At 71.2% G+C, this 112598-nt stretch carries 100 protein-coding genes and 11 pseudogenes (1 of these 111 running past the window's edge); 49 read left to right on the top strand and 62 right to left on the bottom strand.

Going from position 1 to position 112598, the window contains the following annotated elements; genetic code table 11:
- Positions 1-392: the 5' end (the start) of a hydrolase gene (locus ACZ3TS_RS19365; RefSeq protein ID WP_467619326.1), read on the bottom strand. 1063 nt of this gene lie to the left of the window's left edge; 392 of the gene's 1455 nt are visible here — the first part of the coding sequence; its start codon is at positions 390-392; its stop codon lies off the left edge, out of view.
- 285 nt (positions 393-677) lie between these two features.
- Between ACZ3TS_RS19365 and ACZ3TS_RS19360 the strand changes: the two genes are divergently transcribed.
- Both ACZ3TS_RS19360 and ACZ3TS_RS19355 read left to right on the top strand, forming a co-directional pair.
- Entirely contained in the window at positions 678-941 is a 264-nt protein-coding gene (locus ACZ3TS_RS19360; protein WP_467619325.1) for a GlsB/YeaQ/YmgE family stress response membrane protein, read from the top strand.
- Between the two features lie 102 nt (positions 942-1043).
- Positions 1044-1925, top strand: a complete 882-nt coding sequence (locus tag ACZ3TS_RS19355; protein ID WP_467619322.1) for a GNAT family N-acetyltransferase — start codon at positions 1044-1046, stop codon at positions 1923-1925.
- A gap of 9 nt (positions 1926-1934) precedes the next feature.
- Here the strand turns inward: ACZ3TS_RS19355 and ACZ3TS_RS19350 are convergent, their stop codons facing one another.
- Positions 1935-2708 carry a GNAT family N-acetyltransferase gene (locus tag ACZ3TS_RS19350; RefSeq protein ID WP_467619321.1) on the bottom strand — a complete coding sequence of 258 codons (774 nt, stop codon included), beginning with the start codon at positions 2706-2708 and terminating at the stop codon, positions 1935-1937.
- Between the two features lie 570 nt (positions 2709-3278).
- On the opposite strand from ACZ3TS_RS19350, the gene ACZ3TS_RS19345 reads away from it, so the two are divergent.
- Positions 3279-3413: a hypothetical protein gene (locus tag ACZ3TS_RS19345; RefSeq protein ID WP_467619319.1), complete on the top strand. Its 135-nt coding sequence runs from the start codon at positions 3279-3281 to the stop codon at positions 3411-3413.
- A gap of 20 nt (positions 3414-3433) precedes the next feature.
- Here ACZ3TS_RS19345 and ACZ3TS_RS19340 read toward each other — a convergent pair whose 3' ends face one another.
- Positions 3434-4288, bottom strand: a complete 855-nt coding sequence (locus ACZ3TS_RS19340) for a GNAT family N-acetyltransferase (RefSeq protein WP_467619317.1) — start codon at positions 4286-4288, stop codon at positions 3434-3436.
- Positions 4289-4462: 174 nt separating this feature from the next.
- On the opposite strand from ACZ3TS_RS19340, the gene ACZ3TS_RS19335 reads away from it, so the two are divergent.
- Entirely contained in the window at positions 4463-4996 is a 534-nt protein-coding gene (locus tag ACZ3TS_RS19335) for a GNAT family N-acetyltransferase (protein ID WP_467619316.1), read from the top strand.
- Between the two features lie 71 nt (positions 4997-5067).
- On the opposite strand, the gene ACZ3TS_RS19330 is transcribed toward ACZ3TS_RS19335, so the two are convergent.
- Positions 5068-5706 carry a chaplin gene (locus ACZ3TS_RS19330; RefSeq protein WP_467619313.1) on the bottom strand — a complete coding sequence of 213 codons (639 nt, stop codon included), beginning with the start codon at positions 5704-5706 and terminating at the stop codon, positions 5068-5070.
- Between the two features lie 262 nt (positions 5707-5968).
- Between ACZ3TS_RS19330 and ACZ3TS_RS19325 the strand changes: the two genes are divergently transcribed.
- Complete coding sequence (locus ACZ3TS_RS19325) at positions 5969-7534, top strand: alpha/beta hydrolase (protein WP_467619311.1); 1566 nt, start codon at positions 5969-5971, stop codon at positions 7532-7534.
- Between the two features lie 33 nt (positions 7535-7567).
- Here the strand turns inward: ACZ3TS_RS19325 and asnB are convergent, their stop codons facing one another.
- On the bottom strand, positions 7568-9409 hold the full coding sequence (gene asnB, locus ACZ3TS_RS19320; RefSeq protein ID WP_467619308.1) for an asparagine synthase (glutamine-hydrolyzing): 1842 nt from the start codon (positions 9407-9409) through the stop codon (positions 7568-7570).
- A 223-nt stretch (positions 9410-9632) separates the two neighbouring features.
- Here asnB and ACZ3TS_RS19315 point away from each other — a divergent pair, with 223 nt between their 5' ends.
- From ACZ3TS_RS19315 to ACZ3TS_RS19305, 3 genes are all read left to right on the top strand, one after another.
- Positions 9633-10730 carry a baeRF3 domain-containing protein gene (locus ACZ3TS_RS19315; protein WP_467619307.1) on the top strand — a complete coding sequence of 366 codons (1098 nt, stop codon included), beginning with the start codon at positions 9633-9635 and terminating at the stop codon, positions 10728-10730.
- Positions 10731-10790: 60 nt separating this feature from the next.
- The gene (locus ACZ3TS_RS19310; RefSeq protein WP_467619305.1) at positions 10791-11843 is read left to right on the top strand and encodes a Gfo/Idh/MocA family protein; all 1053 of its coding nucleotides are present in this window, start codon (positions 10791-10793) and stop codon (positions 11841-11843) included.
- Between the two features lie 235 nt (positions 11844-12078).
- On the top strand, positions 12079-13506 hold the full coding sequence (locus tag ACZ3TS_RS19305; RefSeq protein WP_467619303.1) for a PP2C family protein-serine/threonine phosphatase: 1428 nt from the start codon (positions 12079-12081) through the stop codon (positions 13504-13506).
- A 129-nt stretch (positions 13507-13635) separates the two neighbouring features.
- On the opposite strand, the gene ACZ3TS_RS19300 is transcribed toward ACZ3TS_RS19305, so the two are convergent.
- Positions 13636-15135 (bottom strand): DNA-binding protein NsdB, encoded by a 1500-nt coding sequence (locus ACZ3TS_RS19300; RefSeq protein ID WP_467619301.1) that lies wholly within the window; start codon positions 15133-15135, stop codon positions 13636-13638.
- A gap of 233 nt (positions 15136-15368) precedes the next feature.
- On the opposite strand from ACZ3TS_RS19300, the gene ACZ3TS_RS19295 reads away from it, so the two are divergent.
- Complete coding sequence (locus ACZ3TS_RS19295; RefSeq protein WP_467619298.1) at positions 15369-16508, top strand: aminoglycoside phosphotransferase family protein; 1140 nt, start codon at positions 15369-15371, stop codon at positions 16506-16508.
- Positions 16509-16799: 291 nt separating this feature from the next.
- The gene (locus ACZ3TS_RS19290) at positions 16800-18767 is read left to right on the top strand and encodes an N-acetylmuramoyl-L-alanine amidase (protein ID WP_467619296.1); all 1968 of its coding nucleotides are present in this window, start codon (positions 16800-16802) and stop codon (positions 18765-18767) included.
- Positions 18768-18823: 56 nt separating this feature from the next.
- Here ACZ3TS_RS19290 and ACZ3TS_RS19285 read toward each other — a convergent pair whose 3' ends face one another.
- From ACZ3TS_RS19285 to ACZ3TS_RS19255, 7 genes are all read right to left on the bottom strand, one after another.
- Complete coding sequence (locus ACZ3TS_RS19285) at positions 18824-19321, bottom strand: hypothetical protein (RefSeq protein WP_467619293.1); 498 nt, start codon at positions 19319-19321, stop codon at positions 18824-18826.
- 430 nt (positions 19322-19751) lie between these two features.
- Positions 19752-20669 carry a universal stress protein gene (locus ACZ3TS_RS19280; protein WP_467619291.1) on the bottom strand — a complete coding sequence of 306 codons (918 nt, stop codon included), beginning with the start codon at positions 20667-20669 and terminating at the stop codon, positions 19752-19754.
- A 136-nt stretch (positions 20670-20805) separates the two neighbouring features.
- A complete protein-coding gene (locus tag ACZ3TS_RS19275; RefSeq protein WP_467619288.1) occupies positions 20806-21048 on the bottom strand; it encodes a DUF397 domain-containing protein in 243 nt (80 codons plus the stop codon).
- Between the two features lie 83 nt (positions 21049-21131).
- Positions 21132-22298 carry a thiolase domain-containing protein gene (locus ACZ3TS_RS19270; RefSeq protein ID WP_467619285.1) on the bottom strand — a complete coding sequence of 389 codons (1167 nt, stop codon included), beginning with the start codon at positions 22296-22298 and terminating at the stop codon, positions 21132-21134.
- Positions 22295-23344, bottom strand: a complete 1050-nt coding sequence (locus tag ACZ3TS_RS19265; protein WP_467619283.1) for a thiolase domain-containing protein — start codon at positions 23342-23344, stop codon at positions 22295-22297. Before ACZ3TS_RS19265 ends, ACZ3TS_RS19270 begins: the two co-directional genes overlap by 4 nt.
- Complete coding sequence (locus tag ACZ3TS_RS19260; RefSeq protein WP_467619281.1) at positions 23341-24291, bottom strand: Zn-ribbon domain-containing OB-fold protein; 951 nt, start codon at positions 24289-24291, stop codon at positions 23341-23343. The genes ACZ3TS_RS19265 and ACZ3TS_RS19260 overlap by 4 nt, the downstream gene beginning before the upstream one ends.
- A 30-nt stretch (positions 24292-24321) precedes the next feature.
- Positions 24322-25122 carry a crotonase/enoyl-CoA hydratase family protein gene (locus ACZ3TS_RS19255; RefSeq protein WP_467619279.1) on the bottom strand — a complete coding sequence of 267 codons (801 nt, stop codon included), beginning with the start codon at positions 25120-25122 and terminating at the stop codon, positions 24322-24324.
- On the opposite strand from ACZ3TS_RS19255, the pseudogene ACZ3TS_RS19250 reads away from it, so the two are divergent.
- A pseudogene (locus ACZ3TS_RS19250) lies at positions 25117-25622 on the top strand (AMP-binding enzyme); the annotation flags it as partial. The gene ACZ3TS_RS19255 and the pseudogene ACZ3TS_RS19250 sit on opposite strands and share 6 nt — an antisense overlap.
- Positions 25623-25715: 93 nt before the next feature.
- Here ACZ3TS_RS19250 and ACZ3TS_RS19245 read toward each other — a convergent pair.
- A pseudogene (locus ACZ3TS_RS19245) lies at positions 25716-26026 on the bottom strand (alpha/beta fold hydrolase); the annotation flags it as partial.
- A 194-nt stretch (positions 26027-26220) separates the two neighbouring features.
- On the opposite strand from ACZ3TS_RS19245, the gene paaK reads away from it, so the two are divergent.
- Entirely contained in the window at positions 26221-27519 is a 1299-nt protein-coding gene (gene paaK, locus ACZ3TS_RS19240) for a phenylacetate--CoA ligase PaaK (protein WP_467619277.1), read from the top strand.
- 100 nt (positions 27520-27619) lie between these two features.
- Here the strand turns inward: paaK and ACZ3TS_RS19235 are convergent, their stop codons facing one another.
- The 8 genes and pseudogenes from ACZ3TS_RS19235 to ACZ3TS_RS19200 all read right to left on the bottom strand — a co-directional run bounded on the left by ACZ3TS_RS19235 (position 27620) and on the right by ACZ3TS_RS19200 (position 37711).
- Entirely contained in the window at positions 27620-29140 is a 1521-nt protein-coding gene (locus ACZ3TS_RS19235; protein ID WP_467619276.1) for a purple acid phosphatase family protein, read from the bottom strand.
- 153 nt (positions 29141-29293) lie between these two features.
- Complete coding sequence (locus tag ACZ3TS_RS19230; RefSeq protein ID WP_467619273.1) at positions 29294-30796, bottom strand: acyl-CoA synthetase; 1503 nt, start codon at positions 30794-30796, stop codon at positions 29294-29296.
- A 98-nt stretch (positions 30797-30894) separates the two neighbouring features.
- On the bottom strand, positions 30895-32445 hold the full coding sequence (locus ACZ3TS_RS19225) for an acyl-CoA synthetase (RefSeq protein ID WP_467619272.1): 1551 nt from the start codon (positions 32443-32445) through the stop codon (positions 30895-30897).
- The gene (locus ACZ3TS_RS19220; protein ID WP_467619270.1) at positions 32442-33551 is read right to left on the bottom strand and encodes an NAD(P)H-dependent flavin oxidoreductase; all 1110 of its coding nucleotides are present in this window, start codon (positions 33549-33551) and stop codon (positions 32442-32444) included. Before ACZ3TS_RS19220 ends, ACZ3TS_RS19225 begins: the two co-directional genes overlap by 4 nt.
- A 59-nt stretch (positions 33552-33610) precedes the next feature.
- Complete coding sequence (locus ACZ3TS_RS19215; RefSeq protein WP_467619268.1) at positions 33611-35161, bottom strand: phytoene desaturase family protein; 1551 nt, start codon at positions 35159-35161, stop codon at positions 33611-33613.
- Positions 35162-35219: 58 nt separating this feature from the next.
- Positions 35220-35715 (bottom strand): annotated as a pseudogene (locus tag ACZ3TS_RS19210) (tetratricopeptide repeat protein); the annotation flags it as partial.
- 81 nt (positions 35716-35796) lie between these two features.
- A complete protein-coding gene (locus tag ACZ3TS_RS19205) occupies positions 35797-36594 on the bottom strand; it encodes an oxygenase MpaB family protein (protein ID WP_467619395.1) in 798 nt (265 codons plus the stop codon).
- A gap of 52 nt (positions 36595-36646) precedes the next feature.
- Positions 36647-37711 (bottom strand): LacI family DNA-binding transcriptional regulator, encoded by a 1065-nt coding sequence (locus tag ACZ3TS_RS19200; RefSeq protein ID WP_467619267.1) that lies wholly within the window; start codon positions 37709-37711, stop codon positions 36647-36649.
- A 139-nt stretch (positions 37712-37850) separates the two neighbouring features.
- Between ACZ3TS_RS19200 and ACZ3TS_RS19195 the strand changes: the two genes are divergently transcribed.
- Genes ACZ3TS_RS19195 through ACZ3TS_RS19180 form a run of 4 tightly spaced genes read left to right on the top strand, consistent with a single transcriptional unit; the run spans position 37851 to position 41905 of the window.
- Positions 37851-39014 carry a phytanoyl-CoA dioxygenase family protein gene (locus tag ACZ3TS_RS19195; RefSeq protein ID WP_467619264.1) on the top strand — a complete coding sequence of 388 codons (1164 nt, stop codon included), beginning with the start codon at positions 37851-37853 and terminating at the stop codon, positions 39012-39014.
- Positions 39015-39029: 15 nt separating this feature from the next.
- Complete coding sequence (locus ACZ3TS_RS19190; protein WP_467619262.1) at positions 39030-39791, top strand: SDR family oxidoreductase; 762 nt, start codon at positions 39030-39032, stop codon at positions 39789-39791.
- A gap of 54 nt (positions 39792-39845) precedes the next feature.
- On the top strand, positions 39846-40871 hold the full coding sequence (locus ACZ3TS_RS19185) for a Gfo/Idh/MocA family protein (protein ID WP_467619261.1): 1026 nt from the start codon (positions 39846-39848) through the stop codon (positions 40869-40871).
- Complete coding sequence (locus ACZ3TS_RS19180) at positions 40868-41905, top strand: Gfo/Idh/MocA family protein (protein WP_467619260.1); 1038 nt, start codon at positions 40868-40870, stop codon at positions 41903-41905. Before ACZ3TS_RS19185 ends, ACZ3TS_RS19180 begins: the two co-directional genes overlap by 4 nt.
- A gap of 12 nt (positions 41906-41917) precedes the next feature.
- On the opposite strand, the gene ACZ3TS_RS19175 is transcribed toward ACZ3TS_RS19180, so the two are convergent.
- On the bottom strand, positions 41918-43096 hold the full coding sequence (locus tag ACZ3TS_RS19175; protein WP_467619257.1) for an acyl-CoA dehydrogenase family protein: 1179 nt from the start codon (positions 43094-43096) through the stop codon (positions 41918-41920).
- A 135-nt stretch (positions 43097-43231) separates the two neighbouring features.
- A complete protein-coding gene (locus ACZ3TS_RS19170; RefSeq protein WP_467619256.1) occupies positions 43232-43603 on the bottom strand; it encodes a four-helix bundle copper-binding protein in 372 nt (123 codons plus the stop codon).
- 152 nt (positions 43604-43755) lie between these two features.
- Here ACZ3TS_RS19170 and ACZ3TS_RS19165 point away from each other — a divergent pair, with 152 nt between their 5' ends.
- Positions 43756-43884 (top strand): ChaB family protein, encoded by a 129-nt coding sequence (locus tag ACZ3TS_RS19165; RefSeq protein WP_467619254.1) that lies wholly within the window; start codon positions 43756-43758, stop codon positions 43882-43884.
- Positions 43885-44003: 119 nt separating this feature from the next.
- Here ACZ3TS_RS19165 and ACZ3TS_RS19160 read toward each other — a convergent pair whose 3' ends face one another.
- Both ACZ3TS_RS19160 and ACZ3TS_RS19155 read right to left on the bottom strand, forming a co-directional pair.
- The gene (locus ACZ3TS_RS19160) at positions 44004-44372 is read right to left on the bottom strand and encodes a DUF6479 family protein (RefSeq protein WP_467619252.1); all 369 of its coding nucleotides are present in this window, start codon (positions 44370-44372) and stop codon (positions 44004-44006) included.
- A gap of 91 nt (positions 44373-44463) precedes the next feature.
- The gene (locus tag ACZ3TS_RS19155; RefSeq protein ID WP_467619251.1) at positions 44464-45819 is read right to left on the bottom strand and encodes an NAD(P)/FAD-dependent oxidoreductase; all 1356 of its coding nucleotides are present in this window, start codon (positions 45817-45819) and stop codon (positions 44464-44466) included.
- Between the two features lie 251 nt (positions 45820-46070).
- Here ACZ3TS_RS19155 and ACZ3TS_RS19150 point away from each other — a divergent pair.
- Both ACZ3TS_RS19150 and ACZ3TS_RS19145 read left to right on the top strand, forming a co-directional pair.
- Positions 46071-46898: pseudogene (locus ACZ3TS_RS19150) on the top strand (hydroxyacid dehydrogenase); the annotation flags it as partial.
- Positions 46899-47018: 120 nt separating this feature from the next.
- Positions 47019-47378: pseudogene (locus tag ACZ3TS_RS19145) on the top strand (LacI family DNA-binding transcriptional regulator); the annotation flags it as partial.
- Between the two features lie 310 nt (positions 47379-47688).
- Here ACZ3TS_RS19145 and ACZ3TS_RS19140 read toward each other — a convergent pair.
- A complete protein-coding gene (locus ACZ3TS_RS19140) occupies positions 47689-48291 on the bottom strand; it encodes a nitroreductase family protein (RefSeq protein ID WP_467619248.1) in 603 nt (200 codons plus the stop codon).
- A 244-nt stretch (positions 48292-48535) separates the two neighbouring features.
- Here ACZ3TS_RS19140 and dhaK point away from each other — a divergent pair, with 244 nt between their 5' ends.
- The 3 genes from dhaK to ACZ3TS_RS19125 are packed head-to-tail and all read left to right on the top strand — an operon-like array spanning position 48536 to position 50572.
- On the top strand, positions 48536-49528 hold the full coding sequence (gene dhaK / locus ACZ3TS_RS19135; protein ID WP_467619246.1) for a dihydroxyacetone kinase subunit DhaK: 993 nt from the start codon (positions 48536-48538) through the stop codon (positions 49526-49528).
- Positions 49529-49563: 35 nt separating this feature from the next.
- Entirely contained in the window at positions 49564-50163 is a 600-nt protein-coding gene (dhaL, locus tag ACZ3TS_RS19130; protein ID WP_467619244.1) for a dihydroxyacetone kinase subunit DhaL, read from the top strand.
- Positions 50156-50572, top strand: a complete 417-nt coding sequence (locus ACZ3TS_RS19125) for a PTS-dependent dihydroxyacetone kinase phosphotransferase subunit DhaM (protein ID WP_467619243.1) — start codon at positions 50156-50158, stop codon at positions 50570-50572. Before dhaL ends, ACZ3TS_RS19125 begins: the two co-directional genes overlap by 8 nt.
- 80 nt (positions 50573-50652) lie before the next feature.
- Here ACZ3TS_RS19125 and ACZ3TS_RS19120 read toward each other — a convergent pair.
- A pseudogene (locus ACZ3TS_RS19120) lies at positions 50653-50856 on the bottom strand (glycoside hydrolase family 75 protein); the annotation flags it as partial.
- A 283-nt stretch (positions 50857-51139) separates the two neighbouring features.
- Between ACZ3TS_RS19120 and ACZ3TS_RS19115 the strand changes: the two are divergent.
- Positions 51140-52129 carry a fibronectin type III domain-containing protein gene (locus ACZ3TS_RS19115; RefSeq protein ID WP_467619241.1) on the top strand — a complete coding sequence of 330 codons (990 nt, stop codon included), beginning with the start codon at positions 51140-51142 and terminating at the stop codon, positions 52127-52129.
- Between the two features lie 35 nt (positions 52130-52164).
- On the opposite strand, the gene ACZ3TS_RS19110 is transcribed toward ACZ3TS_RS19115, so the two are convergent.
- The 3 genes from ACZ3TS_RS19110 to ACZ3TS_RS19100 form a co-directional block, all read right to left on the bottom strand.
- Positions 52165-52710: a PadR family transcriptional regulator gene (locus ACZ3TS_RS19110; protein ID WP_467619240.1), complete on the bottom strand. Its 546-nt coding sequence runs from the start codon at positions 52708-52710 to the stop codon at positions 52165-52167.
- A gap of 31 nt (positions 52711-52741) precedes the next feature.
- The gene (locus ACZ3TS_RS19105) at positions 52742-54757 is read right to left on the bottom strand and encodes an FAD-dependent oxidoreductase (protein ID WP_467619237.1); all 2016 of its coding nucleotides are present in this window, start codon (positions 54755-54757) and stop codon (positions 52742-52744) included.
- 144 nt (positions 54758-54901) lie between these two features.
- Positions 54902-55678, bottom strand: a complete 777-nt coding sequence (locus ACZ3TS_RS19100) for a putative protein N(5)-glutamine methyltransferase (RefSeq protein WP_467619235.1) — start codon at positions 55676-55678, stop codon at positions 54902-54904.
- A gap of 357 nt (positions 55679-56035) precedes the next feature.
- Here ACZ3TS_RS19100 and ACZ3TS_RS19095 point away from each other — a divergent pair, with 357 nt between their 5' ends.
- Positions 56036-56455, top strand: coding sequence for a MarR family winged helix-turn-helix transcriptional regulator (locus ACZ3TS_RS19095; protein ID WP_467619392.1), 420 nt, complete (start codon positions 56036-56038; stop codon positions 56453-56455).
- On the opposite strand, the gene ACZ3TS_RS19090 is transcribed toward ACZ3TS_RS19095, so the two are convergent.
- Together ACZ3TS_RS19090 and ACZ3TS_RS19085 are read right to left on the bottom strand one after the other, a co-directional pair.
- Positions 56456-57172, bottom strand: a complete 717-nt coding sequence (locus ACZ3TS_RS19090) for a GNAT family N-acetyltransferase (protein ID WP_467619233.1) — start codon at positions 57170-57172, stop codon at positions 56456-56458.
- Entirely contained in the window at positions 57169-58095 is a 927-nt protein-coding gene (locus ACZ3TS_RS19085) for an NADP-dependent oxidoreductase (protein ID WP_467619230.1), read from the bottom strand. The genes ACZ3TS_RS19090 and ACZ3TS_RS19085 overlap by 4 nt, the downstream gene beginning before the upstream one ends.
- Before the next feature lie 244 nt (positions 58096-58339).
- On the opposite strand from ACZ3TS_RS19085, the gene ACZ3TS_RS19080 reads away from it, so the two are divergent.
- The 5 genes from ACZ3TS_RS19080 (at position 58340) to ACZ3TS_RS19060 (ending at position 62068) form a co-directional block, all read left to right on the top strand.
- Positions 58340-58945 (top strand): sulfite oxidase-like oxidoreductase, encoded by a 606-nt coding sequence (locus tag ACZ3TS_RS19080; protein ID WP_467619229.1) that lies wholly within the window; start codon positions 58340-58342, stop codon positions 58943-58945.
- Positions 58938-59711, top strand: coding sequence for a ferredoxin reductase (locus tag ACZ3TS_RS19075; protein WP_467619228.1), 774 nt, complete (start codon positions 58938-58940; stop codon positions 59709-59711). Before ACZ3TS_RS19080 ends, ACZ3TS_RS19075 begins: the two co-directional genes overlap by 8 nt.
- A gap of 287 nt (positions 59712-59998) precedes the next feature.
- Positions 59999-60583 (top strand): Rv1733c family protein, encoded by a 585-nt coding sequence (locus ACZ3TS_RS19070; protein ID WP_467619225.1) that lies wholly within the window; start codon positions 59999-60001, stop codon positions 60581-60583.
- A 106-nt stretch (positions 60584-60689) separates the two neighbouring features.
- The gene (locus tag ACZ3TS_RS19065; protein WP_467619223.1) at positions 60690-61655 is read left to right on the top strand and encodes an acetylxylan esterase; all 966 of its coding nucleotides are present in this window, start codon (positions 60690-60692) and stop codon (positions 61653-61655) included.
- Between the two features lie 8 nt (positions 61656-61663).
- Complete coding sequence (locus ACZ3TS_RS19060; protein ID WP_467619222.1) at positions 61664-62068, top strand: nuclear transport factor 2 family protein; 405 nt, start codon at positions 61664-61666, stop codon at positions 62066-62068.
- Positions 62069-62347: 279 nt separating this feature from the next.
- On the opposite strand, the gene ACZ3TS_RS19055 is transcribed toward ACZ3TS_RS19060, so the two are convergent.
- The 3 genes and pseudogenes from ACZ3TS_RS19055 to ACZ3TS_RS19045 all read right to left on the bottom strand — a co-directional run.
- Positions 62348-63091 (bottom strand): class I SAM-dependent methyltransferase, encoded by a 744-nt coding sequence (locus ACZ3TS_RS19055; protein WP_467619219.1) that lies wholly within the window; start codon positions 63089-63091, stop codon positions 62348-62350.
- A 164-nt stretch (positions 63092-63255) separates the two neighbouring features.
- Positions 63256-64101: pseudogene (locus ACZ3TS_RS19050) on the bottom strand (RNA polymerase sigma factor); the annotation flags it as partial.
- 271 nt (positions 64102-64372) lie between these two features.
- Positions 64373-64688 (bottom strand): annotated as a pseudogene (locus ACZ3TS_RS19045) (cytochrome P450); the annotation flags it as partial.
- Between the two features lie 332 nt (positions 64689-65020).
- Here ACZ3TS_RS19045 and rho point away from each other — a divergent pair.
- Both rho and ACZ3TS_RS19035 read left to right on the top strand, forming a co-directional pair.
- Positions 65021-66256 carry a transcription termination factor Rho gene (rho, locus tag ACZ3TS_RS19040; RefSeq protein ID WP_467619218.1) on the top strand — a complete coding sequence of 412 codons (1236 nt, stop codon included), beginning with the start codon at positions 65021-65023 and terminating at the stop codon, positions 66254-66256.
- 106 nt (positions 66257-66362) lie between these two features.
- A pseudogene (locus ACZ3TS_RS19035) lies at positions 66363-67199 on the top strand (D-alanyl-D-alanine carboxypeptidase family protein); the annotation flags it as partial.
- Between the two features lie 83 nt (positions 67200-67282).
- On the opposite strand, the gene ACZ3TS_RS19030 reads toward ACZ3TS_RS19035, so the two are convergent.
- The 10 genes and pseudogenes from ACZ3TS_RS19030 to ACZ3TS_RS18985 form a co-directional block, all read right to left on the bottom strand.
- Complete coding sequence (locus ACZ3TS_RS19030; RefSeq protein WP_467619216.1) at positions 67283-68638, bottom strand: glycosyltransferase family 87 protein; 1356 nt, start codon at positions 68636-68638, stop codon at positions 67283-67285.
- Positions 68635-70020 carry a polyprenol phosphomannose-dependent alpha 1,6 mannosyltransferase MptB gene (mptB, locus tag ACZ3TS_RS19025; protein WP_467619214.1) on the bottom strand — a complete coding sequence of 462 codons (1386 nt, stop codon included), beginning with the start codon at positions 70018-70020 and terminating at the stop codon, positions 68635-68637. Before mptB ends, ACZ3TS_RS19030 begins: the two co-directional genes overlap by 4 nt.
- A 149-nt stretch (positions 70021-70169) precedes the next feature.
- The gene (locus ACZ3TS_RS19020) at positions 70170-71102 is read right to left on the bottom strand and encodes a glutaminase (protein ID WP_467619212.1); all 933 of its coding nucleotides are present in this window, start codon (positions 71100-71102) and stop codon (positions 70170-70172) included.
- Positions 71103-71231: 129 nt separating this feature from the next.
- Positions 71232-71729 (bottom strand): annotated as a pseudogene (locus tag ACZ3TS_RS19015) (asparaginase); the annotation flags it as partial.
- Between the two features lie 65 nt (positions 71730-71794).
- Positions 71795-72631, bottom strand: a complete 837-nt coding sequence (locus ACZ3TS_RS19010) for an undecaprenyl-diphosphate phosphatase (RefSeq protein WP_467619210.1) — start codon at positions 72629-72631, stop codon at positions 71795-71797.
- A 93-nt stretch (positions 72632-72724) separates the two neighbouring features.
- On the bottom strand, positions 72725-73093 hold the full coding sequence (crcB, locus tag ACZ3TS_RS19005; protein WP_467619209.1) for a fluoride efflux transporter CrcB: 369 nt from the start codon (positions 73091-73093) through the stop codon (positions 72725-72727).
- Positions 73090-73470: a DUF190 domain-containing protein gene (locus ACZ3TS_RS19000; protein WP_467619207.1), complete on the bottom strand. Its 381-nt coding sequence runs from the start codon at positions 73468-73470 to the stop codon at positions 73090-73092. The genes crcB (ACZ3TS_RS19005) and ACZ3TS_RS19000 overlap by 4 nt, the downstream gene beginning before the upstream one ends.
- Complete coding sequence (gene crcB / locus ACZ3TS_RS18995; RefSeq protein WP_467619204.1) at positions 73467-73982, bottom strand: fluoride efflux transporter CrcB; 516 nt, start codon at positions 73980-73982, stop codon at positions 73467-73469. Before crcB (ACZ3TS_RS18995) ends, ACZ3TS_RS19000 begins: the two co-directional genes overlap by 4 nt.
- 177 nt (positions 73983-74159) lie before the next feature.
- Positions 74160-75125, bottom strand: coding sequence for an SMP-30/gluconolactonase/LRE family protein (locus tag ACZ3TS_RS18990; RefSeq protein ID WP_467619202.1), 966 nt, complete (start codon positions 75123-75125; stop codon positions 74160-74162).
- 69 nt (positions 75126-75194) lie between these two features.
- Positions 75195-75374, bottom strand: a pseudogene (locus ACZ3TS_RS18985) (ArsR family transcriptional regulator); the annotation flags it as partial.
- Between the two features lie 269 nt (positions 75375-75643).
- On the opposite strand from ACZ3TS_RS18985, the gene ACZ3TS_RS18980 reads away from it, so the two are divergent.
- Entirely contained in the window at positions 75644-75994 is a 351-nt protein-coding gene (locus ACZ3TS_RS18980; protein WP_467619200.1) for a VOC family protein, read from the top strand.
- 106 nt (positions 75995-76100) lie between these two features.
- Positions 76101-76505: a MarR family transcriptional regulator gene (locus ACZ3TS_RS18975; RefSeq protein WP_467619199.1), complete on the top strand. Its 405-nt coding sequence runs from the start codon at positions 76101-76103 to the stop codon at positions 76503-76505.
- A 3-nt stretch (positions 76506-76508) separates the two neighbouring features.
- On the opposite strand, the gene pqqB is transcribed toward ACZ3TS_RS18975, so the two are convergent.
- The 8 genes from pqqB to ACZ3TS_RS18935 all read right to left on the bottom strand — a co-directional run bounded on the left by pqqB (position 76509) and on the right by ACZ3TS_RS18935 (position 86132).
- A complete protein-coding gene (gene pqqB, locus ACZ3TS_RS18970; RefSeq protein WP_467619196.1) occupies positions 76509-77399 on the bottom strand; it encodes a pyrroloquinoline quinone biosynthesis protein PqqB in 891 nt (296 codons plus the stop codon).
- A gap of 53 nt (positions 77400-77452) precedes the next feature.
- Positions 77453-78565, bottom strand: coding sequence for a hypothetical protein (locus ACZ3TS_RS18965; RefSeq protein WP_467619194.1), 1113 nt, complete (start codon positions 78563-78565; stop codon positions 77453-77455).
- 357 nt (positions 78566-78922) lie between these two features.
- Positions 78923-79324: an SseB family protein gene (locus ACZ3TS_RS18960; protein WP_467619193.1), complete on the bottom strand. Its 402-nt coding sequence runs from the start codon at positions 79322-79324 to the stop codon at positions 78923-78925.
- A gap of 158 nt (positions 79325-79482) precedes the next feature.
- Complete coding sequence (locus tag ACZ3TS_RS18955) at positions 79483-80037, bottom strand: cysteine hydrolase family protein (protein ID WP_467619192.1); 555 nt, start codon at positions 80035-80037, stop codon at positions 79483-79485.
- Positions 80034-81530, bottom strand: a complete 1497-nt coding sequence (locus ACZ3TS_RS18950; protein WP_467619191.1) for a purine-cytosine permease family protein — start codon at positions 81528-81530, stop codon at positions 80034-80036. Before ACZ3TS_RS18950 ends, ACZ3TS_RS18955 begins: the two co-directional genes overlap by 4 nt.
- A 155-nt stretch (positions 81531-81685) precedes the next feature.
- Positions 81686-83500 carry a phospholipase C gene (locus ACZ3TS_RS18945; protein WP_467619189.1) on the bottom strand — a complete coding sequence of 605 codons (1815 nt, stop codon included), beginning with the start codon at positions 83498-83500 and terminating at the stop codon, positions 81686-81688.
- A 203-nt stretch (positions 83501-83703) separates the two neighbouring features.
- Positions 83704-84915, bottom strand: a complete 1212-nt coding sequence (efeB, locus tag ACZ3TS_RS18940; protein WP_467619391.1) for an iron uptake transporter deferrochelatase/peroxidase subunit — start codon at positions 84913-84915, stop codon at positions 83704-83706.
- Positions 84916-84929: 14 nt separating this feature from the next.
- Positions 84930-86132, bottom strand: a complete 1203-nt coding sequence (locus tag ACZ3TS_RS18935) for an EfeM/EfeO family lipoprotein (protein ID WP_467619187.1) — start codon at positions 86130-86132, stop codon at positions 84930-84932.
- A 292-nt stretch (positions 86133-86424) separates the two neighbouring features.
- On the opposite strand from ACZ3TS_RS18935, the gene ku reads away from it, so the two are divergent.
- Both ku and ACZ3TS_RS18925 read left to right on the top strand, forming a co-directional pair.
- Positions 86425-87375: a non-homologous end joining protein Ku gene (gene ku, locus ACZ3TS_RS18930; protein WP_467619186.1), complete on the top strand. Its 951-nt coding sequence runs from the start codon at positions 86425-86427 to the stop codon at positions 87373-87375.
- An 80-nt stretch (positions 87376-87455) separates the two neighbouring features.
- Positions 87456-87821: an ANTAR domain-containing protein gene (locus ACZ3TS_RS18925; protein ID WP_467619183.1), complete on the top strand. Its 366-nt coding sequence runs from the start codon at positions 87456-87458 to the stop codon at positions 87819-87821.
- Here ACZ3TS_RS18925 and ACZ3TS_RS18920 read toward each other — a convergent pair.
- Positions 87796-88359, bottom strand: a complete 564-nt coding sequence (locus tag ACZ3TS_RS18920) for a hemerythrin domain-containing protein (protein WP_467619181.1) — start codon at positions 88357-88359, stop codon at positions 87796-87798. The genes ACZ3TS_RS18925 and ACZ3TS_RS18920 overlap by 26 nt on opposite strands.
- Before the next feature lie 146 nt (positions 88360-88505).
- On the bottom strand, positions 88506-89006 hold the full coding sequence (locus ACZ3TS_RS18915) for an SHOCT domain-containing protein (RefSeq protein ID WP_467619179.1): 501 nt from the start codon (positions 89004-89006) through the stop codon (positions 88506-88508).
- Between the two features lie 607 nt (positions 89007-89613).
- Between ACZ3TS_RS18915 and ACZ3TS_RS18910 the strand changes: the two genes are divergently transcribed.
- Complete coding sequence (locus ACZ3TS_RS18910; RefSeq protein ID WP_467619177.1) at positions 89614-90630, top strand: NAD-dependent epimerase/dehydratase family protein; 1017 nt, start codon at positions 89614-89616, stop codon at positions 90628-90630.
- A gap of 13 nt (positions 90631-90643) precedes the next feature.
- Here ACZ3TS_RS18910 and ACZ3TS_RS18905 read toward each other — a convergent pair whose 3' ends face one another.
- Positions 90644-91756 carry a sensor histidine kinase gene (locus ACZ3TS_RS18905; protein WP_467619175.1) on the bottom strand — a complete coding sequence of 371 codons (1113 nt, stop codon included), beginning with the start codon at positions 91754-91756 and terminating at the stop codon, positions 90644-90646.
- A 2-nt stretch (positions 91757-91758) separates the two neighbouring features.
- Positions 91759-92505, bottom strand: coding sequence for a response regulator transcription factor (locus ACZ3TS_RS18900; RefSeq protein WP_467619172.1), 747 nt, complete (start codon positions 92503-92505; stop codon positions 91759-91761).
- A 114-nt stretch (positions 92506-92619) separates the two neighbouring features.
- Between ACZ3TS_RS18900 and ACZ3TS_RS18895 the strand changes: the two genes are divergently transcribed.
- Genes ACZ3TS_RS18895 through ACZ3TS_RS18885 form a run of 3 tightly spaced genes read left to right on the top strand, consistent with a single transcriptional unit; the run spans position 92620 to position 94789 of the window.
- Positions 92620-93336: a glycosyltransferase family 2 protein gene (locus tag ACZ3TS_RS18895; RefSeq protein WP_467619170.1), complete on the top strand. Its 717-nt coding sequence runs from the start codon at positions 92620-92622 to the stop codon at positions 93334-93336.
- Entirely contained in the window at positions 93333-93950 is a 618-nt protein-coding gene (locus tag ACZ3TS_RS18890) for a TIGR04282 family arsenosugar biosynthesis glycosyltransferase (RefSeq protein WP_467619168.1), read from the top strand. Before ACZ3TS_RS18895 ends, ACZ3TS_RS18890 begins: the two co-directional genes overlap by 4 nt.
- A complete protein-coding gene (locus ACZ3TS_RS18885) occupies positions 93947-94789 on the top strand; it encodes a class I SAM-dependent methyltransferase (RefSeq protein ID WP_467619165.1) in 843 nt (280 codons plus the stop codon). The genes ACZ3TS_RS18890 and ACZ3TS_RS18885 overlap by 4 nt, the downstream gene beginning before the upstream one ends.
- A 310-nt stretch (positions 94790-95099) precedes the next feature.
- On the opposite strand, the gene ACZ3TS_RS18880 is transcribed toward ACZ3TS_RS18885, so the two are convergent.
- Complete coding sequence (locus ACZ3TS_RS18880) at positions 95100-96389, bottom strand: molybdopterin-dependent oxidoreductase (protein ID WP_467619164.1); 1290 nt, start codon at positions 96387-96389, stop codon at positions 95100-95102.
- A gap of 65 nt (positions 96390-96454) precedes the next feature.
- Here ACZ3TS_RS18880 and ACZ3TS_RS18875 point away from each other — a divergent pair, with 65 nt between their 5' ends.
- The 5 genes from ACZ3TS_RS18875 (at position 96455) to ACZ3TS_RS18855 (ending at position 103149) form a co-directional block, all read left to right on the top strand.
- Positions 96455-97837 carry a hypothetical protein gene (locus tag ACZ3TS_RS18875; protein ID WP_467619163.1) on the top strand — a complete coding sequence of 461 codons (1383 nt, stop codon included), beginning with the start codon at positions 96455-96457 and terminating at the stop codon, positions 97835-97837.
- A 119-nt stretch (positions 97838-97956) separates the two neighbouring features.
- Positions 97957-99408 carry a purine-cytosine permease family protein gene (locus ACZ3TS_RS18870; RefSeq protein ID WP_467619161.1) on the top strand — a complete coding sequence of 484 codons (1452 nt, stop codon included), beginning with the start codon at positions 97957-97959 and terminating at the stop codon, positions 99406-99408.
- A gap of 101 nt (positions 99409-99509) precedes the next feature.
- The gene (locus ACZ3TS_RS18865; protein ID WP_467619159.1) at positions 99510-100955 is read left to right on the top strand and encodes a glyceraldehyde-3-phosphate dehydrogenase; all 1446 of its coding nucleotides are present in this window, start codon (positions 99510-99512) and stop codon (positions 100953-100955) included.
- A 466-nt stretch (positions 100956-101421) separates the two neighbouring features.
- Positions 101422-102126, top strand: coding sequence for an NPP1 family protein (locus ACZ3TS_RS18860; RefSeq protein WP_467619388.1), 705 nt, complete (start codon positions 101422-101424; stop codon positions 102124-102126).
- Positions 102127-102474: 348 nt separating this feature from the next.
- Positions 102475-103149, top strand: coding sequence for a GntR family transcriptional regulator (locus ACZ3TS_RS18855; RefSeq protein ID WP_467619158.1), 675 nt, complete (start codon positions 102475-102477; stop codon positions 103147-103149).
- A 111-nt stretch (positions 103150-103260) separates the two neighbouring features.
- On the opposite strand, the gene ACZ3TS_RS18850 is transcribed toward ACZ3TS_RS18855, so the two are convergent.
- Entirely contained in the window at positions 103261-104646 is a 1386-nt protein-coding gene (locus tag ACZ3TS_RS18850; RefSeq protein ID WP_467619156.1) for an OFA family MFS transporter, read from the bottom strand.
- Positions 104647-104954: 308 nt separating this feature from the next.
- Here ACZ3TS_RS18850 and ACZ3TS_RS18845 point away from each other — a divergent pair, with 308 nt between their 5' ends.
- The 5 genes from ACZ3TS_RS18845 to ACZ3TS_RS18825 all read left to right on the top strand — a co-directional run bounded on the left by ACZ3TS_RS18845 (position 104955) and on the right by ACZ3TS_RS18825 (position 110998).
- Positions 104955-105710 (top strand): acyl-CoA dehydrogenase family protein, encoded by a 756-nt coding sequence (locus ACZ3TS_RS18845; RefSeq protein ID WP_467619155.1) that lies wholly within the window; start codon positions 104955-104957, stop codon positions 105708-105710.
- Between the two features lie 189 nt (positions 105711-105899).
- Complete coding sequence (locus ACZ3TS_RS18840; RefSeq protein ID WP_467619152.1) at positions 105900-106382, top strand: formate dehydrogenase subunit gamma; 483 nt, start codon at positions 105900-105902, stop codon at positions 106380-106382.
- Entirely contained in the window at positions 106379-107947 is a 1569-nt protein-coding gene (locus ACZ3TS_RS18835; RefSeq protein ID WP_467619150.1) for a formate dehydrogenase beta subunit, read from the top strand. The genes ACZ3TS_RS18840 and ACZ3TS_RS18835 overlap by 4 nt, the downstream gene beginning before the upstream one ends.
- Complete coding sequence (gene fdhF, locus ACZ3TS_RS18830; protein ID WP_467619148.1) at positions 107944-110760, top strand: formate dehydrogenase subunit alpha; 2817 nt, start codon at positions 107944-107946, stop codon at positions 110758-110760. The genes ACZ3TS_RS18835 and fdhF overlap by 4 nt, the downstream gene beginning before the upstream one ends.
- Before the next feature lies 1 nt (position 110761).
- Positions 110762-110998, top strand: coding sequence for a formate dehydrogenase subunit delta (locus ACZ3TS_RS18825; RefSeq protein WP_467619146.1), 237 nt, complete (start codon positions 110762-110764; stop codon positions 110996-110998).
- Positions 110999-111082: 84 nt separating this feature from the next.
- On the opposite strand, the gene ACZ3TS_RS18820 is transcribed toward ACZ3TS_RS18825, so the two are convergent.
- The gene (locus tag ACZ3TS_RS18820; protein ID WP_467619145.1) at positions 111083-111706 is read right to left on the bottom strand and encodes a carbonic anhydrase; all 624 of its coding nucleotides are present in this window, start codon (positions 111704-111706) and stop codon (positions 111083-111085) included.
- A 179-nt stretch (positions 111707-111885) separates the two neighbouring features.
- Complete coding sequence (locus ACZ3TS_RS18815; RefSeq protein ID WP_467619143.1) at positions 111886-112398, bottom strand: ATP-binding protein; 513 nt, start codon at positions 112396-112398, stop codon at positions 111886-111888.
- Positions 112399-112598: the final 200 nt, after the last annotated feature.

The raw sequence follows: 112598 nt of genomic DNA, 5'->3' as shown, positions 1-112598 counted from the left end.
TTCGGCTCCGGCAGCACGAGCGTGTCGAAGTTCGACAGGTCGGTCGAGGACGAGCCGCCGTATCCGAGGCTGGAGCCCGAAGGCAGCGTCTTGAGGCTGTAGTTGCCCGTCTTCTGCAGCGCGACGCCCCAGGAGGAGAGAGCTCCCGTCCAGTCCGTCTCGGCGGACGGGGAGGAGTCCTGACCGAGGGGGTCCGGCTGGCTGGTGGAGATGATCCAGTCCGCGTTGCCGGCCGTCTCCGCGTGCGCGTTGTCGAACAGGATGCGGTGTGGGGTGACCGCGTGGGCCGGCGTGGCGGCCGTGGTCGCCTGGACGGCGGCGCCCGTGGCGAGCAGGCCGAACGCGGCGAGGGCCGTGGTGAGTCTGTGGCGGGACCTGGTGAGTCCGAGCATCCGGCGGACCTCCGTGAGGGGAGTTGGGGAAGGAGCGTGCGGGTGCCGTTCGTCTTCGCGCGTAGAACCACCGTCGCAGTCTGCGCGCGTAGAATTCCTTTCCTACGCCGCTCGCACGACGGGCTGTTGAACGGTACATGGCAGGAGGGGTACTGAACAGCGGAACGCCCCTCCGATAGGCCGCGGTTGACCCGGCATTGACCCGAAGTTGAAGCGGAATGGACTGCTGCCGTTGCACAGCGGGCACATGAAGGAGTGCAGAGGCCTTCACATTAAGGGGCGGAGATGGAGATCTCGAGCATCATCGGCGCCATCGTCATCGGGCTCATCATCGGTGTCCTCGGGCGGCTCGTCGTCCCGGGGCGCCAGCGCATCGGCGTCCTGTGGACCATTCTCGTCGGCATCGTGGCCGCCCTCGTCGGGTCCGGGATCGCCGCCGCGTTCGGGGTGGCCGACACCAAGGGCGTCGACTGGATCGAATGGCTCATCCAGATCGGCCTCGCGGCGCTGGGAGTCGCGGCTCTCGACCGGGCACGGGCGCATCGCTGACGGCGTCTTGCCCTCGCGCCGAATTCCGTTGCGAGGTACGAACCGTGGCGGCTAGGTTCTGCGGGCTTCACCATCCGCACGCCCCGCCGCCACGGAGTCTTCGTGTCCCTGCGCATCACCCCGCTGACCGATCCCGGGACCACCCCGTCGAGCCGGCGGCTGGCCTGGCTGGCCTCCGACAAAGAGGGCGTGCCCGTCGGTTCGGCCTTCCTGCGCCTGTTCACCGAGGAAGGTCAGGAGCACCTCGCCGAGCTGGAAGGCGCCGTACACCCCACCGAGCGTCGCAGAGGAACGGGCAGCCGACTGCTTGCGGCGGCCGTCGCCGCGGCGTGTGCCGACGGGCGGCGCTCCCTCCTCTCCCAGGCCGAGTCGGACTCCCCCGGCGACCGCTTTCTGGCGGCACGGGGCTTCCGACAGGTGCTGGCGCTGACGTACGCACGACTGCCCCTCGCCGAAGCAGACCTCGACCGCCTCACGCTCATCGCCGAACGGCCGCACCCCGGATACGCGTTGACGTCATGGGACGGCACGGTCCCCGCAGAGCTTGCCCACACCTTCGCGGCTTCCCGGCGGGCCATGGACGACATGCCGATGGGCGACACGGACTACGGAACGGTGGTGTGGGACGTGGACCGTGTCGTGGCGGCCGCCGAGGCGGTCGCACGCCGCGGCGATCTGCTGCACACGGTCTGCGCTCTCGACACGGCTGACGGCTCCGTCGTCGGGTTCTGTGAACTCGGCGTGCCCGGTGACGGCCGGGGGGACGCCCAGCACTACGGCACCGGCGTCCTGCCCGAGCACCGCGGTCACGGGCTCGGCCTGTGGATGAAGGCGGAGCTGATCCGCCGCGCCCGCGCGCGGTACCCCGAACTACGCGGACTGCGCACCGACACGGCGGACGACAACGCACCCATGAACGCCATCAACGGCACGCTCGGCTACCGGTCCACCCACCGCGCGGTGGAGTACCAGCTCGACGTGTGAACCCGCAGTTTACGGCGAGATGTACGGCGTCGTCGTGGTCAGGGGCTCGAATCCGAGGCGCGCCAGGATCGGGCGGCTCTGCCCGGTCGCGTCGACCTGGACGTAGCGGTAGCCCCGGGAGGCGGCCACCTTGGCGCGATGGGCGACCAGCGCCCGGTAGATGCCGCGGCCCCGCCAGTGCGGGACGGTGCCACCGCCCCACAGCCCCGCGAAACGGGTCCCGGGAACGAGTTCCATACGGGCCGCGCTCACCGGTTCGTCGCCCGCGAGGGCCACCACGGCGACGACACCGTCCGGGTCGTCGGTCAGCCGGCCCAGCAACTGGCGGCGCAGCCGGGTGCCGTCCGTGCCGAACGCCTTCGCGTGGACGTCCGCCACGAGGTCGACGCCCGCCGGGTCGGTGACCGGCAGGAAGCCGATGCCTTCGGGCGGTGCGACGTCGAGGGTCAGATCGGCGACCTCGGCGACCATCAGCGTCTCTTCGGGCTCGGGCGTGAATCCGGCCGCCCGCAGCCGCTTCCCGAGGTCGACCGGCAGGTCGTGTCCGTAGAGTTTCCACTCGAACTCGCGACCGAGTCCGGAGAAGTGGCGGACCTGCTCGGCGATGGCCGCGTCCGCGGTGGTCTCATCCAGGTCCGACCAGACGATCCCGTTCCAGCCGTGCGCGGCGGCGACCTGGCGCACCACCCACGCATCGCGCTCGATGCGGGCGTCGGGCCCGTCCGGCCGGGCGCCCTCGCGCATGTCCCGGTCGTAGAGGGCGAGTACGGCAGCGTGGTCCATGGGCTCACTCCAGCGTCCGGGGCGTGTGTAGGCACCGTAATACGCCTGTCCCGCAGGCCTTTCACCCGGGTCCCGCGCGGTCGCGGGGCCGTCCCGGCCGCGGCTCACGCCCCGGCGTCCGGCTGCAGCGCGGCGAGGTACGCGCACAACCTGTCGCGGTTGCGTGCCGGCCGCGCGTGCCCCGCCCCGTGCGGTCGCGGTGCGGCCCGGGGTCGCCGCAAGTCCTCTCGGTGACGCTCCTTCTGCTACTGGGCACCAGGTGATGTACACATACATCGCGCCGTTCGCCCGGCACCCGGGCTTCGTCCGCGCGGGACCGGTGCTGGACGGGAGGTCGAGGATGACGACCGTGGCCGGGATCTGGGCGGTGGGCGTGCTCGTCGACGCCCACCTGCGGCGCACCCTGCTCGGCGCGCTCGCGCTGACGGCGACCGCCCGGCTCGTGCTGGGCCTGTACGCGCACGGCGCCCCCTACTGCTGGTGTCGTCGCCGTGCGGGAGTGGCCTTCGGCGGCGCGCCCACACGGATCCAGACCGCACTGGTCGATGTGTCCGGCCCACCGACGCGGATGTGGCCACCTCGTTGCAGACCACCGTGTACAACGCGGGCATCACCCCGGGTTCGCTCACCGGCGGTCTCGTCCTCGCAAAGGTGGGGTCCGCGGCCCTGCCCGCGGCGGACCGCGACCGTCCACACCTCCCGTGAGCACCGCCCGATGTGTACGGCTAACCGAGTTCCAGGGTGGTCACCCCGTGCACGCGGTCCGCGGCGAAGGGCCTGACCGGGCCTGTGTACATGCGTGCCGTCTCGAAGGACGGGGTGAGCCCCGCGCCTTCGGCCAGGGCGACGGCCGCCGTGTTCGGCTCGGGGACGTCGATGGAGATCTGCCGGCCACCGGCTTCGGCGGTCAGCGCGGCGAACAGGGCGTCGGCGTCCTCGGCGGTGTCGGCGAACAAAGGGCCGACGCGCAGACCGTCACGGGCGGGACGGATCACCGCGTAACCGGTGAGGCGGCCGTCCTCGACACGGACGAAGACCCGGTGGCCGGGAGCGGTGAGCCAGTGCTCCAGGAAACCCGGACGGTCCGCCGGGTAGCAGGCGCTGTCGTACTCCGCGATGGCGTCGAGGTCGGCCTTCTCGGCCGGGCGCACTCCGGGCGCAACCTGGGTGAAGGGGGCGACTCCGGTGAACCGTACGGTGCGGTGGGCGAGTTCGAAGCCGGACCGGCGGTAGTTGTCCTGCTGGGCGACGACCCCGTCGAGGCCGACCGTGCGACCGCCGGCGTGGGCGAGGGCCGTCTTCCACGTGGTCAGTCCCAGACCGCGGCCGCGCAGGTCCGGGCGTACCAGGTAGAAGCCCAGGAAGGCGTAGGCGGCACCGTAGTTGACGACAGAGATCGCCGAGACGGGCTCTCCGGCGATCCGGCCGATGAAGAAACCCCCGGGGTCCTGCGCGAAGAAGGCCGGGCCGTCGGACAGCCCCGGATTCCAGCCCTCTTCCGCCGCCCAGCCGATGACCACCGGCCAGTCGTCGAGCGTGGCCCGGGTGACGACGAGGTCTTCGCGACCCGCAGAGGTCATCGTTGTGCTCCATTCCATCGGGGTGGCGGGCGGTTGCGTGATCCATCGCGCCGACAGCATCCTTGCCGATCTCCGGGCCGTACACCACGCGCTGTCCGGCCGTCCGGACCTGCCCGAACGCGCTGTGCACGAGCCGGTGTCGCACCACTCGAAGACGTCCTAGGGTGATCGGCCATGACCACCGATCGTGTGAGCCTGCGCCCCGTGGCCGAGGACGACCTGCCCGTCATGGAGCGGTTCCTTTCGGACCGTGAGACGGCCTCGCCCTTCCAGTGGTTCGGCTGGTGGGACCTCGGGCGCTGGCGACGCGCATGGGCGGAGAACGGCCTGCTCGCGGACGACCAAGGCAGCCTCATGGTGGTGCGGGACGAGCAGCGGCTGGGCTTCGTCGGTTTCCGGAAGGTGTGGCCGACCCGCACGGCCTTCTACTGGAACATGGGCATCGGTCTGGTACCGGAGGCACGCGGCAAAGGGGTCGGAACCGAGGCCCAGCGGCAGCTGGTCCGCTACCTCTTCGCGCACACCGTCGCCGAGCGCATCGAGGCGGACACGGAGGCCGAGAACATCGCGGAGCAACGGGCCCTGGAGAAGGCCGGGTTCACCAAGGAGGGCATTCTGCGCAGCGTCGCCTTCCGTGACGGACGGTGGCGCGACGGGGTTCGGTACAGCATCCTCCGGGGCGAGGCGGCCGACGCCGACGGACGCTGACTTCGGTCATGGCGAGGGCCCCGCCGGCCCTTCGGCCGACGGGGCCTGTCCGCTGCGTGGGCGGGGTCGGCTCAGCGGGCCGGTCCTGCCCGGAAGCGGCGGTACAGCAGGGTCCCGCCGAGCACCAGAGCCGCGCCCCCCGCAAGCGCGGGCATGGTGGCGTCCGCGCCGGTGTGGGCGAGGCTGACCACCGGCGGCGCCACCGCCTGAGGGCGCGGCGGCTGCGTGGGCGTGGACGCCCTCGGCGGTACGGCGGGGCGGTGGGTGCTCGACGCGTTCGTGGAGGTGTTGCCGGTGGCCGCGTTGCCGACGCCGACCACACCCACCGTGTTGCCGGTGACGTTCACCGGGAGGTGAACCGGCAACTGCACGTCGTTGCCGGCGAGCACACCCGAGGAATGCTTTCCGCCGCCGGATGCGGAGGCACCACCCCGGGAAACCGCCCCCTGCCGTGGACCGGCCCCCCGCGTGTCCTGGTTCACGCAGGTGTTGCCCGCGGCCGCATTGAGGAGTCCCACCACCGTCACGGTGTTGCCGCACACGTTGACCGGAACGTGCATCGGGAGCTGCACGGTGCTGCCGGAGATCAGTCCGGGCGAACCCGCCGCGGTGCCGTCCGCCGCGGAGTCCGCGTGCGCCGGCAGCGTCACGGCCAGCGCCCCTGAGGCGGCGGCCGCGGCGATCAAACCATTTCGGGTAACCCGTTTCATAGGTTCCCTGCCTTCCAGACATGTCACGAGCACTCGCCCGCACCCCGTAAAACGCAGACGAACCATCCGAGTTATGGCTTATCTGCCTTTCACTCCAACGAGTGGCGGGATGGTCGAACCAACGAGCACGCCGTCATGCGGTGGAGGACGATACAGCCGATCCGCCCGTTCCGCCTGCCGGGAGGCGTGCCCCGAAGGCCCCGCCTATCGTGATCGGAAGGGCCGTCCCCGGATCCGCAGCCGGGGCGTCCCCGGAGGCGCCATGCTGTCCACGCACACACGCCCCGCAGTCACCGCGGCGGCCACGACCGCGGTGCTGGCCCTGCTGGGGGCCGCGCTGCCGTCGGTGGCCGCGGCAGACGGCGACCCGGACCTGTCCCGTTTCTACCGCCAGAGGATCACGTGGTCCGCCTGCAAGGGCGAGGAGATGCCCGAGGACCTCGAGTGCGGAAAGGTGACGGTCCCCCTCGACTATGCGAGGCCCGAGGCCGGAACACTCGATCTGGCGATGGCCCGCTACCGGGCCACGGCCAGGTCCCGGGGTTCCGTGCTGCTGAACTTCGGCGGCCCGGGCGGCGCCGGCATCCCGGTACTGGCGGCCGGCGGCAAGGAGTTCATGCACCTGACGAACAGCTACGACGTGGTGACGTTCGATCCGCGCGGGGTCGGCCAGTCCTCACCGGTCAGCTGTGGAGAGGGCACTGACTCGGACTCGGAGACGATGGACGACCCCACCGGCGGGACCGATCCACAAGCCGCGCTCGAGCAGGTGCGGAAGACGGCGGAGCGGTGCGCCAGGCACTCCGGGCCGGTGCTGCCGTACATAGGAACCATCAACACCTCCCGCGACCTCGACGTGATGCGCCAGGCCCTCGGCGACAAGAAGCTGAACTATCTCGGCTTCTCCTACGGCACCCGCCTCGGCGCGGTGTACGCGGCGCAGTTCCCCGCGCAGGTGGGCCGGATGGCCCTCGACGGTGTGGACACACTCACCGAGCCCCTGGCGGAGCAGGCGCTGGCGGGCGCGCAGGGACAGCAGAGGGCACTGGAGGACTTCCTCGGCTGGTGCGTGAAGGACCTGGCGTGCCCGTTCGGCCAGGACGCGCGCTCGGCCCGGGAGCAGGTCGTCCAGCTCGTCGACTCGCTGGATCGGGAACCGGTGCCGACCGCGCTCGGCCCGCCCTTCTCGGGGCAGGACCTGGTCGCCGCGATCGGCCAGGCCCTCTTCAGCAAGCAGCTGTGGCCGCTGCTGGAGCAGGGCCTGTACCAGCTGGTGGAACAGGGGGATCCCACCGGGATCATGCACTTCTTCGGCGGCGGTATGGCCGTTCCCCCCGGCCCGCGCTCCGGTGGCGGGCTCGTCGACCCCGAGGACGTACCCACCGACAACCTGCCGGCCGCGCTGATGGCGATCAACTGCGCCGACGACCCGGACCGGCCGGGTGCCGACCGGATCACCCAGGACTTGGCCCGGTTGCGCGCCGAGTACGAGGAGACGTCGCCCGTCTTCGGGCGGTACCGGCTCACCCAGGTGCTGATGTGCTACGGGCGTCCCAAGGGCACCGACTTCGTCCGCGAGAAAGTGAAGAACGTGCACTCCGCGAAGATGCTGCTCGTCGGCACGCGCGGGGATCCGGCGACCCCTTACCGCTGGACCGTGGAGACCGCCAGGCGCCTCGGTTCCTCGGCGGTAGTCCTCGACAACAGGGGTGAGGGTCACACCGGGTACACGACCTCCCGGTGCGTCCACGAGAAGGTCGACTCCTTCCTCCTGGACGGCTCCCTGCCGGCCAACGGCAGCTCATGTGGACAGGACCTGCGGGACTGAGCCGGGATGCCCGGGCCCGCGCGGTGCCCGGCGTCAGGTGAGGGAGATCTCCGGCGTGTAGAGGTCCAGCCACAGCGCAAGATCCAGGGTGCGTTCGAGGCCGCGGCGGGAGGCCTGGGTGATCTGCGGGGTGTCGTGGTGGGCGGCCCGGCGCACCCGTTCCCAGTCGACCAGGTCGAAGACCGGATGGGAGGGGCTGGCCAGGAGATCCCGGGCGTATTCCTGGAGGGCGACCGCGTACCGGGGGTCCTGGGTGGACGGGTAGGGGCTCTTGACCCTGTCGTACACGGACTTCGGGAGCAGATCGGCGGTCGCCTCCCTCAGAAGGCTCTTCTCCCTGCCGTCGAACGACTTCAGCGACCAGGGGGTGTTGTACACGTACTCGACGAGCCGGTGGTCGCAGTACGGCACTCGAACCTCCAGGCCGACCGCCATGCTGGTGCGGTCCTTGCGGTCGAGCAGGATACGCACGAAGCGACTCAGATGTAGGTGGCAGATCCGCCGCATCCGGTACTCGAAGTCGCTCTCGCCGTCGAGGCGCCCGATGCCCGAGACGGCCTTGCGGTAGCTGTCGGCCACGTACGCCTCCAGGTTCAGGGCCTCGGTCAGGCCAGGGCGGAGGACGTCGGTGTCGTCGCCGAAGTGCCGGCCGAAGCTGACCAGCCAGGGGAAGGTGTCGGCGCGCCGGGCCTCCTCGTCGAAGAACTGGAGGTAGCCGCCGAAGACCTCGTCGGCGGACTCTCCGGACAGCGCGACCGTGGAGTGCTCGCGAATCGCCCGGAACAGCAGGAACAGCGAGGCGTCCATGTCGCCGAAGCCCATGGGTAGGTCGCGCGCCCGGATCACCCTCGCCCGTACGTCGAGATCGGCGAGGGCCTGCACGTCCAGGACGATGTCCTGGTGCTCGGTGCCACACGCGCGGGCCACGTCGTGCACGAACGGCGTGTCGGGGGTGGCCCGCAGCTCGTCGGCGACGAAGTGGTCGGTCTGCCCCACGAAGTCCACCGCGAAGCTGCGCACCTTCTCGCCGTGCTCGGCCAGCTGGCTGGCGGCCAGGGCGGTCATGGCGGAGGAGTCGAGACCGCCCGACAGCAGCGTGCAGCGGGGCACGTCGGCGACCAGCTGGCGGCGCACGATGTCCTCGAGCAGCGAGCGGACGGTGGCGATGGTGGTGTCGCGGTCGTCGGTGTGGGGCCGGGTCTCCAGCTCCCAGTACACGCGCCGGCGCAGGCCCTGCCGGTCGACCGTGACAACGGTGCCGGGCTCCACCTCGTACATGCCGTCCCATACGGCGTGGCCGGGCGTCTTGACCATCGCGAACAGTTCCCGCAGCCCGTCGAGGTCGACCCGGGCGGGGGCCAGTGGGTTGGCCAGGATCGCCTTGGGCTCGGAGCCGAAGAGGACACCGTCGGGGGTCGGATAGTAGTAGAGGGGCTTGATGCCCATACGGTCGCGGACCATCACCAGCGTGTCGTGGCGGCCGTCCCAGACGGCGAAGGCGTACATGCCGTTGAGCCGCTCGGCGAGCGCCTCGCCCCATTCGAGGTAGGCGTGCAGGACCACCTCGGTGTCGGACTCGGTCGTGAAGCGGTGCCCCCGGTCGGCCAGCTCGCCGCGCAGCTCGGTGAAGTTGTAGGCCTCCCCCGAGTAGACGAGGGCGACGTCGCCCTCCGGGGTCGTCACGGTCATCGGCTGGCGTCCGCCGGGCAGGTCGATGATCGCGAGCCGGCGGTGGCCGAGGGCGGCGGGGCCCTCGGTCCAGGTGCCACGGGCGTCGGGGCCCCGGCAGGACATGGTCTCCGTCATCGCGTCCAACGTCGCCGTCTCGGTCCGCAGATCACGGTCGTACGAGATCCATCCGGTGATGCCGCACATGCGTTACCTCCCGCGCATGGTCGCCGGGTACGGTCCGGTCACCTGGGGCTTCCGGAAGCCTCGACCGCTCCTGCCAAACCAGGTGTATCGAGCAGCCATACGTCGAGCGTGTGTCACGTGCGAGAAGCGGTCAACGCGTACTTAGCCCGACCGGCCCTGTCAGAACTCCAAGCAACCAACCGTCCCGAATGCCCGATAAGCGAATCGGTCCTAAGGTGCTGGTATGGAGCACGCTCTCAGTCCCTCGACTCTCGCGGAACTGCGCCGGCCACGGCCCTACCCCGCGGTGTCGGTGCTGACGCCGACGCACCGCCGCGAGCCCGACAACATGCAGGACCGGGTCCGGCTGCGCAATATGCTGGCCGACGCCAAGAAGCAGCTGGAGGCGGATCCGGCGGTCAGCCGTGAGCGCCGGATCGACGTCGCGGCCCAGCTCGACCAGGCGCTCGCCGAGGTCGACCTGACGTACGCCGAAGACGGTCTGGTCATCTTCGCGGCGCCCGGCGAGCACCAGGTGTGGTCGCTGGCCCGCGCGGTGCCCGAGCGAGTGGTGCTCTCGGACACCTTCCTGACCCGCAACCTGGTGGCGGCACAGGCCGCCGAGCGGCCGTTCTGGGTACTGACCCTCTCCGCCGACCGGGTGACCCTGTGGAACGGTGGCGCCGGACACGTCACCGAGGAGCGCAGCGGCGCCTTCCCGCTGACCCGCAGCCGCGAGAATTTCGACGCCGAGCGCCAGGAACGGATCGGCGACATGCCCAGCGCGTTCCGCGACGAGGGGACCCGCCAGTTCCTGCGCGAGGTCGACACCGCGATGAGCAGGGTCCTGCGCCGCTACCCACGCCCGCTCTACGTCACCGGCGAGCAGGCGGCCCTGTCCCTGCTCGACGAGGCCGGCAGCGTCACCAGGGAGGCCATACAGATCCCGCACGGCGGGCTCGCCCATGCCACTCCCGAGGCGGTGTGGCAGGCGGTCGAGCCGGTCATCGCCGCCCAGGGCCGGAAGAACGTCGACACGGTCAGCCGCGAGCTGGAGTCTGCGCGTGGGCACAAGGCGTTCGCCGCCGGCGTCGACGAGGTCTGGCAGAACGCCTCCGACGGCCGCATCCGCCTCCTCGCGGTCGAGGAGAACTACCGCGTGACGGTCCGCGACGACGCGGGCGACCACCTCGTGCCCGCCGAGAGCGGCGACCTCGACGCGCGCGAGGACATCGTGGACGAGATCGTCGAGCGCTGCCTGGACACCGGCGCCGACGTCCGCTTCGTTCCGGACGGCGTCCTCGGCGACGCTCCGGGCATCGCCGGAGTACTCCGCTACTGAAGGCACCCACTCGGCGGTCTACCCTGCGCAGAGACGATCGGCGCAGAGGGAGGACGGCCTGTGGGTGACCTGCTGGGCGTGGCGGTACTCGGTGCGGGGCACATGGGTGCGGACCACATACGCCGACTGGACCGGGTGGTGAGCGGGGCAAGAGTGGTGTCCGTGGCGGACCCCGAGACGGACCGCGCCAAGGAAGCCGCGGCCGGTATCGACGGCGTCTTCGTGCACGGCGAGCCCGCGGCCGCGCTCGATGCCCCCGGCGTCCAGGCCGTGCTCGCCGCCTCGCCCGGGCCGGCGCACGAGGAGGCGCTGCTCGCGGCCTTCGCCCGCGGGTTGCCGGTGCTGTGCGAGAAGCCGATGGTGCCGGACTCGGCCGGCGCGCTGCGGGTGGTGGAAGCGGAGGCCCGGCTCGGGCGGCGTCTCGCGCAGGTGGGGTTCATGCGCCGCTACGACGCCGAGTATGTGCGCTTGAAGTCCCTGCTGGACAGCGGCCGGCTGGGACGGGCTCTGATGCTGCACTGTACGCACCGCAATGTGTCGTCACCGTCGCACTTCACCACGGCCATGCTGATCAACAGCTCCGTCTCGCACGAGATCGACGCGGCCCGATGGCTGCTGGACCAGGAGCTCACCGCGGTGTCCGTGCTGCGTCCGCAAGCGTCGTCGAACGCGCCGGAGGGGCTGCTCGACCCCCAGTTCGTCCTCTTCGAGACCTCCGGTGGGGCCCTCGTCGACGTGGAGATCTTCGTCAACTCGGGCTTCGGCTACCAGGTGCGCTGCGAGGCGGTCTGCGAGGAAGGCAGCGCCCGCATCGGAGACGGGCACACGATGGTCGTCACGACCGGGGGCGGTGCGTGCGAGGAGGTCGCGCAGGACTATCTCGTACGGTTCGCGGACGCCTACGACCGCGAGGTGCAGGCGTGGGTCGACACCACCCGGCAGGGGCGGGTCACCGGGCCCTCGGTGTGGGACGGGTACGCTGCCGCAGCGGTCGCCGAGGCCGGGGTCCGGGCGCAGGAGAGCGGCGCCCGGGAGACCGTCGGCCTCGCCCAGCGCCCGGAACTGTACGGTGGCGGCAGCCTTCGTACACATGCTCGTCGAACACACGCTTGAACGACCGGCCGTCCGCCCCTACAGTCCCTCACGTCGCGTACATCGCCTACGACTTGACCCATCGGGCGGGTACGCCGTTCGCCTCCTAGGATTCGCTCCACCGAGCCTGTGGCATATGTCAGAAGCACCACCGTATCGTGTGTTGCCAAATCCCTTACAGGGCGTCGCAGGCTGTGCAACAGTCGTAACGGTCCTTCCGTCAGCCTTGGTCGAACCGTCCCCATCGGAGCGCGTGATGCCACCCCATCTCTCCGCGGACCGCCCCGCCGCCCAGCCACCCCGGCCGGGCACCGTCGATGCGCTCATTTCTCAGACACGGCGGCTGCGCGGCGAGGTGGACGCCGTACGGCGGGAGGCGCCCGAGGACGGTTCGGACCCGGAGGGCCGGTGGCAGCGCGCGCTGTGCGATCTGGCGCTGCACCAACTCAGCGACATCGACGAGCACTTGGCACAGCTGCGGGACGGTCCGCCACCCGTGCCCGCCGAACCCGGCACCGGCGAAGGCCCAGCCGTGCCGCCCGCGTCCCTCGGCGGCTCACTGCTCAGCCGGGTGGGCAGCGCGGAGTGGAACCTGCTGACCGACGAGGCGAGTTGGTCCGGTGAGCTGTACCAGATCCTCGGCCGGGACCCCTCCGCCCCCGCGCTCACCCTCGACGAGTTGCCTTCACTGGTGCACGACGAGGACCGGCCGCTGCTGACGGCGATGGTGACGGACTGTCTGATCGACGGCAGGCCGATCGACGGGGAGTTCCGGATCCTGCGCCCCGACGGCGAGGTGCGCACCGTGCACATGATGGGCGAGCCGGTGCTCGACGCCGATGGCAGCACCGCCCAGATGTGGGCCGTACTGCGGGACGTCAGCGCATTGCGCCGCTGCCGGCGGAGCGTGCGTGAGAGCCGTGACTCGCTGCGGCGCCACCGGGACCGAGCACAGACCGAGCACCGGTTCGCGGTCGAGCTGCAGGAGGCCGTGCTGCCGCCGTGGCGTGGCTCCCTGCGGCTCCCGCGACAGGGCCCCGGGACCCTGGACCTGGCCGCCCGCTATCTGCCGTCGTCCACGAGCGCCCTGATCGGCGGCGACTGGTACGACGCACTGGAACTGCCCGGCGGCGACACACTGCTGAGCGTCGGCGATCTCACCGGACACGGGGTGACCGTGGCCACCGGCATGGCCACACTGATCGGTGCCCTGCGCGGTATGACCGTGGCGGGCACCGAGCCCGGTCGACTGCTGGGCTGGCTGAACCAGTTGCTCGACGCCTCGGTCCAGCCGGCCCTGGGCAGCGCCGTGTGCTGCCGCTACCGGCCCGAGACGCGCACCCTGAGCTGGGCGCAGGCAGGACACCCCGCCCCGCTGCTGTTCCGCGACGGGGCAGGGCGCATGCTGGCGGCACCGAACGGCGTGCTGCTCGGGGCGACCTCGGGAGCCGCCTACGGACAGGCCGAACAGACCCTCATGGAAGGCGACCTGCTGCTCCTGCACACCGACGGGCTGGTCCCGCGGCACAGTGGCACGGCTGCCGTCCGGAGGCTGCTCGACCTGGCTCCGCGTTTCGACGGAGCCCGCACGGCTCAGGACTGTGTACGGACTGTTGTGGAAGAGTTCGGCCAGAGCGAGCGCGAGGACGACGCCTGCGTGCTCGTCGCCAGGGTCATGTCCTGACGAACCGGGTTCACAACCCCTCACGCACGGGTTTCAAAACCCCTCACGCACGGGTTCAAAACATCTCACGCACGGGTTCAAAACATCTCACGCACGGGTTGAAACCCTGACGGATGCGTTCCGAACCCCTTACGCCTGCGCGGCGCCACCGCCTTTGGGCTTCGACAGGCCCTTGGGAAGCGCCAGTTTGATCTCCTCACGCAGATCCTGGATCTTCGGATAGCTGGAGTACTGCCCGGTGAGCCGGTACATCTCGCGCAGCCGGTCCCAGGTGCGCTGGGAGGAATTCGCCCCCATCGACGTCAGGGCCAGGCGTGCGTACCGGTCTGCCTGTTCGGGGTCGTCGGCGATGAAGCACGCGGACGCCAGGGAGATGTGGTCGAAGATCTTCGACCGGTCCCGGCCTGCCCCGCGCAGTTCCAGCGCCTCCTTGGCGTGGCGCTGCGCGATGAGGGCAGCGCCCGGCTCGTGTTCGGCGAGGGTGCGGTAGGCCAGGGCCTGCATCCCGTGCAGGTCCGCCTCGTCGAACATCTGCATCCAGCTCGGCGGGGGCACATCCCCCTTGTCGGAGACGAACAGGTCCTCCGCCTCACCGAGGGTGCGCCGCATGGCCTGTCCCTTGCCCATCGAGGCCTGCGCCCAGGCCTCGATGGTGCAGAGCATGGCCTGGGTGCGCGGCAACACCTCGTCGCCCGAACCGGACTTGGCGAGCTGCATCAGGTCGAGTGCGTCGTCGGGCCGGCCGAGGTGCACCATCTGGCGGGCCGCGCGGGAGAGCGCCTCCCCGGCACGCGGCCGGTCGCCGCCCTCACGGGCCGCGTGGGCGGCGATGACGAAGTACTTCTGGGCCGTGGGCTCCAGACCGATGTCGTGCGACATCCACCCGGCCAGGACGGAGAGGTTGGCGGCGACGCCCCACAGGCGCCGCTGCAGATGGTCGGGGTGACGGTAGGAGAGCATGCCTCCCACTTCGTTGAGCTGTCCCACGACAGCCTTGCGTTGCAGCCCGCCGCCGCGGGCCGCGTCCCAGGCCCGGAACACCTCGACCGAGCGCTCCAGCTCCTCGATCTCCTGCGACCCGATGGGGGCGGCCTCATAGCGGTCGAACCCAGCGGGGTCGGCGTGCAGGGGATCGTCGAAGCGGGGAGCGTCGGCCGCGAGGGCCGGATCGGTGTGCAGCCAGTCGTGCATGGCGCTGCTGAGTGCGGATCCTGCGGCGAGCGCGGCACCCGCGCCCACCAAGCCGCGTCGGTTGAGCATGAGGTCCATTCCCGTGAATTCGGTGAGGACCGCAGCCGTCCGCTCGGGCGCCCACGGCACTCCGTCGGGGTGCTTGGCATCCCCGTCGTCACGCCGTCTCCCCGCGCGCCCGTGTCGGTCCAGACCGAGATCCTCGATGGTCACGACACGGCCGAGTCGTTCGGTGAACAGCGCCGCCAGCACCCGCGGCACCGGATCGCGCGGGATCTCTCCCATGTCGATCCAACGCCGCACCCGTGAGGTGTCGGTCGCCAGCTGGGGGTGACCCATGGCCGCCGCCTGCCGGTTGACCATCCTCGCGAGTTCGCCCTTGGACCAGCCGGCCAGGCCGAACAGGTCCGCGAGGCGGGTGTTGGGTTGTCCGCTCACGTCAAGCCCCCAGGTTCTCGGCTGAGTTGACAGTAACCCCCTGTCAGTTGCTTCGGGACTATTCGCCAGGGTTCGCCAGGGTGCGCCAGATGGTGTGCCACGGGCCATCGGGTGTCAGGTAGGAACGCGCCACCCCGACCCGGCCGCCGCAGGGACATTCCCCAGGGTGTACCAACGGCGGCCGGGGCGGGCGGCGCGGAACTCGAAGGCACACGAAGGGATCTGTATCAACCATGTACACAGCATCGTCCTCCGTGTCCGCCCCGCCCCGGTCGCTGCGCTCCCGCCCGGGCGCCGGCGGCCCCTACCTCGACCCCGCGCGACCCGCGGCCCCCGTGCTCGCCGCTGGCAGGGCGCGGTCCGTTCCGGGCGTCGGCACCCAACCGCTCAGCGGGAGAATCGACTTGTCCGGCCCCCAGGGCACGCAGCTGCGCACGGCGATCGCTTCGGTGCATCGCATCTGCCCGGAGTTCACTCCGGTGCAGGTGCTGCGCCGAAGCGGGCGCTCCGTGCTCCTTGTCGGCACGACGGGGCGCAGTACGGCCGTCGCCAAGTGCTTACTGGACCACTCCACCATCTGGTCGGAGCGCATCCGGCACGAAATAGCGGCATACCGGTCGTTCGTCCGGCACCGGCCGCCGGTACGGGTGCCCCGGCTCATCGCGGCGGATCCGGACAACTGCACTCTGGTGATCGAGCGGATGCCGGGCCGGGTGGCCGCATTGCAGCGGCATCCGGTGGAGGCGCCACCACGGGCGGACATCCGGACGGCGCTCGGAGCGGTCTGCCGGCTCAACGCGTGGCGTCCCCCGGCCGGGACGTTCGACGCCCCGTTGGACTACGCGGAGCGGATCTCGCGCTTCCATGAGCTGGGGCTGCTCACGGACCGGGACATGGGCGATCTGCAGAAGCTGCTGCACGGTATCGCCCACGCGGCGGGTCGGCAGGGCATGGGCCAGTTCTGTCACGGCGACGCCCTGCTGTCGAACATCCTGCTTTCACCGGCGGGGCCCGTACTGGTGGACTGGGAGCACGCGGGCTGGTACCTGCCCGGGTACGACCTGGCGACGCTGTGGGCCGTACTCGGGGACGCCCCGGTGGCCCGGCGTCAGATCAGCCAGATCGCGCAGTCGGCAGGCCCGGCCTCGCGCGACGCCTTCCTGGTGAACCTGATGCTCGTCCTCACCCGTGAGATCCGTACCTACGAGACAGCCGTGCAGCGTTCGATGCACGACACGTCCCCGGCGGCACCGGGAGTGGCCCACCCGGGTGCTGCGCCGTCCGGCGAGGAACAGCGGCTGCTGCTGAGGCGGCTGCACGACGACTGCCAACTGGCCCGACGGGCCGTACGAGCGGCGGTCGGCACTCGCTGACGGGGATGGCGGTCCGCGGTGTGCTCGCGACAGCGGCGCACCGCGGGCCTTCGTCGTGTCGTGTGCGCCAACTCGGACACCTTCCAGGACACCCTCATTCGGGTCATTGGTCCACTCCACTGACGCGCCGCAGGCCGCGTCGTCGCCGCGGCGAAAGTCCACGCCACCGCCGCTGACATGGGAAATCGCCTGCGGCTGGGCATGATTGACGGATCGTCGCAGAGCCGGTACCACTGACGCACGTTCGGCCCCCGCACGCCCCACAGCGCCCGACCGTCCCAGGAGGCTGCCTTGCGCGGATCCGCCACCCACCCCCACGCCCCCGCCGGCCGCAGACGCACCCGCAGGATCGCGGTCGCCGTCGCCTCGGCGACGCTGCTTCTGCCGTTGCTGGGTGCCGTACCCGAGCACAACGCCCCGGCAGGACTGGAGAGTGCCTTCGCCGACGCGGCCGCCGAGTACCGCGTGCCGCAGAGCGTGCTGCTCGGGGTGTCGTACCTCCAGTCCCGCTGGGACGCGCACGGCGGTGCGCCGAGTGTCTCGGGCGGCTACGGCCCGATGCACCTCACGGACGCCCGCACCGCGATCGCCGGGGCGACGCACCACGGCGAGGGCACGGAGGACGCGCGCGGCGACCAGGCCCGCGCCGCGCTGCTGCCCACCACGACGGTGCCGGCGAACTCCGAGCCGCCGGCCCGGCTGAGGACACTGGCCAAGGCCGCCGCACTGACCGGCATTCCGGCCGAGCGGCTGCGCACGGATCCGGCGGCGAACATCGCGGGTGGTGCCGCCCTGCTCGCCGACGCGCAGCGGCACCTCGGCGAGCCGCTCGGCGGCGACCCGGCCGACTGGTACGCGGCGGTGGCGGAGTTCTCGGGCGCGGACGACAGTGCGACGGCCGCCGCGTACGCCGATGACGTTTTCCAGGTGATGCGTGAGGGCGAGCGGCGCACCACTGACCTGGGGCAGAGCGTGACGCTGGCCGCGCAGCCCGGCCTGACGCCCGACACCGCGCAACTGGGGCGCGCCGGGCTGCGCGCCGCCGACGCGGACGGGACCGAATGCCCGAAGAGCGTGTCGTGCGAATGGGTCCCGGCCCCGTACGAGGAGTTCGGCGACAACGACTACGGAAACCACGACCTGGGCGACCGGCCGGTCTCGCAGAGCATCAAGTACATCGTCATCCACGACACGGAAGGCCAGTGGGACGGTGTCCTGAAGCTTGTCCGGGACCCGACCTATGTGTCGTGGAACTACACCGTGCGCTCCACGGACGGGTTGATCGCCCAGCATGTCAAGGCGAAGGACGTGGCCTGGCACGCGGGCAATTGGTACGTCAATGCCAAGTCGATCGGCATCGAGCACGAGGGCTTCCTCGCCTCGCCGGACGCCTGGTACACCGAGGCGATGTACCGCTCGTCGGCGCGGCTGGTGAGGTACCTCGCCAAGAAGTACGGCGTCCCGCTGGACCGGCAGCACATCCTCGGACACGACAATGTGCCGGGCCCGACGACCTCGACGATCCCGGGCATGCACACGGACCCGGGCCCGTACTGGGACTGGCGGCACTACTTCGAGCTGCTCGGCAGGCCGTTCCACGCCACGGCCGGCGCCGGGGGCGGGCTGGTGACGATCCTGCCGGACTACGCCGCGAACCAGCCGGAGTACACGGGCTGCACCGCCTCGGGCGTGTCGTGCGCGGAGCACGGCTCGAGCGAGGTGCGTCTGTACAGCGCGCCCGACGAGAGCGCGTCGCTGATCAAGGACGTCGGGCTGCGCCCCAAGGGCGACGACTCGACGATCGACGTCAACGACGTGGGCTCACGGGTCTCCACCGGCCAGCGGTACGCCGTCGCGGACCGTGAGGGGGACTGGACCGCGATCTGGTACCTGGGCCAGAAGGCCTGGTTCCGGAACCCGAAGGGGCAGCGGACGGCGGTGAACGCGTCCGGGCTCGTGGTGACGCCCAAGGACGGAGTCACGGACATCCCGGTGTACGGCCGGGCGTACCCGGAGAAGGAGGCGTACCCGGAGGGGGTGCCGGCGCAGTCGGTCTCGCCGCTGCCGTACCGGCTGCCGGCGGGCCAGAGGTACGTGATCGGCGAGGAGGTGCCGGGCGAGTACTACTACGCGGTCACCTTCACGACGGACTCGCACCGGGTCGTGATCGGCAAGGACCTGTACTACGAGATCCAGTTCGGCCACCGGGTGGCCTTCGTCCGGGCGGCGGATGTGCAGGTTGTCCAGTCGGCCTCGTAGAGCGTCGCGAAGGGCCGGGATCCGCCCGCGGAGCCCGGCCCTTCGTGTGCGCGTCCTCAGCCCTGCTGGAACAGATCCGCGGGCAGCGGCTTGAGCAGTGCGTACAGGTCGTCAGTGATGGGGCGGTCCCAGGCGGCGATGGTCACCAGGACGTTGTCGCTGCGGTCGAACTGGACGCAGGAGATCCGGCTCTCGGACAGCTTGAGGCGGCGCACGATGAGGAGGTTGTCACCCTGCATCACCGGGATGTCCTCGGTCCCGACGACGGTGACCTCCTCGTCGTTCTCCAGCGCGAGGAGGAGCTGGGCCACCTCGAAGGGGATCTCGCCCTCGACGACGTCGCGGGCCGGCGAGCCCTCAGGCAGATTGCCGATGATCATCGCGGGGCCACGGCCGCCGAACAGGTCGTAGCGCAGGAAGACGCCCTGGCAGCTGCCGTCGGGGGCGGGCAGCAGACCGGCACCGAGATTGCCCGGCCAGTCCCCCGGATCCATGGCCAGTACGTCGAAGTCGGGTCCGGCGGGAGTGGCACTGCGGCGGCGGAGGAAGGACATGTCGCAATGGTACGTGGCCGGGCGGCAAGCGGGGCTGTGGGCTCGGTCTCGCGGAGTGCCGGTCGCCGTCCGCCGAGCGGGGCCCGCCGTGCAGTCGTCCAGCGCCTGCTGATCCGTCGGCCGTGATCGCAGGAGCCTTCGGAATGCAAGGGAACATGCCACGGCACTCCCTCCCCGGCTCCGGCCGGGAACGGCGGTGGGTGTCGGGGTCCGGCAGGCCGATGTCCCGCGCCCTCGGCGCCCACCTCCATCGGCGCAACCCGGCGCAAGTGGTGTCCCGGGCTCGCCGCGGAGGCTTCGGTGACGCGGTCGGCGTCCGGCTCACCCGGCCCGGCGGGCGTGTCCGCCGCGTGCTGCGACATCGCCTGCGGCCGGTCGATGTACGCGCTCAGCGCCGCGATCCGTCCGGCAGCGTGCCGGGGCCCGGAGGTCAACCGTCCGTACGAGAGGGCTCTGCCGCCGGCGGGATCACCGCGACGGGGCTCGCCGCGTGGAGGAGTACGGCCTGGGTGACCGAACCGATCATGCGGGCGGGCGCGAGGAGCCGCCGACGGTGGCGGCCCACGACGACCAGTTCGGCGTCCTTGGAGGCCGCGACCAGGTGGCCCGCCGGTTCGCCGGGCGGGGTCGACAGGTCGACCCGCACGCCCGGGTGCCGCTCGCGATGGACGGCGAGGAGACCGGCGGCCAGGGTCCGGGTCTCCTCCTCCACGACGTCCTCGTCGGCGGCCGGGGGTACCAGTTCGCCGGGCGCCGGCCACATCGGGACCGGGGCCCAGGGATAGGCGGAGATCACATGCAGCAGGGCGTCGCGGCGGTCCGCCTCGGCGAAGGCGAAGGCGAGGGTCGCCTCTGCGGGGCTGTCGACATGCAGACCGACGACCACCCGCGGCCCCGTCGCGACGGGCGGGCCCTCGTGCACCTCGCGTCCCGGGCGCGGCACCACGACCACCGGGCAGGGGGCGTCGCGTGCGGCCGCCAGGCTGTTGGAGCCGAGGAGCAGACTGGCGAAGCCGCCGCGGCCTCGTGAGCCGAGCACCATCACCTGGGCGGTGTCGCCCAGTTCGGCCAGAACGGCGGCCGGGGCGCCGCTCAGGGCCACGTACTCCACGTCCGGAAGGGCGGCCCGGTCCGCCAGCCGCGCCCGGACCTGGGCGAGTACCGGGTCCTCGGCCGGCTCCGGGGGTCCGGCGACCAGTACGTCGGGCTGCGCCCAGTGCGCGTACTGCCGCACATGGGCCACGCGCAGCGGTGCCGCGCGCAGTCGTGCGGCGGTCAGCGCCCACTCCAGGGCGCGCAGGCTGTCGTCCGACCCGTCGACGGCCGCGATGACCGGCAGGGTGGTCATGGAATCCTCGCCTCCGGCACACAGCTGTGATCGTTCCGGGGCCAGCCTGTCGCAGACGGCGGCCCCGGCACGGGTTCAACGGCCGCGTGTCCGGAAATTCCGGAACCGGCGAGACCTCACCTCGGCGGGCGAGGCCTCAGGTGAGGTCGAACTCCCCCTCCCGTGCCCCCGACACGAAAGCGCCCCACTCCGCGGGGGTGAAGATCAGGGAAGGGCTCTCGGGGCGGCCGCTGTTGCGCATCGCGATGAAACCTTCGACAAAGGCGATCTGGACATCTCCGAGCCCACGGCTGCTGGAGTGCCAGTCGGCGTTTCTGAGGTCCAGCTCCGGCTTGTCCCAGCCCGCGAGCGGCTGCTGCTGGATGGTGCTCTCGGCCACGTCCGTGCTCCTCCCGATTCGTCGTCCGCGGCCAGCCTAGCGAGCGCGTTCCACCGCCAACAGGTCATGTGAGCGGGATGCCCTCAGAAGGTCGGCGGGCGGTCGCCGACCAGCCACATGGAGAAGAACTGCGACCCGCCGCCATAAGCGTGTCCGAGCACCCGCCGGGCCCCGTCCACCTGGTGTTCTCCGGCCTGTCCGCGCACCTGGAGCGCCGCTTCGGCGAAGCGGATCATGCCGGAGGCGCCGATGGGATTAGTGGAGAGCACGCCGCCCGACATGTTGACGGGAAGGTCCCCCTCGAGTTCGGTCACGCCGGACTCGGTGAGCTTCCAGCCCTCGCCCTCCTCGGCGAAACCGAGGTTCTCCAGCCACATGGGCTCATACCAGGAGAAGGGCACGTACATCTCCACCGCGTCGATGTCCCGGCGCGGCTCGGCGACCCCGGCCTGCCGGTAGACATCGGCGGCGCAGTCCTTGCCGGCCTGCGGCGACACGAAGTCCTTGCCCGCGAAGAGGGTCGGTTCACTGCGCATCGCGCCGCCGAGCATCCACGCGGGCGGCCGGGGCGAACGGGCCGCCCCCGCACGGTCGGTGAGCACCATGGCGCAGGCGCCGTCGGAGGACGGGCAGGTCTCCGAGTAGCGGATCGGGTCCCACAACATGGGCGAGGACTGCACCTTCTCCAGCGTGATGTCGTGCTCGTGCAGGTGCGCGTAGGGGTTCTTCAGCGCATTGCGCCGGTCCTTGTACGCGACCAGGGAACCGACCGTGTCCGGGGCACCGCTGCGTCGCATGTACGCGCGTACGTGCGGCGCGAAGAAGCCGCCCGCACCGGCCAGCAGCGGCTGCTGGAAGGGAATGGGCAGCGACAGGCCCCACATGGCGTTGGACTCGGACTGCTTCTCGTAGGCCAGGGTGAGCACCGTGCCGTGGACGCGGGCCGCGACCAGGTTGGCCGCGACGAGCGCGGCGGAGCCGCCGACCGAGCCGGCCGTGTGCACCCTGAGCATGGGTTTGCCGACCGCGCCGAGCGCGTCGGCGAGGTACAGCTCCGGCATCATGACGCCCTCGAAGAAGTCGGGGGCCTTGCCGATGACCACGGCGTCGATGTCGGCCCACGTCAACTCGGCGTCGTCGAGGGCACGTCGGGCGGCCTCTCGTACGAGCCCCGCGACGGACACGTCCCGGCGAGCCGCGACGTGCTTGGTCTGGCCGATGCCGGTGACGGCCACGGGCTCCTTGCTCATCGCGGGTCTCCTTCGAGTACGGCGACCAGGTTCTGTTGCAGGCACGGGCCGGATGTGGCGTGCGCGAGCGCGCGGTCGGACGCGCCGCGGTGAATGCGGGCGGCGGCCTCGCCGACGCGGATCAGCCCGGCGGCCATGATCGGGTTGGCGGCGAGGGCCCCTCCGGAGGGGTTGACCGTGACGCTGTCGTCGAGCCGCAGTGCCTTGCGCAGGATCACCTCCTGCGCGGTGAACGGTGCGTGCAACTCCGCGGTGTCCGCGGGGCGTTCGAAGGCGCCGGCCTTCTCGGCGGCGAGCCGCGTGGACGGTGAGTCGGTCAGGTCGCGCACCCCGAGCCCGTGCGCCTCGATGCGGTGGTCGACGCCCCGGATCCAGGCGGGACGTGCGCACAGCTCCCTGGCCCGCTCCCCCGCCGCCAGGATCACGGCCGCGGCCCCGTCGCCGATCGGGGGGCAGTCTCCGGTGCGCAGCGGCCGCACAAGATACTCGCCCTGCGGCACCGAAGCGCCCAGTTGCGCATGGGGGTTGGCGCTCGCGGCCTCCCGGCTGCGCGCGGCGATCCGGGCCAGTGCGGACTCGTCCGTCTCGCCCGCGTCGATGAGCACCTGCGTCTGCAGTGCGGCCAGCGCCACCGAGTCGGGCCACAGAGGGGCCAGGTAGTAGGGGTCGAGCTGCCGCGTCAGGACGTCCCGCACGGATCCGGGCGACGACTTGCCGTACGCGTACACCAGCGCGGTGTCGGCGTCGCCCGTGAGCAGCTTCGTCCACGCCTCGTACAACGCCCACGCACCGTCCATCTCGACGTGCGACTCGGAGATCGGCGGCCAGGCGCCCACACCGTCCAGGGCCAGGGTGAAGGAGAAGGCGCGCCCTGCGAGGTAGTCACTGGAGCCGGAACACGTGAAGCCGATGTCGGCGGTCTTGAGACCGGTCTGTTCGAGTACGTCGTGAAGCACCGGCATGAGCATCTCCACCTCGGAGAGTTCCTCGCTGGTGCGCCGGTGGTCGGTCTGCGCGAAGGCGACGACGGCGATCTGACGCGTCATAGCAGCTCCTTGTACGCCTCGTAGTCCGCGTCGGGTTCGCCGGCCGGCCGGTAGTGGTCGGGGTAGCGGGCCCCCTCGGTCCACACCGGCTCGACCCTCAGGCCCATCCGCACCTGGTCGTAGGGGATGCCGCCGATGCGGCCGTGCAGTGCGAGGTCGGCTCCGTCGAGGGCGATGTGCGCGTAGACGTACGGCACGTCGATGTCGAGATTCGCCGTATGCGCAGCCTTGATGTTGACGATGCAGAAGGTGGTGACGGTGCCGCGGGGCCCCGCTTCGACCTGTTCGGTCGTGGCGACACCGCAGGTGGGGCAGGCACCCCGCGGCGGGACGTACACCTTGCGGCACGACGGGCAGCGCTCGCCGACGGTCCGCTGTTCGGACAGGGCGTTGATGTAGGCGCTCTGGGCGCGACCAGGCGAGTAGGTGTAGTCGAGGCGTGCGGGGGCGACGATGCCGGTGACGGCCTCCTCGAACGCGCCGCTGTGACCGGTGGGTTCGCCCGGTTCGCCGTCATACGGCTCGAAGCAGGCGATGTCGGTGATGGCGCCGGAGCGCTCGGCGGCCCAGCGGATGCGGACGCGCATACCGGTGCGGACGGTGTCGGGGCCAGGGGCGTCGAGGGCGTGCAGGAGGGCTGTGTCGGCGCCGTCGAGCCGGACCAGGACCCAGGCGAAGGGAGTGTCGAGGGGCTGGTCGCGGCGCGGCTCGTGGTTCCAGGCCCAGGTGGTGACCGTTCCGGTGGGGGCGACCTCGACGAGGTCGCGGATCTCTTCGGCGGTGGTGGGGTCGTACTCGACGGGCGGGACGAGCGTGCGGCCGTCGCTGGTCTTCACGCCGAGGACGACGCGCTCGCGCAGGCCCGTGAGGAAGGCGCTCTGCACGGGCCCGAGGGAGCGGGTGAAGGGGAACTCGACAACCAGGGGGGCTTTGAGGACTTGGGGCATCCCGGATCTCTCCTTGTGTGTCCCGACAGGTCAGGCGCGCTTGTAGACGGGCGGGCGCTTCTCCGCGAACGCGCGGGCGCCTTCCCTGGCGTCCGCGGTGTCGAAGATCGGCCAGCCGCGCACCAGTTCGGCGGTGAGGCCGTCGGTCTCCGTCATCTCGGCGGTCTCGTACACGGATGCCTTGACGGCCTCGACGGCGAGCGGTCCGCAGGCGTTGATCTGTTCGGCGATCTCCAGTGCCCTGGCGAGCGCGGTGCCGTCGGGCACCACATGCCCGATGAGCCCTATGTCCGCCGCCTCGCTCGCCGCGTACGGGCGCCCGGTGAGCAGCATCTCCAGGGCGTGCGTCCGCGGGATCTGCCGCTGCAGGCGGACCGTCGAGCCGCCGATGGGGAACAGTCCGCGCCTGACCTCGAACAGGCCGAAGGTCGCCGACTCCGCCGCCACCCGGATGTCGGTGCCCTGGAGGATCTCGGTGCCGCCCGCCACGCAGGGGCCCTCGACGGCGGCGATCACCGGTTTGCGGGGGCGGTGGTGGCGCAGCATCGCCTTCCAGTGCAGGTCCGGGTCGGCGGTGAGCCGGTCGCGGTACTGCTGCCCTTCCATCCCCTTGCCGGCCAGCGCCTTGAGGTCCATGCCGGCGCAGAAGGAGCCGCCGGCGCCGGTGAGCACGATCGAGCGGACCGCGTCGTCCTCGTCGGCCTCGATCCAGCCGTCGTAGAGCCCGACCAGCATGGGCAACGAGAGCGCGTTCTTGGCCTCGGGCCTGTTGAGCGTGAGCACCAGTGTGGCGTCTTCGCGCTGCACGGTGAGGTGTTCCGTCCCACCCATCGAGTGGATCCGGTCACCCACGAACCGGTCGCGGTCGGCGATCCGGGCCGCGTCGCGCAGCGCGGGCACGTGCCCCTCGGCTACTACAACGACCCGGGGAAAACAGCCGAGACCTTCTTCCAGAAGGACGGCGAACGCTGGGTGCTGCTTGGCGACATGGCGACGGTGGACGAGGAGGGCGTCGTCACGGTCCTCGGCCGCGGCTCGCAGTGCATCAACACCGGCGGTGAGAAGGTGTATCCGGAGGAGGTCGAACAGGCGCTCAAGTCCCATCCGGACGTGTACGACGCACTGGTCGCCGGGGTACCGGACGCGTCATGGGGCCATCACGTGGCGGCGGTGGTGCAGTTGCACGAGGGCGCGGCACCCCTGTCCCTGGAGGACATCCAGAGCCACTGCCGGGCGCATCTGGCGGGCTACAAGGTTCCGCGCCAACTGGTGATCACGGCAAGGCGGACTACCGCTGGGCCAAGGAGGTGGCCGTGGCGGCGGCTCGCTGAGGACACGCGACGTCGCCACCGCGTCGCACCGACCGGTCGCGGACAGCGACACGGCCGCGGTCACCGGAACGTGGCGACAGAGCTCCGTACGAAGCGTGCGGCGAGGATCGCCGCGGTGAGGAAGCCCGCCGCGGCCACCATGCGCTCGAGTCCGAGGTGCTCGCGGAGCGCCTCGACGTCGTCGACGAGCCGGTCGCAGCGGTAGGTGGCGGGGACCGCCGGGTGCGCTGAATCCCCGGTCCCGCGCAGATCGAGCAGCACCAGCCGCCGGCCGGCGAGTCCGCCCAGGTCCCCGAGGTAGGCGGAGGCCCGCATGGGCCCACCCGGCTGCACGACGAGCGGCCCCCCGCTCCCCTGAGGTGAAAGGCGAGTCGGGTCCCGTCGTACGCATCGAAGCTCGGCATGTCCCTGATCTTTCCGAGGGGGAGGGGCCGTTCGCAACGGGGTTCTCCCACCTGCGCGCGGTGCACGGCGGAGGTGCCGGAAAGTGCGGGCCGACCCCTTGCCTCCGCAGCGGTGAGCTGGATTACTGATCCCCAGCAGATCCGACCGAATGATCGGTCGCCCGGATTGGTGTGATCGGCGAGGAGACGCCTCCATGGCGGATGCGCACGACCTGCTCGACGCGGGGGAACGGCTCGACGCGAAGGGACTGCGGGACCTGCAGCTGGAGCGGCTGCGGTCCTCACTGCAGCACGCGTACGCGCACGTGTCCTTCTACCGGGACTCCTTCGACAAGGCGGGGATCCACCCCGACGACTGCCGCACGCTCACCGACCTCGCCCGGTTCCCGTTCACCGTGAAGGCGGACCTCAGGGAGAACTACCCGTACGGGATGTTCGCCGTGCCCCGGGAGCAAATCCGGCGGATCCACGCCTCCAGCGGCACCACGGGGCGCCCCACGGTCGTCGGGTACACCGAAAACGACCTGTCCATGTGGTCGGACATGGTGGCCCGGTCGATCCGCGCGGCGGGCGGCCGGCCCGGTGACACGGTGCACGTCGCGTACGGGTACGGCCTGTTCACCGGCGGGCTCGGCGCACACTACGGTGCCGAGCGCCTCGGCTGTACGGTGATCCCCGCCTCAGGCGGCATGACGGCGCGGCAGGTGCAGCTGATCCAGGACCTGAAGCCGGGCGTCATCATGGTGACCCCCTCATACATGCTGACCCTGCTCGACGAGTTCGAGCGCCAGGGCGTCGACCCGCGGAGCACCTCCCTGCGCGTCGGGATCTTCGGCGCCGAGCCGTGGACCGAGGAGATGCGGCGCGAGATCGAGGAACGGTTCGCGATCGACGCGGTCGACATCTACGGCCTCTCGGAGGTCGTCGGGCCGGGTGTGGCGCAGGAGTGCGTCGAGACCAAGGACGGCCTCCACGTGTGGGAGGACCACTTCTACCCCGAGGTGGTCGACCCGATCACAGGTGAGGTGCTGCCCGAGGGCGAGGAGGGCGAACTGGTCTTCACCTCGCTCACCAAGGAGGCCATGCCCGTGATCCGCTACCGGACCGGGGACCTGACCCGCCTGCTGCCCGGCACGGCCCGCGTCTTCCGGCGGATCGAGAAGATCACCGGCCGCAGCGACGACATGGTCATCCTGCGGGGCGTGAACCTCTTCCCCACGCAGATCGAGGAGATCGTGCTGCGTACGCCGGGCGTGGCACCGCACTTCCAGTTGCGGCTCACCCGTGAGGGCCGGCTCGACGCGCTGACGGTGCGGGCCGAGGCCAGGGCCGGTGCCACGCCCGAGCAGCGCGAGGCGGCCGGGTTCGCCATCGCCGCGGCCGTGAAGGACGGGATCGGCGTATCGGTCCGCGTCGAGATCGTCGAGCCCGAGTCGCTGGAGCGGTCGGTGGGCAAGATCCGGCGGATCGTGGATCTGCGCACGCGTCAGTGACCCGTCGGAGCCCGACGCCTCCGCGGCCCGGAGCACGGGTGACCTCGCCGGCGCCTCAGCGCCTCGGGCACGGGGCGTGAGGTGTGCCGCGGACGACGGATCACGGCGCGAGTCGGTGGATACCGGACAGATCGCGGGAGGTCACACTGTTGCGGTCGGCGACCGAGCGGCCGAGCGCATGGTGCGGCCACAGGCCTGCCGCCACCCATCGGCTGCGCTCGGCCCACGCCCGCGCCGCGGCACCGCCGGCCTTGTAGAAGTTGAGGGCGAAGCCACCGGAGTGGATCCGCAGCAGACAGAAGCCGCCGGGATACTCCTTGACGGCGCTGACCTCCTGCAAGGTCACGCGCGCGGCCTGGGGCAGGACCGTGCGTTTGTTGCGGTGGGTGTGACCCGCGTGGTGGAGGAAGACACCTGGTGCGGCGGCATAGGCCTGGAGGATCGAGCGGGCCTGGCCGCGGCCCAGGCGCTGCCCGGCCGTCACGGGGAAGAGGGAGTCCCGTACGGTCAGGGGATGGTGGCCGAAGACCACGGTGGGCTGCTCCTTTTGCTCCCTCAGCTGGCTCCGGAACCAGGAAAGTTGCTCGGCGCCCAGCCCGCCCGCGTCACCCCCGTTCCCGTGCTTGTCGTATGTGTCCAGGCCGACGATCCGCAGCCCGCCGACGTCATGCGTGAAGTACGCCGTCCCGTCGCGGCCGGGAAACCCCTCGTGGAAGGTGTCCCCGCACGCTCCCGAGCAGGAGCGGCAGTTGTTCCGGCAGGCTCCGGGCCCCGGCCGGTCGTGGTTCCCCCGCACCACGAAGTAGTCCCGGCCGTGCACACCGAATCCGTCAAGGATGCGCCTGGCCTCCGTCAGGTCCCACGGCGCCCCGCCGGCCGAGATGTCCCCCGCGGCCAGCAGCAGGTCCGCACCGCGCCGGCGGGCCTCCAAGACCACCGCCCGGCTCATGATCTGCGGATACGGCGCGAGGCCCGGTTCCTGCGAGACTCCGCGCATCAGGGGTACTCCGGCCACCAGTCCCGCGGTGGTCTCGCCCAGGTGCAGGTCGTTGCAGAGCGCTATGGTCAGCAGATGATGCCCGGGCGGGGGTTGCGGCGTGGTGAAGCAGTACGGCCCTCCCCGCGAGCCGAGGCCGTAGGTGCCGGTGCCGGCGGCGTTGCCGCGCACGAGGTGCAGCGGTGTGGGGGTGGCGGCGACGCCCCGGGAGCGGGCCTGGTAGTAGTACGTCTGCCCCGGTTCCAGGTCCGTGAGTTCCACGTGGTGGTGCGCGGTGGGCCGGTCCTCGCCCGCGGTGCGGTTGAGGCGCGCCGGATGGGTGCCGTAGACGACGTCGCCCTCCGTGACCGCCGGGACCATGCGGCCCGGTCCGTCATCGGTGCCGGGCACGCCGGTGAACCAGGTGATGACGGCGCGGTCCTCGGTCAAGGTGACCAGTTCCAGATGGACGGCCGCCAGGGCGTCGGCGTGCCGAGGGCGGCCCCCGTGTGAGGGCCGGCCGAGAACGGCGACGGAGGCGGCGCGCAGCAGGGCGGGGGCGAGCAGGGCGCCGGAGCGCAGCAGCTCGCACGGGGCGGGCAAGGCCGACACGACCGAAAGGGGAGCGGAGAGGCAGCAGCGCATGTCCGCTGCGTGCCCGGGCGCAGTGAACGGCGTCGGTGGCGGCGACGGCGGCACCAGGTCGGGCACGCGACATCTCGGCGTGGTGCCGGCCACGCCGAGGCCGAACAACGCGGACCCCGAGACGTCACCGGTCGGCCCCGGTCCCGTCGCACATCACCTCGCGTCGTCGAACCGGTCCCTCAGTACCCGCTTGAGAATCTTCCCGCTCGCGTTGCGCGGCAGCTCGTCCACGAACACCACCCGCTTCGGCGCCTTGAAGGGCGCGAGCTTCTCGCGGGCGTGGGCGATCAGTTCCTCCTCGGTGACCTGGCCGCGCGGAACGACGACGGCCGTGACGGCCTCGATCCACCGCTCGTCGGGCAGCCCGATCACCGCGACCTCGGCCACCTCCTCATGGGTGTAGAGGGCGTCCTCGACCTGCCGTGAAGCGACCAGCACACCACCGGAGTTGATGACGTCCTTGACCCGGTCGACGATCGTGAAGTACCCCTCGGCGTCCCGTACCGCGAGGTCACCGGAATGGAACCAGCCTCCCCTGAAGGCCTCGGCGGTCTCCTCGGGCTTGTCCCAGTACCCCTCGCACAACTGCGGTGACCGGTAGACGATTTCGCCCCGTTCGCCGTCCGGCACGTCCTTGCCGGACTCGTCGACGAGCTTGGCCTCCACGAACAGCACCGGGCGCCCGCACGAGTCCATGCGCCCCTTGTGCTCGTATGGTCCGAGCACCATGGACAACGGGCCGATCTCGCTCTGTCCGAAGCAGTTGTAGAAGGAGAGCTTCGGCAGCCGCTCCTTGAGGCGCTCCAGGACGGGCACCGGCATGATCGAGGCGCCGTAGTACGCCTTGCGCAGCCCGCTCAGGTCGCGCATCGCGAAGTCGGGGCGGGCCGCGAGGCCGATCCACACGGTGGGCGGCGCGAACAGGCTGTCCGCCCGGCCGTCCTCGATCAGGTCGAAGAGCCGATCGCCGTCGGGCGCGTCCAGGATCACGTTCGACGCGCCCACGGCGAGGTAGGGCAGCAGGAAGACGTGCATCTGCGCCGAGTGGTAGAGCGGCAGCGCGTGCACGGGCCGGTCGCCCGCGCTCAGATCGAGGGCGGTGATCGCGCTCAGGTACTCGTGCACCAGCGCGCGGTGCGTCATCATCGCGCCCTTGGGGAGCGCGGTCGTACCGGACGTGTAGAGCAGCTGTACCAGGTCCTCGCCGCGCGGCTCCTCGCCGTCGTACGGCTCCGCCGTGGCCAGCCGGGCGAGCAGGGAGTCGTCCGCGTCGCGCAGCGGCATGACCCGCACGTCCTCGGCGAGGTGCCCGGCGAGACCCGGATCCGCGAGGACGAGCCCGCAGCCGGACTGGGCGACTATGTACGACAGGTCGTCCCCGGTCAGGTTCTGGTTCACCGGTACGTGCACCAGTCCGGCGCGGGCGCAGGCCAGGAAAGCGATCAGATACGCGTCGGAGTTGTGGCCGTAGGCGCCGATCCGGTCCCCCCGCACAAGTCCGGCTTCACGCAGGACGCGGGCCGCGCGGGAGACGGCGTCGTCGAGTTCGGCGTAGGTCCACGACCGGTCGCCGTACTGGATCGCGACGCGCTCCGGGGTGCGCCGGGCACTGCGCCTCAGCGTGCCGTCGACCGTGACGCTTCGTCCCGCGGTCATGAGCCACCCCTTCGTCCGCCTCTGCCTGGCGCGATCCTCGCCGCGTCCCGCGAGCACGGTCAAGCTCCGGACGTCTTCGGCGTGAAGGGAGCCGGGTTTCACATCTGACGGGTGCGGCCTTCCCAGTACGGCTCGCGAAGCCGTCGCTTGTACAGCTTGCCGTTCGGATCACGGGGCATCGTCGTGATGAAGTCGACACTCTTGGGCCGCTTGTAACCGGCGAGCTGCCGCGCGCAGTGCTCGAGGATGTCGGCGGCGAGCGCCGGTCCGGGCTCTTGACCGGGGGCGGCTTCGACCACCGCCTTCACCTCCTCGCCCCAGTCGTCGTGCGGGATCCCGAAGGCGGCCGCGTCGGCGACGGCGGGGTGGGTGAGCAGCGCGGCCTCGATCTCCGCGGGGTAGATGTTGACCCCGCCGGAGATGATCAGGTCGATCTTGCGGTCGCGCAGGAAGAGGTAGCCGTCCTCGTCGAGGTAGCCGAGGTCGCCGACGGTGAAGAAGTCGCCGATGCGGTTCTTGCGCGTCTTGGCCTCGTCCTTGTGGTACGAGAATCCGCCGGTGCTCATCTTCATGTAGACAGTGCCGAGTTCACCGGGCGGCAGCCGGTTGCCGTCGTCGTCGAAGACCGCCAGTTCGCTGATGGGCCAGGCCTTGCCGACCGTGCCGGGCTTCTTCAGCCAGTCCTCGGCGGTCGCGAAGGCGCCGCCGCCCTCGCTGGCCGCGTAGTACTCCTCCACGCTGTCGCCCCACCACTCGATCATCGCCCGCTTCACATGGTCGGCGCAGGGGGCGGCGCCGTGGACGGCGTGCCGCATGGAGGAGACGTCGTACCGCGCCCGCACCTCGTCGGGGAGCGCGAGGAGGCGGTGGAACTGGGTCGGAACCATGTGCGTGTGCGTGCACCGGTAGGTGTCGATCAGGCGGAGCATCTCCTCGGGCGTCCACTTGTCCATCAGAACCAGCCGGTGCCCGATGTGCAGGGACGCGCCCGCGAACTGGAGCACCGCCGTGTGGTAGAGCGGCGAACAGACGAGGTGGACGTTGTCGTCGTACGGCTTGATGCCGAAGATGCCGAGGAAGCCGCCGAGGTACGCCTCCTCCGGCGGTTTGCCGGGCAGCGGGCGGCGGATGCCGCGCGGGCGGCCGGTGGTGCCCGAGGTGTAGTTCATGACCCAGCCGAGGGTGCGTCCCCCGGGCGCCGACTCGGGCTGCCCCTCGAGGAGTTGCGCGTACGACCGGAAGCCCTCGATCGCTCCGACGGCGTAGCGTCCGGCGGCCGGCAGCTTCGCCTCGTCGGCGGCGCCTCGTGCCGCGTCCGCGAACCGCTCGTGCGCGATGAGTACCTTGACGCCGGAGTCGGCGACGATCCAGGCGATCTCGGGGCCGACGAGGTGGTGGTTCACGGGCACGAGGTAGAGGCCGGCCTGGGTGGCGGCGAGGTACGCGGTGAAGAACTCGACACCGTTGGGCAGCACGACGGCGAAGGAGTCTCCACGTTCGAGACCCACGGAGCGCAGTCCGTGCACCAGTCGGTCGGCCGCCGCGAGCAGCCGTCCGGCGGTCCACTCCTCCCCGTCGGGTGCGACGAGCACCGTGCGCTCGGGGTCTGCCGCGGCCTGGGCCCAGAAACCGTTGGCGGCCTGGCTCATCGCTGGCTCCTTCCGGCGATCCGGTTGAGGCAGTCGACGGCACGCTCGAAGCCGCGGGTGAGGTCGTCGACGACCGCTTGGACACTGCGTTCGCTGTTCATCAGGCCGACGATCTGGCCCACGGGCGTGCCGAGCAGTGGCTCCACCTCGTACTTCTGGATGCGCGTGACAGCGTCGGCGACAAGCAGGCCCTGCAGGGGCATGGGAAGCGTGCCGGGTCCGTCCGGGTCGTCCCAGGCGTCGGTCCATTCGGTACGCAGCTGGCGGGCCGGTTTGCCGGTCAGCGCCCGGGAGCGGACGGTGTCGCCCGATCCGGCGGCGAGCAGCTTGCGCACGAGTGCGGGCGACGGAAGTTCGGCCTCCGTGGTGGTCAGCCAGATCGAGCCCAGCCAGACCCCCTGCGCGCCGAGCGCGAGGGCGGCGGCCACCTGCTGCCCGCTGCCGATCCCTCCGGCGGCCAGCACGGGCAACGGGTCGACGGCCTCGACGACTTCGGGGGTGAGCACCATGGAGGCGATCTCTCCCGTGTGGCCGCCGGCCTCGTATCCCTGGGCGACGACGATGTCGATGCCCGCTTCCTTGTGTTTGCGTGCGTGCCGGGCGCTGCCGGCGAGCGCGGCGACCAGGACGCCCTTCTCGTGGGCGCGTTGGACGACGTCGACGGGCGGGGAACCCAGCGCGTTGGCGAGCAGTTTGATCGGGTAGTCGAAGGCGACGTCGAGCTGGGAGCGGGCGACCTGCTCCATCCAGCCGGTGATCCGCCATCCGGACGCCTCGCCCTCGGCGAGTCCGGGCACCCCGTACTTGGCGAGGGTGTCCTTGACGAACTGCCGGTGCCCTTCCGGGATCATCGCCTCGACATCGGCCTCACTGACGCCCTCGACCTTCTTCGCGGGCATGACGACGTCCAGGCCGTAGGGCCTGCCCTCGACGTGCGCCTCGACCCAGTCGAGGTCGCGCTTGAGGTCGTCAGGGGCGGTATAGCGGACCGCGCCGAGCACGCCGAAACCCCCGGCCCGGCTGATGGCCGCGGCGACGGCGGGAAACGGCGTGAAGCCGAAAAGGGCGTGCTCGACTCCCAGTTTCTTGCTCAGCTCCGTCTGCATGGGCGAAGGATGCCGCAGCGGCCGGGAGGAAGGAAGAGTATTTCTGATGCTCCGTCAGATCAGGGCTCGAGCACCGCCATCGCCGCGTTGTGCCCCGGCACCCCGCTCACCCCGCCGCCGCGCACCGCGCCGGCGCCGCAGAGCAGGATGTTCGCGTGAGGGGTCTCCACACCCCAGCGCCCCGTGCCCTCCTGTGCGTAGGGCCAGGCCAGCTCACGGTGGAAGATGTTGCCGCCGGGCAACCGCAGATCGCGCTCAAGGTCGAGGGGGGTCTTCGCCTCGATACAGGGACGCCCGTCCGCATCCGTGGCCAGACAGCTCTCGACGGGCTCGGCGAGGTGGGCGTCCAGCTGCGCCAGCGTTGACTTCAGCAACTCCTCCCGTACACCGTCGTTGTCGCCTTCGAAGAGCCGCGCGGGCGTGTGGAGGCCGAAGAGGGTCAGCGTCTGGTAGCCCTGCTCGACGAGGTCGGGACCCAGGATGGTCGGGTCCGTGAGCGAATGGCAGTAGATCTCCGAGGGCGGCGCGGCAGGAAGCGTGCCCGCCGCCGCCTGGGCGTGGGCGGTGGCCAACTGCTCGTAGCCCTCGGCGATGTGGAAGGTCCCGGCGAAGGCCTCACGCGGGTCCACGGCGGTGTCACGCAGCGTGGGCAGCCGGGTGAGGAGCATGTTCACCTTGAGCTGGGCGCCCTCGGCCGGTGCGGGCGGGGTGTCGCCGGTGAGCCGGGCCAGCTCCTGCGGCGAGGCGTTCACCAGAACGTGCCGGGCGGAGACGGTGCCCTCCGCGTCCTCGCTCTGGTACGTGACCTCGGCGGCCCGCCCGTCGGTCTCGATCCGTACCACTTCGCGCCCGGTGGCGATCACCGCTCCGGCGGCGCGGGCGGCCTGAGCCAGCGCGTCGGTGAGCGCGCCCATGCCGCCCACCGGGACGTCCCAGGCGCCCGTGCCGCCGCCGATGACGTGGTAGAGGAAGCAGCGGTTCTGCGCCAGTGAGGCGTCGTGGGCGTCCGCGAAGGTGCCGATGAGCGCATCGGTGAGCACGACACCACGGACCAGGTCGTCGGCGAAGCGGGCCTCGACGGCGGCACCGATCGGATCCTCGAACAGCACCCGCCACGCCTCCTCGTCCTCGACGCGGCGGCGCAGTTCGTCCCGGGTGGGCAGTGGTTCGGTGAGCGTGGGGAACACCCGCTCGGCGACGCGCCCGGTCATCCCGTAGAAGCGCTGCCAGGCCTCGTACTCGCGGTCGGATCCGGTGAGCCGGGCGAACGCCTCCCGGGTCCGCCGCTCGCCGCCGCCGACGAGCAGCCCGGTGGGCCGTCCTTCACGCTCGACGGGCGTGTACGAGGAGACGTTGCGCGCCCGGACCCGGAAGTCGAGCTCCAGGTCCCGCACGATCTTCCGGGGCAGCAGGCTGACCAGGTACGAGTACCGCGACAGCCGTGCGTCCACCCCGGCGAACGGCCGTGTGGACACGGCGGCGCCCCCGGTGTGGTCCAGGCGCTCCAGGACCAGCACGGATCGCCCGGCCCGGGCCAGATAGGCGGCGGCCACCAGTCCGTTGTGGCCGCCCCCGACGATCACGGCGTCGTATTCCTCGTGTGCAGGCATGCTTCTTCGTAGCACGTCATGATCCGGATCGGCCAGAGACCGGCCGCACGGCGGTGCCTCAGGGCCATCCCGCGGCCCGCTGCTGCCGTGACACCGCCACCCTCCGGTACAGCTCCCCCGCCTCCTGGCCACGGCCGAGCTGCTCCAGGCAGTGGGCCTCGTCGTTGCGGCTGACCAGGGTGCCCGGGTGGTCGGGGGCGATGACGCGCTCACGCAGGGCACACACGTCGCGGGACTCCGCGAGGGCCTCCTCCCACCGGCCGAGACGGCCCAGGTTGGCGCCGAGGCCGTGCCGGGCGCGGAGGGTCTCGGGGTGCGCCGGACTGGTGACCCGGGTGCGGTCGTCGACCAGTTCGCGGTAGAGCGCGAGGGCCTGGGCGCTGCGCCCGGGCGCGCGCCTCGGCCGCCTCCCGGTACGTCTGCAGGGCCTCCGGCCAGCGGCCCAACTGGCCCAGCGCGCAGGCGACCTCGTACCTCGTGACAAGCGCGTCGGGGTGCGTGGCGCCGAGCACCCGGGCGCGCGCATCGGCCACCTCGTACGCCATCCGGTTGGATCAGCCTGGTGTCCGCCATCGCCTGCGATCGCCCCCGTCCCACCCACCCCGCCCCGGCCCTGGCAGGCCCAGTACGGCGAGTTATCTGCCGACTTTGTACGGTGCGGGGCGTGCGGCGGGGCCGAGTCTGGCCATCGCGCGGAGGATGTGTTTGGGCGGCAGCTGCCAGCGCAGACGTGCGGGAACGCAGCGAAGCAGGGTGCCGGTGACACGCAGGCGCCGGGTCACCGTCCCGGGGCGGGGAACCCGCCTGCCGTACAGCGCGTGGGCGTACGGGGGCAGAGCGGCGTATGCCAGCCCGGCCACACGCCGCCACAGCAGGGCGCGCGCCGGGACAAGCAACGGGTGGACGGGCGGGCGGCGCAGGAAGTCGTCCACCTCCCGGGCCTCGGGTCCGGCGGCGAGTTCGGGCAGCACCTTTTCGAAGTACGCTGCCAACCCGGCCTGGTCGGCAGGTACTTGTTCCGGATCGAGTCCCACGAAACATGCCGAGACCCGGTTTTCTCGGATGTACCGGTCGGCCTGCGCGTCGGTGAGCCGGAACCCCGAGCGGCGCAGGACGTGGAGGTAGGAGTCGATCTCGGCGCAGTGCACCCACATCAGCAGCTCCGGCTCGTCGACGCCGTACCGCTCGCCCGTGTCCGGATCCGTCGCTCCGAGCATGCTGTGGACCTTCCGCACGCGTGCGGCCGCCCGCTCGGCGGCCTCGGTGGTGCCGTACGTCGTCGTCCCGACGAAGTTGGCGGTGCGCATCAGCCGCCCCCAGGCGTCGCGCCGGAAGTCGGAGTTCTGCAGGACGCCGCGCACGGTCGGCGGGTGCAGGGCCTGGAGGTAGAGCGCGCGGATGCCGGCGACCCACATCATGGGGTCACCGTGCATCTGCCAGGTCACCGAGGAGGGCCCGTAGAACCCCGGATCCGCGTCCACCTCGTCAGTGTGACCTTGCCCGGTACGCCCCATCAACCTCCGTGACCACCCCGGGTGGCAGGTTGAACGGTGTGACCACCTGGATCGGCGACGGAAGGTGGTGCCCCTCCTCGGGGAGCGCACCGTGTGCCCGCATGACCGTCTGGCAGGCGCGGCGCATGTCCTGGCGCAGGTCGTGGTGGAGCACGGCGGAAATGCGGCGTTCGCCCAGCAGCCGCGTGTTGTCGTGGTCGAGGTCGTGCGCGATGAAGACGGCCAGGTCGCGCCCGAGCGCCTCGAAGGCCCCCACGGTCGCGGCGTTGCCGCCGCCGATGGAATAGACGGCGTTGATCTCCGGATCCCGCTCCAGTGCGGCCAGTACGAGGTCGCGTTGGGTGGCGTCCAGGCCGTCGCTGTCGGTGACCTCGACGACGGCGCGCTCGGGCCGGGCCATCCGGAGCGCGGCGCGGAAGCCCATCTCGCGCTCCTCCTCACCGCGGAAGAAGCCCCGGCTGATGGTGACGAGCACATGACCGGGGCGATCGCCCAGCCACTGGTCGAGGAGGTACGCGGCGGTGGCTCCCGCCGCACGGTTGTCGATGCCCACGTAGGCGTGGCGGGCACTGCCGGGCAGATCCGTCACCAGGGTGACCACGGGGATCTGGGCCGTGACCAGTCTGCCGACGGCGGAGGCGATCTCCGGCAGGTCCGGGGCCTTGAGGATCACCCCCTGAGAGCCGCGCCGGGCGATGCGGTCCAGGATGCCGATCAGCTCCGCGGGCGGACAGGTCTCCCGGAAGTGGAAGCGGGAGCGGACGAGGGCGGGGTGCAGGGACGGCAGTTCGGCCTCCAGGGCATCACGGACCGCGGAGGAGAACCGGGCCGGGGTCTGCATCACGATGTCGATCATGAAGGCACGACCACCGATGCGGACCTGCGTCCGCTGACGGTCCAGATCCTTGATCGCCTGGTGCACCTCACGCACCGTGCTGTCCCGCACTCCGCCCCGGTGGTTGAGGACGCGGTCGACGGTGGCCTGGCTCAGCCCGGCCTGACGGGCGATCTCGCGGATCGTGTAGGGGTGTCCCATGACTGGTTTCCCGGGGGTGGACGACGATGGGGGGCGACGGCTTGTCGATGATGGTTTTTTGATGGGTCTCTGATCATTGAATGAGGGACCCGGGTTCACAAGACTGGCGGAGACGACGGCACTGCGAAAGGACTGTGCGATGTCTCTCACCGCCACCGGACAGGCCACTTGGCTGAGCGAGGAGGACGGCGACCTCGACGCCTTCCGTTCCCTGGTCGACGCACGCACCGATCCGGGGGACTACCCCCACGCCGAGGGCGTCGAGCAGAACGTCCTCGTGTACGACAGCGACCGGCTGCGGGCCGCCGACCCCAAGCAGGTGCAGACCGAGTGGGTGCGTGCCCTGTCGAACGGCCCCGGCATCGTGGTGCTCAAGCGCGCGTTCCGCGACCTCGGCGTGGTGGACCGCGCGAGTGCCGCCTTCACCGCGCTGATCGAACAGGAGCGGGCAGCGGGAACCGCCCGCGGGGACCACTTCGCCCAGCCCGGTGCCAACGACCGGGTGTGGAACGCGCTCGACAAGATGGCAGCACGCGACCCGGAGACGTTCGCCGACTACTACGGCAACGACATGCTGGCGCTGGTCGCCGAAGCCTGGCTCGGCCCGGGCTACCAGATCACCTCGCAGATCAACCAGGTCAACCCCGGCGGCGCGGCGCAGAGCGTGCACCGCGACTACCACCTCGGCTTCCTGGGCCAGGAGCAGGCGGCCCGGTACCCGGCGCATGTCCACCGGCTCTCCCCCGTCCTGACGCTCCAGGGCGCGGTGGCGCACTGCGACATGCCCGTGGAGTCCGGCCCGACGCTGTACCTGCCGCACTCGCAGAAGTACGAGCCGGGCTATCTGGCCTGGCGGCGGCCGGAATTCATCGCGTACTTCGACGAGCACCACGTCCAACTGCCCCTGCAGAAGGGCGACGCGGTCTTCTTCAACCCCGCGCTGTTCCACGCCGCCGGACACAACAGGTCAGCCGACATCAGGCGCATGGCGAACCTGCTGCAGATCTCCTCGGCCTTCGGCCGCGCCATGGAGACGGTCGACCGCGAAGCGGTGTCGAACGCGCTCTACCCGGTGCTGCTACGACGCCGGAGCGAGGGCGCCGCCGAGCAGTGGCTGCGGCGGGTGGTCGCCGCCTGCGCCGAGGGCTATCCCTTTCCCACCAATCTGGATCTGGACCCGCCGGTCGAGGGACTGGCGCCGCCGTCCCAGGCGGACACCGTGTGGCGGGCCGTGTGCGAAGGCTGGAGCCCGGAGCGGCTGTGCCGGGAACTGCGGGCCGGCGCCGAGCGCCGCAGGATCTGAAAGGAACACGCACTCATGGGACTTCTTCAGGACAAGGTCGTCCTCGTCAACGGCGGGAGCCAGGGCGTCGGCGCCGGCATCGTCCGCGCCGCCCTCCGCGAGGGGGCGCGCGTCGTCTTCACCGGGCGCCGGGCCGACGTCGGAGAGAAGTCGGCGGCCGAGACCGGCGCCGCTTTCGTACGGGCGGACCTCGCTGACCCCGAGCAGGCGCGGGGAAGCGTGGAGGAGGTCGTGGAACGCCACGGCCGGATCGACTGTCTGGTGAACGCCGCGGGGCTGACCTCACGCGGTTCGCTGCTGGACACCACCCCGGAGCTGTTCGACGCACACATCGCGATCAATCTCCGGGCGCCGTTCTTCGCGATGCAGGCGGCCGTGCGGGACATGCTGGACCGCAAGACGCCCGGCACCATCGTCAACATCATCACTTCCTCGGCCCACGGCGGGCAGCCCTTCCTCGCCCCGTACGTCGCCGCCAAGGCCGGACTCGCCGGACTGACCCGCAACGCCGCTCACGCGCATCGCTGGGACCGGATCCGGATCAACGGCCTGAACATCGGCTGGACGGACACGGAGGGCGAGGACGCGATCCAGCGCGCCTTCCACGGCGCCGGGGACGACTGGCGCGAGAAGGCGGCCGGGACACAGCCGATGGGCAGGCTGGGGCAGGTCGACGAGATCGCCGACTTCGTCGTGTTCCTCCTCTCCGACCGCAGCGGTGTGGTGACCGGTTCGGTGATCGACTGGGACCAGATCGTCCTCGGCGGACTCGACTGACCTTCACCACCCTGTTTCCGCACCACTCTCCACGATCAATCGGAGCAACTACTCATGCGTATCGGCATTCTGGGCCTCGGCCGGATCGGCGCCTTCCACGCCGCAACACTGGCGGGACTGGACGCGGTGGACTCCCTGGTGGTCACCGACCCCGTGGCCGCGGCCACCGCCTCGGCGGCGGAGCGCTTCGGGGCGACGGCGGTCGGCTCGCCGGAGGCGCTCTTCGCAGCCGGGGTCGACGGCGTCGTGATCGCCGCCGCCACGGACGCGCACCCCGCGCTGATCCTCGCCGCCGTCGAGGCGGGCGTCCCCGTCTTCTGCGAGAAGCCGGTGTCGAAGACCGTCGAGGAGAGCCTGACCGTGCTGCGCGCGGTACGGGACAGCGGCATCGAGGCGCACATCGGTTACAACCGGCGCTTCGACGCGGGCTGTGTCGCCGCGCGCAAGGCGGTCCTCGCCGACGAACTCGGCAAGCTGCACACCGTACGGTCCACCACCTTGGATCCGGCGCCGCCGCCGGAGGCGTACATCGCCGTCTCCGGCGGAATCTTCCGCGACTGCTCGGTGCACGACTTCGACATCGTGCGCTGGGTGACCGGGCGGGAGGTCACCGAGGTGTACGCGGCCGGCGGCAATCGCGGCGCCCAGTACATCGCGGCCGCGGGCGACGTCGACACCGCTTCCGCGATCCTCACGCTGGACGACGGCACGCTGGCCGTGGTCTCCAACTCCCGGCATAACGGGCGCGGTTACGACGTACGCCTGGAACTGCACGGCATGAAGGACAGCATCGCCGTCGGCCTTGAGGACAAGCTGCCGCTGCGGTCCGTCGAGCCCGACGCCACCTTCCCGGCCGGCGCCCCGCACCACTTCTTCATGGACCGCTTCGCCGACGCCTACCGCGCCGAGCTCACCGCGTTCACCGAGGTCGTGGCGGGCCGCACGCCTTCGCCCTGTACCGTGGCAGACGCCATCGAGGCGAGCTGGATCGCCGAGGCCTGCACGCTGTCGCTGGCGGAGCACCGACCGGTGCGGATGGACGAGGTACGCAAAGACGTGGACGAGGTGGGCAAGGCATGAGCGAACCCCTGCGGATCGGGATCCTGGGCGCGGCCCGGATCACCGAACGGGCCCTCGTCTCCCCGGCCCGCGCGGGCGGCCACCGTCTGGTGGCGGTCGCCGCCCGCGACCGCGACCGGGCGCGGGCGTTCGCCGAGGCCCATGGCGTGGAGCGGGTCGTGGACTCGTACGCCGGTCTCGTCGCCGACCCCGAGGTCGAGGTCGTCTACAACCCGCTCCCCAACGGGCTGCACGGCCCGTGGAACCTGGCGGCGCTGAAGGCGGGCAAGCACGTACTGAGCGAGAAGCCGTCCGCGAGCAACGCCGGGGAGGCGGCCGAGGTGCGCGACGCCGCCCTCAAGGCGGGCACGGTCTTCATGGAGGGCTTCCACTACCTCTTCCACCCGGTCACCCGGCGGCTGCACGAACTGCTGGCCTCCGGCGAACTCGGCGAACTGCGGCATGTGGAGACCGTGGTGGCGATGCCCGCCCCACCCGACGACGACGTGCGCTGGTCGTTCCGGCTGGCGGGCGGGGCCATGATGGACCTGGGCTGCTACGGCCTGCACGCGCAGCGGATGTTCGCCCCGTGGGCGGGCGGCGCTCCCGGGCTCGTCTCGGCGCGCGGCGGAGAGCAGGCCAAGGCGCCGGGTGTCGACGCATGGCTGGACGCGGAACTCGCCTTCCCCGGTGGCGCCACCGGCTCCGCGCGCTGTTCCATGGCGCACGACACCTGGCAGGCGACCTGCCGGGTGGTCGGCACCCGGGGCGAGGCGACGGCGCTCGACTTCGTGCTGCCGCACCAGGACGACCGGGTGGTGGTGCGCACGGAGTCGGGCGAGCGGACGGAGGAGCTGGGCCGCAGGTCCTCGTACAGCTACCAACTGGACGCGTTCGCGGCCCATGTCCGCGACGGCGAACCGCTGCCTCCCCCGGACTCCGTCCGGGGGTACCCCCATCTCGCTTCGCTCGACGCGGAGGATGCGCTGGCGACGATGCGGCTCATCGACGCGTGCTACGAGAAGGCTGGTTTCGCGCCCCGGCCGCGCAGTTGAACCGCGGGAGCATCACCTGCGTACGCGGGGCATCCCGAGACCGATCCAGGAAATGATCTCGCGCTGGATCTCGTTGTTCCCGCCGCCGAAAGTGAAGATCACGGCCGAGCGGTAGCCGCGCTCCAGCTCGCCATGGAGCACGGCGCCCGCCGATCCCTCCTTCAGTGCGCCCGCGGCCACCACGATCTCCATGAGCCAGGCGTAGGCGTCGCGGCGGGCCTCGGAGCCGTACACCTTCACGGCGGAGGCGTCCTGCGGGGTGAGCGTGCCCTCCTGGACGGCGTTCACCATCTGCCAGTTGAGGAGCTTCATCGCGTCCAGCTTCATATGCGTCCGGGCGAGGAGGCGCCGTACCCAGGACAGGTCGATCACCCGGCGGCCGTCGGCGAGCTTGGTCTCCATGGACCAGCGCTGCACGTCGTGCAGGGCGCGGATCGCCATGGTGCCGTGCGCGGCGAGGGTGACGCGCTCGTGGTTGAGCTGGTTGGTGATCAGCCGCCAGCCCATGTTCTCCTCCCCGACGCGGTGGGAGACCGGGACACGGATGTTCTCGTAATAGCTGGCCGTGGTGTCGTGCGAGGCGAGCGTGCGGATGAGGGTGCAGGAGTAGCCCGGGTCGGAGGTCGGCACGAGCAGCATGGTGATGCCCTTGTGCGGCGGCGCGTCCGGATCGGTGCGCACGGCGAGCCACACCCAGTCCGCCGTGTCGCCGTTGGTGGTCCAGATCTTCTGCCCGTTGACGACGTAGTGGTCGCCGTTGCGGACCGCGCGCGTCTTCAGGGACGCCAGGTCCGTGCCCGCGTCCGGTTCGCTGTAGCCGATCGCGAAGTCGACCTCGCCGGAGAGGATCTTCGGCAGGAAGTACGCCTTCTGCTCGTCCGTGCCGAACTGCATGAGCGTCGGGCCGACCGTGTTCAGCGCCATCAGCGGGAGCGGCACCCCCGCCTGGGCTGCCTCGTCGAAGAAGATGAACTGTTCCATGGGGGTCAGCCCGCGGCCGCCGTACTCCTTCGGCCAGCCCACGCCGAGCCAGCCGTCGCGGCCGAGACGGCGGATGGTGTCGCGGTAGAAGCGCTTCTGCGCCGCGGGGTCGGCGTAGCGGGCATAGGCGTTGTCCGGCACCAGTTCGGCGAAGTAGCCACGCAGTTCGGTGCGCAACCGCTGCTGCTCGGGCGTGTAGTCGAGATGCACGGCGCCTCCAGGCTCCCCAAGGCCGGTCCTGACGGCGCACACGGTAGAACGTGTTTCAGAAATTGGGAATGGCGGCGGGCGGGAATGCCAGTGCGCCGGCGCCCGGGCGGCGGCGCACGGGTGGCCCCCGGTCCCTCAGCGCAGCGTCTGGATGAAGTCGGTGCATGCCCGGGCGCAGGCACGGCAGGCCCGCGCGGCCGCCTCACCGCCGGGGTCCTCGTCGAACACGTGCGCGCACTCCAGGCACGCGGCCCGGCACCACTCCACCTGACCGAGGATGTCGGCCTCGTCCTGGCCGCCCTGTTCGGACAGCACGCGGCAGGTCGCGTCGCAGACCTCCGCGCACATGATCCCCTTGCGCCGCAGAAGTTCCTGGTCGTGGGTCGCGTCCGGTTCCGCGAGGCTCGCACGCAGGGCGCAAGCCCGCGCACACTCGGTGCAGGTCTGCGCACATGCGAAGCGGTCCTCCAGGAAGCGGTAGACCTCCTGTTGGGATGTCGTGGTCACGGGGTGCGGGTAGCCGCTGCCGACCTCGTCAAACCCGGCGTTCCCAAGGGTTCCGAGCCGTTTCCCGGCTCTGTGTGGCACTCGTCGGACCCGGAGGGCGACGGCCCCCCGAGGTGGATCCATGCCCGGCCGGCAGGAGCTGCCGTCCGGGCATGGAGGGCTCTCCCGGGACGCCCCAGCGCACCTGGATCAAGGTCCACGACCCGGCGGTGGAGCAGTACGGCGAGGGTGAACCGGCGCACCGGGTGGCACACGCCGCAATCAGACGCAAGTACGAGTAGGTCGGCTACCACTGGACGCGCAAGGAGGACGGCCGCAAGGACCCCCCGAACCCGCGCTCGGCCCGGCTGGAGCCCGCCATGGATCTCGCTTCGCCCTGTGCGGCGGCCTCACGTGGGGGTCAGCGGCCGCCCGGACCGCCGCTTCCGAACGAGCCGCTGCCGCCCTCGTCCCAGCGGGGGCGCCGCCTCGACGGGCTCGGCCTGGACCCCAGGTTGCCGTGCGCCTTCAACTCGTGCGGTGTGAGACGGTGACGGTCCCTGGGCACCTCCTCGGCCTCCCGGATTTCCAGGACCTCGCGGACCGGACCGTCCTCGGGCAGCCTTGGCTGTTCCTCGGGGCGCGGCGGGCCCGGCTCGCGGCGCCGGATGCGTACGCCCATCCAGAAGGCGCCGATCAGCAGCGCCACCACGATCAGGCCCGCGATCAAGGGCCCGATGCCGATCAGCAGGTCACGGTTCACGGCGATGTCGAGCGTTGCGATGTACATGGGCGCGCGAGTACCCCCGAGGTCCCTCGTGAACCGGGCTCGCTCCGACCGCGCGTGCCGATCGGCGGGCGACGAGATCCGTCCGGTTCCGTCAGTCCGTCGTCTTCTGGGCCGTGTGCGAGGCGATCAGGTCCGGCGTGAGGTAGGCGTCGGTCCGTTCGAAGTCCTTGAGCGTGGCCGGGCGCCCGGCCTGGAAGCCCGTGCGGACGAAGTCGTAGCCCGCCAGCGCGTTGAGCGTCCAGTTCGTCAACGTGCGCAGACGCGCCGGAACCGTGCGCAGGGCCCCCAGGTGGTAGCCGCGCGCGACGACCTGGGCGGGCAGGCCCGTGAGCTCCACGCCGACCGGCTTGGACACGGCGTCGGTGCTGCCGAGGTCCACGACGAGTCCCAGGTCCCGGTGCCGGTAGGAGCTGAGCGGCATGCCGTGCAACGCCGCCGCGACGTTCTTCGCGGCCATCCAGCCCTGGCGCATGGCGTGCTGGGCGGTCGGCGGGCAGATCGCATCGTCGCCCTTCGCGAGGTCGGGGACCGCGGCGGCGTCGCCCAGGGCGAAGACCCCGTCCAGGCCGGGCACCCGCAGATCCGGCCGGACCACCAGCCGCCCACGGTTGGTCTCCGCGTCCAGCGTGGCGATCAGCGGGCTGGGCGCCACCCCCGCGGTCCAGATCAGCGTGTGGCAGGGCAGCTTGCGGCCGTCCGTGAAGGTGACCGTGTTCTCCGTGGCCTCCGCGACCGAGACTCCGAGCGAGATGTTCAGGCCGCGCCGCCTCAGGATGGTGAGGGCCTTCGCGCCCAGCCGGTCGCCGAGTTCGGGCATGAGCTTGGGCGCGATGTCCACGAGGTGCCACTTGACGAGCGTCGGGTCGAGGCCCGGATACCGCTTGACAGCGGCAGTGGTGAGGTGGTGCAGATAGGCGGCGGTCTCGGTGCCGGCGTATCCGCCGCCGACGACCACGAACTGCAGCCGGGTCTCGCGCTCGAACCGGTCGGAGCTCGCCGCCGCGAGGTCGAGCTGGGAGATGACGTGGTCCCGGACCCAGGCCGCCTCGGCCAGCGTCTTCATGCCCACGGCGTACTGCTCCACCCCGGGGATGTTGAACTGACGCGTCACACTGCCCGGCGTCAGCACCAGATAGTCGTAGTGCTCGACGGTCGTCTCGCCGTTTATCTTCCGCACCACCACGGCCTTGGCACCGGGATCGACGCCCACGGCCCCACCGGGCACGATGACCGTGCGGCGCAGCAGACGGCGCAGCGAGACCGCGACCGACTGCGGAGTGAGGATCCCGGAGGCGACGTGCGGCAGCAACGGCAGATAAAGCTGGTGGTCGTAGGGAGTGACGAGCCTCAGCGAGGCCTCGGAGGGCTTCAGGATCCGCTCGAGCTTGCGCGCGGTCTCCATCCCGGCGAATCCGCCGCCGACGATCACGATCCGGGGCACGGCCATGACAGGTCCCTCCAGACGGAGACTTCGACGCCTGCCACGCTAGGGAACACGGCCGGGACCCGCATCCGCAACCGTGGGCTCCAAACGTAGCCTCGCTCAGCGCTCGCCGCGAGCGGTCCCCGGCCGCGGTCCGCCGACCCCCTGCCCGGTCCTCTCCCCCTCTGCTGGCCTCCGTTCGGGAACCGGTTGCCAAGAGCGTTGCCGCACGTCCGGACGGCGGACGGCGCCATCACCGGCACGGGAGAGGGGCGGGCTGGGGGTGCCCGCGACTGGACGCGGAGACCCTGGCGGCGGCGCCGCGGCTGCGTACCGTCCTGCACGCGGCGGGTTCCGTCCGCTCGCTGATCGGCGAGCCACTGTGGCGGGGCGGGATCGCCGTATCGAGTGCGGTGACCGGCAACGCGCTGCCGGTCGCGGAGTACACGCTCGCCATGATCCTGCTCGCGGGCAAGGACACCTTCGCCCACCGTGAGCGGTTCCGGCGCACCCACACCTATCCGTCCCCCTCCGAGACCGCGGCCACCGGGAATCTCGGCCGCCGGGTCGGTGTCATCGGGGCCTCGCGCGTGGGCCGCCGACTGCTGGAGCTGCTGCGGCCGTTCGACTTCACGGTGCTGCTGTACGACCCGTATGTGGCGCATGCCGAAGCGGAGGCGCTGGGCGCCGAACAACTACCGCTGGACGAGCTGTTGCGTCGCAGCGACATCGTCAGCCTGCACGCCCCCGACATCCCCGAGACCCATCACATGCTGGACCGCGACCGGCTCGCCCTCGTCCGGGACGGCGGCGTGCTGATCAACACCTCGCGGGGTGCCCTGGTCGACCATGAGGCGCTCACCGACGAGTTGCTCTCCGGACGCCTGAGCGCGGTCCTGGACGTCACCGAACCCGAACCCCTGCCCGGCTGTTCCCCGCTGTACGGCCTCCCGAACGTCTTCCTGACCCCGCACATCGCGGGCTCCCTCGGCAACGAGCTGGAACGCCTCGGCCGCGTCGTCGTGCAGGAGCTGGAACGCCTGGTCGCGGGTCTCCCGCTGGCCCACGAGGTGCGTCGCGCGGACCTGGCCCGTGTCGCCTGAGCCGCGCCCGGGCGAGCAGGTCCGGCGCACCGTGACCATGGGATACGGTTTCAGCACCGGCGGGCGGCGCGGCCCCGGCTCGTCCGACGAGAAGGTCGCTACCGTGAAGGAGCCGCTACGGTGAGTCAGCGCAAGGCGCCGGTCGAGACCGGACGAGCCACCATCCGCGACCTGGCGGAACGGGCGGGTGTGTCGGTCGCCAGCGTGTCGCGCGTCCTTTCCGGCAACTACCCGGTCTCCGACGAACTGCGCCGCCGGGTGATGAACGTCGTACGGGACCTGGACTACGTCACCAACGCCAACGCCCGCTCCCTGGCCGGCGGCGGCACACCGACCGTGGCGATCCTGCTCAACAACATCACCGGCGCCGCCTTCGCGCACGTCGCCAAGTGCGTCGAGGGCGCCGCCCCGCTGCGCGGCTGGCTCTCCCTGGTCGGCACGACCGGGGACGACCCCGAGCGGGAACTCGCTCTGGTTAACCCCCTTGTCCACGGGCACGGGCCGCGACGACCGGGAAGTCCAGCAGGTGCCCGCAGCCGGAGCCGTACGCGGGCGGCTCCTGTCGTCGAACTCCCGTCGTCCGCCCGGAGGGCGGGCCTCGCGGCGGCGTGGGGGCACCTCCCGCCCGAGCCAAGCCGAGAGTGGGGAGCGTGCTCTCGACGTGCCAGGATCCGGCCCTCGTACAGGATGTACTTGGGCCTGGGCCCGGTGCGGCGAGAGTGCGTGCATGGCGTCGCGAGGCAGGCGGGAGTTCGACGACAGGGCCCAGGGGCCGTCCGGCGGGGTCCTGTCAGCTGTGCCGTCCCCAATGGCCGCGGTGGATGACGTCGTCCGTGTGACGGCGGCGCTCCGCGACCGCGGCGCTCTGCGGCGGTAGGTCGTCCGCGCGGTAGCCGACGGTGATCCCGCCGATCGGGTCGTACTCGTCGGGGATCTCGAACTCGGCGCGGAACGGTCCCAGTTGGGCGGGCATGATGCCGAAGAAGCAGGCGCCGAGGCCCTCGTCGACCGCGGTCAGCAGCATGAGGAGGGCGGCCATCCCGGTGTCGATGTACCAGTACGGCGCGGGCCAACGGGCCTCCGCGCGGTCCTCCCAGCCCTTGTCGGGCTCCGCGTACCGCTCCAGGTAGGCAGCCTTGTGGGCCAGCGGCACCACGACCAGCGGGGCGTCCTGCATGGTCGGCGTCTTCTCGACGCGGGTGGGCACGAACGGCCAGAAGCGGGCGCGGTCGGCGGGGTCGGTGAGGGCGAGGAACGCCCACCCCTGGGAGAAGCCGGCCGACGGCGCCCTCAGCGCGGAGGCGAGAATCCGCTCGATCGTCTCGTCGGCCAGCGGCTTGTCGGAGTAGTGCCGGATCATGCGCCGGCGCCGGACCACCTCGGAGAATTCCATGGCAGAGGATCCTTGCACGGGACGAGGACCTCAGGAGCGCCTCGGCGGTGATGACCATCGGCCGGCAGCGGACGACAAGCCGCTTCCGGCCAAGCATGGTCATGGCGCCCGTCCACCCGCCCGTACACGCCCGAGAACGTCCGTGCACGTGACCATCGCTCCGCGAGCACCGATACTGCCGAGAGTGGAACACCGCAAGCGGACCACCGAGACCCAAGACCGCCCGGCTCGTCAGGAGGCTCTCATGAAGATGTTGATCAACGTCCCGGAAACGGTGGTCGCGGACGCGCTGCGGGGCATGGCGGCCGCGCATCCCGAGCTGACCGTCGACGTGGAGAACCGGGTGATCGTGCGGCGGGACGCCCCGGTCGCCGGCCAGGTCGGCCTCGTGTCCGGCGGCGGCTCCGGGCACGAACCGCTGCACGGCGGCTTCGTGGGCCCGGGCATGCTGTCGGCGGCCTGTCCCGGCGAGGTGTTCACCTCCCCCGTACCGGACCAGATGGTGCGCGCGGCTGCGGCCGTGGACAGCGGCGCGGGCGTGCTCTTCATCGTGAAGAACTACACCGGTGACGTGCTGAACTTCGACATGGCGGCCGAGCTCGCCGAGGACGAGGGCATGCAGGTTGCGAAGGTCCTGGTCAACGATGACGTCGCCGTCACCGACAGCCTGTACACGGCGGGCCGGCGCGGCACCGGCGCCACCCTGTTCGTGGAGAAGATCGCGGGAGCGGCGGCGGACGAGGGGCAGCCGCTCGAGCGTGTGCAGTCCATCGCGCGGCAGGTCAACGAGAACTCCCGCAGTTTCGGTGTCGCCCTGAGCGCCTGCACCACGCCTGCGAAGGGCACTCCCACCTTCGACCTCCCGCCGGGTGAGCTGGAGTTGGGCATCGGCATCCACGGTGAGCCGGGGCGCGAGCGGCGGCCCATGATGACCGCGCGCGAGATCGCCGACTTCTCGGTGGACGCCATCCTTGACGACTTCCGGCCGCGCAATCCCGTGCTGGTCCTGGTCAACGGGATGGGTGCGACCCCGCTCCTGGAGCTGTACGGCTACAACGCGGAAGTGCAGCGGGTCCTGACCGAGCGCGGCGTCCCCGTCGCCCACACCCTGGTCGGCAACTACGTCACCTCCCTCGACATGGCCGGCGCCTCGGTCACCCTGTGCCAGGTCGACGAGGAGCTGCTGCGGCTGTGGGACGCGCCGGTCAACACGCCGGCGCTGCGCTGGGGCAGGTGAGTGAGGTCAACGTCCGTGCCACGCAAGGAGATCCAGTGCTCGACGCCGACTTCTTCCGCCGCTGGATGACGGCAGCCGCCGCATCCGTCGACCGCGAGGCGGAGCGGCTGACCGCGCTCGACTCGCCGATCGGCGACGCCGACCACGGCAGCAATCTGCAACGCGGGTTCCGCGCGGTCACGGCCACGCTGGAGAAGGAGGCGCCGGACACGCCCGGCGCGATTCTCCAGCTCGCGGGGCGGCAGCTGATCTCGACGGTCGGAGGTGCGTCCGGTCCGCTGTACGGCACGCTGCTGCGCCGTACCGGAAAGGCTCTCGGGGACGCCGCCGAGGTCGGTGAGGAACAGCTGGCGGAGGCGCTGAGGGCGGGCGTGGACGCGGTCATGGCGCTGGGCGGAGCCGCACCCGGCGACAAGACCATGATCGACGCCCTGGTACCCGCGGTGGACGCGCTCGGCACCTCGTTCGAAGCGGCGAGCGCCGCCGCGGAAGCGGGTGCCGTCGCGACCACGCCGTTGCAGGCCCGCAAGGGCCGGGCGAGCTATCTGGGCGAGCGCAGCATCGGACACCAGGATCCGGGTGCCACCTCCTCGGCCCTGCTGATCGCCGCACTCGTGGAGGCGACCGGTGAGTGAAACCCATGACAAGCTGGTCGGCATCGTGCTCGTCTCGCACAGCGCCGCCGTCGCCGAGTCGGTCGCCGAACTGGCCAAGGGACTGGCGGGCGGTGGCACCACGGCGCCCGTCGCCCCGGCGGGCGGCACGGTCGACGGCGGGCTCGGCACCAGTCCGGAACTGGTCGCCTCCGCGGCGGCCGCAGTGGACCGGGGCGCCGGGGTCGCCGTGCTCATGGACCTGGGCAGTGCCGTCCTCACGGTGAAGGCCCTGCTCGCGGAGGGCGACGAACTCCCGGAGAACACCCGGCTGGTCGACGCGCCCTTCGTCGAGGGCGCGGTCGCGGCGGTGGTCACGGCCTCGGCGGGCGCGGACCTGGCGGCGGTGGAGGCGGCGGCCACGGAGGCGTACTCGTACCGGAAGGAGTGAGGGCGTTCCGGGAAGTCGCCGCCGACCCGAAGCCGCCGCCGGCTCGGGTCGGCAGCGGCTTCCTGGTGCTCTCGTGCGGATCAGTTCTCCCGCAGGAACTTCCGCGCCAGTTCCTCGCCTTGCGCCGCGGCCGCCTGGTGGTTCTCGATCGGCGTCACCCGGGAGTTCCGGAAGACGATGTACGTCACGCCGGAGTCCGTTCCGCCGGTGCGCGGGTCCGGGGGGATACCGAGGGCCACGGCGGTGGCGTACGAGGCCTCGCCGATGATCTGTTTCGGCCCCGTGACGGGAGGGGGCCGCACGGAGCACACGCTCGTCGTGCAGCCGAGTGGTCGGGACCCGACCGGGCCCCGACCACTCGACCGCGCTCGCCGGCGCGGGATCAGCGACGACAGCGGACCGCGCCGTCGGCACGAACTGCCATGAAACACAAGCGAGTTCACGCCGTATCCGGTACCAGCATACGTAGCCAGGGCGCGCCTTAGCGAACGCCGCCCCTCCTCTTGATGCGATCGCGTCAGCCATGGCATACAGGTACAGACCAATCCCATGGAGGGGAGGCAGGCGGTGCGACGCGTTCCCGTACCGGTGATCTGCGGTTCGATCCTGCTCCTGGCGTCCTGCGCCTGGGGTGGCCGGACCGGCGACGACGGCGGACGGCTCCCCTCGGCTCCCCTGGGGGTGACCGCCGTGCCGGGCAGCTCGACCAGCGTGCACGTGATGTGGAACCGGGTGGCGGGCGGTCCGGACATCACCGCGTACGAGGTATTTCGCGGCCCCACCAAGGTGAAGGAGGTGCCGGGCGCCGAGCACATGGTGGACGTGACCCGGCTCGAGCCTTCGAGGTCGTACGTCTTCACGGTCCGGGCCCGGAGCGCCGACGGCGTCCTCGGCCCGGCGAGCCGCGAGGTCCGGGCCACCACACCGGCCGGCGTCGCCACCGACGAACGGGCCCCGTCCCGCCCCGGGCATCCGACCGGCAAGGCCGTCGGGAGCCGGGCGGTGCAGCTGGCCTGGGCACGGTCGGCGGACGACCGGGGTGTGGCGTCGTACGACATCTACCAGGGCGGCTCGAAGATCCACAGCGTGGGCGGCGGGCAGACGGCGGCCGTGGTCACCGGACTGCGGCCGGGGATCCCGTACTCGTTCACGGTCCGGGCGCGGGACGCGGCGGACAACCTGTCACCGGCGAGCGAGGCGGTGCGACTGACCACTCCGCCCGGTTCCGGTGACGGGCAGGGCACCGCGCCGACCCGGTTCCGTGCGACGACCCACCGCGCCGACGGGGCGTACTACCTGGACCTCGCCTGGGTCCCGCCGGACGTCGACGGCGTCGTCACGGAGTACCAGATCCACCTGGACGGACAGCCCGCCACCTCGCTCGTCTGGGGCGGGGCGGCGCCGCGCGCCACCGCCACCGCCACCGCCACCGCCACCTACAGCTTCTACGTGGGCCGGGACGAAGGGGTCATGCACCGGGTCCGCATACGGGCGAAACTGCCGGACGGCACCTGGGGCGGCTTCTCGACCGAGCGGACGGTGACGACGGGCCGTTGACCAGGACGGCCCGACGCCGGCCGCCGCACGGGCGGCTAGACGTGCCCGGGCAACTCCCCGAACTCCTCCAGGGCATGCGTCAGCCACTGGATCCAGAAGGTCTCCAGGTCGATGCCCGCCCGCAGCACAAGGTGCTGGAGGCGGTCCTGCACCGCGTCCTTGCCGGGCCCGAAGTCGCGTTTCTCGATCTCCCAGTACTCGGCCAACTGCTCCTGATGCAGGGCGAGATGACGGCGCAGGTCCGCCTCGATGCCCGCGGTGCCGACGACCGCCGCGGCACGCAGCCGCAGCAGCAGTACATCGCGCGCCGGCTTGGGATCCTGGGACGCTGCCGTCCAGCGGGCGAGTGCGGCGCGGCCGGCGGGCAGGACCTCGTAGGACTTCTTCTGCCCGCGGGCCGGCTGATCGGTGGGGAGGGCGCGGATGAGGCCGTCGCTCTCCAGCCGTCCCAGCTCGCGATAGATCTGCTGGTGGGTCGCCGACCAGAAGTAGCCGATCGACCGGTCGAAACGACGGGTCAGTTCGAGTCCCGACGACGGCTTCTCCAGCAGGGCGGTCAGGATCGCGTGCGGGAGTGACATGGGATCATCCTAAGGAGGCGCCGTACGGGTCCTACAGCGCCGCCGCCAGCTCCGTCCCCTGCTTGATCGCGCGCTTGGCGTCCAGCTCGGCCGCCACGTCGGCCCCGCCGATCAGGTGCGGCGTCCGGCCCGCGGCCACCAGTTCCTCGTACAGGTCGCGGCGCGGCTCCTGCCCGGTGCACAGGACGACCGTGTCGACCTCCAGGACCCGGCTCTCGCCGTCGACGGTGATGTGCAGCCCGGCGTCGTCGATCCGGTCGTAGGTCACGCCCGGAACCATGGTGACGCCACGGTTCTTCAGCTCCGTGCGGTGGATCCAGCCCGTGGTCTTGCCGAGCCCCGCGCCGACCTTGGAGGTCTTGCGCTGGAGGAGGTGGACGGTACGCGGCGGGGCGGGCCGCTCGGGTGCGGCGAGGCCGCCGGGGGCGCGGTAGTCCATGTCGACGCCCCAGTGGCGGAAGTACGTCGCCGGGTCCTCGCTCGCCTTGTCGCCGCCGTCGGTGAGGTACTCGGCGACGTCGAAGCCGATGCCGCCCGCGCCCAGGACGGCGACGCGCTCGCCGACGGGGGCGCCGTCGCGCAGCACATCGAGGTAGCCGAGGACACGGGGGTGGTCGCTGCCGGGGATCTCGGGGGTGCGCGGGGTGACGCCGGTCGCGACGACGATCTCGTCGTGGTCGGTGAGGTCCACGGCGGCGACACGGGTGTTCAGCCGGACGTCCACGCCGTGCAGTTCGAGCTGGGTGCGGAAGTAGCGCAGCGTCTCGTCGAACTCCTGCTTGCCGGGAACCTTGCGGGCGACGTTGAGCTGGCCGCCGATCTCGCCCGCCGCGTCGTAGAGCGTGACGTCGTGGCCGCGCTCGGCGGCCGAGACGGCGCAGGCGAGCCCGGCGGGACCGGCGCCGACCACGGCGACGCGCTTGCGCAGCCGGGTCGGGAACAGGACCAGCTCGGTCTCGTGGCAGGCGCGCGGGTTGACCAGGCAGGAGGTGATCTTCCCACTGAACGTGTGGTCGAGGCAGGCCTGGTTGCAGCCGATGCAGGTGTTGATGGCCTCGGGGCGCCCCTCCGCGGCCTTGGCGACGAAGTCGGGGTCGGCGAGCATCGGGCGGGCCAGCGACACCATGTCGGCGTACCCGTCGGCGAGCAACTGCTCCGCCAGCTCCGGTGTGTTGATGCGGTTGGTCGTCACGAGCGGGACCGAGACGGCGCCCATGACCTTCTTGGTCACCCAGGTGTACGCACCGCGCGGCACGGAGGTGGCGATGGTCGGGATGCGTGCCTCGTGCCAGCCGATGCCGGTGTTGATGATGGTCGCTCCGGCGGCCTCGACCGCCTTGGCGAGCGTGACGACCTCGTCGAGGGAGGAGCCGCCCGGCACGAGGTCGAGCATGGACAGCCGGTAGATGATGACGAAGTCCTCGCCGACCGCCTCGCGGACGCGGCGGACGATCTCCACGGGAAAGCGCATCCGGTTCTCGTACGAGCCGCCCCAGCGGTCCTCGCGCCGGTTGGTCTGCACCGCGACGAACTCGTTGATGAGGTAGCCCTCGGAGCCCATGATCTCGACACCGTCGTACCCGGCGTGCCGGGCCAGACGGGCGGCGCGCGCATAGTCGTCGATCGTCTGCTCGACCTCGGCGTCGGTGAGCGCGTGTGGCACGAACGGGCTGATCGGGGCCTGAAGGTCGCTGGGTGCCACGAGGTCCCGATGGTAGGCGTACCGGCCGAAGTGCAGGATCTGCATCGCGATCCTGCCGCCCTCGCGGTGCACGGCCTCGGTAATGACGGAGTGCTGCTCGGCCTCCGCCTCGGTGGTGAGCTTCGCGCCGCCCTCGTAGGGGCGTCCGGCCTCGTTGGGCGCGATACCGCCGGTGACGATGAGCCCCACTCCTCCGCGCGCCCGGGCTGCGTAGAACGCGGCCATGCGCTCGAAGCCGCGCTCCGCCTCCTCCAGCCCCACGTGCATCGAGCCCATGAGCACACGGTTGGGCAGGGTGGTGAAGCCCAGGTCGAGCGGGGTCAGCAGGTGGGGGTAGCGGCTCATCGGGCCCTCCGTACGGGATGTCGTGCGTCTGTTGTAGACGACGGCACCCCGTTGTGCAACTAGTTGCACAACGGGGGCCGCGACCGGTGAGCCGCCCGACGCCGCCGACGCGATCACCCCGGCCGTCCTGCGCCCGCTCGGCCTCTAACGCCGGGTGCCGATCAGCACATGGGCACTCAGCTCCGCCGAGACGGCGAGCCGGACGGCGAGCCCGCCGCGGATGAACTCCTCCACGGCATGGGGGACTTGGCGCTCGCTCGTCTCGACGAGGAGCAGGCCGCCGGGGGCGAGCCACGGGGACGCCCCGGCGGTGACCCGGCGCAGGACGTCCAGGCCGTCGAAGCCGCCGTCGAGGGCGACGAGTGGCTCGTGCTCGCGGGCCTCGGACGGCAGCAGCGAGACCTCGTCCGTGGGCACGTAGGGGACATTGGCCGCGAGGATGCCGACGCGGCCGCGCAGGCTGCCCGGGAGGGCCGCGAACAGGTCGCCCTCATGGACCCGCCCGCCGTAGGGGGCGACGTTGCGGCGGGCACAGCGCACGGCGACCGGATCGATGTCGGCGGCGTGCAGCTCGGGGCCGTCGAGCGCCGCGGCGAGGGCGGCGCCGACCGCGCCCGAGCCGCAGCACAGATCCACGACCAGCGAGGCGTCGTACCCGAGGGCGACTGCCTGTTCGACGAGGAACTCGGTGCGCCGGCGGGGCACGAAGACGCCCGGCTCCACGGCGACGCGCAGTCCGTGGAACTCGGCCCAGCCCAGGACCTGTTCGAGGGGCAGGCCCGCGACCCGCCGGTCGACCATGGCGGCGACCTCGTCGGGCGTACGAGCGGTGGAGAGGATCAACTCCGCCTCGTCCTCGGCGAAGACACAGCCGGCGGAGCGGAGCGCGGAGACGACGCTGGAGAGCGAAAGTGGTGGCATGGAGCCGAGTAGCCTTCCGGTTTACCGAAGGGCGCCCTCGCGGCCACCTACCGGCGGTGGTCCGCGCTGTCATGAGGTGAGAGCACCCGAGCCGACACAGCAGTAATGGGTCTCACCTCCTCGGCCACGACCGGCCGGGGCGATCCACGGCCGGACGTCACCTTAGCAGGGGGTTCCGCGCCGCCGCGGCCCCCGCCCCGGTCGGCCCCTACGGGGCCGCCTTGAAGTTGTACTGTACAACCAGAACCGCGAGGAGGTCCCGTGGAGACAGCCGAGAGGTCCGGCGAGAGCCCTGTCGCAGAGCGCGCCACCGCGTCGCGCTCCGCCGAGGCGGCCGTCGAGACGATTCATCGCGAGATGACGTCGTTCGCCCGCCGTGCCCGCGCTTCGGCGGGGCGCATGCATCCGGAGCTGTCCCTGGTCTCGTACACGCTGCTCGGGCACCTGGAGGAGAGCGGCGGCTGCCGCGCGACCGACCTGGCCGCGCACTACGCGCTGGACAAGTCCACCGTCAGCCGGCAGGTGGCCGCGCTGGAGCGGGCCGGGCTGATCGAGCGGCGACTCGATCCTGACGACCACCGGGTGCAAGTGCTGCACCTGACCGGGACGGGGACACGGATCCTCGGCCAGGTGACCGAAAGCCGCCGCGAAGCGTTCCGGGAGCGGCTGGTGGGCTGGTCCGAGGAGGACCTGGAACGCTTCGCGGCGTATCTGCTGCGGTACAACGCCGCGGCGGGCGCCACGCCGCTCAGGCCGTCCGCCGCTGCCGCGGATTGATCAGATCCCCACAGCCTGCTCGTCCGCCGCGTGCTCCGGAACCCGGGCCGAGAGGAACTTCGTCGTACGGCGCTGCCGGAAGCCGAGCGACTCGTAGAGCCGGATGGCGTTGGTGTTGCCCGCGCCCGTGTGCAGGAACGGGGTCTCGCCGCGCTCACGGATGCCGTGCGCGACGGCCAGGATCAACCGGGTGGCCAGTCCCCGGCCACGGAAGTCCGGATCGGTGCACACGGCGCTGATCTCGGTCCAGCCCGGGGGGTGCAGCCGCTCGCCCGCCATGGCGACCAGCGCACCGCCCCGACGGATGCCCAGGTAGGTGCCGAGTTCGATGGTGCGCGGCAGGAAGGGGCCGGGCCGGGTGCGCTCGACCAGGTCCAGCATCTCCGGCACATCGGCAGGGGTGAGCCGTACGGCCTCCGGGTCGGGCGCGGCGGCGAGTCCGTCGTCGACGAGCTGCACCCCGTCGAGTGCGAAGGTTATCTCCCAGCCGTCCGGGACCTGCCCGCGGAAACCGGCGAGCGGGGCCTCGGCTCCCGGGCCCGCGAGCGCCGCGAGGTCGGCCCAGTCGTCGGCGTCGGGCTCGTCGGGCAGGCCCACCCACGGTGACACGTCCAGGAGGTAGCGCAGCACGCGCCCCCGTCGCTCGGCGAAGTGGGCGTGCCGGCCGGTCAGCGAGGCGAGCGCCGGGTTGTCGAGGACGTGCCGTTCGGTGCTCATGCACCGACCTCGATCACGACCTTGCCCCGGGCGTGGCCGCCTTCGACCGCGCGCAGGGCCTCCCCGGCCCGCTCGAGCGGGAAGCGCTCGGTGATGTACGGATCGATGTCACCGCGCTCGACCAGGCGCGCGACCTCGTCGAGCACGGCGGCGGTCCTGGCCCGGGCGACGCGCGCGCCGCCCAGCCGCTCGACGTCCTGGGGCGGCGCCCCGGCTGTGATCAGCTTCGAGCGGTCCGGCGGCAGGGTCGCCACCTCTTTCAGCCCGTCACCGCCGATGAGGTCGTACACACCGTCGATGCCGTCGGGAGCTGCCGCCCGCACCCGCGCGGCCAGATCCGGTCCCGCCGGGACGTGCACGGCGCCGAGCTGTTCGACGAAGTCCTTCTTGCCCTCGCTCGCCGTGCCGACGACACGCAGACCGAAGGCGCGGGCGATCTGCACGGCGGCGACGCCGACTCCCCCACCTGCGCCGGTGACCAGCAGGGTCGCGCCCCGGGGCAGGTCGAGCTGGCGGATCCCGTCGTAGGCGGTGGCCACGGCGACCGGCAGGACAGCCGCGTCCGCGAAGGACAGCCCGTCCGGCACGTGCGCGGTCACCGTCGCCTGAAGGAGCGCGTACTCGGCGTACCCGCCGGCCACGGTGTTCCCGAAGACCGCGTCCCCCGCGGCGAAGCCGGTCACGCCCTGTCCCACCTCCTCGACGACGCCGGCGGCCTCGCTGCCGAACACCAAGGGAAACTCGGGCTTGCCCGTCTCGCCGGGACGCCGGAAGCCCGAGCGCAGCTTCCAGTCGATCGGGTTCACGCCCGCCACGCGCACCGCGACAAGGAGCTGTCCGGGGCCCGGGCTCGGCCGGCCGACGTCGATGAACTTCTCGGTCTCCGGGCCGCCGAACCGCGTGTATGCGTACGCCTTGGGCATGACCTGCCTCACTCTCCTTCGCTGTCGCCGGACCACCCGTCGCAGGACCCACCGGTCCGGCCACTACACCGCAAGGAAGATCATGTGACGGGTATTCCCGGGCTCCCGGAGAGTTCATGCGCCCGCAATGATCCAAAGCCCCCGGGGCGGGGAGCAGGGCCGACGGACCCGTACGGTTGAATGCGTACGCATTCATCACGCTCGACCGACGGTCCCGTCCGGACGGTCTGGAGGCACCACCGCCATGAATGTCACCCGAGGCTTCACCGGGCGCCCGCGCGTCCCCGATCCCGGGCTGCCGCCCGGCCAGTACGACGCGGGCGACGACTGGCCCGTCCTGTCCGCCGAGGTGACGCCCGGTCTGGCCGCCGCGGACTGGTCGCTGCGGATCGACGGTCTGGTGGCCGAGCCGCGCACCTGGAGCTGGGAGGACGCGCACGCGCTGCCGGCGTCGGCGTACGAGGGCGACATCCACTGCGTCACCAGCTGGTCGAAGTTCGGGGTGCGGTTCGGGGGCGTGTCCCTGGATGTGTTCCTGGACCTGGTACGGCCCGAGGCGACGGCCACGCACGCCGTCGCGTACTCCCACACCGGCTACACCACCGATCTCCCCCTGGCCGACCTCACCGGCGGGCGCGCCTGGATCGCGTTCGAGTACGACGGGAAGCCGCTGCCGGCCGAGCACGGAGGTCCCGCGCGGCTGCTCGTGCCGCATCTGTACTTCTGGAAGAGCGCCAAGTGGATCGCGGGCCTCAGGATCCTCGACCACGACGAGCCAGGGTTCTGGGAGCAGAACGGCTACCACGCGCGGGGCAACCCGTGGCAGGAGCAGCGGTACTCCGGTGACTGAGACGACCGTGACACCCCAGCCCTTCGTGCCGCCGACGCCCTTCGCGGTGCCCGGGCGGATCACGGTGAGCAACCGCACTGCCGCCCGGTGGCAGACCGCCACGCTGACCGCGATCCGCCGCGAGACGCCATACGCGGCGACGTTCCGGTTCGCGGTGCCCTGCTGGGCGGGTCATCTGCCCGGACAGCATCTGATGCTGCGGCTGACCGCGCCGGACGGCTATGTGGCGCAGCGGCACTATTCCGTCGCGTCGCCGCCCGACGAGTCGGGGGACATCGAACTGACCCTGGACCACGTCGAGGGCGGTGAGGTCTCCGGCTGGTTCCACACGGTGGCGAAGCCCGGGGACGAGGTCCAGGTCCGGGGGCCGCTGAGCGGCTTCTTCGCCTGGCCCGGCGACCGGCCCGCGTTGTTGATCGGCGCGGGCTCGGGGGTCGTCCCGCTGATGTCGATGGTGCGCCACCACCGGGCCCGGGGTCTGCGGGTGCCGCTGCGGCTGTTGGTCTCGGCCCGGGGGCCGCGGGAGCTGATCTACGCGGACGAGTACGGGGCGGAGACCACGCGTGTCTTCACTCGCAGCGCACCCGAGGGTGTGCCCGTGGGCCGTATGTCGGCAGACCACGTGGCGCCGCTCCTGGCCGAGGCGCCTCCCGGTGGATGGGAGGCCTATGTGTGCGGCTCGAACGGATTTGCGGAGCATGCCTCCCGGCTGCTCGTCGCGGCCGGGCAGCCGGTGGACCGCATTCGGATCGAACGCTTCGGCTGACCCGGTCCCGGGTTTCGGGGCCAAATGGCCGGGAACCTCGCCCGAGAGGAGAATTGGCACAAAAAGCCGTTTCATCGGAAGCATCCCGTGCACCGTACGCGCGAGCCCCGTGAGCGGCCGTCCTCCGGTCCCGGAGCCGGCGGCGGGCTGGTGCGCGACGGGTGTTACGCGCTGCTTCCGCGAGGGGGTTCTCCTCGTGGCCGAGGGTGGTGGGCGGGTCGCAGGGACCCGGGCGCCGGGACCGGTCGGCCCCTCCACGAGCGGAACGTGGCGGCAAGGAGGTCGAGATGCGAACCCGGGTGCGCGGCTGGCGCTGGCGCCGCAATCCGCTGCGCCGCCGGTCGGATGTCGTCGAGGCGTGGGCGGCCCTGCTCTTCGCCGTGCTGCTGTGCCTCGGGGCGCCGTTCGCCGGTACGGCCGCGGGCTGGTGGGCCTACGACAACGCGCACGAGACCCAGGTGACCCAGCGCGCCCAGCGCCATCAGGTCTCCGCGGTGCTCGTCGAGGACGCACCGGCCGCGGTGCCCTCGACCCAGGGCAGCAGGCAGCCCTTGTACGACGTGCATGTGCGCTGGAGCGAGCCGGGCAAGGGCACGCGGACCACGGTCGCCCAGGTCCCGGCGGGCTCGCGGCACGGCGACCGGGCGGATGTGTGGCTGGACGCCGAGGACCGTGGCGTCGCCCCGCCGCCGAGCGACGCCGCGGTGTGGCAGCACGCCCTGACGACGGGCCTGTGGGCCGCGGGCGGAGTGGCTGGGGCCGTGCTCCTGGCCCGCGCCGTGATCCGCCGGGTCGCCGAACGGCACCGCATGGCGGAGTGGGAGGCCGAGTGGGCCCGCACCGGACCCGAGTGGCGGCGCCGGACGGCCTGACGCGTTTTCCGGCATGACCGGCCCCCCGGGTTCGAGGTCTGGCGGGTCATCGGTGGCCACCGTACGGTGTGATCATCCGCCCTCCTGACGTCAAAGGTGATCCTTCATGGCCCTGTTCGACCTGCCGCTCGACGAACTCCGCGCGTACCGCAGCGCCTCGGTCGAACCCGCGGACTTCGACGCGTTCTGGACGAAGACGCTGCAGCAGACCCGCGAGCACGACCTGGACGCCCGCTTCGAGCCGGTCGACACGGGCCTGAGGACACTCCAGGTCTACGACGTGACGTTCGCGGGGTTCGGCGGCCATCCGGTCAAGGGCTGGCTGACCGTGCCGGCGTCCGCCGACGGGCCGCTGCCCACAGTCGTGGAGTTCATCGGCTACGGCGGCGGACGCGCTCTTCCGCACATGCACCTGCTGTGGGCGTCGGCGGGCTTCGCGCACTTCGTGATGGACACACGCGGGCAGGGCAGCGCCTGGGGCGGCGGCGAGACGCCGGACCCGGTGGGCAGCGCCCCGGCTTTCCCCGGGTTCATGACGCGCGGCGTCGAGGACCCCGAGACGTACTACTACCGGCGGCTGTTCACGGACGGAGTGCGGGCCGTCGAGGCGGCCCGCGCGCACCCGCTGGCCGACGCCTCCCGCACCGCGGCCGTCGGCACCAGCCAGGGCGGAGGTATCACGCTCGCGGTCGGCGGTCTGGTGCCGGATCTGGTGGCGGTCGCCCCGGACGTGCCCTTCCTGTGCGACTTCCCGCGCGCCACGACGCTCACGGACCGGGACCCGTACCGGGAGATCGGCAAGTACCTCAAGACACACCGGGGCCGCACCGAGCGGGTGATGCGGACGCTCTCGTACTTCGACGGCGTGCACTTCGCCGTGCGTGGCCGGGCTCCCGCGCTGTTCTCGGCGGCGCTGGAGGACCAGACGTGTCCCCCCTCGACGGTGTTCGCCGCGTTCAACGCGTGGGCGCACGAGGACAAGAAGATCGAGGTCTACGACTTCAACGACCACGAGGGCGGCGGCCCGTACCAGGAGGCGGTCAAGCTGCGCTGGCTGCCGGCCCGTTTCTGAGAAGCGGCATGGAGACGGCCGAGGCGGCACACAGGTTCGTCCGGGTGTGGGAGCGGTCCTGGGCGGCACACGACGTGGACGCGATCCTCGCGCTGTACGCCCGGGACTGCCTCCACCGGTCGATGCCGTTCCGCACGCCGCACCGGGGGCGGAGCGAACTGGCCGAGTACGTGCGCTGGTCGTTCGCCTCCGAGCGCACGCTCGACGTCCGTTTCTCCGAGCCGATCGTCGGCCCCGGTCGACGATCGGTGGCGGAGTTCCGGGTGCTGGCCGAGGAGGACGGCAGGCCCGTGACTCTCGCCGGCTGCGTTTTCGTGCGCTTCGACGAGGAGGGGTTCGCCGTGGAGACGCGGGACTACTGGCACACCGTCACCGGCCATCAGGAACCGGGTGGTTCGCTGTTCTTCACCTGACACGACGACCCGACGACCCGAGGAAAATGGCGCTCGTCGACGCCCTGTACAGCGCGCTGTAGGCAGCCGCGGGCGCCACGGGCCGGATTCGGTCGCACTTCCGGGCCGCCTGTGGGTGGTCAGGGTGCGGGCCGGAAGGGCTCTGCTGAGGAAGCGGTCGCGGACGGGGCCCGAGGGCCACGGCAGCGACGTGACCGCCGTGCGCGCCGGCCCAGGACCACCAGAGGGGGGCGACCGCGCTCCCGGCCGGGACCAAAAGGGGCTGGGGCACAGCGCCGGTCAGGCCCGCGGTGCGCCACTCCCCCGCGTGGCCACGATCAACCGGCAGCGCGGGCTGCCGTCGGGCCGCCGGCCGAAGTCGGTCAGGGCCCGGTGCTCGACGGTGAAACCGGCGCGGGTCAGCTCTCCCCGTACGTCACCGAAGCGGAACGCCCGGTAGTACATGACGAACGGCGGCCGCCAGACGGCATTGCGCACGCGCATCGCCGCGTCGAAGCCGAGCAGTGCCCAGTACCAGGGCGAGGCCGGCCGCGGCGGAGCCCCGACCGGGAACGCGAACCGTCCGCCCGGCCGCAGTACGGAGTGGACCTGGGCGAACAGACCGGGAAGCTCGCCCGGCAGGAAGTGCCCGAAGGCGCCGAAGCTCACGACCAGGTCGAAAACGGGACCGAAGGGCAGGGCGCGGGCGTCCGCGCGCACCCAGTCGACGCGCGGCGAGCCCTCGGACCGCATCTGGTCCCGTCCGACGGCCAGCATGCCCGCGCTGAAGTCGACGCCGGTGACGCTCTCACGGCAGACCGTGCGCAGAACGTCCATCCCCGCGCCCGTACCGCAGCACAGGTCGAGCCCGTGCTCGAAGGGACCGATCACCTCCAGTGCCGCTTCGACGGCGTCGAGGACGGCCTCCGGCGTCCGGAAGGGCGTGTGGTCGAACTTGGGCGCGAGCAGGTCGTACCCGTGCTCGACCGAGGACAGCGCCTGAACGGCCAGCTCGCGAAGGGTGGGACCGTGCGGGGAGAACATCACCTTCAGCTTAGATGCAGCGCGCTCGCTCTGAGCGTCGAGGATCACCATGAACCCGGCCAGCACAGCAGGGCGAGAGCGCGCCGGCGGCGGGGGTCGGGGGCGGGGGCGGTCATCGGAACCTCCTGTGTTGTGAGGTGCTTTCACCCACCGCCGAACGGCCCCTACGCCGATCGACACTCCGCGAGCCGCCTTTCCAGGAACCGGCGCTCGGCGTCGTTCGCCACCAGCTCCAGCGCCCGCTTATACGCCTCGGCCGCCTCCCCCGTACGCCCACTGCGGCGCAGCAGGTCGGCGCGGGTGGCGGGCAGCAGGTGGTAGCCGACCAACTCGCCCTCCTGTTCCAGCTCTCTCACCAGAGCGAGGCCCGCCTCCGGACCCTCGGCCATGCCGACCGCCACCGCACGGTTGAGGCGGACCACGGCGGAGGGCACGAGGCGGGCCAGCTCGCCGTAGAGCGCGGCGATGTCGGCCCAGTCGGTCTCCTCGGCGGTGGTCGCGGTGGTGTGGCAGGCGGCGATGGCGGCCTGAATCTGATATGGCCCGGGGCGGCCCCGCCGCAGCGCGGCTTCCAGCAGGGCGGCGCCCTCGTCGACCTCGGCACGTCCCAATGCGCGCGGTCCTGGTCCTCCAGGGTCACCAGTTCGCCCGCCGCGTCGACGCGTGTCCCGCGACGGGCGTCGTGGAGCAGCAGGAGCGCGAGCAGGCCCAGGACCTCGGGCTCGTCGGGCATGAGGCGGACCAGCACGCGGGCCAAGCGGATCGCCTCGGCGCACAGGTTGGTGCGTACGAGGTCGGCGCCGGACGTGGCCGCGTACCCCTCGTTGAAGAGGAGGTAGAGCACACCGAGCACGCCCGTCGTGCGTTCGGGCAGGAGATGCGCGGGCGGCACCCGGTAGGGGATGCCGGCGTTGCGGATCTTCCGCTTCGCGCGCACCAGGCGCTGCGCCAGTGGTCGCCTCGGGGACCAGGAAGGCGCGGGCGATCTCCGGTGTGGTCAGGCCCGCGAGTGCCGTGCTCACCCTGTCCGCCGTCGCCCTCACCGCCACCCCGGCCGATGCGGCCACCGGCGCGATCACCGGTCTCGCGGGCAAGTGCCTCGACGTCGCCGGGGCCACCAGGTTTGGGCGCGGAGATCGCGTGTTCACGCCGACGTGGTCGAGTCGCGTGGTCACGGCCGGTAGCCCGCCATCGCGCGGTCGCCGCCGTCGACCGTGAGGTTGGCGCCGTTGACGAACGCGGCCTCGTCGGAGCACAGGAAGGCCGCGGCCCGCCTGATGACCCCATCGGCAGGGGCAGCGCGAAGTGCCGCCGCAGATCGGCCACTCCACCGCCGGACGCGGCCACGCGGGCGAGGTCGTCGAGCAGGCATGCGGTCAACTGCTCGATGCGCGGCCGCAGTTCCTCCACGCGCCGCGCCGTGAACGCCCGGCTGACGAGCGACCGCAGCTGCCGGTGGTCGTCTGGCCATCCCATCGACGTCACCGGGCGGTACGACCAATGCGACGGCGCCCCGTGCGAGCAGCCGGGCGTTGTCGGCGTGCGGGCAGCCGCCGGAGGGGTCCATGCGGTGGGGTGCGGCGGAGGAGGTGTCCACCGGTGACTCCTTGTCGCCGGGGGTCGCCTGACGCCGTACGACGTTCGATTCTGCCCCCACGGCACGGTGCGCAGCACCTCGTCGTACCCGGCGGCCCTCCCTCGGAACAAAAGGCGACGCCAGGGCGTTGCCCATGTCGTGAGCCGTTGAGGCACAGGTCACTCTCTCACCCGCACGGAAAGTGCTACAGTGCGGTCAGCACCTGTGGACGCCCCGTTTCGGGCGCCGGTGCCCATTCCTTCTGAGTTCGCCGCGCCGTATGTGGTTCCCGACCGGCGTACCGGCTTCCCGGCACCACCTCGCAAGCAGCGTCTTTCCGCCGTACCGAGGTGATGTTCCCCGCCGCAGCGAGGCGTGATCATGCCGCCTCCCCGGCCCGCTCCCCTTCTCTGCCTTCCTTCTGGCTTCCGTCCGTGAAAGGACCTCATATGACCACCACACTCGAACGCCCTGCCGTACGGCAGGAAGTCCCGCCCCAGACCGTCACCGGCGTCTTCGACATCGACCAGAACGGCAAGGGGCATCTGCGCGCAGCCGGCTGCCTGGCCTCGCCCGCCGACCTCCAGGTCTCCCCGGCCGTCGTCCGCCGCTTCGGACTGCGCAAGGGCGACACGCTCGTCGGCACCCGCGGCGGCCGCTCCCTCACCGAGGTCGAGCGCGTCAACGGCCGCACCCCCGAGGAGCTGCGAGGCCGTCCGCACTTCCGCGACCTCACCCCGCTGCACCCGCGCGAGCGGCTGCGGCTCGAACACCCGGCAGCCGGCCTGTCCGGGCGCGTCATCGACCTCGTCTCGCCCGTCGGCAAGGGGCAGCGAGGGCTGATCGTCGCCCCGCCCAAGACCGGCAAGACCGTGCTGCTCCAGCAGATCGCCGCGGCCGTCGCCGGCAACCACCCCGAGTGCCACCTCATGGTGGTGCTCCTCGACGAGCGGCCCGAAGAGGTGACCGACATGCGGCGCTCGGTGCGTGGCGAGGTGTACGCCTCCACGTTCGACCAGACGCCGAAGCAGCACATCGCGCTCGCCGAACTGGTCGTCGAGCGCGCCAAGCGGCTCGTCGAGCAGGGGCAGGACGTCGTCATCCTGCTCGACTCGCTGACCCGGCTGTGCCGGGCGCACAACAACGCGGCCGCCGCCGGTGGCCGCACCCTCAGCGGAGGCGTCGACGCGGCCGCCCTGCACGGCCCCAAGCGGCTCTTCGGGGCCGCGCGCCTGGCCGAGGAGGGCGGCTCGCTCACCGTCCTGGCGACCGCACTGGTGGAGACCGGTTCCCGCGCCGACGACTTCTTCTTCGAGGAGCTCAAGAGCACCGGCAACATGGAGCTCCGCCTCGACCGCACCCTCGCCTCCCGCCGGGTCTACCCGGCCGTCGACATCACCCCGTCCGGCACCCGCCGCGAGGAACTCCTACTGCCCGCAAGGGAGTTGACGGCCGTACGGGGACTGCGGCGCGCCCTGCAGTCGGGTGACGGCCAGGCGAACCTGCAGACCCTGCTGGAACGGCTGCGGGCCACACCCGACAACGCGGCCTTCCTGCGCCAGGTCCAGCCCACGCTGCCGGCCGGATGACCCACGCGGCCGGGCAGGTCCCGGCATCCGGCATCCGGGTGCACGATCCCCCCACTCGGCGCAAGTCATCGGGGCATACGCCCTCACTATTCCTAACGTGTTCGGTATGACTATCGGATTCACGTCCCGCGTCGTCGTCTCGTGCTGCGCGATCGGCGCATTCAGCGCGTTCGGCGCCCCGGCCCTCCCGGCGCACGCCGCCGTCGCCGCAATGGGCAGCGACTCCGACGCCCCCCGGCCCACGGCCAGCCAGCTCTCACTCCTTCACGGGTCCGGGACGCAGGTGCGACCGCGCCCGGGAACCCCCGAACTCCCCGAAGTGTCGGCGCTGTCCTGGGTGGTCGCGGACGCCGGCACCGGCGCCGTGCTCGCAGCGCACGACGCGCACCGACCGTTGCCGCCCGCGAGCACACTCAAGACGCTCTTCGCCCTGACCGTCCTTCCGGCGCTGCCCGGCGAGACCCGGCACACTGTCAGCAATTGGGAGCTGGCAGGTATCGGCCCCGGCAGCAGCCTCGTCGGGGTACGCGAGGGACACACCTACCGGATCAGCGACCTGTGGAGGGGGGTCTTCCTGAACTCCGGCAACGACGCGGTGCACGTGCTGTCCGCGCTCAACGGCGGCGTGCAGACCACGGTCCGCCAGATGGAGGCCAAGGCCCGCGCACTGGGCGCCCACGACACCCATGTGGTCACGCCGGACGGATACGACGCCGACGGACAGGTGTCGTCGGCCTACGACCTCGCGGTGTTCGGGCGGGCCGGACTGCAGAACGCGGACTTCACCCGCTACTGCGGCACCGCCGAGTCGAGCTTCCCTGGCGACGGCGGATCGTCGTACGAGATCGCGAACACCAACCGACTGCTGACCGGCCGCGGCGGCGTCGCGGCCTATCCCGGGCTGATCGGCATCAAGAACGGCTACACCAGCAACGCGGGCAACACCCTGGTGGCCGCCGCCCGTCACGGCGGGCGCACTCTGATCGTCACGGTGATGAACCCTCAAGGAGGCCGGGCGCACGCCGTCTACGAGGAGGCACGCTCGCTGCTCGACTGGGGATTCGCCGCCGCCGGACGCATCACACCGGTCGGCTCGCTCCTGCCCGGCCGGCCCGCTTCGCGCGCGCGTCCCGTCGCACTGCCGACGGTGACGTCGACGGACGACGCCGGCTGGCCGGCCAGGGGGGCACTGGCGGGCGCGGTCGGGCTGGGCGTAGGGACGGCGGTCGCGCTGGCGCTGCGGTTCAAGGGCGGACGGCCGACCCGCGGCTGACCGACCGGCAGGCCCAGCAGCAGACCGAGGGTGATCCACACATAGATGTTGCTGCCGAGGAAGCCGTCGATCCCTGACGCGTCGTCGAACCACAGCCACACCACGCTGCTGCACAGCACCGCGTAGAGGGCGCCCGCGATCCGCAGCCGGCCCGCGTGGACGAGCACGGCGAACGACGGCAGCAGCCAGACGAGATGGTGCACCCAGGTGATCGGGCTGACCAGACAGGCGACCAGTCCGGTGAGGGCGAAAGCGGCCCGCCAGTCACCGGCCCGCAGTGCGCGGTGCGTGCGCCACACCCACACCGCCAGGACCACGACGACGGCCAGCGCCCAGGCGGCACGGCTCGGTTCGCCCGGTGCAGCGAGCCGGGCGAGGACGCCCTGCAGCGACTGGTTGGAGACGTAATCGAGGCGCCCGATGCGGGTGGTGTCCCAGACGGCGTGCCCCCAGTAGAAGCGGGAGGCGCCCGGTGCCGCCCAGAGCGCGAGCAGCGTGCCGGCCACGGCGACGGCGGTCGCGACGGCGGCGGCACGCCACCGGCGGGCGAGGAGCAGCAGGCCAATGAAGACGGCGGGTGTGAGTTTGACGGCCGCCGCGAGGCCGATGCCGACGCCGGCCCAGCGCCCGCGCCCGGTGGACAGCAGCCAGGCGTCGGTGAGCACCAGGGCCAGCAGCAGGAGGTTGACCTGCCCGAAGCTGAAGGTGTCCCGAACGGGTTCCAGCAGCGCCAGTGCGCACGCGGCCAGGGCCCAGCCGAACCAGCCGTAGCGGCGCAGTTCGGGGCCGACGAGGATCCACAGCACGACCGCGACGGCCGCGAGGTTGAGCAGCAGGGCGCAGGCGATGGCCGTGTCCAGCCCGACGAGCGCCATCGGCAGCATGCTCAGGGCGGCGAACGGCGGGTAGGTGAAACCGTACGTCGTCCCCGGCACCCGGTAGTCATAGATATGACCCCCGTGGTGCACCCAGGTGTCCACGGTCCCGTAGTAGACGCGCAGGTCGAACCAACCGCGCAACAGCGGCACCGTGGCCGTGAAGACGGCCACGGCGGCGGCGAGACACAGCACGAGGACGAGCCGTCCCCGCTCGGTGCGGGGCGGTCTCACGCGGTCCCTCCCAGTACGGGTGCCTGGGACGCCTGGTGCGCCTGCCACAGCACGATCACGGCGAGGACGCCGCCGGAGACCGCCAGGACCACCTGGGCGGCGTCCGGCGGTCCACCGCTCGGCAGCACACCGAGCGCCAGCACGGCGGTGGCGGCCACCCGGTGGCGCACGAAGGTGCTGGGGGCCGCTGCGGCGATGAGGAACAACCCCCACAGGGCGTACCAGGGCCGGATCGCCGGGCCGAGCACGGCGACGACGGCGAGGCTCAGGCCGAGCGCGTAGATCGGGCCCGGCCGCAGCTTCAGCCATATGAACAGCACAGCGACCGTGGTCGCCAGGAGTCCGGCCGCGTGCCAGACCGGGATGGCGAGGGGCGCGAGGTCGCTGCCGAGACCGTCGAGCAGACGCCCCGTGACCCGGCCGAGCACGCTGGTGGGCGACCAGTTGTGCGGTGAGACGGGCGTCTTCAGGGCCGCTATCCAGCCGTACCCCGTACCGGCGACGGCGGTGGCCACCACCGTGGTGCCGAGAGCGACCACCGTGGTCGTCGCCACCGCCCGCGCGACGCCGACGTGCCGGCGCAGCGCGATCGCGGCCAGCAGGCCGAGCGCGGCCGGTGCCTTGACCAGCGCGGCGAGCGTGACCAGGACGACGCCGAGGACGTGCAGGCGGCCGCGGGCGGCGAGCAGGCCGACGCCGAGCAGCCCCAGCATGATGGCGTCGTTGTGGGCGCCCGCGACCAGGTGCAGCAGCACCAGCGGGTTGAGGGCACCCAGCCACAGCGCGGCGGCCGGGTCGGCGCCGCACTGCCGGGCGAGACGCGGCAGCGCCGCCGCCATCAGGGCCACGCCGAGGAGGGCGACCAGCCGCATGCCGAGCAGCCCGGCCGGCAGTTCACCGCGGGTCAGGCCGGAGAGCGCGGAGGCGACGACGAGGAAGACCGGCCCGTAGGGGGCCGCGGTGTCCCGCCACACCGGAGCGACCTCGTCCGCCAGCGGACCGCCGAGCTGCGCGGGCCCGTGCGCGTACACGTCGATGTGGGCGTCGACCATCGCGCCCTGCGCGAGATAGCTGTACACGTCGCGGCTGAACAGCGGCGGCGCGAGCAGCAGCGGAGCCGCCCAGACGGCGAGGACGAGCAACAGGGCGCGCGGCGTCGGCGGCTCGGGACCGCGTATCACCCGGCCGAGCAGAGCCCACGCGGCGATCAGCAGGACGACACCGAAGTACACCCCCACCAGTCCGAGCGCGGCGCGCCCGGACTCGGGGGAGACCAGATCCTCGACCGGCAGGGCCCCGGCGGTCTCACCGCCCAACGCGAGAAAGGCGGTACCGGCCAGACCGAGCGCCTGGCAGCGGCGGAGATCGACGGGGAAAGCCATGGCCAACACTCGGAAAGCATGTCAACGCCGGGTGGCTGGAAAGCGACGCCCGCCCCTCACAGGGGCGGCCTGCGCGTGACCGCCGTGTGAGCGGCGGTCACCACAGGGCACGAAGAACCCGGTTGCTGCTCGGAATGCGGTCGCCCCGCTCAGAATACGGACAGGCCCGTCAACGTCGTGAAGCGGTCCAGTGCCGCGACCCCCGCCACCGAATTCCCGCGCTCGTCGAGACCCGGGCTCCACACGCACAGGGTGCAGCGGCCGGGAACGACGGCGATGATGCCGCCGCCGACGCCGCTCTTGCCGGGCAGGCCGACCCGGTAGGCGAAGTCCCCCGCCGCGTCGTACGTGCCGCAGGTCAGCATCACCGCGTTGACCTGCTTGGCCTGGCTGCGGGTGAGCAGGCGGGTGCCGTCGGCGCGGATCCCGTGCCGGGCCAGGAAGCCGGTGGCGAGCGCGAGGTCCGCGCAGGACGCCTCGATGGAGCACTGCCTGAAGTACTGGTCGAGGAGCACCGGCACCGGGTTGTCGATGTTGCCGTAGGACGCCATGAAATGGGCGAGGGCGGCGTTGCGGTCGCCGTGCGCGGCCTCGGAGGCGGCGACCTCGTCGTCGAAGGCGAGCTCCGGATTGCCGCTTTCGGTCCGCAGGAAGTCGAGCAGGGTGCCGGACGCGTGGCCGGTACGGGTGTGCAGCCGGTCGGTGACGACGAGGGCGCCCGCGTTGATGAAGGGATTGCGCGGGATACCGTTCTCGTACTCCAGCTGGACCAGCGAGTTGAACGGGTTGCCCGAGGGCTCCCGGCCGACGTGCTCCCACAGTTCGTCGCCCTCGCGCGCCAGGTCGAGGGCGAGAGTGAAGACCTTGGTGATGGACTGCGTGGAGAACGGCTGCCGCCACTCCCCCACGCCGTACGCCGTGCCGTCCAGCTCGGCGACCGCCATCCCGAAGCGGCGCGGGTCGAGGGCGGCGAGCGCGGGGATGTAGTCGGCGGCCCGCCCGCGCCCGGGCCGCCGCTCCACCTCTTCGGCGATGCGTTCCAGCACGGGCTGGAAGCTCAGCGACGGGGCCATGGTCACCATCGTGCCGCCCAGCGGTTCGGACCGCTCACCCGAGGTAGCTCATGATCATGCGATGGATCCTCTGCCGCTGTGGCCACTCCGCCGCCCGGAGGCAGCCCGGTCAGACCACCGGTGATCCGCTGCCCGCGATCACCTCGGGCCGCGCTCGCCACCGCCGAGCAGCGGCTCACCCGCGAACTCCGCGAGCGCGGCCGGGTCGACCCCGGCGCGGGCGAGAGCCGCCGCTGCGACCGGGATCCGTGCCCGGTTCGCCCCGTCCGCGATCTTCACGGCGACGCTCCGGCCGTCCGGCAGGGCGGCCACCTGGACACCCTCGAAGCCGTCCTTGGCGAGCAGCCCGGGCACGGCGCGCATCAGCGCCGCCACGTCCCGCCCGGAGCCGGAGGCCATCTCGGCGTGCTCGCGCATCGCCGCCGCCACCCGCGCCCGAGGGGTGCCGACCGGTGCGGTGGTGATCCGGGCCGCGGCGCGCGCGAGCCCGTGCAGCGAGGCGGAGAACAGGGGCGCGCCGCATCCGTCGACGGTCACCCGGGCGATCGCCTGACCGGTGAGGTCCTCGACGGTGTCGGCGATGGCCCGCTGGAGCGGGTGCGCCGGGTCCAGGTAGTCCTCCAGCGGCCAGCCGTTAGGGAAACCTTCACGGGGCGTGAAGCCTGAGTACCGGCTTCACGCCCCGTGGTGGAGCTGCGAGCTCAGCTGCTGAGCACTCCGGTCCCCAGCAGGCCCAGGAGCGCCACGCCGACGATGATCCGGTAGATCACGAAGGCGTTGAAGGAGTGCTTGGCCACGAACTTCAGCAGCCAGGCGATCGAGGCGTACGCGACCACGAAGGACACGATCGTGCCGGCGGCCAGCGGCGCCGCGCCCACGCCGGCGCCCAGGGCGTCCTTCAGCTCGTAGATGCCGGCGCCGGTGAGGGCCGGGATGCCGAGGAAGAAGGAGAGCCGGGTGGCGGCGACACGGTCGAGGTCGAGGATGAGCGCGGTCGACATCGTGGCGCCGGAACGGGAGAAGCCGGGGAAGAGCAGCGCGAGGATCTGCGAGCTGCCGACCAGCATCGCGTCCTTGAACGAGGTGTCGTCCTCCCCGCGCTTGTGCCGGCCCATCTGGTCCGCGCACCACATCACACCGCTGCCGACGATCAGCGAGGCCGCCACCACCCAGAGCGACGCGAGCGGACCCTCGATGAGTTTCTTGGCGGCAAGGCCGACGAGAACGATCGGGATGGTCGCGGCGATCACCCACCAGGCGAACTTGTAGTCGTGGTGGATCCGCTCCTCCTTGTTGAACAGACCCCGGGACCAGGCCGAGACGATCCGCACGATGTCCTTGAAGAAGTACAGGAGCACAGCCGCGATCGCGCCCACCTGGATGACGGCCGAGAAGCCGACGACAGCCTGGTCGTCGACGGGGATCCCCATCAGGCCCTCAGTGATCTTGAGATGGCCGGTCGAGGACACGGGGAGGAATTCGGTCACCCCCTCGACGACTCCGAGGACGACGGCCTGACCGACGTTGATGACGCTCATGGGATCCAGTTCTGAAGAGTTGGTCGACAGTGCTGTAGACGGTAGTGCTGCAAGAAGGTTTTACTACGCGCGGGTGACGCCCGCCGACCAGGGTCACACAGCCTGGGCGACCGAAACCCCGGCGAAAGCCGCACCCAGACCCGCCGCCACGCTCACGACGACATTGGCGGCAGCGTAGAACCCCGCCCCGTCCTCGGTCAGCCTCAAGGTCTCGTAGGAGAACGTCGAGTACGTGGTCAGCGCCCCGCACAGACCCGTGCCGATCAGGAGTTGCACGTCGGGTGAGGCGTGACCGGCGGAGGCCGCGCCGGTCAGGAGCCCCAGAATCAGGGAGCCCGTGACATTGACCACGAGGGTGCCCCAGGGGAAGACCGTGTCGTGTTTGAACTGCACCGCACGGTCGGTGAGATACCGCAGGGGCGCGCCGACCATGGCGCCGACGATCACCAGCAGCCAATTCACAACGAGTTCTCACCTTTCCCGTCCGGCGTGCGCGGCGTCTCATCCCGCCCGGCATACCGGATGACCTCGCAGTCGTCGAGGATCACGAGGCCCTCGGCGACGAGTTCGTCGAGCTGCGGCAGGAAGGCGTGGACCCGCTCCTCCGTGTCCACGACGATGACGGCCACCGGCAGGTCCTCGCTGAGCGAGAGCAGTCGCGAGGTGTGGATGAGCGAGGAGGCCCCGAAACCCTCGATGCCGCGGAAGACGCTCGCCCCGGCGAGACCCGCGGCGTGCGCCCGGTGCACGATCTCGGCGTACAGGGGCTTGTGCTGCCAGCGGTCGTGCTCACCGATGAAGACGGTCAGCCGCAGGGCCCTACCGGTCAGTCGTGTCATCGCCGCCTCCGCGGGGCGCCGGTCCGTGGACTCGTGCATCGTTGCCGCCACGCCAGGGCACGACGGGCCGCCGTCATCGCGAGCCATACCGCCGCGAGAGCCCCGAGCGGGGTCGCGAACAGGTAGGCGAGCGCGGTGCGGGGGTGCCCCGCGTCGGCCAGTTTCTGAATGTCGACGGCGTACGTCGAGAAGGTGGTGAATCCGCCGAGCACACCGGTGCCGAAGAAGGGCCGCACCAGCCGGTGGGCCGCCCACACGTCCGTGATCACGACCATGAAGACGCCGATCACGGCGCAGCCGACGAGGTTGACCCAGAAGGTGGTCCAGGGAAAACCGCCGGTCTGCGCGGGCCACAGCAGCGAGGCGCCGTACCGGGCGGTGGCGCCGACAGCGCCGCCGAGGGCGACGACCGCCACCACGGGTCCCTGACCCCGCCAGGGCGACGGCCGCGGGGTGGTCTCGACCGCGGCGGCATCGCTCCGGTCGACGCTCTTGGGGTGCGGGACTCTCATGGACGTGCTTCTCCTACTCGCCGGGGCCCTGCCGGACGGGCACGCTCGATCGCAAGTAGGGACCGTTGGCGGCGACACTGCCGCGGTTCGGGTACGGCGGGCCCCACCGCCGCGCCGCGAGGCATGATCGCGGCCGGGGAAAAGGTTAACCCCGACCGGCGCGCCCGCGCACCCGGGTCACTCGGCGGACGGCGGCAGCTCGCACACGGCGACGCCCCGTTCCCAGAGGCTCCCCAGGACCAGCCGGCCGTCGGCGACACAGACGCTGGTGACCATCCGGAAGCCCGAACGGCGGCGGAGGATGTGGTGGCGGATGCTGCCCGCGTCGTCCACGGCGAGGACGCCGGCCATGGCCGCGGGTCGGTACGGAGCGCGCACCGCGACGCGGGCGGCAGCGCGGCGCACGGCCGGGGCGGCGCGGTGCAACAGGTCGAGGGCGGGAACGCGGGGACTGGCCAGGGCCACCCAGATGAGCCCGTCGGCTCCGCCGCGCCACAGGTTGTCCGGCATGCCAGGGAGGTCCTCGACGAACGGCTCGCTCCGGCCCGCCCGCGGTCCGGCCAGCCAGTAGCGGGTCAGGCGGCGGGCGCCGGTCTCGGCGACGACGAGGAAGGACTCGTCCTTGTCCGCGGCGAGACCGTTGGCGAACTGCAGTCCCTCCAGGAGCACCTCCGGGTGCTCGGCGCCGGGAGCGAGCCGCAGCAGCCGTCCCGTTCCGGTGTGTTCGGCCACGTCGCCGATCCACTGCTCCAGGGGGTATCGGCGGCTGGACACGGTGAAGCAGACCGTGCCGTCCGAGAGGGCGACGACATTGCTGCAGAACCGCAGCGGCTCCCCCGCCGCCGAGTCGGCGAGGACGCGTACGGTGCCGTCGTGGAGCGCGATCCGCAGCAGTCCGTGGCGCGCGTCGCACACCAACAGGTCACCGTCGGGGAGAAGTTCGAGGCCGAGAGGCCTCCCGCCGGTCTCGGCGAGCACCTCCACTCGGGTGCGGGCCGGGTCGGCGAGTCCGTCGACGCGCAGGATGCGGCCGTCCTCCACACCGGTCAGGACCCGGCCGTGCGCGTCGGCGACCACGTCCTCCGGGCCCCTGCCCCCGATCGCGACGTAGCGACGCGGGACGAGAGTCGTATGCCGGTCCATCTGCGCCTGCCTTTCCTTCGCCGTCCAAGACGGCTCGCCTGCGCCGGTGCATACCCCTCTTGCCCTCGTCTACCACCCCTTCTCGAACATGCGCGCAACTTCGGCGATGCGGACCTCGTCGCGGCGGTAGTAGGTGCGCCGCCGGATCCTCCTGGTGCGCAGCAGGCCGAGGGCGGCGAGGAAGCACAGATCGGTGTCGGCGACGGGCCGGGGCACGGCGAGCTTCTCGGCCACGGCCGCCGCCGTCACGTGGGGGCGTCCGGCGTGTACTGCCGACGGCCCGCGCGGTCGCGCGCGGGCCGCTCGGGGCCGCGCCTTTGGACCTGATCGGGTGCCCCGTCGGCTGCGGCCACGAGGACGTCAGCGGTGTGCGTACTTCCTGCGGACGGTCCGCCGCGGGGCACCCACGGCCTCGGCACGGGACCGGTCAGTTTTGGAGAAGCCATCGCGTGGTCCCCCGCCCTAGCGTGAAACCACCGACGAACCGCGTCGGACCACGTACCGCGGAGGAGTACACCATGACCGCCGGCCTCGAGACGATCGTCTACCCCGTCAAGGACCTCGCCCGGGCGAAAGCCCTGTTCAGCGCCCTCCTGGAGGTGGAGCCGTACGCGGACGAGCCGTACTACGTCGGGTTCAGGGCAGCGGGGCAGGAATTCGGCCTCGACCCGAACGGCCACGCCAAGGGGATGACCGGTCCGGTGCCCTACTGGCGCGTGTCCGACATCAAGAGCCGCCTCTCCACCCTGCTGGACGCCGGAGCCGAGCTGTTGCAGGACGTCCAGGACGTCGGCGGCGGCAAGCTGATCGCCTCCGTGAAGGACGCGGACGGGAACCTGGTGGGGCTCGTCCAGGACCCGGTCGCCTAGGCGGGCCGTCGGGCACCACCGCGCCGCCCGCGCAGCCGACCGGGTTGCTTGCAGACGCACTAGTTGCGCAGTAAACAAAGCGGCCCGTTTCTGTTACCGTGCGGGTATGGCAGCGAAAACGGCTGGTGCCCGGCTCGAGGAGCAGTGGCGGGACATCCTGTCGGTGCACGCCCGCACCATGTGCGAGATCGACCGTGCGCTGCACCCGTACGGGCTCGGCGCCAGCGACTTCGAGGTGCTCGACATCCTCGCCACCGAGGCCCCCGAACGCGGCGACCAGTGCCGGGTGCAGAACATCGCCGGGCGCGTCCATCTGAGTCAGAGCGCTCTGTCCCGGCTGATCGGACGGCTGGAGAAGGACGGCCTGGTGCTGCGCTCCGTGTGCGAGGAGGACCGGCGCGGGGTGTGGGTCGCCCTGACCGGGAAGGGCCGTGAACTGCACGCGGAGGTGCTGCCTCTGCAACGCGAGGTCCTGGCCCGCATGCTGGCCGCGCGGACGCCCACGCCGTGACGGTCAGAGGGTGAACTCGGCCCCGTCCGCGAGGACTTCGGCTCCCGCCTCGGTCACCCGGCGCCGGGCGGCCGAGGCCGGGTCGAGCAGCGGGTTCGTGTTGTTGAGGTGGGTGTAGATCCGGCGCGGTCGCGGATGGCGGCCGAGGGCCGCCAGACTGCCGTGCGCGCCCGCGACGGGCAGGTGCCCCATCGCGGCGTGTCCGGCTTCGCCCCGTACCGCCATGCCCATCTCGTCCGCGGCGTAGAACGTGCCGTCCAGCAGTGCGCAGTCCGCCGCCGCCAACAACTCGTCCAGGACCGGTGACCAGGCGCCCACGCACGGCGCGTAGACGAGGACTCCGCCGGTGGCCAGGTCCTCGACCCGGTAGGCGATCACCCAGTGGACGTCAGGGGCGGCTCCGGCCGCGTACTTGGGCGCCTTGGCACCCACCGGGTGCGCCGTGACGACCAGACCGCCGGCAAGGACGAAGCCCCCGTCGGTCAGGGCGTCCGCCCATGCCCACGCGGCGTAGCGGTCGAGGGCCGCACGCAGCGGGGCCAGCACGGCCAGGACTGGCGGCGCGGCGTACACGCTCAGATCGGCCGCGCCGCGCAGCACCGTCAGGCCCGTGATGTGGTCGGCCTCCGCGTCCGTCAGCAGAACGCCTCTGACCGGGGTGTCGCGCGGGCCCGGGCCGGGCCGGAGCGGGGCGGCGGCCGTCAGCTGCGTGCGGATGCCCGGTGAGGCGTTGAGCAGCCACCAGTCACGCAAGTTGCCGGTGACGGCGACGCACTCCTGGGTACGGGTGGGCAGTTTGCCGTCGCGGGCGGCGCCGCACAGCGCGCACGCGCAGTTCCACTGCGGAAAGCCGCCGCAGGCGGCCGTACCCAGCAGGACGACCCTCACGAGCATCCCCTTCCCAGTCGGGCCTCTCCCGTGGGATCTTCCCGCCGGACCCGTCCCGGCTACCCCTCCGCAGGGGGCAGTTCCGGCCGATCTTCGCCGGGCCGCCGGTCCTTCGGGCGCCGGGGCGGGATCGGGGCCGAGGGAAAGTCGCGTGCGCCGCTCCACAGCGCGGGTACGGCGTCGGCGCGGCGGCACAGTTCGTGGGCGATCGCCTCGTAGTTGACCCGCCAGCCGCGGAAGTGCGGCCAGGCGTCCCGTGCCGTCCGCTGGGTCGGGAAACCCGCCGCCTCCACCATCGCCACGGCCGCCTCGAACTCCCCGAAGGTGAGGACGATGGGCGTGTCCGGTGCCGGGTCCGAGTCGAAGACGAAGCGCAGCGAGTGGGAGATGTCGCGCAGTGCGGTGAAGCCGGCCCGGATCACCAGGCGGGCCTCCGGAGGGGCGTTGTGGGGCGCGAGCGCGAGTTGCATGGCCGCCGCGTCCATGACGGCGAGCAGCCCGACCAGCCAGTTGCGGTACGGGCCCGGTGAGCGGAAGGCGATCAGTACCGGGTAGGTGGAGTGGCTCTCACCGATGTCCGCGGCGAGCCGCTCCCAGGCACGGTAGAGCTCGGACAGCGCGGACTCGGTGTCGACGAGCCACTGACGGGCCAGGATCTCCGGTCCCCAGGCGGGTTCACCGGCCCGGGACTGGAGGAGGGTCACCTCCAGTTCACGGCGGTTGTATGCGGCGTACAGGGTCGGAAGGTAGGCGATCTGCAGGGCGATGACCACGGGCCCGGTGGCCGCCGCAAGGAAGTCGACCGCGGACAGGTGCAGCCGCTGACCGCTGGCGAAGCCGAGCGTGAACAGGCTGGAGCCGGCCTCGCGGAAGGAGTTGGCCCAGCTCAGCGAGGACAGGGCGTGCAGCAGCAGTCCGTAGCCGAGGAAAGCTCCGCCGAGCCAGGTCGCGAGCATGCCCATCAGGATCAGCGAGCCGAGCCAGGTGTGCGTGCGGTCGATGGCCTGGTAGCCACCGCGGAAGGCGGCCAGCCGCAGCAGGCGGCGCAGGGTCCACCACCATCGGTAGACCAGCGCGGAGTAGAGACCGCGGGGTACCACCAGGATGCGCAGGACACTCGCGAGGACGGCCCCGAGGAGCAGCACGCCGGCCGCGCCGGAGATCCATTTCATGCGGCCATTGTGAACCGGCCCCCGACCCGACCAGGCGCAGCAGTTTCCCTAGGGCGTCGAAGGCCGGTACGCCGTGCGCAGCGACGGTGGGCGATGGCGCTGCCGCGGATGGTGCAGGGCCCTCCATGGCGGCCGGCGGGAGGGACGCGGGCGCGGGCGGCGGCTGCCAGTCGGGAAGGGCGTGCCAGGTGAGCGGCAGCCCGCCTACGGGGGTGCCCTCGGCGGCGGCCTCGCGGGCCGCCGCACCTCCTGGACGGCGACGGTCAGGCGTTCGGCCCACGCGGGACCGTCAACCCTGGCAAGGAACTTTTGAGACGGCTCTGTGTCCGCTTCGGAGGTTCTACCGGCGGTTCGGCCCTACGGCCGCGCCAGCAGCGTGCGCACGCCGTCGGAGTTGAGCGTCAAGCCATGGGGCGAGGCCGCGTCTATGGTGAGCGTGAGGTCGCCGGTGGGCCATTGGGAGGCGAGCGCACCGAGCGGCACCAGCCGGTAGCGGGAGATGAACGGCAACAGGTCGGCCATCTCGGTCTCGGAGGTGAACACGGGCACCGTCTGCTCGCCGTCCGGCTGTTCCAGAACGGGCAGGGCCACGGCGTAGGGGTCGACGGCATCCTCCTCGCTCACTTCGTCCGGCACGGGGACGAGCACGTCGCTTCCGGCCAGCGTGTCCAGCGCCTCCGAGTCCGCGGAGTCCACCGCGAGGGTGTCGAGTGCTGCCTGAGCTGCGGTCGGGCGGTGGTTCTTTTCGGGCGTGTTCATGGCAGATCCCCAGGTTGTGGCGGGCGGGCACGGCCCGGAACCGTCGGCTCCGGGCGGGCCCCACTCGCGTACCCACCCGGCGTCGGGCCATGCCTTTTGCCGGGGCCGGAATCGGAGAGCGGGCTGTCGGATCCCCTGGTCGTCGAGGCGGAAGCCGCTCATGCCCGGGGCTTGCTCAGCAGTTCGTCGGCGGTGACGACGCGGATCAGCGGACGGTACAGGTCCATCACACGCAGCGCCCTGTCGTGCGCCTCGTCGTCGGCGCCCGCGCAGGCGTCGGCGACCACGAGGACCTCGGCGCCGGCGTCCGCGGCGGCGAGGGCCGTGGACAGCACGCAGCAGTCGGTGCTCACGCCCGCCAGCACCAGCCGGCCCTCGGCTCCGAGGCGCTCGGCCAGCTCGGGTGTCCACTTGCCGAATGTGGCCGCATCCAGCACGTGCCGGGCCCGGCCGGCGAATTCCCCGGTCAGCCGCCACAGCGGGGCCTCCGGCGGTTGCAGCGCGAAGGGCCACTGCGCGTAGTACGCCCGCCAGGCGCCGACGGGTTTCTCCGGTGCCAGGAACCGGGTGAAGGTGACGCGGTCCCCGAAGGCCGGCAGCAGCCGTCGTACCCCGGCCGCCGCCTCCTCGAAGCGCGGGGCGGCCCAGGGACTGCCGGGCTCGGCGAAGACCCGTTGCATGTCGATGACGGCGAGCAGGTCGCTGGTGGTCATGCTGTTGGTGCCTCCTGGGTCGCCGCCGGGCTCGGGACCTGCTCCTCCTGCCCGTGGACGCGCCCGCGCCCCAGCGCCAGGGTGCCGAGGAAGCCGAGGGCGAGGGCGGCCAGGACGCCGAGGTTGGCGTAGGCCCAGGCGCCCGAGGTGCCACCGAGCCCGAGCGGGCCGAGGAGATAGCCCTGCCAGTCCAGCCAGCTCGCGGTGGTGTTCGTGACCAGGCCCCAGCCGACCGCCGTGGCGGCGAGGGTGAGCAGCAGGGGCGTGAGCGGCACGTCGCCGTAGCGGCCCTCCGGGCGGTAGAGGTCGTCCTCGTCGTAGTCGCGGCGGCGCAGTGCCAGGTCGGCGAGCATGATGCCGCACCAGGCCGCGATGGGCACGCCGAGCGTGGTCAGGAAGCCCATGAACTGGCCGAGGAAGTCGTCGGCGAGGAAGACGATGTAGACCGAGCCCGCGATCATCAGGACGCCGTCGGCGAGTGCGGCCAGATGGCGCGGCACCCGCAGGCCCGCGGACAGCAGGGCAAGGCCGGAGGAGTAGATGTCCAGCACGGCGCCGCCGACCAGTCCGAGGACCGCGACCACGGCGAACGGGACCAGGAACCAGGTGGGCAGGATCGTGGTCAGCGCGCCGATCGGATCGGCCGCGACGGCCTTGCTGAGGGTGGTGGAGGAGCCCGCCAGCAGCAGTCCGAAGACGAGCAGGAGCAGGGGCGCCACCGACGCGCCGAACGTGGTCCAGCCGATCACTCCCCGGCCGGACGAACGGCGCGGCAGATAACGGGAGTAGTCCGCGGCGGCGTTGACCCAGCCGAGGCCGAAGCCGGTCATCATGAAGACCAGCGCGCCGATGAACTGCTGGGCGGAGCCCGCCGGAAGGGCACTGACCGTGTGCCAGTGGATGTGGCCGGCGACGAGCGCGACGTAGACGACGGTGAGGACGCCCGTGACCACGGTGATCATGGTCTGCAGGCGCATGATCAGGTCGAAGCCCATGACACCGCCGACGACGGTCAGTGCTCCGACCAGGACCAGTGCAGCCACCTTGGTGCCCGTGCCGCCGCCCCAGCCGAGCCGTCCGAAGACCGTCGCGGTGGCCATGGTGGCGAGCGCGGTGAGGACGGTCTCCCAGCCGACGGTGAGCATCCAGGAGATCACCGACGGCAGCCTGTTGCCGCGCACGCCGTACGCGGCGCGGCTGAGCACCATGGTCGGCGCGGAGCCGCGCTTGCCCGCGACCGCGATGAAACCGCACAGCAGGAAGGAGAAGACGATCCCGGTCACTCCGGAGACCAGCGCCTGCCAGAAGGAGATCCCGAAACCGAGGGCGAAGGCACCGTAACTCAGTCCGAGGACGGAGACGTTCGCCCCGAACCAGGGCCAGAACAGCGCCCGCGGGGTGCCCTTGCGTTCGGTGTCACCGATCACGTCGAGCCCGTGCGTCTCCACGTGGAGCTGCCGGCCCGCGGATCTGCTCTCGGAGGTGTCCGTCATCGTCCCGCCCACCTGTCCAAACGTGTCCAGCGGAGGCTAGGTGGCCTCGTCCGGGGCGGTCAAGGGAGCCCCGCGTCGCGAGGATGCCATGAGGACCCAGGGAAGCGGGCGGTGGCCCCGGCGCCCCGGAGTCACCGCCCGCCCTGCCCGCCGTGTCAGGCGCTCGCGCGTCCCCTGCGGCGCAGGGTGAGGTACGTCCCCGTCGCGCCGGCCGCGACGAGTGCGCCCGCCGCGATGCCCACCGGTACGGCGGGGAACGACGACACGTCCGTGGTGGCCGCCGTGTTCTGCATCGCCGGACCCGGAGTGATGCTGGTGGCGACCGGCGCCACGTGCTGGATCGGGCCGACCGACTTCACCGAGCCGTCCTCGTTCAGCAGCACCTGCTTGTTGTTGGGGTGCCGGAAGTCGAACATGCCCGCGAGGGAGCCGGCCGTGGCGTCGAAGGAGGAGTCACCGATCCCGCCCGTGTTCCAGTTGTCCTCGATGAAGCGGGTGATCGAGGCCTGGTCGGTCAGCGTGTGGTCGACCTTGTTGACCTTGCTGTACGGGGAGACCACCAGCAGCGGCTGACGGGTGCCGGGGCCGCAGCGGTCCGCGTAACCGCCCGACGCCGCCGGACCGGCCTGGCAGGCCGGGCTGTCGGTGGCCTTGCCGTTGGAGCCGACCGAGGTGTCGTTGGAGCCGTTGCGCGGCTTGGCATAGGCGTGGTCGTACCAGCCGTCGGAGTCGTCGTACGCGATGACGACCGCCGTCGACTTCCACTGCGGCGAGTTCTGGATCGCGTTGATCTGCTGGACCAGGAAGTGCTGCTCGTCGATCGGGTCGGAGTAGGCGGCGTGGCCGTCCTGGTACTCCGCTGCCTTGACGAAGCTGACGGCCGGCAGCTTGCCCGCCTTGAGGGCCGCGTCCAAGTCGGTCAGGTCGTAGTTGTGGTTGGCCTGACCGTTGTGGCCGATCTCGTCGACGTTCTTGGGCGGCAGGTGGTGCGGGTTGGACGTCGACTTGTAGTACTCGAACGGCGAGTGGTGCGGGCTGTAGTCGACGACCGCGGCACCGCCGACGTTGGTGTGCGTGCTGTCGCACTTGGCGTAGTCGCCCTGCTTGCCGTCCCACGCCGTGGAGGGCCGGAAGCCGCCCTGGAACCAACCCCAGGAGACATTCTTGGAGTTGAGGATGTCACCGATGTTGCGGCCCTGCATCGCGGCGAGCGCGTTCTTGCTGGTGTGGTCCTTGCCGGCGCAGTCGTCGTAGGCCGGGTCGGGGTCGTTGATGACCGTGCCGACACCCTTGGCGTCGGGCGACTGGACGGTGTACGCGTCCGGCGTCGTGGTCTGCTTGGGGTTCTCGGTACCGGACGCGGGGTCCATGGAGACGACGCCGTGCGTCTGACCGGAGACCAGGTTGAGCGCTCCGGGCGTGGACGGGCCGTAGACGGAGCTGTAGGAACGGTCACCCAGGGAGTAGTGCTGGGCGTAGTTCCACAGCGCGGTGACGGTGTTGCCGTCGTAGTAGTCCATGCCCAGGCCCGGCTCGCCGAACAGGGTGCCGGAGCACTTGCCCGAGTCCGTGTTCTGGACGAACTGGTCGTTCTTTCCGCCGTTGTACGCGTACTGCTCGGGCCCGTAGGCGTGGTTCTGGTCGCAGGTCATCGCCTGGGACGGGGTGAGCCGCTTGGGCGCGTACTGGTTGGGGTTCTTCGTCAGCAGTCCGGCGGTGCGCAGGTTGTCGACGTCCTTCGGGGTGCTCTTGGACGCCGTGAACTTCGTGCCGTCGGTGTTCGCGGCCTTCGGGTAGGTCGCGAAGTAGTGGTCGAACGAGACGTTCTCGTCGAAGAGCACGACCACGTGCTTGATGGGCGTGGCCGTCGAGGGCTCGGTGCTCCCGTCCGGTGCGGCGGCCCACGCGGGCGCGTTCGCACCCAGGGCCGTGAGCGCGGCTGCGCCCAGGAGCGCACCGAGGCTCCTCATCGTTGCTCGTCTTCCCCTGCTGGCCATGGTGGTTCACCTTCCGGACACGAACGTCTTAGCAGCGTACGGTCAGGGATGCTCCACCGGTCGGGCGGCACGGCGCTGGAGCGGCGATGGCGCGCGAATGAACAGCGGGTCAGGGAAGCAGGGGACAATCTTGACCGTGTATTGACCAATCAAGCCGGGAAGTTGTCCGGACAGGTTCAGCCCAGGAGGGTGCGTCCGTACCAGTCCACGGTGTCCCGGACGCCGGGCAGCGCGAAGAAGTAGCCGCCCCCGAATGGCTTGATGTAGTCGGTGAGGGGCTCGCCCGCGAGGCGATGCTGCACGGCCTCGAACTGGCGGGCGAGGTCCTGCTGGTAGCAGGAGAACAGCAGCCCCATGTCGAGGTTGCCGTTGCTGTCCATGCCCGCGTCGTAGTTGTAGGCGCGGCGCAGGATCCGCTGGTCGGCCGTGGCCGCCGTACGGGGGTTGGCGAGGCGTATGTGACTGTCCAGCGGGATGACGTCGCCCTTGGGGTCGTCCGGGTAGTGGGGGGTGTCGTGCTCCGTGTTCCCGTCGAGGGGAGCGCCCGACTCCCGGGCCCGGCCGAACATCCGTTGCTGTTCGGAGAGGGAGACCCGGTCCCAGAACTCCACGAGCATGCGGATCAGCCGTACGACCTGGTAGCTGCCGCCCACCGCCCAGTCCGGCTCGCCCCTGCCCTCGCCCACCCACACCAGGCGGTTCATCTCGCGGGCGTCGGTGGCGTCGGGGTTGGCCGTGCCGTCCTTGAAACCCATCAGGTTGCGCGGCGTGCCGGAGGGGCGGGGCGGGCTGGTGAACCCGTCGAGGCGCCAGCGGACCTGCATGCCGCCGCGGGTGTGCCGGGCGATGTCCCGCAGGGCGTGCAGCAGGGTGTCGGAGTCGTCGGCGTGCAGTTGGAGGCTGAGGTCGCCGTGGCACCACTCGGACCTCAGGTCGTCGTCCGGGAAGGCGGGCATGGTCGTCAGCCTGCGGGGGCGCCGGTCGGCCAGCCCGAACCGGTCGTCGAAGAGGGAGGCGCCGACGCCGACGGTCACCGCCAGCGCGCCGGAGGGCAGCCGGTCACCCAGGATGCCGGAGTCGGCGGGCGGACCGGTGATACCGACGGGTGGGGGCGTTCCGCCCGAGGTCAGGAAGCGGGCGCGGGCGGTGAGGGTACGCAGGAGATCGGCGAGCTCCCCGCGGCTGCCGGCGGTCACGTCGAGGGCGGTGAAGACGGTGGCCCTGCGTGGGGCGGCGAGCACCGACTGCTGGTGGGCGCCGTGGAACGGCGCGACGGGCGGCATGCCCGAGGCGTCGGAGGTGGGCGGCGCCGCCGCACCACCGGCGGCAAGCCCGGCCCCGGCCAGAGCCGCCCCCCGCAGGAAGCCCCGTCGCCCCACCCCGCTCATCCCCGGAGAAGTACTCACACCGTCCTCCGCGGATCGCACAGCGTCGCCACCGATGACAGCCGCTCGACCAGATCACCGAGGACCGCGTCGACCTGTTCGCGCTCCGCGCGCTCCAGGCGCTCGAGGGGGGTCCAGCTGCCGCCGCGGTGGAAGCCGTCCAGGGTGCGCTGCGCGCGGTCGAGCTCCCGGTCGAGGGCGGGCAGGTCCGCGTAGCGTGTGGTGAGCAAGGGGCGCAGCCGGGACAGCACGGCGCGGGTGCCGTCGAGGTTGGCGCGGGCGGTGGCGAGGTTGCTGCCGCTGCCGTAGTCGGTCCTGCCGGTCAGCTCGAACTGCACCGTGTTCTCCAGAATCTCGTGCGCCCGCAGCCCCAGCTGTGCCGGGTCCATGCGGGCCTGGGCCCAGTCGGCGCGCAGGTCGCGGACGGCCTCGACAAGCGCGGCGGCCGGGGCGCGCAGCGCACCGGCGGACTGCCCGTGCCACAGCCCGTACTCGACTCGGTGGAAGCCGGTGAAGGACGGGTCGTGGACGCCGCCGGGCAGTCCGGCGTCCGTTCCGTTGATCCGCCCGTCCGCGTCGCCGAAGGCGTCGTACGCCGCGCCCAGCCGCTCGTACCCGAGGTGCGCCGGGAGCCAGGCCGCGCGGGCCCCGGCGAGGTCCCCGCGGTCGATGGCGCCCTCCAACCGCCCGGTCAGCCGTACGACCTCGTCCAGACCGCCGGCGACCCATTTCTGGTAGTCGATCGCGAGGGGGATCAGGTCGTGCTCGGTGACCGGGGCCGCTGCGGGCCCGGCGGTCCCCGTGGTGACGCGGACCGTGGGACCGGTGACCGCATCGGCGTCGTCGGGCAGGCAGGTGAAGGCGTACGCGCCCTTGCCGAGGCGGACCGTCAAGGGCCGGGTGGTGCCGGGGGCGAGGCCCTCCAGCTCGCCGTACACGGCGCGGCTGCGGGGGTCCTCGAGATACACCTCCGCCGGGCCGCTGGAGGTGTTGTGCAGGTCGAACACCTGCAGGCCGGGAACGGGACTGTTCCAGCCGCGGCCGCAGCCGCTCGGCGACACCTCGACGGTGGTGTGCGGCAGCCCGTCGGCGGCGGCCCGCGCGCGTCGGGCTCCACCGAGCGTGGTGACCAGCAGGGCCGCCACCAGGACCAGGGTGAGCAGGAGCCCGCCTACGGCCCAGACTCGGGCCCGCCGTGAGATGAGGCTGGGCACCGGCATTCCTCCGCGCCTCCCCGGACGACGTACGAACGTACCGACGCGCCCCGAGGAGGGCGCGCTCACCTCATGCTAGGCAGCGGTACGGGCCCCGACGGCACTGCGCCGGGGACGATCACCAAGAGTTCTCCCGCGGTTCACCGAGCGCTCACGGTCCGATGGGGCCGCACCGGAGTCCTGCACCTCCGGCGCCGGTGGTCGACGGCTCTCTCGTTCCGAGCGGACGCCTTCGCCATGCCGTGCGTGGAAGCGCTTCGTAGGCTGGTGGCCTCGGGGCACATCACGGAGGTCTGCGATGCCCCGGAGCATCTGGTCAGGAGCGATCAGCTTCGGCCTGGTCACGATTCCGATCAACGTCGTGCCCGCGACCGAGGACCACAGCGTCCGCTTCCACCAGTACCACCTCAAGGACATGGGGCGCGTCCGCGTGCGGAAGTACTGCGAGGTCGAGGACCGCGAGGTCCCGCAGGAGGAGATCGGCAAGGGGTACGAGATCTCCAAGGACCGGATCGTCCCGGTCCTCGACGAGGAGCTGCGGGATCTGCCCCTGCCCACGGCGAGGGCCATCGAGATCGCCGCGTTCGTGCCGGCCGACTCGATCGACCCCCTCCGCGTCGGTGAGGGCTACTACCTCCAGGCCTCCGGCACGGTCGCCGCGAAGCCCTACGCGCTGCTGCGCAAGGCGCTGGCGAGGACGTCGAAGGCCGCGGTGGCGAAGTTCGCCTGGCACGGCAGGGAGAGACTGGGTCTGCTGCGGGTGCGGGACGAGGCGCTCGTGCTGCACGCGATGCGCTGGCCGGACGAGATCCGGGACCCGGGCGAACTGGCGCCGCCCCAGATCCGGCTCTCCGACGACGAGATCACCGAGGCTGAGCACCTGATCGACCGCATGACCCGAGACGACCTCGAAGGTCCCGAGTTCGTCGATCACTACACGGAGGCACTGGAGCAGGTGATCGAGGCCAAACGCGAGGGCCACGCACCGCCCGAGGCGCCGGAGCCGGAGGCCGAGCCCGGCAAGGTGCTGGACCTCATGGCCGCTCTCCAGGCCTCCGTGGCCCAGGCGAAGGCGTCCCGTGGCGAGGGCGCGGAGGCCGAGGTGCACGAGCTCCCGAAGAAGAAGACCGCCCGGAAGACGACGAAGAAGGCAGCACCCGCCAAGGAGACCGCCGCGAAGAAGACAGCGAAGGAGACGGCGAAGAAGACCACGGCGAAGAAGACGACCCGCAGGCCGCGCAGCGCCTAGCCGATCCCGGCCCGGGTCGTCCCCGGCGCCGGAGTGAGGGAAGCTGTAACTGCGGCCACCCGCTCATCCAGGGGCACACCATGGCGTTCTTTGCGATATCCAAGCAGCACCCTCTGCACCTGCTGTCCACGACCGAACTGGCGAGGGAGAACGAGCAGCTCCATGAGGAGAACGCGCAGCTCCGCCAGGCGGTGACCTCGCACGCCACCATCGACCAGGCCATGGGTGCCGTGGTGGTCCTGGGGCAGATCGCGCCGGAGGAGGCCTGGCGGGTGCTCCGCGACGTCTCCCAGCGTACGAACACCAAACTGCGCGTCGTCGCCGAGCACATCCTGAAGTTCGCGCAGGGCGGCGCTCTGCCGGAGCCCGAGCTGGAGGAGCTCAGACAGGCGCTCGACCGCTACCGGACCTGCTCGGGCGTCAGTCCTTCCGTCCCCGGCCCGTGAGTGCGTCGCGTACCCGGTCGACGAGTCCGGCTCCGGGCGCGAGCAGCTTGTCGGCCGGCGGCTTGTCCGGGGCGGAGGGGTGGGGACGGGTCGGCGCCGTCTTCTTGGCCCGCCGGACCTTGTCGCCCAGGTCGTCGAGCGCTTCGGGGGAAGCCGCTTCCCTCAGCCTGGGGAACAGGTTCTCCTCCTCGTCGGCCACGTGCGAGCGGATCTCGCCCATGAGCATGCCGATGAGCCGGTCGAATTCGGGATCGTCGGCCTCGTGGCTCTCCAGGTCCTTCATGATCCGCTCGGCCCTCGCGTGGTCCTCGATCTCCCTGTCCGCGAGCGCGTCCCCGTCGGCCAGATGGTCACGCACGGCCGGGTAGAGATAGGCCTCTTCGGCCACCGAGTGGCGCACGAGTTCCATGGTGACCTGATCGGCGTAGACCTTGCGGTCCTTGTCACCGGGCGGCAGCGCGTCGATCCGGCCGAAAAGCTCCTCCACCTCCCGGTGATCGGTCATCAGCTCCTTGATGACGTTTCCTCCGTGTCCCATGTCGAGCACCTCCACTTCGGTACGGCGGCTCCCACGACGGGCCGCCGTACCGTCGGGTGCCCGAGCGGACGGCGTGCTAACAGGGATTCACGGCTGCGCTCTTGTCCGGGCCAAGGACACTGCGGTCTCCCGCCTGCCCGGGCCCTTCAGCGACGCGAAGTGGGGTGGGCGGAGGTCGGGCGGTCCGTCGCCGGTGTCGAGGGCGATGCCGGCGGCCTTGATGCGCCGTGGTCGGACAGGACCAGGTCCTTCGCCCTGCGGAACTCCTCGTCCGTGATGTCACCGCGGGTGCGCATCTCGGACAGCTTGGCAAGCTCGTCGGTGGGACTGGGGCGGCTCTGGCCGGCCGCCGTCTCACGGATGTAGGACGAGAAGGCCTCCTGCTGCGAACGCGCCCGTGCCAGCTCGCGCCGGCTCATGTCCTTGCCGCGGGCGACGACGTACACGAAGACGCCCAGGAAAGGCAGCACGATCACGAACACCAGCCAGCCGGTCTTGGTCCAACCGCTGAGGGAGTCGTCGCGGAAGACGTCGACGACGACCCGGAACAGCAGCACGAACCACATGACCAACAGGAAGAACCACAGCATCGTCCAGAAGGCGCTCAGCAGTGGGTAGTCGTACGCAAGGTACGTCTGCGCGACCATTTCACTCCTCCGTTCCGGGCTTTCGCTCCCCCCGGTAGCCAGTGCCGTCCTCAGCGTGCGCACGCCGGGGACCGGGCAGCCTCACCCGGGATGGGTGAGCCTGGGTGCTGGAGCTGACCGCCGCGGTCGGATCACGCCGCCCCCGGTCACCCACCGCGGGTCGCGTCGTGCGGGAGACCGGCTTCCCTCCGGTAACCACCTCGGGTACCGGGCCGAGGAAGCGATCACCTCGTCGAGCAGTCGCGGACAACAGGGACAGCAGGAAAAGCAGGACACCCACGCCTCCTCCTCGCGCGATCGGTGCGGATCAGAGTCCCGCTCACGGGCCGGTACCGGCTCACCCATGAGCGGTGAGGCCGTCTGTCAGTCCTTCACGACGAGCTTGGACACGATGATCAGCAGCCGGAGCAGGAGGCTGACCTCGGAACGGCGGCGTCGCGAACCAAGATCCCGGCCAGCCCACGGCCGGCTCTTCACCTCACCGGACGAACCGGCGCCTCCTTCCAGGTCGGAACGGCGACCGGGACTCCACCGGCCCGTCTTACGGAGTGGTGACATGGCGGTCGGGCCGTGCGTTCCGGCGCCGCAACGGGCCTAGCGTGGCCGTATGCGTGTACTGGTCACCGGCGGTGCCGGCTTCATCGGGTCCCATGTCGTCGAGGCGCTGCGGGCGCGCGGCCACGAGCCCGTGGTGTTCGACGTGCGGGAGGGCACGGGCGCCGATGTGCGCAGCGCGGAGGCGGTCACCCGCGCCCTGGCCGGTGTCGACGCCGTGTGCCACCAGGCGGCCATGGTCGGCCTCGGCAACGGAATCGCCGACGCGGCCGAGTACGTCTCCCGCAACGACCTGGGCACCGCGGTCCTGCTGACGGCGATGGCGGACGTCGCCGTACGGCGTCTCGTCCTTGCCGGATCGATGGTCATCTACGGGGAGGGACGCTACGAGTGCCCGCGGCACCGCGTGGTCCGGCCGTGTCCGCGGGCCGTCGCCGACCTCGCGGCCGGACGCTTCGAACCGGCCTGCCCTGAGTGCGGCGCGCAGCTGTCCCCCGGGCTTGTCGGCGAGGACACCCCGGCCGATCCGCGGAATGTGTACGCGGCCACCAAACTGGCCCAGGAGCATCTGGCGGCCGCATGGGCCCGGTCGACGGATGGTTCGGCCGTGTCGCTGCGCTACCACAACGTGTACGGCCCCCGGATGCCCCGCGACACTCCCTACGCGGGCGTCGCCTCCTTCTTCCGCTCCGCGCTCGCCCGCGGTGAGGCGCCGCGCGTCTTCGAGGACGGCCGCCAGCGGCGCGACTTCGTGCACGTGCGGGACGTGGCCGCGGCCAACGTGGCGGCGCTGGAGGCGGACGTCCCCGCGGGCGTGCTCACCGCGTACAACACCGGCAGCGGCCAACCGCACACCGTCGGTGAGATGGCACGGGCGCTGTCCACCGCCCACGGCGGCCCGGAGCCCGTCGTCACCGGCGAATACCGCCTGGGCGACGTACGCCACATCACGGCGGACTCCTCACGACTGCGCACCGAGCTGGGCTGGAAGCCCGAGGTCGGCTTCGAGGAAGGCATGCGGGAGTTCGCACGGGCGGAACTCCGCGGGGAGGCACCGCCGCCCCACTGACGGGCAGGGCACTTCAGCCCTCGGCAGCGGGCAGCGTCACCTCGAAGCGGCAGCCTCCGGGGATGTTGCGGACGGCGGCATGCCCTTGGTGGGCCTCGACGATGCCCCGGACGATGGCCAGGCCGAGGCCCGCCCCGCCGGGAGGCGTACGGGCGTGCGTACCGCGCCAGCCGGTGTCGAAGACGCGTGGCAGGTCCTCGTCCGGAATGCCGCCGCATCCGTCCGTCACGGACAGCACCACACCGTCCGGCGAGCGCTCGGCGGCCACCGCGACCGTCCCGTCGGCGGGCGTCCGCCGGATCGCGTTGACCAGGAGGTTGCCCAGCACGCGGCTCATCTCCTTGCCGTCCACCTCGATCGGCACGGGCTCGACATGGTCACCGACCAGCCGTACCCCCAGTTCGCGGGCGAGCGGGTCGGCTCCCGCGAGGGCGTCGCCGACCAGGTCGTACAGCGATATGCGGGCGGGCGTGAGGGCGAGGGTGCCGGCGTGGATACGGGAGAGTTCGAACAGGTCGCCGACCATGTCGTTGAGCCGCTCGACCTCGGTCCGGATCTGTTTGAGGTAGCGGTCCGGGTCCGCGGCCACCCCGTCCTCCAGCGCCTCCGACATGGCCCGCAGGCCGGCGAGCGGGGTGCGCAGGTCGTGCGAGATCCAGGCGACCAGCTCGCGCCGGGAGGACTCCAGGGCGCGCTCCCGCTCGCGGGACTCCGCGAGTTTCGCGCTGGTGGCGGCCAACTCCTGGCTCAGGGCGGAGAGTTCGGCGGTCGCCGGGCCCGTGGGAGCGGCGAAGTCGCCACCCTCTCCGAACGAGCGGGCGGCCAGTTGGAGTTCACGGCTCCGGGCGACGACCCACCGGCCCAACAACAGCGCGGTGGCCAGGGAGACCACCGCCGCCATCGCGACGACCGTCGTCACGACGCTCAGGTCGTGCCCGGACAGGAACATCGCCTCCGCCACGGCCAGGGTGCCCGCGAGCATGGCGAGCACCGCGACCGCGGCCACCACCGCGAGCGACGCGGTGAGCGAGCGCCGCCGGATCAGACGCAGTACACCGGCCCCGGCCACGCCGCTGGCGGCGGCGCCGAGGAAGGCGTACAGGGCCATCAGAAGGGTGTCGTGCACCGTCAGCTCCCTTCCTGCCCGGCGGGGTCGAACCGGTAGCCCACGCCCCACACGGTCTGGATCAGGCGGGGCCTGGCGGGATCGTCCTCGACCTTCCCGCGCAGCCGGCGGACGTGGACGGTCACCGTCGACAGGTCCCCGAAGTCCCAACCCCACACCTCATGCATGAGATCCTCTCGGCTGAACGCCCGTCCTGGGTGCCGCAGGAAGAACGCGAGCAGGTCGAACTCGCGCAGGGTGAGTGCGAGTTCGGTGCCGTTCCTGGTGGCGCGCCGGGCGACCGGATCCACGGTGAGACCTGCCGCGCCCAGGGGATGCGTTCCGGCGCCCGGACGCGTACGGCGCAGCACCGACTCCACCCGCAGAACCAGCTCGCGGGGGCTGAAGGGCTTGGTCACGTAGTCGTCGGCCCCCACCTCCAGGCCCAGGATGCGGTCGTCCTCGTCGCCGCGCGCGGTGAGCATGATGACCGGCACCGGGCCCTGGTCGCGCATCCTGCGGCACACCTCCAGGCCGTCCATGCCGGGCAGCATCAGGTCCAGCACCACCAGGTCCGGCCAGTGCACGGCGGCCCGCGTCAGCGCCGCCGGTCCGTCCTCCGCACGGTCCACGACATAGCCCGCTCGGTCCAGATAGCCGAAGACGACCTCGGCGACGGTGGGATCGTCTTCGACGACCAGGACGCGGGCGACTTCGGCGGGCCGGTGCTCGGTGGGCGCCGACCCCTTGGACTCGTACGGCTGCTGCATGGCTCCAGCCTCGCACCGCGCTCCCGTCCGTGGCGCCCCGGGACCTCCGCCGGCCGCTGACGTCCGTGTTTCGTAAGGAGCCGGAGTCCGATATGCACCATTCGCGCTCGTAGGGTGAAAGCCGTGACGACCTCTCCCACACCACCGGATGTCGACGTGGTGCTCCCCTGTCTGAACGAGGCCGAGGCGCTCCCCTGGGTACTGGCCCGCATCCCGCCCGGCTGGCGTGCCCTCGTCGTGGACAACGGCTCCACCGACGGCTCGGCCGAGCTGGCAGGCGAGCTCGGCGCGACCGTCGTCCACGAGCCGCGCCGCGGCTTCGGCGCCGCGTGCCACGCGGGGCTGACCGCCGCCACCGCCGACATCGTGTGCTTCTGCGACTGCGACGCCTCGCTCGACCCCTCGCTGCTGGTGTCCTTCGTCGGCGAAGTCCGCCTCGGCGAGGCCGACTTGGTGCTCGGCCGACGGCGACCGCTGAGCCGGAGCGCCTGGCCCGTACACGCCCGCGCGGGCAATCTCGCACTGGCCCGGATGCTGCGCCGCCGCACCGGACTGCGCCTGCACGACCTCGGTCCGCTGCGCGCCGCCCGCCGCGAGCCGTTGCTCGCCCTGGACCTCACCGACCGGCGCAGTGGCTACCCGCTCCAGATGGTCGTGCGCGCGGCCGACGCGGGCTGGGTCATCGCCGAGCACGACGTGCCATATCTGCCGCGTACGGGCGCCTCGAAGGTGACGGGCACCTGGCACGGCACCTGGCAGGCGGTACGGGACATGAGCCGGGTGCTGGCCGAACCGGCCGCGCACGCCGCAGAAGGAGGGCCCACTCAGTGACCACACTGCTCGTCATCGCCAAGGAGCCACGGCCCGGACGGGTCAAGACCCGGCTGACGCCGCCCTTCACGCCGCGCGAGGCAGCGGTGCTCGCCGAGGCGGCGCTGGCCGACACCCTGAGCACCGTGGCGGCGACCCCCGCCTCCCGGCGCGTCCTGGTCCTCGACGGGCGACCCGGTCCCTGGCTGTCGCCCGGCTTCGACGTCGTACCGCAGTGCGCGGGCGGGCTGGACGAACGGCTGGCCGCGGCCTTCGCGGGGTGTGACGGCCCTGCGCTGCTGATCGGAATGGACACGCCGCAGGTCACGCGAGGGCTGCTCACCGTGGACTTCGGAGACTGTGACGCGTACTTCGGGCCGGCCGAGGACGGCGGCTTCTGGGCCCTGGGACTGGCCGATCCCGATCCCCGCCTGCTGCGGGGCGTGCCCATGTCGACAGCCGTGACAGGCGCTGTGCAACGGGCCCGGCTCGTCACCGCCGGTCTGCGCGTGCGCGACCTGCCCCTCCTCCGGGACGTCGACACCGCCGCCGACGCCGCTGCCGTCGCCGCCGCCGCCCCTCACGGCCGGTTCGCCACGCAGTTCGCCAGGCTCACGGCGGTCACCGGCCGATGAGTGCCGCACACGACATCGCCCCAGCGGACGCCGCCGCACACTCGCCATCGGCCGTCGCATCGCCGTGGGGCGCCGACGATCCCTACTCCGACGCCCTGCGCTCCGGCCACGGCCCGCTCTTCCTGCGGCGGGCCGACGGCTGGCTGCTGCCGCTGGAGGTCGAACGGTGGTGCGCGGAGGCCGACGCCATCGACCTGGAGGTCCTGGGCCGGTGCGAGGGTTCCGTGCTCGACGTCGGGTGCGGGCCGGGGCGCCTGGTGGCCGCGCTCGCCGCACAGGGGCGGCGCGTCCTCGGCATCGACGTCAGCGAGGCCGCTGTCGCCCACACCGTCCGGCGGCTGGGATACGCCCTGCTCGAACGGAGCCGAGAGCTCGGGGAGGGCCCCGCGTTGCGCCGCTCCGTCTTCGAGCCGGTCCCCGGCGAGGGCCGCTGGGGTACGGCGCTCCTCATGGACGGCAATCTCGGCATCGGCGGCGAGCCGCGCGCGCTGCTCCGCCGACTGGAGCAACTCCTGTCTCCGGGGGGTCTGTTGATCGCCGAGACCGTGCCCGTGGACATCGACGAACGCCTCAGTGTCCAGGTCGTTCCCGTCGCCGACGCCCGGGGCACCACCGGCAGCTCCTTCCCCTGGGCGCGGCTCGGCACTCCGGCCCTGCTGCGTCACGCGCATCGCATGGGGTGGCGGGCGGTCGATCAGTGGTCCACGGGCGGCCGCTGCTTCGTAGCCCTGCGCTGCCGCAGCACCAGCAACAGCGCCGAGCCGCCGAAGAGAACGGCGGTGATCAGCAACCAGCGGGCGAGGAAGCCGTCCGCCGAAAGCCCGGCGGCCAGCCGGTAGCGCCCGGCCACCTGACCGCTGATCAGCGGGAACCACACCAGGAGAAGGAGCCCGGACAGGGCCGCGGGTACGCGGACGTACCCGGCCCGGTCCCGGCGGCCGACGGCGCCCAGCCGCCGCACGACCCCGCAGTCCGCCGTCGCGTACAGCGGCAGCAGCACGAGGTCGTGCAGGAGTGCGGCGCCCACGAACCACAGCGCCACCTGGAACCAGTCGCCGGCGAACAGCCGCACTCCCGCGTATCCGGCCAGAGCGAACGAGCAGCCAAGCAGGAGCAGTTGCAGGGGGCTGCCCACCACGATCCGGCGCTTCATCGCAGGTCTCCGAAGGTCATCCGGGCCACCCACTTGGTGTTGAGCACACCGGGCGCCGCGGGCACGATGACCCGGGCCGGGTAGCCGTGGTCAAGGGTCAGGTCCTCGCCGTTGGCGTACAGGGCGAGCTGGGAGCGCGGGTCGGCCACCTGGTTGGCACGCAGTGCGGCGCGGCGGAAGGCGCCGTGCCGCTGGAGCGACTCCACGAGGACGTCGGACGGATCGTCGTGCCCGACGAGTGCGGCTAGGTCACGCAGGCGCACCCCGCGCCACCACTGGTCCGAGGTGGACCAGCCCTCCACACAGGCGATGGGCAAGGCCGAGCTGTGCAGGGGAAGTCGTAGCAACTCGGTTCGGCTCAGCCGGACGGTGCCGGTGCGGCCGACCAGGATCAGCCGCCACACGTCCTCGCTCGTCTCCGCGGCACTGATCTTCGCGTACGCGGCCGTCTTGTTGATCTGGAAGCCGCCCGGACCGCTGCCCGGCTCGGCTCCGCCGTGCGGCGTGAGTGCCGCGGTCTCCCGCAGCGGCCCGTCGAAACTGCGGCCCGCGGTCGTGCCGAACAGCAGCAGCGAGCCGCCACCGACCAACCACAGCGCCCCGCGCCGTGAGACGGTGGGCGGATCCGGCCGCGGAGACACCAGTTCTCCCTCCTCCCGCTCTCCTTTCTCCCGCATGCGGCGCAGGTTCCGCACGGCCGCCGGCAGCTTCAGCGCGGCGTGGGCGACGAAGGCGGCGAAGAAGACCCAGGCCCCGTAGAAGTGCAGCGGGTAGAAGGAGCCGGGAAAGACGTAGTCCAGCTGGATATTGAGCACGCCGGTGGTGAACTCGAACAGCCCGCCCCCCACCAGCAGCAACAGCGAGATCCGCTCCAACGCGTGGGCGAGCGACCGGGCCGGCGGCAGCGCGAACAGCTTCGGCACGACCGACCACAGCTTGGCCAGCAGAACGGGAATGAGGGTGATGCCGAGCGTGACGTGGATGCCTTGGGTGAGCCGGTAGAGCCAGTAAGGGTTCGTGGGCCAGGCGAAGAGGTAGAAACCGAGGATGCCCTTGTCCGGGGTCTGGTCGTTCACCGGCGCCAGGTCCGGGTTGTAGGCGGCGTACGACAACAGCCCCGTCACGAACAGCACGGTGATGCCGACGAGCAGGACGAGGCCGAGCACCGAGGTGAACCAGGGCCCGCGCAGCGGACTGCGCCAGAAGGCGGGCGATGAGGGAAGCCGATGGTCGCGCATGACCCGACCGTAGGCCGGGACCGCCCCCTGCAAGCGCGCGCGACCCATGACGAAACGCTGACGTCCGGCCTGCGCGGCGTCCCGGTGCTCGCCATCCGACCTAGCGTTCCCGTGTGACCCGCACTCTCCTCCGCGACGTGTACGCCGTCGCGATCGCCGTCCTGCTCGTCCTGTCCGCCGTGCTGATCGGCCGCCACATCCAGCACGCCCACCGCACACTGTTCGTGGGCTGGCCCCCGCTGTTCGCGGTATGGGACCCGCACATGGGACCGGGCACCCCCGCCACCGTGGTGGTGGCGGGGGCCGTGGTGGCGTACGGACCGGTCCTCGCGGCGCGGCTTCCGTGGCGGGCGCTGCTCACTGCGGTCTGGGGCACGGCCATGGCCTGGACGTGGTCCCTCGCGCTGATCGACGGCTGGCACCGGGGGGTGGCCGTCCGGCTCACCACCCGCAACGAGTACCTCCAGGTCATCGGCCGTTTCCACGACATCCCCGCAACGCTGGGGGACTTCACCCACCACATCGTGAGCGGTTCCCCCGACCCCTGGCCCGCCCACATCGCCGGTCATCCACCGGCGGCGACGCTCACGTTCGTGCTGCTCGACCGGATCGGCCTGCACGGCGGCGGCTGGGCCGGAGCCTGGTGCATCACCGTGGGCACCACGGCGTGCGTGGCCGTGCTCGTGGCGGTGCGGGTGCTGACCGGGGAGGCTCTCGCGCGGCGGGCGGCACCGTTCCTGGTCCTGGCACCGGCCGCGGTGTGGGTGGGCGCCTCCGCCGACGGCTACTTCTCGGCCGTCGCCTCCTGGTCCGTGGCGCTGCTCGCGCTCGCGGTGACGGGACGCCAGGCGACCGCGGTGCGGGCGGCTGCCGCATTCGGATCGGGGCTGCTGTTCGGCCTGACCTGTTATCTCTCGTACGGCCTGACATTGTTCGCGCTGATCGGGGCGGGCGTTGTGGCGCTCGGGCGGCTGCGGGCCGGTACGCTGCTGCGGGGGCTCCCCCTCTTCCTCGCCGGGCTCGCCGTCGTCCCGCTCCTGTTCACCCTCGCCGGATTCGACTGGTGGGAGGCGTACCGACTGCTGATCACGCGCTACTACCAAGGCGTCGGCGGCACCCGGCCCTACGGCTACTGGGTATGGGCGAACCTCGCCTGCACCGTGGTCGTCGTCGGCCTCGCGACGGCGGCCGGCCTGGGACGTGCCGGCGCCACACTCGTCCGCACCCGCACGGGCATCCTCACCCGGCCGGAGACGGCCACCGTCGACGGTCCTGCCACCGGAGCCCGTCTCGCCCTGCTCGTGCTCTGCGCCCTGCTCGCCCTGCTCGTCGCCGACCTCTCCGGCATGAGCAAGGCGGAGACGGAACGCATCTGGCTGCCCTTCGCGCTGTGGCTGCTGCCGGCATGCGCGCTGCTCACCCGCCCCCGTGTCTGGCTCACCGCCCAGGCGGTGCTCGCCCTTCTGGTGAACCACCTGCTGCTGACCGGCTGGTGAGCGATGCGAGGGCATCGGACGAGCAAGGTCATGGCAAAGCGTCTCCCGGACGTCCTTGACCGGTGGCGACCGGGGGAATGACTGTGACCACAGGGGTCGATCAGTGCTCGGGAGGCGTCGTGACCACATCGTCGGAGCCGAGGGTCTCGGGCCTGGAGATCCGCTCCATCGACTACGTCCCACTGGACGAGCGCCACGGCAAGTTGTGGCATCTGGGGCCCCTGTGGTTCATGTCGAACGCGCAGATCGCCACACTGGCGGTCGGGCTGATCAGCATCACCGAGGGCGGCAACCTCATCTGGTCGCTCATCGCGATCGTGGCAGGCACCGTCGTCGGCACCTTCTTCATGGCCTTCCACTCGGCCCAGGGGCCGCAGCTGGGACTGCCCCAGATGATCCAGTCACGCCCCCAGTTCGGCTATGTCGGAGCCCTTCTGGTGTGGCTCTTCGCCTACGTGCAGTACGCGGGGTTCAACGTCTTCAACACCATTCTGGCCGGGGACGCCCTGCACACCACGCTGCACGGAAGCGTCGAGCTCTGGGTGGTCGTGGTCACCGCGATCGCCTTCGTCGTCGCGCTGGTGGGCTACGACATCATCCACCGGGCCGAGCGGGTCCTGACATACACCTTCCTGGTCGTCTTCGGAGTCTTCACCGTGGGCGTCCTGCTCAACCTCCACTACCCGCCAGGCTCCTTCGAACTCGGGGGCTTCCAGTGGACCCCGTTCCTCGCCCAGTTCGGTGTGGTCGCCGGCTACCAGATCAGCTGGGCCATCTACGTCTCGGACTACTCGCGCTACCTCCCGCCGGACGTGACGGTCCGCAGGACCTTCTACTGGACCTACTTCGGATCGGCGCTCGGCGGCATCTGGCTGATGGTCCTCGGGACGCTGCTCGCCGCCTGGGCCGGCAAGGACTTCGACACGATCAGGTCGATCAACGCCGCGGGAGACAAGGTGTTCAGCGGGTTCGGGGCGATCGTGCTGCTGTTCGCCACCCTGGGTCTGGTGTCGGTCACCGCACTCAACATGTACGGCGGTTCACTGACGCTCATCAGCGCCATCGACTCCTTCAAGAGGGTGCGCCCGACGCTCGCCGTACGGTTGGTGACCATCGGCCTCACCGCGGTGCTCTCCCTGGTCGGCGCGCTGGCGGCAACGTCCGACTTCCTGGAGAACTTCAACAACTTCCTGCTGCTGGTGCTCTACCTCTTCATCCCGTGGACCGCGGTCAACCTCATGGACTACTACGTCGTGCGCCGTGGCCACTACGCCATCGCCGAGATCTTCAATCCGCGTGGGATCTACGGGCGATGGGGCTGGCACGGCATCATCGCCTACCTGGTCGGGTTCGCCGTCATGGTGCCGTTCTTCTCGGTCGGCGATCTCTACGTCGGGCCCGTCGCCCATGCACTCGGTGGGGCGGACATCTCCCTGTTCGTCGGGCTGCCGGTGGCCGCGCTGCTCTACTGGCTGCTGACCCGGTCGATCGACGTGGCAGCCGAGGAGCGGCTGGCGGAGGCCGAGGCCGAGGCGCTGGAGCGGGCGGCTCACGAGCATCGCGAACGCTGAGTGCCGCGCAGGTCAGAGCCCCTGACACAGGTGGCCCGCTTGTATGACCAAAAAAAGGGGTGGCTAGCATATGAGCACCGCCTAGCTCGAAAGATAAACCTGTGACTGTCAACGACGACTCGTTCACCAACTGGAAGAACCGCGAGGAGATCGCGGAGTCGATGATCCCGATCATCGGGAAGCTGCACCGGGAGCGGGACGTCACGGTCCTCCTCCACAGCCGCTCCTTGGTGAACAAGTCGGTGGTCAGCATCCTCAAGACCCACCGATTCGCCCGGCAGATCGCAGGTGAGGAACTCTCGGTCACCGAAACGCTGCCGTTCCTGCAGGCGCTCACCACGCTCGACCTCGGCCCTTCCCAGATCGACATCGGCATGCTCGCCGCGACGTACAGGGCCGACGACCGCGGCCTCACGGTGGCGGCCTTCACCGCCGAGGCCGTGGCCGGCACCACGGGCGCCAACAAGATCGACCGCCGTGAGCCGCGTGACGTCGTCCTCTACGGATTCGGCCGCATCGGCCGCCTGGTCGCCCGTCTGCTCATCGAGAAGGCCGGTTCCGGCAACGGCCTGCGGCTGCGCGCGATCGTCGTCCGCGGGGGCGGCGAGCAGGACCTGGTCAAGCGCGCCTCGCTGCTGCGCCGTGACTCCATCCACGGCCAGTTCCAGGGCACGATCACCGTCGACGAGGCTACGGGCACGATCTTCGCCAACGGCAACGAGATCAAGGTGATCCACGCCGACGACCCGACGTCGGTGGACTACACGGCGTACGGCATCAGGGACGCCATCCTCATCGACAACACAGGCAAGTGGCGTGACCGGGAGGGCCTGTCGAAGCACCTCCGTCCCGGCATCGACAAGGTCGTTCTGACCGCGCCGGGCAAGGGCGACGTCCCCAACATCGTCCATGGCGTCAACCACGACATGATCAAGCCGGACGAGCAGATCCTGTCCTGCGCCTCCTGCACCACCAACGCGATCGTCCCGCCGCTGAAGGCCATGGCGGACGAGTACGGCGTCCTGCGCGGCCACGTGGAGACCGTCCACTCGTTCACCAACGACCAGAATCTGCTGGACAACTACCACAATTCGGACCGTCGCGGTCGCTCGGCGCCGCTCAACATGGTCATCACCGAGACCGGTGCCGCCTCCGCCGTCGCCAAGGCGCTGCCCGACCTCAAGGCGAAGATCACCGGAAGCTCGATCCGCGTCCCGGTGCCCGACGTCTCGATCGCGATCCTCAACCTGCAGCTCGCGCGCGAGACCACCCGCGACGAGGTCCTCGACTACCTCCGGAACGTGTCGCTGACCTCGCCGCTCAAGCGACAGATCGACTTCACCAGCGCTCCCGACGCGGTCTCGAGCGACTTCATCGGCTCGCGTCACGCCTCGATCGTCGACGCCGGCGCCACCAAGGTCGAAGGCGACAACGCGATCCTCTACCTCTGGTACGACAACGAGTTCGGCTACTCGTGCCAGGTCATCCGCGTCGTCCAGCACGTCTCCGGCGTGGAGTACCCGACGTACCCGGCCCCGGCGGTCTGATATCGGCGGACGGCCCCATCCGGTGCGCCGGCGGGTGGGGCCCCCAGCCCGGGCCATGGCGACGCCGGGCACTGATTGATCCTGCGTCAACTCCCTGACGTGTGAGGGCCCGCGTCCTGCGTCGACCCCATTTGCCCCCGCCGTGGATCATCTGGGCATTGGTAAGCCAGGTTTGCGCCAATGTTCAGTCACCTGACTCGTCTTCCTGCCCCCGTCCTTGCAAGAATCTCGGCGCCCGGCCCACCGCCCTTGCCGGGAGCTCCGTTTTCCGTCATCTGGCCTGATTCCAAACGATTGTGACGTCGGGTCAGGAAACCATGGACAGCATCTTCGGGAGCAGGGAGTCGGCGTGCGCGAACTCATACCCTTCACAAGGATCGACAGGACAACGGCGTCCACCCCAAGGCCTTCGAGGCGACTGCGCCGGTCCGCGCTCGCCAGCACCCTCGCCGCGATCGCGCTGGTGATGGCACTGCCCACGAGCGCCGATGCCAGCGTCCTGCAGCTCCTGCCCCAGAACGCCGACGGTCTGGAGCAGACCTTCTCCCCCGCCTATGACTACGACGGCGACGGCTGCTACGCCACGGCTGCCATCGGCAGCGACGGCACCATCAACCCGGGCCTGAAGCCGGGCGGTGACGTCAACGGTCACTGCCACGACTACGCCCAACTGGCGAACGCCAACACGTACTCGCGCGAGAAGTGCAACAACGGCTGGTGCGCCGTCATGTACGCCAGCTACTTCGAGAAGGACCAGGCCACCCTCGGGCCCGCGGCCATCGGCCACACCCACGACTGGGAGCATGTGGTGGTGTGGATCAACAACAACGAGATCCAGTACGTGTCGGTGTCGCAGCACACCAGCTATCAGGTGGCTGCGCGTTCGTCGGTCCGCTTCGACGGGACCCATCCGAAGATCGTCTATCACAAGGACGGCGTCTCGACCCACGACTTCCGCTTCGCCAACAGCAACGATGAGCCGCCGGAGAACGCCACCGGCGGCTGGTTCTTCCCGCGCCTCGTGGGCTGGAACGGCTACCCGGCCGGCTTCCGCGACAAGCTCATGAGCGCCAACTTCGGCGAAGCCACCATCAAGATCAAGGACGGTGACTTCGAGTACGCCCTCGCGCACTCGATGCCGACCGGGATCCCGTTCGACCCGAATGCCTGACGCCGCGGACCGGCCGGCCCAGGGGGCGCACCCGCCGGCCGGTCCCGCGTCCGTGTCACGTGCTGCGTCGCCCTCAGCTCACGGTGGCCGCCGTGTGCTGAGCCGCGCGGTGCACGCCCGTGCACACGTTTTCATGGGTGCCGCAAAGGACGCCGCCTGGATGACGCTGGACGATGGCCGAGATCCTCGATGGTCGACCTCATTTTGTCTACAGTATCCGACGAGCTTCTGACAAGGGGAAAGCGCCAGTTGGTCGCTACCGGTTGTACGACCAACCCCCGACGTAGACTGTAGACGAAAACCAATGTCAGGCTCGGGTGAGCCGCTACGCTACCGAGGGGTGGAGTCATGGCCCTGCCGACCGGCGCCGTGCCGAAGCTGGAGCGACCCGGCCCGCTGCGCGAACGGGTCTACGAGGCCCTTCTGGAGCTCATCGTGACCAGGTCGCTCAAGCCCGGGCAGCACCTGGTCGAGACCGAACTCGCCGGACACCTCGGCGTCTCCCGCCAGCCCGTGCGCGAAGCCCTGCAGCGGCTCAACACCGAGGGCTGGGTGGACCTGCGACCGGCACAGGGCGCTTTCGTGCACGACCCCACGGAAGAGGAGGCCGACCAACTGCTCGTCGTACGCGGTCTGCTGGAGGCCGAGGCGGCGAGACTGGCGGCGGCGAACGCCACCCCGCAGACCACGACGCGGCTGCGTGAGTTGTGCGAGACGGGCGAGCGAGCGTTGGCGTCCGACGACGTCGACGCCGTGGTCGCGGCCAACGCCGCCTTCCACGCGTACGTCATGCAACTCGCCGCGAACTCGGTGCTCGCGGAGCTGTCCGCACAGGTGGATCGCCGCGTCCGGTGGTTCTACACGCCCGTCGCCCGCACCCGCGGAGCGCTGTCCTGGGACGAGCACCGGGCCATGATCGAGGCCATCGAGGCGGGCGACCAGCAGCATGCGCAGCAGTTGATGCGGGCCCACACCGAACACACGCGGACCAGCTACCACGAGCGCGCGACGGCCGAGCGGTGACTACGGGATGCCTACGGAGGCGACGGCAGGATTCCGCCCGCCGTGGACCGTCCGCCGATGGACGGCGCACGGTCCGCGGCGGGCAGCGTTCAGCCCGGCACGGGCACGGTGCTAGACCGTTTCACCACTGACCTGCAGCGCGGTCGCCCGGGCTCGTCGGGCTGTGGGGTGGCCCGGCTGCCGCAGGAGCGTCGCCAGCGCCGCCGACGCCAGCCCGAAGCATCCGGCAAGGGCGTACGCGCCGGAATACCCCCACATCGCGACGACCGTGGCGCCCAGACCGCTCCCGGTCAGCCCGCCGACCAGCTTGGAGCTGTAGACCAGACCGTAGTTCTGGGCGTTGTTGTTCTCGCCGAAGTAGTCCGGCACCAGAGCGGCGAAGAGCGGATAGAAGGAGCCCGAGCCGAAGCCCGAGACGAACGCGAAGACCAGGAAGAGGACTTCGTTGCGGATGTCGCCCGCCCAGAGCACTCCGAACTGCGCCAGACCCTCGATCGTGATGACGAGGACGAGTGCCTGCTTGCGGCCCAGCACATCCGAAACCCAGCCCATCACGCTGCGGCCCGTTCCGTTGACAACGGCCATGACGCCCATCGACGAGGCGACCACCAGGGGGCCGAAGCCGGCCTCCTTGGCGAACGGCACCTGGAAGGAGATGCCGAAGATCGACACGCCGGAGGTCAGCGTCAGACAGAACCACATCAGCGGCAGCATCCCGGTGCGGATGGCCTCCTTCGGCCCGTACTGCCGCACCGCCGGCGGGTTTTTCGTGAGCGCTGCGTCCCGCTTGGGGTCCCGATTGCGGGCGAGCGGGTCGATGTGCGCAGGCCACCAGTTCTTCGGCGGGTCCTTCAAGAACCATCCGGCGACCGCCACGAGCACCAGCACGTAGACGCCGACCAGGTCGAGCACCGTACGGAAGTTGTGCTCGTCGAAGGCATAGGTGAAGACGAAGATCATCGGTACGGACCCGTAGGCGAATCCGCTGTTGACGAAGCCGGTCTTACCGCCCCGGCGTTCGGGGTACCACTTGCCCACGATGTTGACGCACGTCGCGTAGACCATGCCCGCGCCTGCACCGCCCAGGACGCTGAAACCCGCGATCGCCACCGCGATGCCGGGTGCGTGACTGAGGGCGAAGAAGCCGGCGCCGGCCAGCGCGGCTCCGATGAGCATCGCCCAGCGGGCGGTGAGAACGCCTCGTTCGCGGAGCCTCCCGACGGGGAAGGCCACTGCCGCCTGGAAGACGGTCCACACGCCCAGCAGCCAGAAGGTATTGGTATCCGACCAGTGGTGGACCGAGGACAGGGTCTCCTCGGCCGATCCGTAGGCGTACTCGGCGACGCTTATGGCCATCATCGCCACCCACGGCAACACCACCATCAGCAGGCGTGGCCCGCCGAGGATGTCCCGGGGACTTTCGCCGATCCGGTACACACGTCCGTTCGCATCCGTGATCTCTCGATATGCGGATCGTGTGGGTGGTGCGGTTGTCATGTCGTTTCCCCTTGCTCAAGAGACTCACCAGCGCCCCCTGGTCGGTACTCCGTGTGCAATGCGGGGAGGTCTGGCCCGGGCAGCGGCGCCCGAGCCGGACCCTTCGCGTCACCTCGCTCGTGTCGCGGGCGAATACTGTATGCAACGGGGAGGGACGCTAGTCGTTGCGTGACTCGGCCGACCCTCGCGAGCAGGTGAGGTTTTCCCAAAGAACGATCAAAGCGGCGGTATTCCGTCCGGCCGCCGAGCAGCGGTATACAGTATGCAATCCATGAGGGACATCCTCCGAGACTTCAGGGAGCCGCTCCATGTCGTACCGCTCCGCTCTCTCGCACGTCTTGAGCAGCACCATCGAGCCCTCCGCCGCGCAGACCAGTGCACGCCAGAGATTTCCCCGCGCGTCAGTGGCCGCCCTCGGAGAGGCAGGACTGCTCGGACTCACCGTCTCCGCCGAGTTCGGCGGCGGGGGCCTGGGGCTCGCCGAGGCCACCGAGGTCGTGACCGAGGTGACCCACGCCTGCCCGGCCACCGGCGCCGTCCTGCGGTCCCACTACACCGCCGTTGCCTTCATCGAGGCGTACGGAACCCACTGGATGCGCCGGAGGGTCGCCGCCGGCCATCACCTCAGCACCCTCGCCCTGGTCGACACCGACGGCGGAGAACCGGGCACCACGACCCGGTCGACGGGTTCGACGGCGACACGCACCGGCGACGTGGTGACGCTGCGCGCCCGGAAACGCGACGTCGTCGGGGCCGGTGAGGCCGACAGCTACGTATGGTCCTCCAGAGCGGTCGACGGCAGCGAGGGCCTGACCTTCTGGCTGGTCCCGGCCGACGCCCCCGGCCTGTTCGTGCCGGCCCGCCCCAGCGGCGCGGGCCCACGCGGCAGTGGGACATCCACCGTCTGCGCCGATCCCGTGCTGGTCCCGGTGAGCGCGATGCTCGGACGGGACGGTGGCGGGCTCGACGACGTGACGAGCACCGTCCTCGAGTGGCTGGCCGCGCCGCCCAGCGCGGGAACGGCCGCGACGACCGAGCCGGTCGGCGCCGAGGCGCTCACCTGACCGCCCGCCGCGGCCCCGCGCCGCATGGTTGCGCGTTCCGGACGGTGGACGCAGACATCGAGGAATGCATACAGTATTCGATGAGTGGGACCGGGCATGCCGTACCGCGCGGCGTCGATCACCACCCCATAGATCCAACGGAGCCAGAACAAGGGATTCACATGTGCGCGACGGTGAGGGGGAGGAACCGTGACGACGAGCGTCACTGACGTGACGACGGAGGCCGCCATCGCTGCGATCGTGGCAGCCCATCGCGGGCAACGCGGCCCGCTGCTGGAGATATTGCACGCCATCCAGGCCGAACTGGGTCACGTGCCGAAGGAGGCTGTCCCCCTGCTCGCCCGGGAGCTCAACCTGTCCCGGGCGGACGTGCACGGAGTGGTCTCCTTCTACCACGACTTCCGCGACGAGCCGGCCGGCCGTACGACGGTACGCATCTGCCGCGCCGAGGCCTGTCAGGCGCTCGGCGCCAACGCCTTGGTGACCTGTGCCCGTGACCGCGCGGGCGTCTCGCTCGGGGAGACGCGCGCCGACGGTTCGGTCACCGTGGAGCAGGTCTTCTGTCTCGGCAACTGCGCGTTGGGGCCGTCCGTCGAGGTGAACGGCGAGGTACTCGGACGTATGAGCGCGGATCGCCTGCGCTCGATCCTCGACGAGGCGGTCTCATCGTGACTCAGGCTTCGAACTCCCCGGTGCGGGTGTACGTCCCCCGCGACTCGGCGGCCCGGTCCGTCGGCGCGGACACGGTCGCGGAGGCGATACGGAAGGCGGCCGCCGATCGGGGCCGGCCGGTCGAAGTGGTGCGCAACGGATCGCGCGGCATGCTCTGGCTCGAGCCACTGGTCGAGGTGGTCACGTCCGAGGGACGGGTCGGCTACGGACCCGTCGTACCCTCGGACGTGCCGGGCCTGGTGGACGCGGGCCTCCTGGACGGTGCGGATCATCCGCTGCGGCTCGGCGTCGTCGGCGAACTCCCGTGGCTGGCCCGCCAGACGCGGGTCACCTTCGCCAGGGTCGGCGTCACCGACCCGCTCTGTCCGGAGGACTACGAGCGCCACGGCGGACTCGCGGGACTGCGCACGGCGCTTCAGCTGCCGCCCGCCGACGTGGTCACCGCGGTCACGGAGTCCGGCCTGCGCGGCCGGGGCGGGGCGGGATTCCCGGCCGGCATCAAGTGGAAGACCGTGCTCGACTGCGCCGACGAGCTGAAGTTCGTCTGCTGCAACGCCGACGAGGGCGACAGCGGCACCTTCGCGGACCGCATGGTCATGGAGGGCGACCCTTTCATGCTCATCGAGGGCATGACGATCGCCGCCCACGCGGTCGGAGCGCGCGAGGGCTACCTCTACATCCGCTCGGAATACCCCGACGCGGTGGCCACGATGCGCGCCGCGATCGAGATCGCGCGCGAGCACAACTGGCTCGGCGAGCGCATTCTCGGCTCGGACCTCACCTTCGATCTGCACGTGCGGGTGGGCGCCGGCGCGTACATCTGCGGTGAGGAGACCTCCATGCTGGAGAGCCTGGAGGGCAAGCGGGGTGTCGTCCGCGCCAAGCCGCCCATCCCCGCCATCGAGGGGCTGTTCGGCAAGCCGACCGTCGTCAACAACGTCCTGACCCTCGCGACCGTGCCGGTGATCCTCGCGGACGGCGCCAAGGCGTACCAGGAGCTGGGCGTGGAGCGTTCGCGCGGCACGCAGGTCTTCCAGCTCGGCGGGAACATCGCGCGCGGCGGCATCGTGGAGACGGCGTTCGGCGTCACGCTGCGCGAGCTGGTGGAGGACTACGGCGGCGGCACGCTCACCGGACGACCGGTGCGCACGGTGCAGGTGGGCGGGCCGCTGGGCGCGTACCTGCCGATATCGATGTTCGATCTGCCCATGGACTACGAGGCGTTCGCGGCGGCCGGTGCCATGGTCGGCCACGGCGGCGTCGTGGTCTTCGACGACACGGTCGACATGGCCGCGCAGGCGCGCTTCGCGATGGAGTTCTGCGCCGCGGAGTCGTGCGGCAAGTGCACGCCGTGCCGGGTCGGTTCGGTGCGCGGCGTCGAAGTGATCGACCGGATCGTGGCCGGCGAGCAGCGCGACGAGAACCTGGCCCTGCTCGAGGACCTCTGCGAGCTGATGACCGACGGATCGCTGTGCGCCATGGGGGGGTTGACCCCGATGCCGGTGCGCAGCGCCATCACACACTTCTCTGACGACTTCCTCGCGAGGGGGGAGGGCACGGCATGACACTGCTCAAGGAGCCCGACTTCGGAACCCCGGACCGGCCCGGCGAGGCGACCGTCTCGGTCGAGGTGGACGGGCTGCCCGTCACGGTGCCGGAGGGCACCTCGGTGATGCGCGCGGCTGCGCTCGCCGGCATCGACGTACCCAAGCTGTGCGCCACGGACAGCCTGGAGCCGTTCGGCTCCTGCCGGCTGTGCGTGGTGGAGATCGACGGCCGCCGCGGCACCCCGGCGTCCTGCACCACCCCGGTCGCCGAGGGGATGGTCGTACGCACCCAAACGCCCAAGGTGGAGAAGCTGCGCCAGGGCGTCATGGAGCTGTACATCTCCGACCATCCGCTGGACTGCCTCACCTGCTCGGCCAACGGCGACTGCGAACTGCAGGACATGGCCGGCGTCGTCGGGCTGCGCCAGGTCCGGTACGGGTACGAGGGCGAAAACCACCTCGACGCCGCGCCCGACCTGAGCAACCCCTACTTCGACTTCAACCCGTCCAAGTGCATCGTCTGCTCCCGCTGCGTGCGCGCCTGCGGCGAGGTGCAGGGCACCTTCGCGCTGACCATAGAGGGCCGCGGCTTCGACTCCAAGGTCTCCCCCGGCGCCGGTGAGTCCTTCATGGACTCCGAGTGCGTCTCCTGCGGCGCCTGCGTGCAGGCCTGCCCGACGGCGACGCTGCAGGAGAAGTCGGTCGTCCAGCTCGGCATGCCGTCCCGTTCGGTGATCACGACCTGCGCGTACTGCGGCGTCGGCTGCTCCTTCAAGGCCGAGCTGCGCGGCGACGAGCTGGTCCGGATGGTGCCGTACAAGGACGGCGGGGCGAACGAGGGCCACTCCTGCGTCAAGGGCCGCTTCGCCTTCGGCTACGCGACCCACCCCGACCGCGTCCTCAAGCCCATGGTCCGCGACAAGATCACCGACCCGTGGCGCGAAGTCGAGTGGGACGAGGCGATCCGGACGGTCGCCACGAAGATGCGCGCGATCCAGGACACGTACGGCCCGGCCTCGATCGGTGCCATCAGCTCCTCGCGGTGCACCAACGAAGAGGTCTACGTCGTCCAGAAGATGGTGCGCGCGGCCTTCGGCAACAACAACGTCGACACCTGCGCCCGTGTCTGCCACTCCCCCACCGGGTACGGGCTGAAGCAGACCTTCGGGGAGTCGGCCGGCACACAGGACTTCCGCTCGGTGGCGAAGGCCGACGTCATCATGGTGATCGGCGCCAACCCCACCGACGGTCACCCGGTGTTCGCCTCGCGGATGAAGCGCCGGCTGCGTGAGGGCGCGCAGCTCGTGGTGGTCGACCCGCGCCGCATCGATCTGGTGCGCTCGCCCCATATCGAGGCCGCACACCACCTGCAGCTCAAGCCGAGCACGAACGTCGCCGTCGTCAACGCCATGGCGCACGTGGTGGTCACCGAGGGCCTGGTCGATCGCTCCTTCGTGACGGACCGGTGCGAAGGTTTCGACGAGTGGGCCGAGTTCGTGGCCCTGCCGGAGAACAGCCCGGAGGCCACGGAGACCATCACCGGTGTGCCGGCCGAGGACCTGCGGGCCGCCGCCCGGTTGTACGCGCAGGCGCCCAACGCGGCCATCTACTACGGCCTCGGCGTGACCGAGCACAGCCAGGGCTCCACGATGGTCATGGGGATGGCGAACCTCGCGATGGCGTGCGGCAACATCGGCCGCGACGGCGTCGGCGTCAACCCGCTGCGGGGCCAGAACAACGTCCAGGGCTCCTGCGACATGGGTTCCTTCCCGCACGAGCTCACCGGCTACCGCCATGTATCGGACGACGCGGTCCGCACGGTGTTCGAGGAGCTGTGGGGCCGCTCGATCCTGGCCGAGCCCGGGCTGCGGATCCCGAACATGTTCGACGCGGCGATCGACGGTTCGTTCCGCGGCCTGTTCGTCCACGGCGAGGACATCGCCCAGTCCGATCCGAACCTCCAGCACGTCAGTGCCGCGCTGGCGGCCATGGACCTGGTCGTGGTGCAGGACCTGTTCCTCAACGAGACGGCCAAGTTCGCGCACGTCTTCCTGCCCGGAGCTTCGTTCCTGGAGAAGGACGGCACCTTCACCAACGCCGAGCGCCGGGTCAACCGGGTGCGGGCGGTGATGAAGCCGAAGACGGGCAAGCACGAGTGGCAGATCGTCTGCGAGATCGCCACCGCCATGGGCTACCCCATGGCGTACGACCACCCCAGCCAGATCATGGACGAGATCGCCCAGGTCACGCCGACCTTCACCGGCATCTCCTTCGAGGTGCTCGACAAGCTCGGCAGCGTCCAGTGGCCGTGCAACGACCAGGCACCCCAGGGCACGCCCACCATGCACGTCGACGCGTTCGTCCGCGGCAAGGGCAAGTTCGTGGTCACCTCCTACGTCCCCACGGACGAGCGCACCACCTCGCGCTTCCCGCTGGTGCTGACCACGGGCCGCATCCTCAGCCAGTACAACGTCGGGGCGCAGACACGCCGCACCGGGAACGTGGCCTGGCACCCCGAGGACGTACTGGAGCTGCATCCTCTGGACGCCGAGAACCGCGGCATCACCGACGGCGACCTGGTGACGCTGGCCAGCCGGGTCGGCAGTACGACGCTGCGGGCGCTGGTGTCCGACCGGATGCCGCCGGGCGTCGTCTACACCACGTTCCATCACCCGGTGACCGGCGCCAACGTGGTGACCACCGAGAACTCGGACTGGGCGACCAACTGCCCGGAGTACAAGGTGACCGCCGTACAGGTCGGCCTCGCCCATCCGCTCGAGCGGCACGACGCCGGATCCGTCGGGACCCACCGGCTCACGGCGGTGGACTGAGATGGCCGCCGCCGTGCCGTCCGAGCAGCGGATGGCGAACCAGATCGCCGCGAACTTCCGGCACGTTCCCGGTGACCGGGCTGCCGAGGCGATCGCGGGCCACATCCGCCGGTTCTGGGACCCGCGGATGCGCACCCGGCTGTTCGAACTGGTGGATGCCGGAGCGGAGGACCTGGACCCCGTGGTCGTCGCGGCCACGCAGTTGCTGAGGCAGCCGCAGGGGGCCTCCGCCGGCTGACCGGCCGCCGATGCATGACGCCGCCTCATCTCCCCCGGACGGAGGGGAGATGAGGCGGCGTCGTGTGTGCCGGGCCCGAACGGCTCAGGCGGCTGCGACGTCGTCCAGGCCGCGGCTGGTCACCAGGCGCACCCGTCCGTCGCCGAGGTGGTAGGACAGGCCGACGACCGCGGTCCGCCCGCCGACGAGCGCGGGTGAGCGGTCGAGGAGTAGATCCACGGTGTGCCGTATGTGCTCGTCCACGATGTCGGGCTCCTGGCTCAGCCCTGCCGCACGCGCGGCCAGCACGCTGGAGGTGACGCGCTCGACGACGTCGCGCACGTACCCGGCCGGGGCCAGCCCCCCGTCGAGGGCGGTGCGCGCTGCGCGGATCGCACCGCACGCGTCGTGTCCGAGCACGACCACAAGGGGGCAGCCGAGTTGGCCCACGCCGTACTCGATGCTGCCGAGCACCTCGGGACCCAGCACGTGGCCTGCGGTACGCACCACGAAGAGGTCCCCCAGCCCACGGTCGAAGATGATCTCCGCGGCCAGTCGTGAGTCGGAGCATCCGAACAGCACGGCGAAGGGATGCTGGGCGGGCGCAAGAGCCGCGCGGCGTGCGGTGTCCTGGTTCGGGTGCTGCGGGTGTCCGTCGACGAAGCGCTGATTGCCCGTCAAGAGGATGTCGAGGGCCTGGGCTGCGGTGGGCGTCTGGGTGCAGGCCATGGGATCATGGTTGGCCGAACTCCATACAGTATGCAATATCTGTGCAGTGCCTCGACGTCGGCCGATGAGGTGCACCTCGGCGCTACGGCACCGGCCTACGCACCGATCACACCGCCACGAGGTCTGGGCTCCGCGGATGTCCACCAACAGCGCGTGAGCACCAGCACGAGAAGGAGAACTCAAGACGTTGCGGCCGCCGCGCCCTCGGCCCCATACCCGTCGAGCGGCCGCACACGGGGGCATCCGGCCGCTCCGGGCGCTTCAGGGCCCCGCCCACACGCGGCACCGGACCCGGGGCAGGAGACGGGCAGCTCCACCGCGACACACCACCCCGCGGGATCGCGCCGGATCTCCATTCGCGCCGCGAGCGCGCCGACGATCTCCAGGCCACGGCCGTGCCCATCCGGATCGCCGTCGAGGGACGACCGCCGGGATCCAGGGCCACCCCCGTGATCACACACACGGATATGCAGAAGGTCCACCCCAAGGCCGACGCGCAGCGTCATGCGGTGGTGGCCGTGTTCGGCCGCGTTGGCCGCCAGCTCATCGACGACGAGCGCGGCGGTGTACCGGTCGTCGCCAGAAAGGCGCCACTGGCGCAGCAGCGCCTCGGCGACGCGCCGTGCGCCGGGCACCGATGCGCGCCGGGCGGGCAGGACCAGCAGTGCGCGCCGGTAATCCTGGTCTGTCATGATCGCGCTATCCCTAAATAGAATACTGCATACAGTATTCTACCTCTCCGCCGCCCGGACACACAAACGGGGAGCCGGGGGGGGGGCCCGGGGGGGGGGGGGGGGGCGCCCCCGGGGGGGGGGGGGGGGTTTATTTGTGTTTGTAGGAAAACAGGGCGGGGGACCCCCCCCGGGACCCCCCCCCCCCCCCCCCCCCCCGG

It is taken from the genome of Streptomyces sp. NPDC022910 (assembly GCF_055561075.1).
This window is presented reverse-complemented; position numbering and strand designations above follow the sequence as displayed.

Coding starts and splice junctions, on each gene's coding strand:
- ACZ3TS_RS19360 (WP_467619325.1), top strand. CDS start 678: ATGGAGATCTCGAGCATCATCGGCGCCATCGTCATCGGGCTCATCATC.
- ACZ3TS_RS19350 (WP_467619321.1), bottom strand. CDS start 2,708: ATGGACCACGCTGCCGTACTCGCCCTCTACGACCGGGACATGCGCGAG.
- ACZ3TS_RS19340 (WP_467619317.1), bottom strand. CDS start 4,288: ATGACCTCTGCGGGTCGCGAAGACCTCGTCGTCACCCGGGCCACGCTC.
- ACZ3TS_RS19335 (WP_467619316.1), top strand. CDS start 4,463: ATGACCACCGATCGTGTGAGCCTGCGCCCCGTGGCCGAGGACGACCTG.
- ACZ3TS_RS19330 (WP_467619313.1), bottom strand. CDS start 5,706: ATGAAACGGGTTACCCGAAATGGTTTGATCGCCGCGGCCGCCGCCTCA.
- ACZ3TS_RS19325 (WP_467619311.1), top strand. CDS start 5,969: ATGCTGTCCACGCACACACGCCCCGCAGTCACCGCGGCGGCCACGACC.
- asnB (WP_467619308.1), bottom strand. CDS start 9,409: ATGTGCGGCATCACCGGATGGATCTCGTACGACCGTGATCTGCGGACC.
- ACZ3TS_RS19315 (WP_467619307.1), top strand. CDS start 9,633: ATGGAGCACGCTCTCAGTCCCTCGACTCTCGCGGAACTGCGCCGGCCA.
- ACZ3TS_RS19305 (WP_467619303.1), top strand. CDS start 12,079: ATGCCACCCCATCTCTCCGCGGACCGCCCCGCCGCCCAGCCACCCCGG.
- ACZ3TS_RS19295 (WP_467619298.1), top strand. CDS start 15,369: ATGTACACAGCATCGTCCTCCGTGTCCGCCCCGCCCCGGTCGCTGCGC.
- ACZ3TS_RS19285 (WP_467619293.1), bottom strand. CDS start 19,321: ATGTCCTTCCTCCGCCGCCGCAGTGCCACTCCCGCCGGACCCGACTTC.
- ACZ3TS_RS19280 (WP_467619291.1), bottom strand. CDS start 20,669: ATGACCACCCTGCCGGTCATCGCGGCCGTCGACGGGTCGGACGACAGC.
- ACZ3TS_RS19270 (WP_467619285.1), bottom strand. CDS start 22,298: ATGAGCAAGGAGCCCGTGGCCGTCACCGGCATCGGCCAGACCAAGCAC.
- ACZ3TS_RS19265 (WP_467619283.1), bottom strand. CDS start 23,344: ATGACGCGTCAGATCGCCGTCGTCGCCTTCGCGCAGACCGACCACCGG.
- ACZ3TS_RS19260 (WP_467619281.1), bottom strand. CDS start 24,291: ATGCCCCAAGTCCTCAAAGCCCCCCTGGTTGTCGAGTTCCCCTTCACC.
- ACZ3TS_RS19255 (WP_467619279.1), bottom strand. CDS start 25,122: ATGGGTGGGACGGAACACCTCACCGTGCAGCGCGAAGACGCCACACTG.
- paaK (WP_467619277.1), top strand. CDS start 26,221: ATGGCGGATGCGCACGACCTGCTCGACGCGGGGGAACGGCTCGACGCG.
- ACZ3TS_RS19235 (WP_467619276.1), bottom strand. CDS start 29,140: ATGCGCTGCTGCCTCTCCGCTCCCCTTTCGGTCGTGTCGGCCTTGCCC.
- ACZ3TS_RS19230 (WP_467619273.1), bottom strand. CDS start 30,796: ATGACCGCGGGACGAAGCGTCACGGTCGACGGCACGCTGAGGCGCAGT.
- ACZ3TS_RS19225 (WP_467619272.1), bottom strand. CDS start 32,445: ATGAGCCAGGCCGCCAACGGTTTCTGGGCCCAGGCCGCGGCAGACCCC.
- ACZ3TS_RS19220 (WP_467619270.1), bottom strand. CDS start 33,551: ATGCAGACGGAGCTGAGCAAGAAACTGGGAGTCGAGCACGCCCTTTTC.
- ACZ3TS_RS19215 (WP_467619268.1), bottom strand. CDS start 35,161: ATGCCTGCACACGAGGAATACGACGCCGTGATCGTCGGGGGCGGCCAC.
- ACZ3TS_RS19205 (WP_467619395.1), bottom strand. CDS start 36,594: ATGCACGGTGACCCCATGATGTGGGTCGCCGGCATCCGCGCGCTCTAC.
- ACZ3TS_RS19200 (WP_467619267.1), bottom strand. CDS start 37,711: ATGGGACACCCCTACACGATCCGCGAGATCGCCCGTCAGGCCGGGCTG.
- ACZ3TS_RS19195 (WP_467619264.1), top strand. CDS start 37,851: ATGTCTCTCACCGCCACCGGACAGGCCACTTGGCTGAGCGAGGAGGAC.
- ACZ3TS_RS19190 (WP_467619262.1), top strand. CDS start 39,030: ATGGGACTTCTTCAGGACAAGGTCGTCCTCGTCAACGGCGGGAGCCAG.
- ACZ3TS_RS19185 (WP_467619261.1), top strand. CDS start 39,846: ATGCGTATCGGCATTCTGGGCCTCGGCCGGATCGGCGCCTTCCACGCC.
- ACZ3TS_RS19180 (WP_467619260.1), top strand. CDS start 40,868: ATGAGCGAACCCCTGCGGATCGGGATCCTGGGCGCGGCCCGGATCACC.
- ACZ3TS_RS19165 (WP_467619254.1), top strand. CDS start 43,756: ATGGAGGGCTCTCCCGGGACGCCCCAGCGCACCTGGATCAAGGTCCAC.
- ACZ3TS_RS19160 (WP_467619252.1), bottom strand. CDS start 44,372: ATGTACATCGCAACGCTCGACATCGCCGTGAACCGTGACCTGCTGATC.
- ACZ3TS_RS19155 (WP_467619251.1), bottom strand. CDS start 45,819: ATGGCCGTGCCCCGGATCGTGATCGTCGGCGGCGGATTCGCCGGGATG.
- ACZ3TS_RS19140 (WP_467619248.1), bottom strand. CDS start 48,291: ATGGAATTCTCCGAGGTGGTCCGGCGCCGGCGCATGATCCGGCACTAC.
- dhaK (WP_467619246.1), top strand. CDS start 48,536: ATGAAGATGTTGATCAACGTCCCGGAAACGGTGGTCGCGGACGCGCTG.
- ACZ3TS_RS19110 (WP_467619240.1), bottom strand. CDS start 52,710: ATGTCACTCCCGCACGCGATCCTGACCGCCCTGCTGGAGAAGCCGTCG.
- ACZ3TS_RS19105 (WP_467619237.1), bottom strand. CDS start 54,757: ATGAGCCGCTACCCCCACCTGCTGACCCCGCTCGACCTGGGCTTCACC.
- ACZ3TS_RS19100 (WP_467619235.1), bottom strand. CDS start 55,678: ATGCCACCACTTTCGCTCTCCAGCGTCGTCTCCGCGCTCCGCTCCGCC.
- ACZ3TS_RS19095 (WP_467619392.1), top strand. CDS start 56,036: ATGACGTCGTTCGCCCGCCGTGCCCGCGCTTCGGCGGGGCGCATGCAT.
- ACZ3TS_RS19090 (WP_467619233.1), bottom strand. CDS start 57,172: ATGAGCACCGAACGGCACGTCCTCGACAACCCGGCGCTCGCCTCGCTG.
- ACZ3TS_RS19085 (WP_467619230.1), bottom strand. CDS start 58,095: ATGCCCAAGGCGTACGCATACACGCGGTTCGGCGGCCCGGAGACCGAG.
- ACZ3TS_RS19080 (WP_467619229.1), top strand. CDS start 58,340: ATGAATGTCACCCGAGGCTTCACCGGGCGCCCGCGCGTCCCCGATCCC.
- ACZ3TS_RS19070 (WP_467619225.1), top strand. CDS start 59,999: ATGCGAACCCGGGTGCGCGGCTGGCGCTGGCGCCGCAATCCGCTGCGC.
- ACZ3TS_RS19065 (WP_467619223.1), top strand. CDS start 60,690: ATGGCCCTGTTCGACCTGCCGCTCGACGAACTCCGCGCGTACCGCAGC.
- ACZ3TS_RS19060 (WP_467619222.1), top strand. CDS start 61,664: ATGGAGACGGCCGAGGCGGCACACAGGTTCGTCCGGGTGTGGGAGCGG.
- ACZ3TS_RS19055 (WP_467619219.1), bottom strand. CDS start 63,091: ATGTTCTCCCCGCACGGTCCCACCCTTCGCGAGCTGGCCGTTCAGGCG.
- rho (WP_467619218.1), top strand. CDS start 65,021: ATGTTCCCCGCCGCAGCGAGGCGTGATCATGCCGCCTCCCCGGCCCGC.
- mptB (WP_467619214.1), bottom strand. CDS start 70,020: ATGGCTTTCCCCGTCGATCTCCGCCGCTGCCAGGCGCTCGGTCTGGCC.
- ACZ3TS_RS19020 (WP_467619212.1), bottom strand. CDS start 71,102: ATGGTGACCATGGCCCCGTCGCTGAGCTTCCAGCCCGTGCTGGAACGC.
- ACZ3TS_RS19010 (WP_467619210.1), bottom strand. CDS start 72,631: ATGAGCGTCATCAACGTCGGTCAGGCCGTCGTCCTCGGAGTCGTCGAG.
- ACZ3TS_RS19000 (WP_467619207.1), bottom strand. CDS start 73,470: ATGACACGACTGACCGGTAGGGCCCTGCGGCTGACCGTCTTCATCGGT.
- crcB (WP_467619204.1), bottom strand. CDS start 73,982: ATGAGAGTCCCGCACCCCAAGAGCGTCGACCGGAGCGATGCCGCCGCG.
- ACZ3TS_RS18990 (WP_467619202.1), bottom strand. CDS start 75,125: ATGGACCGGCATACGACTCTCGTCCCGCGTCGCTACGTCGCGATCGGG.
- ACZ3TS_RS18980 (WP_467619200.1), top strand. CDS start 75,644: ATGACCGCCGGCCTCGAGACGATCGTCTACCCCGTCAAGGACCTCGCC.
- ACZ3TS_RS18975 (WP_467619199.1), top strand. CDS start 76,101: ATGGCAGCGAAAACGGCTGGTGCCCGGCTCGAGGAGCAGTGGCGGGAC.
- pqqB (WP_467619196.1), bottom strand. CDS start 77,399: ATGCTCGTGAGGGTCGTCCTGCTGGGTACGGCCGCCTGCGGCGGCTTT.
- ACZ3TS_RS18965 (WP_467619194.1), bottom strand. CDS start 78,565: ATGAAATGGATCTCCGGCGCGGCCGGCGTGCTGCTCCTCGGGGCCGTC.
- ACZ3TS_RS18960 (WP_467619193.1), bottom strand. CDS start 79,324: ATGAACACGCCCGAAAAGAACCACCGCCCGACCGCAGCTCAGGCAGCA.
- ACZ3TS_RS18955 (WP_467619192.1), bottom strand. CDS start 80,037: ATGACCACCAGCGACCTGCTCGCCGTCATCGACATGCAACGGGTCTTC.
- ACZ3TS_RS18950 (WP_467619191.1), bottom strand. CDS start 81,530: ATGACGGACACCTCCGAGAGCAGATCCGCGGGCCGGCAGCTCCACGTG.
- ACZ3TS_RS18945 (WP_467619189.1), bottom strand. CDS start 83,500: ATGAGGAGCCTCGGTGCGCTCCTGGGCGCAGCCGCGCTCACGGCCCTG.
- efeB (WP_467619391.1), bottom strand. CDS start 84,915: ATGAGCGGGGTGGGGCGACGGGGCTTCCTGCGGGGGGCGGCTCTGGCC.
- ACZ3TS_RS18935 (WP_467619187.1), bottom strand. CDS start 86,132: ATGCCGGTGCCCAGCCTCATCTCACGGCGGGCCCGAGTCTGGGCCGTA.
- ku (WP_467619186.1), top strand. CDS start 86,425: ATGCCCCGGAGCATCTGGTCAGGAGCGATCAGCTTCGGCCTGGTCACG.
- ACZ3TS_RS18925 (WP_467619183.1), top strand. CDS start 87,456: ATGGCGTTCTTTGCGATATCCAAGCAGCACCCTCTGCACCTGCTGTCC.
- ACZ3TS_RS18920 (WP_467619181.1), bottom strand. CDS start 88,359: ATGGGACACGGAGGAAACGTCATCAAGGAGCTGATGACCGATCACCGG.
- ACZ3TS_RS18915 (WP_467619179.1), bottom strand. CDS start 89,006: ATGGTCGCGCAGACGTACCTTGCGTACGACTACCCACTGCTGAGCGCC.
- ACZ3TS_RS18910 (WP_467619177.1), top strand. CDS start 89,614: ATGCGTGTACTGGTCACCGGCGGTGCCGGCTTCATCGGGTCCCATGTC.
- ACZ3TS_RS18900 (WP_467619172.1), bottom strand. CDS start 92,505: ATGCAGCAGCCGTACGAGTCCAAGGGGTCGGCGCCCACCGAGCACCGG.
- ACZ3TS_RS18885 (WP_467619165.1), top strand. CDS start 93,947: ATGAGTGCCGCACACGACATCGCCCCAGCGGACGCCGCCGCACACTCG.
- ACZ3TS_RS18880 (WP_467619164.1), bottom strand. CDS start 96,389: ATGGGTCGCGCGCGCTTGCAGGGGGCGGTCCCGGCCTACGGTCGGGTC.
- ACZ3TS_RS18860 (WP_467619388.1), top strand. CDS start 101,422: ATGGCACTGCCCACGAGCGCCGATGCCAGCGTCCTGCAGCTCCTGCCC.
- ACZ3TS_RS18855 (WP_467619158.1), top strand. CDS start 102,475: ATGGCCCTGCCGACCGGCGCCGTGCCGAAGCTGGAGCGACCCGGCCCG.
- ACZ3TS_RS18850 (WP_467619156.1), bottom strand. CDS start 104,646: ATGACAACCGCACCACCCACACGATCCGCATATCGAGAGATCACGGAT.
- ACZ3TS_RS18845 (WP_467619155.1), top strand. CDS start 104,955: ATGTCGTACCGCTCCGCTCTCTCGCACGTCTTGAGCAGCACCATCGAG.
- fdhF (WP_467619148.1), top strand. CDS start 107,944: ATGACACTGCTCAAGGAGCCCGACTTCGGAACCCCGGACCGGCCCGGC.
- ACZ3TS_RS18825 (WP_467619146.1), top strand. CDS start 110,762: ATGGCCGCCGCCGTGCCGTCCGAGCAGCGGATGGCGAACCAGATCGCC.
- ACZ3TS_RS18820 (WP_467619145.1), bottom strand. CDS start 111,706: ATGGCCTGCACCCAGACGCCCACCGCAGCCCAGGCCCTCGACATCCTC.
- ACZ3TS_RS18815 (WP_467619143.1), bottom strand. CDS start 112,398: ATGACAGACCAGGATTACCGGCGCGCACTGCTGGTCCTGCCCGCCCGG.